Origin of the sequence: Dactylosporangium sp. NPDC000521 (genome assembly GCF_042898305.1) — a bacterium.
Classification (GTDB): Bacteria; Actinomycetota; Actinomycetes; order Mycobacteriales; family Micromonosporaceae; genus Dactylosporangium.
Window position 1 is genome coordinate 57,302 of the sequence record NZ_JBIAYW010000015.1, and the last position, 115,343, is coordinate 172,644.

Below are 115,343 nucleotides of genomic sequence, written 5' to 3' on the forward strand. Positions count from 1 at the left end.
GGAGTTCACGCGCGCCGAGGCGACCCGGCTCACCGAGCAGCGCCTCCTCGTGCACGAGCGGCTCGCCGCGGCACGGCTGGCCCGCGGCGAGCACGACCTGGTCGCCGCGGAGCTGGCCGAGCTCGTCGAGCTCCACCCGCTGCGGGAAGGGCTGCGCGTCCTGCACATGCGCGCCCTGTACGCCGCGGGGCGGCAGGCCGACGCCCTCGACAGCTACGCCGGGCTGCGGGAGCGGCTCGCCGACGAGCTGGGCCTGGACCCGGGACCGGAACTGGCCGCCCTGTACCGGCAGATCCTCGAGCAGGATCCGGCCCTCACCGCACCGCCGAGGTCCGCGATCGTCCGCAACAGCCTGCCCGCCCAGCTGGACGAGTTGATCGGCCGGGCCGAGGCCCTCACGGAGCTGCGCACCCTGATCCCGGCTGTCCGGCTGCTCACCCTGGTCGGGCCGGGCGGGGTGGGCAAGACCCGGCTCGCGGCGGCGGCCGCCGCCGGACAGGTCCACCCGGACGGCGTGCACCTGGTGGAGCTGGCGCCGCTGCCGCCGGCGGACCCGCGGGTGGCGGAGCAGGTCCTCGGGGTGCTCGGCCTGCACGAGGCGCCGGGCACCACCGGGTCCGCGACCGACCGGCTGGTGACGGCGCTGCGGCACCGCGAGATGCTGCTGGTGCTGGACAACTGCGAGCACGTGGTCGCGGCGGCCGCCGCGCTGGCCGGGCGGCTGCTGCGCGACGCGCCCGGGGTGCGCGTGCTGGCCACCAGCCGGGAGCCGCTGCTGCTGACCGGTGAACAGGTCTGGGAGGTGGGGCCGCTCGCGCTGCCGGGCGACCCGGCCGACGTCGACGCGGTGCGGCGCTCGGCCGCGGCCCGGCTGTTCTCGGCGCGCGCGGCCGCGCAGCACCGCGGGTTCCGGCTCGACGAGCAGACCGCACCCGTGGTGGCGCAGCTGTGCCGCCGGCTGGACGGCCTGCCCCTGGCCCTGGAACTGGCCGCGACCCGGGTGCGTGCGCTCGGCGTCCAGGGCGTCGTGGACCGCCTGGACGACCGCTTCGCGCTGCTCACCACCCGGCAGCGGGACGTGCCGGAACGGCAGCGGACCCTCACCGCGGTGATCGCGTGGAGCTGGGACCTGCTGGACCCGCAGGACCGTGCGGTGCTGGCGCGGCTGTCGGTCTTCCGCGACGGCTGCACCCCCGAGGCCGCCGAGCAGGTGTGCGACGCCGGCCTGGACGCCCTGGACCGGCTCGTGGAACGGTCGCTGGTGGTGGCCGAGCCGGGGCCACGGTACCGGCTGCTGGAGTCGATCGCGGAGTTCGGCGCCGCGCGGCTCACCGACGCCGCCGCGATCCGCAGCCGGCACGCCGCGTACTTCCGCTCCCTCGCCGAGCACGCCGATCCGCTGTTGCGCGGCCCCGAGCAGCAGCGGTGGCTCGCGGTCCTGGACGCCGAGCGGGCCAACCTGCAGGCCACGCTCACACACGGCGGCGGCTTGCGGATGGCGCTGGCGCTCACCTGGTACCGGGTGCTGCGGGGGCGGCTCAGTGAGGCCCGCGCCGCTCTGGCGCTGACGGGCACGGCCGACGAGGAGCGCCGCGCCGCGCCCTGGCGGCTCGGGCTGGCGCTGCTGCAGGGCGAGCGGGTACCCGGGAACGTACGGGACGTGCTCGCCCTGGCCCCGGCCGGACGGTCGGCCTGGTTCGTGGCGGACGCCGTGCTGGACCGGGGTGACCTGGCGCTCGCCGCAGAGCTGCTGCCGGAGCGGCACGACGACGCGTGGACCGAGGCAGCGGTGCTGGCGTCGCGGGCGATGCTCGCGCACGCCGCCGGTGACCTGTCCGCACTGGAGGCGGCCGCGACCCGCAGCGACGCGCTGTTCACCGAGCTCGGCGACCGGTGGGGGCGGCTGCGGGCCAGTGACTGGCTCGGCGGGCTGGCGGAGTTCCGCGGCCAGCACGAACGGGCCGCCGCCCTGCACCGGGAAGGGCTGCGCTGGGCGACCGAGCTCTCGCTGTCGCCGCAGGTCGGCGCGAAACTGTCGTGGCTGGCCTGGCTGGCGGTGCAGCGCCGGGACCACGACACGGCGCGGGAGCTGGCCGAACGCGCCTACCGGCTGGCCGTGGAGCAGGGCGCGCCCACCGCGGTGGTGTTCGCCGAACTGAGCCTCGGCATCGCGGCCCGCCGCTCGGGCCGTCTCGACCAGGCCGTCACCCACCTGACCCGCATCGCCGACCAGGGCCGGGTCGAGCCGAACCCGCCGCCGTACCTGCCGATGGTCCTGGTCGAGCTGGCCTACGCGCGGGAGCTGCAGGGCGACCCGGCGGCCGCCTGGGCACTGCACATGGAGGCGTACGAGAGCGCCATCGGCTCCACTCGCGACGGCATCGGCGCGGTCGAGGGCATGGCCACGGTGGCCGAGCCGGCCGTGGCGGCCCGGCTGCTGGGTGCCGCGGCCACCGCCCGCGAGCAGAACTTCGCCCCGGCCGCCCCGGCCGAGCAGGACGAGCTCGACCGGGCGGCGCGACGGGCGGTTGCCGCGCTCGGCCAGGAACGCTTCGACGAGCTGGTGGCCGAGGGCGCCGAACTCAGCCTCGCTCAGGCGGTGGCCTTCGGCCGGTAGGTCGCGACGATGACACCGTTGGTGAAGACCCGGGTGTCGATGAGTTCGAACGTGGCCTTGACGTCGCTCAGCACGCTGGAGAAGCTGGCGGCGCCCACGATGACCGGGTGGATCCAGAACTTCACCTCGTCGACCAGGCCGGCCGTGACCAGCTGCGCGGTGACCGCGCCGTAGCCGTACTGCACGATGTTCCGGCCGTCCTGCTCCTTGAGCTTCGCGACCGCCTCGACCAGGTCCCCTTCCAGCACCTCGGTGTTCCTCCAGGAGGGGTCCTTCAGCGTGGTCGACGCCACGTACTTCTTGACGTTGTTGAAGAAGGCGGCGCCGGTGGTGGGATCGTTCTCGTCCATCGCCGGCCAGGCCTGCGAGAAGCCGTCGTAGGTGGCGCGGCCCATGAGCAGCGCGTCCGCGCCGTTGGTGATCTCGGCGGCCACCTCGGCCGCTTCCTCGGCGAAGTAGGGCGACGTCCACATCGGGTTCTCGATGACGCCGTCGAGGGTGAGGTAGGTGGAGTTGATGAGCTTGCGCATCGGTGGCTCTCCCGGGTGGGTCGTGGTGATCGCTGCTGACAGGGAGCACTCTGCCGAGGGCCGCTTACGATTCGCTTCAGGTCGCCTTCTGACCAGGGGATTCCTGCTGATCGACCGGGGTCGACACTCGACCACCGCAACGGCAAGTCCACGCTGGCCGGCCAGGAGCAGAATCTCTATACTGCCCGCCTAACAGTGCCGCCGGCACCGTGACCAACCGTTACCGGGACGGGCAGGAACAGCGACGATATGGCCTTCGTACACGAGCGGGAGCAAGACCTACCGGCGACGGTCGATGACCACGTCGTCGCCGAGCGTCGCACGGGGATCGGATCGATCTGGCGCTCCGGCTGGTGGCCGGCGGCGCTGGTCCTCGTCGCCGGTGCCGCGCTGCTCCGCTACTACGACGTGTCGCTGGTCGCCTACACGTCCTACGTCGGCTACGTCGGCCTCGGCATCATGCTGCCGGGCCTGCTCCTGTGGCGTCTGGTGCACCGCGGGTCCCGTTCGATCGCCGAAGACGTGGCCGCCGGCACGGCGATCGGCTTCGCGATCGAGGTCCTGGCCTACATCCCGGCCCGCGCGATCGGCCTCCCGCTGGCGTCGCAGGCGATTCCGCTCCTGATCGTCGCCGCGTTCGTCGCGGTTCCGGGACTCCGGCGATACTGGCGAGGCGCCGGACCTGCCGGCCGCGCGCCGCTGGCCTGGTCGTGGACCTTGGCCGGGATCGCCCTGATCATGCTGGCCTGGGCCACGAAGTACTACCGCCACCACGGCACGGGCTGGCCCAGCTACGGCCGTATCGACATCGACCTGCCGTTCCACCTGGCGCTCATCGGCGAGTTCAAGCACCACATGGATCTCGTCACGCCGTGGGTCACCAGTGAGCCGATCTACTACCACTGGTTCGCCTACGCGGAGATGGCCTCGACGAGCTGGGCGACCGGCATCGAACCGTTCATCCTCGTCACCCGGCTCACGCCGCTGCTGATGACCATGGCCTATGCGGTGCTGATCGCCTCGTTCGGCCGCCGGCTGATCGGCACGTGGTGGGGCGGCGCACTCACCGTGCTCGCGACGTTCTTCGTGTTGTCGCCCGACCCCTACGGCTGGGTGCTGTCGTCCTTCTACCGCGCCTACGGGTTCGACCCGACCGAAGACGGCTCGAACCTCGCGCTGTACCTGTGGACGAGCCCCACCCAGACGTTCGGCGCCCTGCTGTTCGTGCCGCTGATGCTCGTGCTGCTCGATCTGTTGCGGGAGCACGGGAACGACCGGCGGCGGTGGGTGCTGTTCGCCCTGCTGCCGGCCGCGATCATGGGTGCCAAGGCAACGTTCCTGCCGACGCTGCTGTGCGGACTGCTGCTCGTCGTCGGCGCGCAGCTGGTCTTCAAGCGGCGTCTCAACCGCGTCGCGCTCAAGGCGCTCGGCATCGTGGTCTTCTGGATGCTGTTCGCGCAGTTCGTCCTCTTCGGTGGACAGAGCCAGGGCCTTGCCCTGCGCCCGCTGGAGGCGATGAAGCGAACCGCGATCGCCGTCAACACGAACTACGCCTCCGATCCGAAGTTGTGGCGGCTGATCGTCCTGTGCGGGCTGACGGTCCTGTGCTGGATCTTCATGTGGGGTGGCGCCATCGGCCTGCGCCGCCGGGTGTTCGACGCCGAGGTCCTGCTCGTGGCCGGGCTCGGCATCACCGGGATGGGCGTGCTGCTGCTCACCGCCCATTCCGGCGGGTCGGAGAGTTACTTCCTGACGGGCGCCCGGCCGTACGTCGCGGCCGCCGCCACCTGGGGCCTGATGCTGCTCTTGCCGGGGCTCACCTGGCGCAGAGCCCGTCCCCTGCTGGCCGTCGCGGTCGCCGGCATCGTCGTGGTCTACCTGATCCGCGCCCGCGACGGCGACTGGGCGCCGTGGCACAACGACCGCTACAGCGCGGACCGGCTCACGATCAAGCTGGTCTACCCGTACGCGGCCCTGGCGCTCGTGGCGCTCGCGGCCGTGGCGGCGATCTGGTGGTACCGCAAGCGGATCCCCACGGGCATGTCCATCGCACTCGTCGCCGCCCTGATGCTCGGCTTCTCGCTGCCGACGGCGTTCACCCAGCTCACCTACGTGGCCACCGACGGGCACGAACGTGGCTGGAAGAACCGCGCCGAACTGTGGCCGATCGTCACGGAGGGCACCGTGGAGGCCGGTCGTTGGCTGCGCGCACACTCCTCGCCCGACGATCTGATCGCCACCAACGCGCACTGCGTGTACCTGCACTTCGGCGGTAACCTCGGGTGCGACCGCCGGCATTTCGGCATCGCGGCCTACACCGAGCGGCGGGTCCTGATCGAGTCCTGGTCCTACACCGCCGAGGCGCACAACCAGGAGCTCGTTCAAGGGGTACCGCAGGAGCAGACGCTGTACTGGAATCCGTCACTGCTGATCGACAACGACGCCGCGTTCACGGACCCGTCGGAGAAGACGATCGGCCGCCTGCGCGACGAATACCATGTCCAGTGGCTATGGGTCGAAGACGTGTCCAACTGGTACTGGACCGACGACCCGCCCAACGGGGACGAGGTCCACGTCTCAGACGACCTGGGCAAGTTCGCGACCCTCCGGTTCCGCTCGGGTCACGTAGCGGTCTACGAGATCCGCTGACGTGAGCACTCTCAGCGTGGATGAGCGTGATCGACTGGCTCGGCCTGTGGCGTCGGCGACGGCTGGTTGTCGACGACCTGGGCGCTGAGCGGCTGCCGGCCCGTCTGCGCCTCGGCCTTGGCGTCGACGTCGTCGTCCGCGAGGCCCTTGGTCTCGGCCTTGATGATCCGCATCGAGCGGCCGAGCGACCGGGCCGCGTCGGGCAGGCGCTTGGCGCCGAACAGCAGGATCAGCACGACCACCAGCACGATGATGTGCCACGGCTTGAGTGCACCCATGTGAAGCCACCTCCACTGTACGTTGAACCGCCTGACCCGACGTACGTCGATGGCGGAGACAGGTCGCGGGCGCCAGCGGCTGTGGCACGATCCGCTCAGTCCTGACAGGTCGCCGGCAATCGGCCGGCACGCCGCGCCCGTCGGCGACGATGTCCTCTCCGAAGAAGAACAGCTCTGAGCAAGCTTCTCCATCTTCGTGCCGGGGTCCCACCGGCGTCGCAGTGGGACCCCAGGCCTGACGGTACCGTTGCTCTACTTGCGCCCGGAGGTGTTGACGCTGTCCAGGGTGCTGCAACCGCGCCAGACCGTGGTCATGGACCCGAGCGGGTTGAGGGTCTGGTTACCGGCGTCATCGTGCTCCAGGAAGAACCGGTAGTCCCGGAGGTCCTTGATCGCGGACAGGGTGCGGGTCCAGTCGATGTCGCCCTTGCCGACGTCGACGAACCGGAACTTCCTGCCTGCCGCTCGGGTGCCCGCGGTCGCCGTGCGGTTGCCGTTCGGGTCCCACTTGATGTCCTTGATGTGGAACGCGATGAAACGGTCCCCGTGCTCCTTGATCCACCAGTACGGGTCCTCGCCGGCGACGGACACCCAGCCCAGGTCGACCTCGAACTTGACGTACCGGGGGTCGGTGCGCTCGAGCAGGATGTTGTAGAGCGGGGCGCCGTTCTCGAGCGCGAACTCGCCGTCGTGGTTGTGGAAGAAGAAGCCGCCGAAGCCCTGCGACACGGCGTGCGCGCCGCATTCGTTGAACACCTCGGCCATCGCCTTGATGCCGTCGCTGGTGTTCCCGCTGAACCCGCCACCGGGGAAGCCGAAGGAGCTACCGGTCCCGACGTACGGGAACCGGCCCAGCGTCTGGGCGTCCTCGAAGATCTGCATCCGGCCGTCGTAGCTCATCCACGGGTTCGGCAGGCTGGCGCTGCGCGGGCCGAAGTGGTTGCTCACGATGCGCAGGCCGTGCGACTGGACGATGGACTTGAGCTGAGCTGTCGTCTTCGCGTAGTAGTCGCCGGCGAGTTCGAGCTCCCGGACACCGGCGTCGTACACCGCTTCCAGGGACAGCTCGAGGTTCGCGTAGTCGCTGCCGATCAACTGGCGGACGGTGTAGATCTGCAGGCCGATCCGGTCGGCCGGGATCACGTTGGGCCCTCCGGCGGGCTTGCCCGCCGACGGGGCTGCGAAGGCGGTGGTCGGGCTCGCGGCGGCGATCGCTCCGGCGGCCAGAACTCCAGCGCCGGCGCCCAGCATGGAACGGCGACTCAGCTTGCTTTCCACAGGTTCCTCCTTGTGATTCGCGCGGCCCGGCGTCCGTCGCTCTGCAGACGGCGGGGCGTGAGAGGGCGGGGGTCTCCTCAACGGCCGCGCGGAATGACCCTACGGCGGCGGCAGAACTTTTGACAAGGATCAGGCAGAAGTCGGTTGATTGGAGGACAGAAGTTGTCCGACTGTCGGCATGCCGGCGGCAGCACCGGCCAGACGGTCATGTCGCCGGACGTCAGCGACCCGGTGAGGAGCATCGGCGATGCATCGAGTCGCGCCGCGCCCGCCGCGGACGGTGCCGTCAACGCATCGATGCCTTTGCACGGCGGTCGGGCGGAAATTGCTGTAAGACAACGAGATCGCCTCGTGTGCCGGCATATGATTCACTTCGACCATGCCGCCATCCGCATCCGTGCCACGTACGCCCGTTCACCGCGGAGCGGCGGCGCTTGGCGGGTTCTCCGGGCCTGGTTCCGGGCCTTCAGGTGCCGGGGAACTGCTCCAACTCCTGCGGGACGGGCAGCCACGGACTCGCGCCGAGCTGTCCAGACTCACCGGGCTGGCCCGGTCCACGGTCAGCCTCCGTGTCGACGCGCTGCTCGCCAGCGGCCTGCTTGCACCGTTCGGCGAGGCGGCCTCGACGGGCGGCCGCCCTCCCGTCAGGTTCGCCTTCAACCCGCGGGCCCGGATGGTCGTCGGCGTCGACCTCGGGGCCACCCACGGTCATGTCGCGCTCACCGATCTCACCGGCCAACCCGTGTCCGAGGTCGCCGAGCGCGTCGAAATCTCGGCGGGGCCGGTCGCGGTCCTCGACTGGGTCGTCGCGACGACACGACGCCTGCTCGACGAAGAGAACCGGGGCGTCGAGGACCTCGTCGGCATCGGGATCGGATTGCCGGGCCCTGTCGAGCATTCGAGCGGCCGGCCGATGCGCCCGCCGATCATGCCGGGGTGGGACGGCTATGACGTGCCCGGACACGTGCGGCGCCATTGGGATGTTCCGGTCCTCGTCGACAACGACGTCAACATCATGGCCCTCGGCGAGCACGTGATGGCCCACCCGGAGCTCGATCACCTGCTGTTCGTCAAGGTCGCCACCGGCATCGGCGCCGGGATCGTCAGTGGTCGCCGCCTGCTTCGCGGCGCCGCCGGGGCCGCCGGTGACATCGGCCACGTCAGGGCCCCTCATGCCCCCGATGTCCTGTGCACGTGCGGCAACACCGGATGCCTCGAGGCCGTCGCGAGCGGCCCCGCGATCATCAAGCACCTCACCGCGGCGGGGGTTCCCGCGACGACGAACAGCGATGTCGTTGCGCTCGTCCGCGGCGGCAACATCGCTGCCGCACGAGCGGTTCGCCAGGCCGGCCGCACCATCGGCGAGGTGCTCGCCACCTGCGTGAGCCTGCTCAACCCCGAGCTCGTCGTCATCGGAGGTTCACTCGCCCCGGCCGGCGAAAGCCTCATCGCCGGGGTACGGGAGATCGTCTACGGCCGCTCGCTCCCTCTCGCCACCGCCCACCTGCAGATCGTGCCAGCGACCACCGGCACCCGAGCCGGCGTCATCGGCGCGGCGACGCTGGTCATCCAGCACGCCCTTGCCGCCGATCGCGTCGACGAGACACTCGCCAACGCGTCACCACCCCCGATCGCCTCCGGCGAGTGAAGACCCTTCGAGAACGACAGCTGCGCCCATGCGCCGGGCCAGGAGCAGTGGACCGCGGTGACGACCCCGTCGTGACCTTCGGATACTGACCGGGTCGCCGGCCCGCCGGCCGGGGCGGCGTGCAACCCTGTCGCGGTGTCCGCCCGTCTGACAGGTGTGCGTTTTGCGATCTTCGGCCTGCCGGCCGCCGTGGTGGTGCTGCTGCTGGTGACGCTGGCCGGCGACAGCATCACCGTGACACGGCCCGCGCAGCCGGCGCCGGCCGTGTCCGCCGTCCCGGTCGCCGCCGCGCCCCTGCCCAGCCCCACCGCGTCGGCGTCCCCGTCACCCAGCCCGACCTTCCATGACGGCGACGGGCGCTTCGGCGCCTTCATCACGACGGGGAGCCAGGCGGTCGCCCTCACCTTCGACGACGGGCCGGACCCGATCAACACCCCCAAACTGCTGGCCATGCTGCGGGAGCGGCACATCCACGCCACGTTCTGCATGGTCGGATTCCGGGTCCGCGACCGGCCCGACCTCGTCCGGGCCATCCACGCCGACGGGCACACCCTGTGCAACCACTCGTGGCAGCACCTGCTGAACCTCGCCCAGCGCGACGACGCCTACATCGACTGGGACCTCAGGCACACCAACGACATGATCCGCGCGGCGGTCGGCACGGACGTGCCGGTCCGGTACTTCCGCGCGCCCGGCGGCAACTTCACGCCCGCCCTCGTGGCGAAGGCGCGCTCACTCGGCATGGACTCGATCTCCTGGGACGTGGACCCGCGCGACTGGGAGCACACCCACGACAGCGGTGCGTCGGCGCACATCTCCCGCGTGGTGAGCCACGTGAAAGGCCACACGCGCCCGGGCTCGATCGTGCTGTCCCACGACAACGGCCAGCCGAACACCATCACCGCCTACCAGTACCTGCTGCCCTGGCTCCAGGAACGCTTCACCCTGGCGGGACTGCCCGCCGCCGGGCTGTGACGTTCGCAAAAGGGCTGTGACCGGGGCCGCTCCCTGCCCCGGCCGGCGCTGACCGGCGCGCTTTGAAGGATGGGCGACCATCACAGGCGCGGAGAAAACGGGTGACGAGGATGGGTGAGCAGGTGCGGACGATGCTCACGGATCTGCTGCACATCCGCCCGATGCGAGGCAGCCACCGGGTCGCGCTGCGGGCCGGTGTCGGCGTCCTGGTCCCCCTGCTCACCGTGCTGGCGCTGGGCCACCCGAGCTGGACGGCCTACGCCGCCTTCGGGGCGTTCACCTCGCTGTACGGGCGCAACCACCGCCTGAACCCACGCCGGTCCGCGCCGCGAGGGGTGAACGGGCGGGTGTCGCGGCCGCCCCGTGATCGGTCGCGGCACCCGTCCAAGTGGCGCGGATCGATCATCGTGGGTGGGCCTTTCCGCGATCTTGCAAGTGAAACCCGTACCCTGTCCGGATGGGTGGCGAGGAGTTCGGGGCGCTGCTGCGGCGGCGCCGCGCGGCGGCCGGCCTCAGTCAGCGGGAGCTGGCCGAGCGGGTAGGGCTCAGCGTGGCGGCGATCCGCGACCTCGAGCAGGGGCGCACCCGACGGCCGCACCGCCAGTCGGCCGAGGCACTCGCGGAGGTGCTGGGGCTGGACGTCGAGGGGCCGGGCGTCGACCGCGACGAGCCGGTGCGGATCGGGGTGCTCGGGCCGCTGGTCGTGCAGCGCGGCGGCGAGGCGGTGCCGGTCGGACGCGGGGCCCGGCGGGCGGTGCTCGGGCGGCTCGCGCTGTCGGCCAATGCGGCGGTACCGCTGGCGGACCTGCTCGAGCTGCTGCACGACGGCGGCCGGCCGGCGGACGCCGCGGGCGCGCTCTACACGCACCTGTCACGGCTGCGCTCGGCGCTGCGCCCGGGCGGGCGCGACGGGGACCCGGTCATCCACCGGACGCCGGGCGGGTACCGGCTCGAGCTCGCCGACGACCAGCTCGACCTCGGCGCGTTCCGGCGGGACGTCCAGGCGGCCGCCGCGGCCCCGCCCGAGCAGGCGCTCGATCTACTGGAGCGGGCCGCGCGGCAGTGGCGGGGCGCGCCGCTGGAGAACGTGCCGCAGCTCCGCGACCACCCGCTCGTCACCACCGTCGTGGAGGAGCGGGTGCGGATGGCGCTGCGCCACGCCGAGTTCGCCCTCGCCGCCGGGCAGGCGTACCGCTGCCTGCCCGCCCTGCGGGACCTCGCCGCCGCGCACCCGCTCCACGAGCTGCTGCACGCGCGGCTCATCGCGGTGCTGGCGGCCGAGGGGCGCCAGGCCGACGCGCTCGCGGTCTACGGGCGCATCCGGCAGCGGCTCGTCGGCGAGCTCGGCGTCGAGCCGGGCCCCGACCTGATGGCCGCGCACCGGCGGGTGCTGCGGCAGGAGCCCGCGGTGGCACCGCAGGCACCCGCGCCGGTCGCCGCGCCCGCCCGGCCGGCACCGGCCCAGCTGCCGGCCGACCTGCAGGCGTTCGCCGGGCGCGGGGCCGCCGTCGCGGCGCTCGACCGGCTCGGGTCGGCGGCCGTCATCGTCGTGTCGGGCACCGCCGGCGTGGGCAAGACGACGCTCGCCGTGCACTGGGGGCACCGGGTCCGGGCCCGGTTCCCGGACGGGCAGCTCTACGTCAACCTCCGCGGCTTCCACCCCACCGGCGACGCGGTCACCGCCGCCGAGGCGCTGCACGGTTTCCTGACCGCGCTGGGGCTGCCGCCGGGGCGGGTGCCGGGCGATCTCGAGGCGCGCGCCGCGCAGTACCGGACGCTGCTCTCCGGCCGGCGGATGCTCGTGCTGCTCGACAATGCCCGTGACGCGGACCAGGTCCGCCCGCTGCTGCCGGCCGCGCCCGGCTGCCTGGCCCTCGTCACCAGCCGCCACCGCCTCACCGGGCTGGTCGCGGCCGAGGGCGCGAAACCCGTACTGCTGGATCTGCTCCCCGCCGACGAGGCCCGCGCGCTGCTGACCCGCCGGTTGGGCGCGGAGCGGATCCGGGCGGAGGCCGAGGCGGTCGACGCGATCGTCGAGCGGTGCGCCCGGCTGCCGCTCGCCCTCGCCATCGCCGCGGCCCGGGCGGCGACCAGGCCGGGCCTGCCGCTCGCGAGTCTCGCGGCCGAGCTGGCCGACCGCCTGAACGCGCTGCACGGCGACGAGCCCGGCACCGACGTGCGCGCTGTCCTCGACTGCTCCTACCGGCAGCTGACGCCGGCCGCCGCCCGGCTGCTGCGCCTCCTCGGCCAGCATCCCGGCCCCGACCTCGGGGCGGCCGGCGCGGCCCGGCTCGCGGGGCACAGCCAGGCCGGGGTCGCGCCGCTGCTGGCCGAGCTCACGGGCGCGCACCTGCTCGCCGAGCCGGAACCCGGCCGCTTCACGATGCACGACGTGCTGCACGCGTACGCCGCCGAGCGCGGCCGCGAGGAGGACCCCGGCCCCGTGCGGATCGCGGCCCTCGGCCGCCTCGTCGAGTACTACGTGGACACGGCCACGGCCGCCATCGCGACCGTCCTGCCCGGCGAGTCGGAGGCCGCCCCCACCGGCCTCTTCGACCACGTGGCCGCCGCCCGGGCCTGGCTGGACCGCGAGCGCGCCAACGCCGTCGCGCTCGCCGGGCACGGCCGGCCCGCCGAGACGATCGCCATCGCCCGGACCCTGCAGCGGTACCTCGACCTGGGCTACTACACCGAGGCGCAGGACCTGCACTCCCGGGCCTACGAGGCCGCCCGGGAGCACGGCGACCCCACCGCCGAGGCCACGGCGCTGAACCATCTCGGCGTCACCTACCTGCGGCTCGGCCGCTTCGCCGACGCCGTCGAGCTGCACCACCAGGCGCTGGAACGGTTCCGGGCGGCCGGTGACGCCGCCGGCGAGGGGCGCAGCCAGGAGCTGATCGGCATCGCCGCATGGCGCCTCGGCGACTACGAGAGCGCCCGCAAGTACCACTACGCCGCCCTCGACACGTTCCGGGCGGCCGGCCACCGGCTCGGCGAGGCGATCCAGCTCGTCCACATCAGCACCGGCAACCGGCAGTTCGGCGACCTCGAGGCCGCGGCCGGGGGCCTCGACCGGGCCCTCATGCTGCTGCGCGAGCTCGGCGCCCGGCACGGCGAGGCGTACGCGCTGGACACGCTGGGCCTGCTCCGCCAGGAGACCGGCGCCGCCGACCGGGCCGTCGAGTGCCACGAGCAGGCCTACGCGATCTGTGCCGACATCGGCTACCCCGCCGGACAGGCGGACGCGCTGCACAACCTGGCCCGCGCGCTGCTCGCCCTCGGCCGGTCCGAGGAGGCGATCGTGCACCAGCATCGCGCCCTGAGCCTGTTCCGCGAGATCGGGGCGCGCGCCCGCGAGATCGACACGCTCAACGGGCTGGGCGCCGCGCTGGCCGCCGCGGGCGAGCCGGACGCGGCGCGGGACCGCTACACCGAGGCCCTCGCCCTGGCCGTGGAGACCGGCGAGCGGCTCCAGGAGGCCGTCGCCCACGAGGGCCTGGCGGGGCTCTGCGCCGCGGCCGGCGACCGGGCCGGCGCCGGGCGCGCGTGGCGGCACGCCCTGACCGTCTACACCGACCTGGGCCTGCCCGACGCCGAGCGGGTCAGCGCGGCGCTGCGGGGAGGCCACCGGTAGCATCAGCCGCCGCCCGGCTCGGCATCCCCGTCACCCTCGCCCACGACATCCGGGCCGGCGCGCTGGCCGAAGCGACACACGGCGCCGGGCGGGACGCCGGCGACGTGCCGGCACCCACGGCGCCGGCCTGCTCGCCTGGGCAACTGCCGGCCCGCGAGCATCCGTGGGTTCCGCCTGCCATGAGCGGTCGAAGACGCATCACGATGGTGACGGCTGACATCAGCGCCGATGAGACGACGCCCGACAGCGGTCGAGCCCGGCGCGCACGTCGCGGCGGAGCTTGGCGTCCAGGCCGGGCACGGCCAGCGCGGCAGTCAGGTCGTCAGCAGCCTCGCCCCAGCGCTCCAACCGCATCAGCGCGGTGGCGCGGTTGTAGCGAGGCTCGGCCGCGGTCGACAGCACCACCGCGCGGTCGAGGTCGGCCACAGCAGCGGCGGCGTCGCCACGTTCGAAGCGTACGGCGGCTCGGTTGGTCCACGCCTCGGCCAGTCCGGGGTCGGCGTCGAGGGCCCGGGTCAGCAGGTCGTCGGCCTCGTCGAGGGCACCGCGTTCGGAGCGGATCAGACCCAGCGTGCACAGCAGCGCGGGTGCGTCGCGCCGCTCGGGCGGAGCTGAGCGTACGCATGCTTCGGCGGCAGCGAGGTCGCCCCGGGCGAGATGGAGGTTGGCCAGCGCCACGCGGGCGTCGAGATGGTCCGGATCGACGGCCAGGACGCGCCGCAGGTCCTCACGTGCCGCCCCGCTCCGTCCGGTCTCCTCATACAGCGTCGCGCGGTTGTAGTACGCCTCTGGCAGGTGTGGTCCCAGCCGGATCGCCGCCGCGTAGTCGTCCAGGGCTGCGCTCGTCCGCCCAGCGGCACGGTGCAAGGCCGCCCGATCGACGTAGTACTCGCAGTTTTCGGGGTCGAAGGCGATGACGTCGTCGAGGTCGGCCAGCGCCTCGGCGGCTTTGCCGAGCGCCAGGTGGAGCTGGGCCCGGTTGTGCCGGAGGCGGGCCTGGTCCTGCCGGCGCTCGTCGGCGCGCAGGACGGTGGACAGCTTCACCAGACCGGCGTTCACCAGCTCCAGCGCTTGGTCCGCCCGGCCCTCGCGGCTGTCCACCAGCGCGATGCCTTGCTCGTAGAAGACGGTCGACACGACGCGCCGGCGTTCGTCGGTGATGCCGCCGGCCAGGTCAAGTGCCCTCTCCAGCCATTGTCTGGCCATGGCCGGGTTCTGCCGCGCCGGGGGAAGGTGGCGGGCGTACAGCATGGCCGTGGAGTATGCGGCCGACATCGTGATCTTCGGATCGTCGGTGACGGCTCGGGCTTCGGCGTACAACTGGAGTGCCTCACCGGCGTCGCCGACCGCGGCGAGGGCGGTGGCCAGTCCCGTGGTGAACGACCACCAGTGGGCAAGGTCGGTCTCGGGCGTGACGGCGGCCCGGCCGCGCCGCGCGGTACGCACGGCGTGGTGGTAGAAGCCGCGCGCCAGGCTGTCGCCCAGCATGGCCCGTAGGTGGGCCGGCCGGGATTCGACCTCCGGCTCGGGCGCTCCCCCGTCGTGGAGGTGCAGGGCCATCGGCGTCGACGCGAGCCGCCGCGTCAGCGTCGCGAGGAGTTCCGCGGTCGTCTCGTCGGCCGCGTCGGTGTGGACGAAGTGGACGGTCAGGGGACGGCCTGCGGCGCACGCGGCCACGAATTCCGCCGCCCCGAACGAGAGGGCGGCCGTGCGCCGAGCGGGGTGGAACCGGATCGGGTGCTCGTCTGCCGCGGCCGTCAGGGCGGGATTCAGGGCCGGGACGATGGCGTGCAGCTCGACGGAGTGGCGGGCGGCCTGCCGGGGATGATCACGGGCGAGGTCGGCAAGGAATGCGTCGACCCCTGCGTACGGGCCGAGGTCGCGGTGGCAGTCGTAGGGCGGGCGCCCGGAGGCGCCCGCCCGGCCGCGTCTTACCAGCACCATTCCAGCCAGAGCCGCCGCGCTCCGGACAACAGGCGAACGGCACTCTTGTGGCGGATCGTCATTTTCCGCACTGGCCACCTCCGGCAGGGATCACAATGAATTGATCAGCATCATAGAGGGATTCATCGATGAACGGGAAGAGCGGTCCTGGCCTCATGCGCTGGGCAGGGGCGCGTCACGCAGCGCCACCTCCTCCCGCCGCAGCCGGGTCACCACCGGTGGCGGGGCCCGGGTCCGGCGGCCGCTCAGCCGCCCTGGTCGGGCAGGTGCACGGCGACGAGCAGCAGCTGCCACAGCCCGGCGTGGAACCACACCGGGGGCGGCTGCAGGAAGTGTTGCCGCGCGCGCTTGACGCCCTCCCCGTGGCGGATCATGTCCTCGGCGGCACGGCGCAGCGTCTGGAAGCGGGCGCGGTCCACCTGGCGCTCGCCGTCCGCGATCTCGATCAGGCCCTGCCGCAGGTCAGGGGCGTCGTGGAACAGGTCCTCGGTGTACCCGTCCCGCAGCCACCAGCGCGCGACGCGGCCCTGGTGGTCGGGCTCCGGTCGGAGCACGTCGCAGGCCAGCGCCACCGCGGTGGCGCGCAGCAGCCCCGGGTCGCGGCACAGCGGCAGGTCGGCCGGGTGGATCTCGGCGATGCCGCCGCGCAGGAGGCCCTGCCCGACCAGGTCGGCGGCGGTGGACTCGATGCGCGCGGCGTTCTTCTCCTCGGGCAGGACGTGCGGGGACAGCGGGCCACCGCGGCGCCGGTCATAGGCCGGCCGGGTCTTGCTGACGCCGGTGAAGGCCGGCAGGACGAGCCCGTGCCGGGCGCAGAACTGCACGATCTTGTCGCTGGTCGGGCGCGGCTCGCCGGGTGAGTGCGCGTCCTCGACCTGGATGCGCTGCCGCGCGAGGGCCTGGCGCAGTTCGGTGGCCAGGGCGCCGCCCGGATGTTCGGCGGCGGGCCAGGCCGCCACGACGTACCGCAGCTCCTGCAGTTCGTCGTCCTGGTCGCGGCGCCGCAGATGCTGGTGGTGCTGGGCGACGTCGTACCCGGCGAGGGGCGCGCCGCCGTCGACGAGCAGGTGGGCGACCGCGCCGGCGCCGGCACCGAGGCGCTCCAGCATGTCGAAGACGGACATGGTGCGCAGCTGGTCGAACACGGGCGTGGTCTGGCGCAGCAGCGCCGCGACGAGCTGCCGCGCCGGCGTACCGGAGCCGGCGAGCGGACCTTCCAGGGTCAGGGCGACGGGGTTGCCGGGGACGGCATGGAAGCGCAGGCCCGCGCCGACACCGGCCAGGCGGGACGGCAGCCGGTCGTCGCCGGGCTCGCCGACGATCTCGTCGTACAGGCGCCGCTCGACCGCCGCGTCGGTCACCGACGGCACGATGCGGCGCAGCGGCAGGCGCTCGGCGCGTTCGCGCTCCTCGGCGATCTCCTGGCTGTCGGCGCGCAGGTGGGCCGCGGTGTCCTCCAGGACCGTCTGCCAGCGAAGGGTCTCCTGCCGCATGGCCTCGACGACGGCCAGGAGGCGTTCGACGAGGCGGCCCGCCCACTTGTCGATCTCCTCCTGCACCTCGGCCTGCAACCAGCTCTGGATGGCGTCCAGGTACTGCTGCCGGTGATGGCGGCGCCGGAACGGACGGTCCAGCAGGGTCCGGGCCGCCTCCATGGCCCCGAACATCGTGTCGACCGGCGGGCGCACGACGTCCCGGCCGAGGCGCTGGCGGTAGTGCTCGAGGTGCATGGCGAGCGCGCGCACCGCCCCGAGGCCCGCGTCCGGGCCGGAGCCGGTGCCGGACATGGCGTGGCTCAGCAGCAGCTGGACGTCACGGACCCAGCGGCGCTCGACGGCGGCGGCGGCCTCGGTCATGGCCGCGTGGAACGTCGGCGCGGCCGGGTTGAACGCGGCGAAGCGGGGGCCCCAGAACGCGACCAGGCGTTCCTCGATCGCGGCGGTCAGCTCCGCGCCGCGGAAGCCGTCGTTGTCGGCGAACTCCTCGAGCAGGCGCGGCAGCGGCGGCGGTGTCGCCGGCCCGTCGTTGGCGAGCCAGGACAGGTTCGGCACCAGCTCACGTTCCGCCTCGTCGATGCGCAGCAGCAGCGCGGGCGGCGTCACCGCCTGCCCGGAGAGGACCAGGACGCCGGCGCCGAACCGCCGCACGAGCGCCGTGACCGCGGTCTCGTCGTAGCGGCGCTGCCGGTCGAGGACCTGCCCGGCGGCGGTCAGGGCGAACTGGCGGATCAGCGGCTCCCAGGCCAGCTCGACGGTGAAGACGCCGAAGGTGGAGTACACGTCGTCGCGGCCGGCCACGTAGCTCTGGACGTTGGTGAGGTACGCGCTGAGGTCGCCCTCCGCCGCGGGCAGCACATGCGTGTAGATGGCGTCGGCGACCGCGATCGGGCAGGGCGCCTCGACCGCCGCCGCGCCCGTGCTCCGCGCGCCGAGGCGTTCCCCGTCGATGAGGTACACGTGCTGCGCCGGCGACCGGGTCAGCCGATGACGCTCCTGCTCACGCCACACGAAGTCCACGGGCTGCTCGGCCATGACAAGGCGGTGCAGCTCCCGCAGCACCGCGTACCCGTTGGCGTCCGCGGCCGCCAGCTGGTGCTCCTCCAGGCGGTCCTTGAACGCCTCGGGCAGCACACAGAACACCGACGTGCGGAACGCGGCCGTCGCGTCGCGGCGCTGGCGCTCCCGCTGCAACCAGGCAAGCACGTCGATGAGCAGCCCGGCGCCGGTGCCGCCCGCGATCGAGGACACGACGTGCACGTTGAACGCCGCCCCGTCCGACCCGCTGGACAGTTCGTCGAACGCGGCCTGCAGCGGCCGGCTGAACGCCCGCGCCGACTGGAAGTCCGTGTACAGCGCCAGCCGCCCGAACGCCCGCACCTGCCCGGCGCCGGTGGTCATGAACGACATCGCGTCGTCGGACCGCACCTGTTGCGCGTCGTGCCGGCCGAACCAGGGCACGATCGTCGTGTACATGTCGGCCGCCCCGGCGGCGTCGTCGCGCAGCTGGTCGATGACCGGTGCGACCTGCGCCGAGAGGAACAGGTCCTCGACGTCGGTCTCCAGCTGCGTGCGTCCGACCAGCGGCCGGTCCGTCCGGTCGACGTCGACCGCCCGCAGCAGCACCGGCCCTTCGAACCGCTCCCGCACCGGCGCGCCGGGGGTCGCCAGCTCCCGCCACCGCTGCTCGGTGAGCAGGCGCCGCTTGAGATGCGCGACCGCCCAGCTTCCGGTCCCGCCGAGGCCCACCACCAGTGTTGGTCGCATTCTTCGCAGCTCTCCCCAGTCGTTCGTGGATCCCGGTCAGCGACCGGTCTGGTACGTGACGGTGGCGGGTCCGATCGTGCGCGTCTGCCGCAGTTGCAGGGTCCCGGTCCGGCCGCGGTACCGCACGCGGACCGCCGGCTCCGGGCTGCGCCCGCCCACGGTGCGCTGCCGGTGCCCGGACACCGACCCGCCACGCAGCCGCTGGTGCCTGCCCTGCAGCCGGATCCGAAGCGTCTCGGCGACGGCCGGGTCGGTGACGATGAGCTCCCCGGACATCCGGGGGCGCCGCAGCCGTACCGCCGCGAAGACACCGAACCCGAGCAGCACCAGCGCGCCCGGAACGCCCACCACGAGCGGGACCGGCAGCCCCGTGCCGGTGACGACACCGACGCGCCCGGGCCGGCCGGCGAGCTCGAACCTCGGCCGCAGCCCGATGTCCCTGGTGAGCGCCTGCGCCCACGACGAACCGACGGTGCCCTTGACGCGCACCGCACCGCTGCGCCGCGGCGCGTCGCCGACGGTCGTGGTGTCGCCGTGCCCGGCGACGCGGAGCCCGACCGTCCTGTGCTCCCCGGGGGCGAGGGTGAAGGGCTCCGCGGCGGTGGTCGTGACCGGCAGCCCGCCGACGTCGAGATCGAGCCCCGACACCGTGAGCGGGACGTACTTCGCCTTCGAGGTCAGCGTGACCCGCACGGTGCCGCCGCGCAGCGGGAGCGTCCCCGGATCGGTGAGCACCGCCTCGACGGTCGTGTGCTCCTCGCGCAGGTACTCGCGTGCCTTGTCGGCCCTGGCCCGGACCCGCATGCTCTCGAGGGTCTGCTGGAACTGCGTGGCGGGCTGGCCCAGCTGCTCGACCACGGCCGCGTCGAACACCCGCAGGACCGCGTCCGCGTCGTGCGCCGTGACCATCGGCACCGGGTAGACCCGCAGCGGCCGGCTCGCGGCGACCGCCGCGGCCTGCTGCCTGAGCGCGTCCCACGCCGCCTGGCCGCCGGTGCCGGCGTAGCGGGAGCCGCCCGGCGGCTGCTCCTGGGCGTCCGTGAGCACCACGATCACGGCGGGAGAGGTGTCCGACGGGTCGAGCTTGTCCAGCCCGTACCGGATCGCGACGCCGAGGTCGGTGGAGCCCTCGACCGGCTGGGCGGTCATCGTGTCGACGGCGGCGCCGACCCCGCCGGTGACCGGCCCGTCCCAGAAGGAGCTCACGCCGGCGTTGAACGACGCCAGGGTGAGACGGTCCCGCGCACCCAGCGCCGTCACGAAGGCTCTCGTGGAGGTCATGGCGCGGGTGTACCGGTCGCCCTGGCGCATCGATCCCGACCGGTCGATGAGGATGACGTAGTGCATCGGGAGGTCGTCGACGTGCAGCGCCCGGAGGACGTCGGCGAGCGGGACCTGGTCCTCCGCGCGGGCGGGCGCGGCAGGTCCCGCCAGCACGCCGGCGGTCGCGGCACACACCAGGAAGAGCAGCGGCACCCGGAGCAGGCGCGCACTACTCATAATATTGCACCCTGCCTTTCCACTGCTGGCCGTCGATGCGCAGGTGGAGCCGCAGGCAGGCGGCGATCTCACCGTCGCGGCGCCCCGGGCCCGGCTTGGCCATCGCGTCCTTGGACGAGTTGCCGCTCTCGACCACCTCCCCGTAGGCGCCGGAGAGCAGGTCGACGTCCACGCGGTGCTCGGCCTTCCGGGCCAGATCGGCGTAGTGGTTGACGAGCCGGAAGCTGGCCGACCGCAGGGCGCCCCACCAGCTGTCGTCCGCGCTGACCGGGGCGTGCACCAGCGACCGTAGCGCCTCGTCCAGTCGCACCGCACCGTACAGCCGCTCGCCGGCGGTCCCCGCCTGGGCCAGGTCACGCAACCGGGCCAACACGTAATTGCGGTACCGGTCGACCGCGGGCCCGTTGGTCATGCCTCTGAACTTCGCGATGGTCTGGTCGGTGACGGCATCCAGGAGACGGGTGTCCACGCCGGCCAGGCACCTCACCTGTGACACCAGCACCCCGAATCCGTGCAGCAGCTGGGCCAGCGCCAGATCCCTCTCCCCACCGATCGCGAAGGTCACCTCCGGATCCAGCGGGTGCGTGGTGATGGCCACGATGCTGGGACCGGCCGGCGTCGCCGGCACGAGCGGTCCCGATGTCTCGTCCTTGAGGCCCGGCAGCACGATGAACCTCGGCTCGTCGGGCACCGTGGTGATCGGCCGCAGCCGCTCGGTCCAGGCCTCACGCTGGGCGGACGGCAGCCGGAGCAGCGCGACGTACATGCGGTGCAGCGCATCGTCCCGGTCTTCGGGCACGGTCCATCCGTGCAGGTACATCAGGCCGATATTCGACACCAGCAGCTCGTCGATGGGCCCACGCCAGGCAGGCAGCGGTGGCCTTGCCGGCGGTGTCGCGGCGGCCCGCACCGGCTCGGTGACCTGCGCCTCGGCGGTCTGAGCCCCGGCGACCTGCGCATCGGGGAGCTTGCCGGCGTCGGCGAACTGCGCCGGGGGGATCTCGTCAGCCTCGGCGGCCCGCGCCGAGGGGATCCTGCCGGCCTCGGCGGCCGGGTCCTCCGCCGGTTTCTCCTTGTGGCACTTGCAGTTGCACAGGTGGTTCTCGTAGAACTCGGTCTTGAACTCCTGCAGGCGGCGCCGCAGTTCTCTGATGTACCCCATCTCCGGGTCCTGTCCGTCCGGCACGACGCCTTCATGGGCGACGAAGGACAACATGATGTGCCTGTCGATGAACTGTTTGAGGGCCTGCTGCAGCTGCTCGTCGGCGGCGTACGCCTCCAGCAGCAGCTCGCCGGTGCCCATGGCGGCGGTCTCCGGCTCCGGACCAACCATGTCAGTGCACCCCACAGAACGGGTCGTCGATGAACGCGTCGTCCGAGGCGCCGGCCGTGAGCATCCGGCGCAGCACCAGCCCGGGTTCGCGCTGCACCTCGGCAGGGTCGTCGTGCTCCTCCAGCGGCAGCTGCCCCCGGTAGAAGCGCAGCCGGCCGCCGTCGTCCAGCAGCGGCGTGAAGAGCGGCGCGGTGTCGTCCTCCTCATCGACGCGGACCGGCACCCGGACGGGTTCGGCCCCGGGCACGTCGAGCTCGACCAGCCACCCCTCGGGGCCGGGCGCGCCGACGGGGGTGCCGGCGACGAGCACGGACGGCTCCCGGCCGGGCACCCGGTACCGGAACCGGCGGCCCCCGGCGAGCACCGGCCGGCCGCCGACACGGACGGCGGCAGCGAGCTGCACCGGATCCGGCTCCAGCGGGCCGATGTCCAGATTGACGCGGGCCACCACGTCGTCGTCGACCACACGGCACAGTGGCTCGTCCCCGTGCCAGATCAGCAGCCACGCGTCGAGGTCCGGGTCGACCTCCACCATCGCGTTGGCCTGGTCGAGCCACACCCGCTCCGACAGCTCGGGACGGCCGGGGTGGTCCCGGCTGTCGCGGTTGTAGCGGCCGATCAGGTGGCTGACCCGCAAGGACCCCCAACGCTGGTAGTCGCCGCCCTCGACGTTCCGGCGCAGGTTGAAGGCCTCCGGCAGCGGACCGACCCAGGCCCGTGCCCGCAGCGTCGTGGTGCCGCACTTCGTGAACCGGCTGCCGGCCTCCAGCAGGACCTCCGGCTGGTCGGCGTCGGTGAGCACGGCGAACGAGCAGGGCAGGCTGATGAAGAGGTTGTCGACCGTGACCTTGACGGCGGTCTCCCCGGTCGGCAGGGGCCGCCGGTCCCGGTCGCTGCGGCCCATCATCCGCCGCGACGCCGCCCAGGCCGCGCCGATGGACGTCGCCTGCTTCGGGTACCTGGACTCGACCAGGACCTCATCGGTCTGCCAGCCCTGCTCGCCGTCGGCGACGGCGAGGTGGCCGAACTGCTCCTGGACGACCTCCCGGACGAGCGGCAGCTGGCTCGCCTTGCCGGTCAGGATGATGCGGTCGAGCCGCTCGGGCATGCCCTCCTTGTTGAGGATCCGCAGCCGGTTCGCGGCCATGCTCCGGGCGAGCATCGTGATCTCGAGCAGCATCGGCTCGACGATCGAGCGGAACGCCCGCACCGGCAGCTCGACACCGCGGATGCCGGTGCTCGGCACCGTCACGCCCTCGGCCAGGCTGAGCTCGACGACCCGGTGCACCTGGTCCCAGCGCAGGACGACGGCGCCGTCCGCGGCCTGGGCACCGAAGCCCTTCTTGACCTCCTCGGCGAGCTCCCAGAGCAGCCAGAAGCAGTCCTGGCCGCGGGCCTGCTCGCCGGCCCACCGGGTGTGCAGGATCCGGTCCACGGCGCGGCGCACCAGGGTGTCGGTCTCGGTCGTGGCGTTCAGCCCGGCGGTGTCCGCGCCGAGCTCCACGAGCATCTGCTCGACCAGGCTGCCGGGCACGTACGCGCCGTCCGGTCCACGGAAGTCGCTCGGCAGCCGCTTGAGGGCGTGCGCCCGCCAATCGGCCCAGTCCGACGGGAACACCGTGTCGGCGGGCGCGCCGGGGTCCAGGATGCGGTCGGCGATCAGCGCCTTGAGCCAGTGGAAGACCTGCAGCGTCAGGAAGTCGCCGCCGCGGCGGGCCTTGCCGCTGGAGCCGAGGACCCGGGGCAGGACCTCATACCGGCGGCCGCTGAACGCGTCGGCGAGCGACTCGGCCGGCGAGCGGTCGCGCAGCTCGTACATCAGCAGCGCGATGTCGGTCGTCCCGCCGCCGATGTCGATGACGAGGACGTTCTCGTGCCAGTGCCGCTCCCGGTCCGGCACCGGGCGCATGCGGGAGCGCAGCGACTCCACGCCGATGGCGTAGTCACCGCTGAGCTCCCGCATGAGGAAGAACAGCGACGCCGCGACCGCCTCGTCGTAGTGCAGGTCGACCACGCTGATGCCGAGCGTGCGCTGGCCGATCTCGCGCATCCGCTGCCGGACCGGAGGGGGCGACATCGTCGGGTAGGTCAGCACGACCGCGTCGAGGGGTCGTGTGTCGAAGCGGCGGCCGCTCGCCTCGATGAAGGCCTCGGCCTTGTCGACGAGGAAACTGAGGGCGGCGCCGAGCAGGTTGTCGGTGCTGGCCCGCCACTGCTCGTCCCGGTACTCGTCGGGCTGGGGACGCATCAGGTGGTTCTTGAGGCTCTGCACGAACGGCGGCTCGCTGCCGTCCTCGCCCGGGGCACCGACGGAGTACTCGCGACCGAGGCGCACGGCGAGCGGGTCGAAGCCCACGATCTCCAGGCGGCTCGGGATCTCCGGTGACTGGTTGCTCAGCTTCACCGTGTGCAGGTCGTGCAGCTCGAGCGCGACCATGGTGAACGCCGCGTCGTAGAGCTCGTGCAGCTGGGTGCCGAGCCAGTCCGCGGCGGGCCCGTAGTTGCGCCGCCGCCGGTCCAGCTCCAGCAGGATCCGGTGGACGAGCGAGGCGTTCGTGTCGGAGCCGGAGCGCAGCGCCCGGATCAACGCGTCCGGGGTGAGCGAGCCGGTCTTCAGGACGGTCTCCGCGACGTTCACCGCGTCCCGCACCCAGGCCGGCGGCGCACCCTGGTCCGGGCCGCGCGGTGCGGTGCGGTCGGCGAGCAGGTCGGCCAGGCGCAGCCGCAGCACCTGCAGCTGCGACACCGGGACCGGTGCCGAGGCGCCGTACGACGCGTCCCACAGCGTCACCGTCGAGCTGCTCGTACCGAAGTCGATGGCCACCAGGCCGCTGCTGGGGTCCTCGGCGTCGCGCCGTGCGGGCACCGCGTCGCGTGGTACCGGCGCGGCGGTGGCCAACGGCGTCTCCGGCTGCGTCATTCGTGCACCACACTCACCCTCGCGTCGGACAGGAGCTTCTCGATCGCGTCGGCGTGCCGGCGCGCCGGCCGGAGTCCGTACCCCGCCTCGAGGAAGTCCGCGACCTGCTCGTCGGGCAGCGCGCCACGCAGCTGCCGCAGTTCGTCGTCGATCGACTTGGCCCATTCCGTCAGCGCGGCCCGGAGCATCTCCACGCCGGCCCGGCCGAGCGCGTTGGTCAGCTCCCGGCGGATCCGCATCACGGTGATCTGGTGCCGCTGTGCCGCGTCGCGCACCGGGTCGCTGCCCATCGGCAGGTCCGGATGCCACGGCAGCGCGCGGTTCCCGGCCAGCGGAAACAGCTCGACGGCCGGCCCGGCGGCGGACGGCCGGGCCGACCGGTCGGTGCCCAGCTCGCCGATCCAGTCGAAGTGGCAGGCCCGGCGCACGGCCTGGACCTCGGCGGCCTGTCCCCGGTCGATCAGGGTCGTGCCGACGGTGTCGAGCTCGGCGTCCAGCACGGCGGCGACCGAGCGGATCCCGGAGTTCGCCTCGTCGATCCACGCGGCCACCACCCGCTCGGCCAGTTGGCCGACGCGCTCGCTCATGTCGGCCGCCGAACGGTCGAACGGGGCGACGAAGTCGGCGGTGAGGTTCGGCAGCGGCGGGCCCGCCGGACGGTCCCGGGGGATCACGCCGGTGACCGGCTCGACCGCATCGAGCAGCTGCCGCCACTGCGGCCACTCCAGGACGATGCGGACGGCCTCCGCGCGGACCTCCGTGACGATGCGGACCTGTTCCCCGGCGGCCGTGTCGACCGTGCGCTCCAGGTCCGGAAGCCGGGTCAGCGAGCGGCGCAGCTCGTCGATGTGGACGATCAGGTCCCGCAGTGCCTTGCTGATCGGGCCCTTCTGCCCGTCGATGACGTCGTCGGGCTGCCGGTTCTCCTCGACGAGCTCCTGCAGGACCTCCTGCAGCGTGTCCACGTAGCGCCGGTACCGGTCGCGCTGGCCGGTGCCGCGCTCCGCGGCGGTGAACGCCTCGACCTCGTCGGCGATCGCGCGGCGCAGCGCCGGAAATCCGGCCTGGTCGGTCAGGGCAGCCAGGGAGCGGCGGGCGAACGCGGTCCCGGCCGTGGGGGCGGGCTCGTCCGGGTCGCGCTGCTTGGGCAGCTCGGTGCGGCCGCGGCGGGTGGTGACGACGAAGACGCGCTCGTCCGGCAGGCCCGGCCGGGCCTCGCGGACGACCTCCCGGAGGCGGTCCAGCTCGACCTCCCGGGCCGCGGGCGGCCCGGACACCGACGCGAACGCGTCGCTCGCGGTCAGGTCGAAGACGGTGAGCACCGGGCGCTGCCGGCCACCGGCCGGACGGGGCGCGCGCCAGGACGACGGCGTCCCCCCGCCGGCCCCGTGCACGAGCAGGAACGCGTCGGCGTCGGTGTCGGCGGTCTCGAGCAGGAACCGGCCGCGGCCGGTGGCGCCGGTGGCGTCGGTGAGCACCGTCAGCACGATGCCGGTGCCGAGCTGGGTGGTTTCCGGCGTCTCGATCTCGACGTCGAAGCGCAGCACGACGGGCAGCAGCACCGAGAGCGCCGGCACGACGTGAGGGTCAGGCTCCGCCGTGGGCATGACCGGGAACGGCCGGGTGGAGATGCCCGACATCTCCGCGGCCCCGCCGATCGCCCGGAACATGTCCGCCACGGGAAAGGTCAGCTCCGTGCGGCCGATGATGTGCTGCCCGGCACGCATGGCGACGTGCAGGTCGTGCAGCTCCTGCAGGCGCCCGCGCACCTCCGCGTCGCTGTGCCGCTCCCACAGCCGCGCCGCCCATTGCAGGTCGCCCTCCCGGGTGGCCTGCGGGCTCGGCTGGAGCTCCGGCGGAGGCGGGCTCGAAGGGCCGACGGTCGCCGCGATCCTCCGGAGCACCGCGACCCTGAGCCGGTTGACCTCCTGCCGGTCGGCGAGCGTCGCGGTCACGTGGGTCGTGGTGGGGCGCCCGGACGCGACCTGCGCGCCGGCGCGGATCCGCAGGTCCACCCGGGCCGGGAGCCGGGGCGGGCTGGGCGGGTGCAGCGCGTCGGCGGCCGCCAGCGCCGCGGCGGTGACGGCCAGCACCTGCTCCGCGCGGTCGCCGAGGGCGAGCAGGCGCAACGACCGCGGCGGTGGGGGCGCGGCCAGCGCGCTCTCCAGCCGGTGCCACTGCGCGTCGGCGATGGCGAGCGCCTGACGCAGCTCTGTCGCCCGGGAGTGCAGCGCGTCGACAGCGTCGCCATACCGGTCCACCGGGTGGACGGTCTGGTCGTGCTCAGGCAACGTCATGAGCCGGCGGCCTCCTGTGCGTGTCGCGTCGGGGCGCCCGATTCGCCGAGCGCCCGGTGACCACTGACGGACAGGTGCCGTTCGGTGTACCGCGCGCATACGGGCAGCAACAACTAAGCCCGGTGTCGCCATGAATTGGAAGCAACGAAAGCACGTTCTGTGCACCCACCCGAACACGCCGTTATATCCATTTGGACGATTGAGCGGCAGCGGGACGTCCACGTACCTCTTAGAGGCCGATGCAATGTTCCGCCGCCGACCACACCTGGGGCGGCCACCATCGCGCAGAGGAGCGAACCCATTCCCACGCCAAGCGACGACGTCCCGGCGCACCCCGCGCGGCTCACGGTCGACGACGTCCAGACGGTCGCCGAGGCGTGGGAGCGTGAGAGCACCGCGACGCTCGAGACGACCGTCACGTGGCTGCGCGAGCGGCACATCCGGATCGAGGAGCCGCCGGCAGACGCCGCACAGCGCCGGCAGATCACCGCGGTCATCGAGGCCTGCAACGACCCCGACGGCTTCGGCACGCTGGTGGACCTGGACACGGAACTGGAGCGGCTCGGGCTCGGCGCCACCCGGAAGCTGCTGCGGGATCGCCTGCTGGGCAGGCCGTACAGCCCGCTCGAACTGTTCGAACCGGTCAAGGCGCACCTGCCGACACTGCGATCGCGCCTCCACGCGATCGCCGCGGTGAAGACGGGCGCCGAGCAGCTGTCGAACGCGGTCGATCGCGTGTGGCCTCGCGACGGCGAATACCACGTCCCCAGGGCCGTCCCGAGCGTCTGGATCGCCCTCGAGTGGCTGGCCTCGGAGTTCTGGGACCGCACCACGCAGGTGCTGTCCCTGCTGGCGAAGGCGACCGGGCTGCCGGGCAACGGCGAGCTGGCCAAGCTGGCCGCGGAGCACTTCCCCTGCGAGGTCCCGCCGCCACCGCCGCGATTACAGACGGTCCGCACCCATCTGGTGGTCCGGATCACCCGGGTGAACTCCGGGCAGCCCGGGACGAAGTACGACGTGCACATCCGGCTGATCGAGCAGCGCCACGACCCCGACGCGAAACGACGGCTGCTGGAGACGGTGACGACCAGGGGCCCCCGCACCACTGCCGCCGCGACGCTCGAGACGACGACGATCAGCATGATCGAAGAAGTGCGGCCGGCGCTGACGCCACGGCTGGCATGGGGCGCGAAGGATGCCAGCCTCCGGCGGGTCGACTTCCTGCTCGACACGGACCTGCTCTCGCTGGACGTGGACGAGTGGAAGGTCGACCTCGGCTCGGACGAGCCGCAGGCGATCGGCGTCAACGCTCCCGTCGTGGTGCGACCGCTGCAGCGGCTGCAGACACCGGGGGGTATGGACATCCAGGCCTGGGCCCGGCGCAGCAAGGAGATGACGGCGACGGGCGAGGCTCGCTGGGCGGTCGCGCCCGGGGCCGCGACACGGGACGACGAGATCCCGTACGCGGGCGATCACGACGAGGTCCGCCCCGCGATCGAGACGTTCACCGACAGTGTGGTGTGCCTCGGGCTGGATGCCGGGAAGGCCGGCGGAACCCATCCTGCGGCATTCCTGGACTGCGGGATCGCAGCGGGAATCCCGATCCTGGTGTGGCCCCGCGACGGGCAGCTCGCGCTGTTCCGCGAGCAGGTGAAGCGGCCTCCCGACCCGAACGACTGGCGCTACCTGCCGACGCAGTTGTACAAGCTCCGGCGGTCCAGTCCGGTCAAGATCAGCATGCTGTGGGACGACTGGACGGAGAACTGGGAAGAGCTCCGTCCCGGCCGCTTCGGCACCCATCCGAGCGAACAGGGCGTGACATGACGGACGACACCCGATCGGAACCCTGGTGGATCTATCCCCCCAAGGCTGAACAGTCCGCGAAGAAGCTCCCGGATCCGCCGCCCTGGCGGGACTTCGCCGGCCAGGCGCCCGAAGCGATGCCCGAGCCCGAACCCGAGCCCGACGACATCGCCAAGCGGCGCACCGGTGCGCACCAGTGGACCGGGGCGTCCGGCTTCCGGCCCGACGACCTCGACCTCATCAACGCGGCGCTGCTGCTGCGCCGGCCGCTGCTGGTCAGCGGCCCCGCCGGCATCGGCAAGTCGACGCTGGCCTATTCGATCGCGGCCGAGCTGAACCTCGGGCGGGTGCTGAACTGGACCATCACCAGCCGCTCGACGCTGCAGCACGGCCTGTACCACTACGACGCGATCGGCCGGCTGCAGGAGGTGAACCTCGGCAAGGGCGGCGCCGGCGCTGCCGCCGACATCGGCCGCTACATCCGGCTCGGCCCGCTCGGCACCGCGCTGCTGCCGTGGGAGCAGCCCCGGGTGCTGCTCGTCGACGAGATCGACAAGTGCGACGTCGACCTGCCCAACGACCTGCTCAGCGCGTTCGAGGACGGCGAGTACTACATCCCCGAACTGGCCAGGCTCGCCGCCGACCCGGGCGGGCCGGGCGCGGCGCACGCCAGCGTCATCAAGGTGCTGCCCATGCACGGCAATGAGCGGGTGGCGATCGAGAACGGCCACGTGCGCGCCCGCGCCTTCCCGTTCGTCATCATGACCAGCAACGGCGAGCGCGAGTTCCCCATCCCCTTCCTGCGCCGCTGCATCCGCCTCGACCTCCAGCACGCGGACGAGGTGTGGGTGCGGCGCGTCGTCGCCCGCCAGCTGGGCTCCGAGACCGTCGGCGAGGGCAACGAGCTGATCCGGGCCTTCCTCGACAAGGTCAACGACCGGGACCAGATCGCCGTCAACCAGTTGATGAACGCCCTGCACCTGGTGCACTCGACCCGCGACAACCCGGGCAGCGCGGAGAAGGTCGCCCACAAGCTGATGAGCGCGCTCGACAAGCCGACGCAGCGGCCGTGAACATCGGCGACCCGGAGCCGGACACGTCGCCGACCGACCTGATCGACGCGATCTGGCTCGCCTCCGCGGGCTACTCCCACCGTCCGCAGCCACCTGGAGACACCCCGGCGGACGCCGGCTCCCGGCCGGCCCTGGCGTCCGTGACGCGGACGCCTTCCGCCGCGCGGCCGCCCGTGGAGTCCCACCCCGGCCTGCGGGTGCCGCACGGCAGGCCGGCCCCCGACACGGCCGAGCCCCGGGTGTACCCCGTCCCGCCCGCACCCCTCGCCCGGGACGCGACCCGCGCCGCGGACGTGAGCCTGCTCCCCCCGCACCTGGTGCCACCGGAGTCGAGGGACCCCCGCACCGAGATCGAGCTGCCGCGCCCCCGGGCCCTGAAGGACGCGTACCGCATCGCCCGTGCCCTGCGGCCGCTGCGCGGGTTCGGCGGGCCGGACGCGGATCTGGTGCTGGACGAGGAGGCGACCGCCGCCCGCTCGGCCGAGGCGAAGACCGTGCTGCCGCAGTTCCGCCAGCAGGGCCGGCGCACCGCGCGGCTGACGATCCTCGTCTGCGACGGCCCGACGATGCGCTGGTGGCGCTCCGGGGTCGACGAGCTGATCGAGGCACTGCCGCTGTCCGGCGCGTTCCGCTCGGTGCGGGTGTGGCGCCTGGGCGAGGACTCGCCGGTCCGCCTGCGCCCGTGGAACGGCGACCGGGCCCAGGACCGCGACCTCGCCACCATCGTCGACCACACCGGCCGCCAGGTCACCCTGCTCATCACCGACGGGCAGGGCCCGGCCCGGCGGGCCGCGGAGATCCGCGAGATGCTCACGGGCCTGGCCGCGCTCGGACCGACCGCCGTGCTGCAGGTGCTGCCGACCCACCTGTGGCACCTGACCTGGATGCGCCAGACGTCGGCGACGGTGTCGGTGGTCCGCGGGCTCGCGACCGTCGCCGCCGAGCCGGGCCGCCGCACACCGGTCGTGCCGATCCTGCGGCTGGAGCCGGGCTGGCTGGCCTCGTGGGCCCGGCTCACCGGCGGCACCGAGGCCCACGGTGTCGCCCTGACCGTGCTCGGTCCGCCGGGTCCCCGGGAGCCGGACAGCGACCTCGCCGCGCCGGGCGGCGAGCCCGGATGGGTCCAGGACGTCGACGACGCCGCACAGCAGGTCCAGCGGTTCCGTGCCGTCGCGTCGCTCACCGCGTACCGGCTGGCCTGCCACCTCGCCGTCGCGCCGTTGACGCTGCCGGTGATGCAGCTGGTGCAGGCGTACGCCGTGCCGGAGTCCGGACCGGACCACCTGGCCGAGGTCGGCGTGTCCGGGTTGCTGGTGCGGCAGGACGAACCGCGCGACGACGAGGACCCCGCCGGTGTCGTGTACGAATTCGCCGCGGGCGTGCGCCGCGAGCTGCTCGGGAGCATGCCCCGCAGCCAGATCGACGCGGTGGTGCGGATCCTCGGCAAGCTGCCCCGCTCGGCGACCGACCCGCTCGGCGGGCGCCTGAACCTGCCCGCGATCGCCGACGAGCTCGCGTCCGGCGACGGGGAGGCCATCGACCCACGCAGGCTCCCGTGGGCCAGGGTCGCCACGACGGTGCTGCGCGCGCTGGGCGGGTCGAACCGCGCGGTCGCCGAGCAGATCGAACGGAACATCGCCGAGGCCGGCGGCCACCGCCCGTCCGGTCCCACCGGGACGGGCGGTGGCCGGCAGGACCTGCCGGTGCACCTCGGAGCCTTCCTGCGGGTCCTGCGGGCGGTCGCCGACCCGTGGTCGCAGCCGGGCGGCGCCGGCAGCCACGGGCGGCTCCGCGGGCCGCTCGACGAGATCGCCCCGCTGGCGGCGTGGCTCGCCGCGCCCACGGTCGAGGACCGGCTGCGGGTGCTGGCCGGTCCGGCCGGCAGCGGGAAGTCGACCGTCGTCGCGGCGGCCCTGGCCGCGGTCCACCCGCTCCTGCGCGACGAGCCGCTGCCCGGTCCGCTGCGCGCGCAGCTGCCGGTGCACGAGCCGGCGCAGACCAGGATCCTGGCGGTGGACGCCGCGTTCCTCAGCTGCGACGAGGTGCGGGCCGCGCTGGCCGGCCAGGCCGGCGCCGCGGGCGAGGACCTGCCGGTGGTGCTCGACCGGTTCGGGTCGGCGTGCACCGTCGTGCTCGACGGGGCGGCCCTGGCCACCGACCCGCGTGGCCTGCTCGAGCTCGTCGTCGCGCCGATCCTGCGCAACATGGCGTGCCGGGTGCTGCTCGTCACGACGCCCACCGCGGCGCTCGACGACTTCCTCGACACGGTGCGGGAGGCCCGCGGCACCGTCCCGGTCCGGCTGCCCGCCGCGGACCGGGAGCTGCTGCGTGAGCGGCTGCTCGACGTCCTCGCCACGCACCCGGAGTTCGGCCGGGCCGGGCTGCAGGACGCGCGGCGGGCACTGGCGGCGGCGGGCGCCGAACACCTCGACGGCCTGGCCGCGGCCACCGGCATCGGCGGGCTGCTCGCGGCGGGCGTGATCGCGGCGGACGCGGCGGCACAGGGCGGCACGGAGCCCGTGTCGCAGGCACGGGTCGCGCAGCTCGCCGCCGGGCATCTGCCGCTGCTGTTCGAGACGCAACCGGTCCTGCAGGGGCGGCCGGATCTGCGGCTGGTGTTCGTCGTGGCGGCGTTCGCGCGCGGTGGCGGCATGCCGCTGGCTGTGCTGCGGATGTGCGCGCGACGGATCCGTCCCGGTGGCGCGGCCGGACCGGACGACGAGCCACCCCTGGACGACGTCCAGCACGCGCTCAAGGCACTGCGGTACTTCCTCGGCGTCGAACAGCGGGCGGACGCCGAGTACTACTCCCCCGCGCACCCGACCCTGACGCGGCATCTGCGGTCCCGGCCGTACGGGCAGGCGGAGCTCGCCCACCAGCGCGCGGTGCTCGACATCGAACGCGCGATCGCCGACACGCTGCTGGCCGCCGCCCGCGCCGCCGAGGTCCAGGCGGAGGTCGCCGCGTACCTGGCCGAGAACCTCGCCGGCCACGCGTTCGCGGCCGGGCTCTTCGACGAGTTCCTCATGGACCTGCCGCTGGTGGCCGCGGCCGACCCGGACCACCTGCGGCCGCTGCTGGGACTGGCCCGGGACCCCGGCGCGCGGAGGGTGGCCAACGTCTATTCCGCCGCCGGCGTCGCCGCGCACACCGGCGACGAACGGCTCGACCAGCTGGTGTACGCGATCGTACGGGCGGGACTGGACGCACCGCCGTTGCCGGCACCGGCCCCGGACAGCTGGCGGGCCGTGTGGGCCGCACCGGCGATGCTGCCGCTGCGGCCGGTCGGGCCGCGGATCGAGACCGAGCGGATCCGCTCCCTGGCGGGGGTGCTGCACGACGACACGCTCCGCGTCGTCTGCGCCGGGCCGAGCGGCTCCGTGCGGATCTACGACGCCGACACCGGCCAGGCACTGCGCACCCTCGCGACCAGCGGGCCGGGCCGCAGCGTCACGTGGACGGCCTCGGCCGAAGGGCCGCTGCTGGTGCAGATCGAGCGCGCGACCGTCCACGTCGCCGACCGTGAGCTGCGCGCCGGACCGGACAACCTGCGCTGCGTCGCCGGCGGTGCCAACGGGCTCGTCGTGACGGGCGACAAGTCCGGCCGGGTCGCGCTCTGGAACGCGCCGGCGGGGCAGCTGCTGTGGCGGGTCGAGCACTCGCCCGGCAGCTGGGTGACCGCCGTCGCCCTGGTCGACGAGCCGGGTGGTGACCCGTGGGTGGTCGCGGCGAGCGACGACGGCCGGATCCGGCTCTTCGACGCCACCGGCACGGCCGCCGCCGGACCCGCCCAGCTGGACGGGGGCGTCGTGGCGCTCGCCGCCGCGATCGGTGACGACACCGTGGTCGTCGCCGCGGCCTCCGCCCGGGGCGGACCCGCCTGGCTGTGGCGGCACGGCCTCGACGAGCCGTCGAACCGGCTGGCGGGCGGCGACGTGACGTCGGTGGCGTTCATCGCGGACGGGTCCCACGTGGTGACCGGCGCCGCCGACGGTCTCGTGTGCCTGTGGTTCGCCCGGACGGCCGCCCTCGTCAGGGAGGAGGCCCAGCACACCGCGGCGGTGCGGGCACTCTCGACCGGCTCCGGCCCGGGGCGCCACTGGCTGCTGACGGGTGACGACAGGGGCATCGTGCAACAGTGGCGTCTGCGGCCGTGGGACGCCGACGCGTCCGTCGCGCTCGCCGCGGTGCCCGGCCCGAACCCGTGGATCCTGGTGGCCGGGGTCGACGAGGACCCCGAGCACATCGAGCTGGCCGACGGGCGCGTGACGACCGTGCTCCGCGGCGACGCGCCGGTCGTCGCGGCCGCCGCCGGCTCGGCCGTCCTGGTGACGGCGACCGCCGCGGGAACGGTGACGGTGTGGGATCCCGCGACCGTGACCCCCCGGCGGACGGTGCCGGTCCCGGGTCCTCCGACGTGCCTCGCGTGCGCCGGCACGACGACCCGGGCGATGATCGTGACGGGCCACGACGACGGGACGGTGCGGGTGGTCGCTCCCGACGGCCGGCAGCGGACCCTCACCGTGGGCCGGGGGCCGATCGAAGCCGTCGTCATCACCGCCTCCGGCGCGATCGTCGCGTGCTCGGGGCAGACCTGCGCCGTCGTCGACCCGGACCCCGGCCAGCCGGTGCGCACGGCCGAGCTGTCGCTGCTGCGCTCGGTGACCGCCGCCGCCGTCTCGCCGGCCGACCCGGACGGCGAGGTCTTCCTCTGCGCGGACGACGGGACCGTGTACCGGCTCGGGCTCGACGCGCTCACGCTCACCGGCGAGCTGACCGGGTCGGCCGGCATCCGGCAGCTGGCCGCGCTGGACACGGTCGTCGCCGGCATCGAGACCGGTACCGACGAGACCGGCGAGGGTGCGCTGCTGCACGCCTGGCACCCGCCGTCCGGCCGGCCGCTGGCGCGGTTCCGGCTGCCCGGCGACATCCGCGCGATCGCCGCGGCCGGCGACGACCTGGTGGTCTGGCACGGCCGGGAGCTGACCCGGCTGCGCTGGGTGGCCGCGAATCCATGAACGCTGAGGAGGAGCCGACGCTCATGCAACGGCGCGGGATCGTCACCGGAGTCGCCTGCGCGGGGACCGCGCTGGTCGCCGTGGTGCTGTACGCGGTCAACCAGCGACACCCCTTGGGCGTGCTCGGCACCGCGCTGCTGGTCGCGCTCGCGGCCACGGCCGCCGGTGGGCTGCTCGGGTTCCTGTTCGGCATCCCACGGGTACGCGCGGGCGACCCCGACGAGCAGGCCCCGGACGCACGCCCGCGGTACGACGCCAACACCAACCTGGAGCAGGTCTCCGACTGGCTCACGAAGATCCTCATCGGGGTCGGCCTGGTCGAGTTCACCGCGTTGCTGCGGTCCGGCGGGCGCCTGGTGGCCACGATCGGCCCCGCGGTCGGCGACGGCGCGCCGGGCCGCGTCATCGCCGGCGCGATGCTCGTCTTCTTCACCGCGACCGGGTTCGTGCTCGGCTGGCTGCTCACCCGGGTGCTGCTCGCACCGGCGCTGTCCCGGGCCGACGGCCGTGCCCTCGCCGCGTTCGTCGCCGCCGAGCGGGCCGAGGAGGCCGGTGACCGGGCGTCCGCCGAGACGCTGCGAGCCGAGGGGGTACGCCTGGTGCGGCAGGCCACCGCGGCCGCCGGGCGGTACGAGCAGGTGCGCCGCCGACCGGCCGACCCCGACCGGACCGCCGCGATGGAGGTCCTCGTCGCCGAGGCCAAGGCCGGCGCGGCCGCCGGCGCCTGGCTGCCGCAGCAGGTCCGCGACCTGTACCACGAGGGCCGCGACGGCGGCCGCGTGTTCGCGCTCGCCCTCATGGAGGGCGACCCCGCCCTGATCGACGTCGCCTGCGCCCTCGACGCCGTCGGCGACTCGCGATCGGCGTTCGAGCAGTACCACGCCCTGCTGGTGACCGAGAGCGCGGTGCCGGCGATGACCCCCGACGAGCGAGAGGCCACCCTACGCGTGATCGACGCACAGACCGGGCCCCAGGGCCGAATCCGTGAAGGCACCGGAAGGCGGCGGGTCGCCGAACGGATCCGCGCGGCCGTCACGGAGCCGGCCCGATGAGCCTCGACCTGCGCCTCCTGGTCGGCAGCGACGCCAACCGCGATCACCTCGAGACCGCCCTCAGGATCGAGCAACGCCGTCTGGTGCTGCGGACGATGCTCACCGAGGGCCGCACCGCGGCGAAGGTGGGGTACGCGATGCTGCACTCGGTCCCGGGCACCGCGCCGTACTCCAAGTCCTGCGTGGTGAAGTACCTACCGCCGGGACGAGACTCCGAGACGGAGGTCGCGCGGCACCGCGCCGCGGTCGAGGTCGAGGAGCGCTTCAGGCCGCGGCTGAGCCGGTTGCTCGACGGGCGCGCGCCGATCGTCCTCGCCGATCGCGGGATCCTCATGTTCTACGCCGATGCGGGGAACCGGACCGCCCTGAGCCTGCTCGGCAGCGACGGCCTCATCGAGCTGTGCCGGGCCGTGGCGGGCGGCGTCCTGGACACGTGGAATCCCGGGATCGGCTTCGACCCGGAATCCGTCTCCAGTCTGCTCCTGCGCATGCTCAACGGTCGCCTGAACCCCGGCCGCCCCCTGCACACCTGGTTGGCGGGGCGTCCCGAGCTCAGCGCCGGCAACCAGTGGACGACGGTCGCCGGCGGTGCGCGGATGATCAACCCGCACGCGCTGGCGACCGGAGGGTTCGACCCGCTCGACGTCTCCACCCTGACCGGCCGGACCCACGGCGACCTCCACCTGAGCAACATCGTCCTGCACCGGCAGTGGAGCGAGCACGCCACGGACAACTATCAGCTCATCGACCTCGGCGGGTTCGAGCCCGAGGCGCCGATCGCCCGCGACCCGGCCCATCTGGTGCTGTCCGTCGTCGCCCACCACCTCCCGGACCTCGGCGACGGCGCCCGCATCGCGCTGGCCGAGGCGCTCGTCGACCCCGCCGGACGCACCCGCCTGCCGGCCGAGATCCGTGCGGTGGCGCGGGTGATGTCCGAGGCCGGGCACGACCGGGCGGACCGCGACGGGCGTGCGGACGACTGGCAGCAGCAGTGGCTGCTGGGCTACGTCGCCGGCGGGCTCACGTTCGCGGGCCGCGACATGCCGGGGGACGGTGCGCGGCAGTGGTACTTCGAGCTCGCCGCGCACGCCGCGACCGCGTTCCTCAAGCTGGTCGGCAAGCTGCCCCTGGAGCCGCCGAAGCGGATCCCGCAACCGCGGGACGGCACCGCGGACCCGACCACGGTGGTGTCGCGGTCGCTGTCCGAGACCCTCGGGACCTCCGAGCGCGGCACGTGGAACCGGCTGTTCAACGCGCTCGGGCCGGCGTCGCTGCCGGGCGACGGCGTGGACAAGCACGTGCCGGTGGCACCCGCGGAGGTCGAGGCGTTCGTCGCCTGGTGCGCCGAGCAGGACCGGTGGCAGCGGCTCATCGAGGAGCTCGCGAAGATGCGGTACGGCGCGGAGCCGCTCAACCGGCTGCAGGCCGCGATCGTCGCCGCATTCGGCCGGTGACCGCCGGACGGACGCCATACGCATTCCATCTGATCGCGGTCAATCACCGTATTCACCCGATCGGTGGAATGAGTGCCAATTTCGGCACGCCACAAGTCCATGCCGGAAGGTCAATCGGATGATTTCTGCGCTTGTCGCCGGCCGCTACCCTGTGTCCGAGCACCAATGCAATTCCGCCTCCCACGTCTGGGATCAAGGAGTCCGGCAGTGAGCATGCGTGATCGGAATGTCGGGACGACCGGACGGATTCCCCAGCAACGCGCGGTGCCGCGGCGTGGGCTGCTCCTCTGGCTGTCGGGAGCCGACGTCGACACCCTCAGCCACACCCCGCGGGAGACCCGGAAGTTCATCGGTCTCGGCGGCATCGTCCTGACCACGGCGACCCTGGCCGCGATCTCGGCCACCTTCGCGCTGACGCTCGGCGCGCGGGCGCCGATCTGGGCCGCCGTCCCGGCCGGCCTCCTGTGGGGTCTCGCCATCATGAACCTGGACCGCTGGCTGGTCACCGCGACGCAGCGGCGGCCGCAGTGGTACCAGAACCTGCTCACCGCCCTCCCGCGCGTCGTCATGGCCCTCATCATCGGCGCGGTCATCTCGACCCCGCTGGTGCTGTGGCTGTTCCAGCGTGAGATCGACGCCCAGCTCAACGTCATCCACCAGCGCCGCCTCGACCAGCACCAGCAGGCCCTGCTCAACGATGCGCGGTTCAAGAGCATCCCGCAGCTGCAGGCCTCGATCGCGCAGAACCAGGCCATCGCCAACGGCACCGCGACCGGCGCGAGCGAGGACCCGCGGGTCAAGGAGCTGCAGGCGCAGTACGACGATCTCAACACCAAGTTCCAGGCCGCGCAGGCGTCGGCGACCTGCGAGTTCGACGGCACCTGCGGGACGAAGACGCGCGGCGGCGGCGAGGCGTACCGGCAGAAGCAGGCGGTGGCCGACGAGCTGCGCCGCCAGCGCGACGCGGTGGGCAGGGACCTCGACCAGGCCCGCAACGAGGCGAAGACCAAGCAGGCGCAGAGCGCCAGTGCCGAGCAGGCGACCGCGGCCGAGCAGGTGAAACGCGACCAGGCCGAGCTCGACCGCCTGGAGGCGCTGAAGAAGGCGGAGGAGGACCAGTTCAAAGCCGACACGGCGAACGACAAAGGACTCCTCGCCCAGTTGGGCGCACTGAGCGAGCTGACCGACAAGAACTCCACCTTGCGGCTCGCCTATCTCATGCTGCTGCTATTCATCACCACCATCGAAGTGCTTCCGGTCCTGGTGAAGTTCCTGATGAATCTGGCCCCCGCCACCGCATATGACAAGATCCTCGAAAAGGCGGAGGCCACCGATTTCGCCACCGCCGAGTCGCGTCTTTCCCACCGGCAGGAGCGGCTGGAATTCGAGGAGCAGGCGAGGGCCGACCGCGAGAAGGAGCTCATCCGCGAGCGGATCAGCCGGGTCCGCAGCATCGACGACGACTACGGCATGACCGGTCACGTCTCCACCAAGCCCGCCGAGACGCCCACCACCCGGCTCATGACCTGGCTGCTGCGCCGCAACGCGCCGACCCAGCCGGTCGGCTACACCCCGTGGCCGGACGAGGAGCCGTTCGCCGGCACGACCCGGATCAACCCGCCCCCGGCGACGACGGCGAGGATCGACGACGATGACGAGGACCGGATGACCGAGCGCTGGAGCTTCGAGCGGTGACTCACGCGTAGTAGATGACGACCCGGACCTCGCCCGTTCCCGGGATCCGAGGTCCGGTCCTGATCGGTACGCTGTTCAGCCGCACGACCTCCTTCCTCAAGGCCCGGCTCACCTCGCTCGCGACGTTTTCGGCGACGGAGTCCTTCTGCGCGACGCCGTGGACCGTCACCCTCACGATCTGGCGGTCGCCCAGCTGGTCGAGCTCGGCCCGGACCGCCGCGACGACGTCCTCGTTCTGTGCACGGTTCTGCCACGGCACCTGCACCTCGACCGAGTTCGACGGCTCCGGCTGCGTCGCCGACGGCTGCGTCGCCGACGGCAGCGGCTCCGTGGTCGCGGCGGGCGGCGGACTGCCGGTCGTGCTGTCGGTCGTGCTGGCGATCACCGCGCTGGGGCGAGCCGACGGGACGGCCTGCCCCGGCTCGGCGGAGGAGCCGAGCGCGTCGTGCTCGATGGCGTACCAGAGCGCCATCACGCACATGACGGCACCGAAGGTCACCGCCGCCCAGCCCCAGCCCCGCAGGGTCGACCGCCTGCGCCGCTCGTAGACGGTCCCGGCCGCCTCGCCGTCGACCGCGGGGGCGGCGACCGCGGGGGCGGCGTTCTGGTCGCCCGGCGGCACGGCATTGAAGCGTTGGCGGACCGCGGCGGCGCCGCGGACCGGGTGCCGGACCCATCCGCCGACGACCGAGGCGCGGCCGCGAACGGGCGGCGCCGCGCAGAACAACGGCCGGTCCGTCTTCCCGATCCGCTCGTCGATGGAGTGCGCCTGGCTCAACGCGTAGAGCTGGTCATCGGCGATCGGCTGCCCCTTCGCGGCGTCGGAGAGAAGGCGGCCGCCCGTCACGAGGACGGCTCGGACGAACCCCGGGCCGGGCTCCTCGACGGGCATCTGCTCCTGATCGCCCATCACCACCTCGACGAGCCAGCGGCGGCGCTCCGGCTCCTTGCCGATGCGCCGGAGCAACTGCCGGACGAAGGTGTGGAACTGCTCCAGGTCCATGTCGAGCGCGTAGGCGGCACGGAGCAGGACCGCGGCGTGGGGCCCGCTCAGCTTTCCGGCGGCGGCGCGGCCCGCCCGGCGGCCGACGTACTCCTCGTGGATCACCCGCCGCAGCACGTCGACCGGCGCCACGAGACGGCGCAGCGCCGCCAGCGCCTGCTTGGAGACCGGAAACTGGCCGAGGGCACCGGCCACCGCGTCCGGGAAGAGGTGCATGGCGTCGGCCGGTTTGAGTCCGAGCTTGCGCAGCCAGGGCTCCGCCGTCGCCAGGCTCGTCTGGTCGTGCAGCACCGCACCCGGACGGGTCAGCGCCTCGATCAGCGCCACCCAGACCCCGACGGCCGGCCCGTGGTCGCGCAGGATGGCGCACAGCCGCGCGCTGCCCTCGGGTTTGGGCATCGCGGCGGTCGGCACACCGAGCACGTTGCGGGCGGGCCGGGCCCGCTGCGCCTCGATCAGACCGGCGACCACCTCGGGCGCGGCATCCGGGCTGAACCCCCACCGCAGGAGGTAGTCCAGGGCCTGGTCCGGCCAGGTCCCGGCCCACTGCCGCACGAGGCCCGCGTTGTCGCGCACCAGCGCCCGCACGCCGGTGCCGCGCAGCAGGGCCGGCACATCCTCGACCCGGATCGGGCGCAGCCCGGGGACGTTGGCCACGAGCTCGTTCAGGAAGTCCATCAACTTCGATGCCCGGGTGGCCGACAACACGGTGCGGACCGCCGCCGGAGCGGGGACCTCCGGCGCACCGGCGGCGTTCTCCGCGGCGACCGCGAGCACGTCGAAGGCGGCGAGCTGCATCTCGTCGAGTCCGGCGCGGACGTCGTCCGCCCGGGCACCGACGGGGACCCGGGCCACCTTCGCCTCGACCCGCGCGAACTTCGGCACCCGCAGTTTCGGCGGCACCGGGCCGGCCACGAACCGGTCACCGGCCCGGAACAGGCACGTCGACCACGTCCACTGCTCGGCGACCCGGGACGGCAGCACGGCGAGCGCCTGATCGATCAGCACGGCGTTGGCCGAAGGGCTGCCGGGCAGCAGGATCTGCCGCTGCTCCTTGGCGATCTTGGCCAGCACCTCCGCCAGCTCCGCGGCGCCTCCGGCGACGGCTTCCGTTTCGGCCGGCCGGCTCCAGGCCTGTTCCGCTCCGGCGCGCCAGACGTCGAACGGATGCCGCCTGATGTCGGCGAACCCGAACCGGCAGCCGCCCGCCTGACCGAACTGGGCGTTGCGGTCCTCCCCGGGGCCGACGGCGCGGATGCCGCGGCCCACCTCGATGAAGCACCACTGCTCGAGGTTGCCGTCGAGCCGGACCCGGCGCAGGCTCCAGAGCGGGTGCGACAACGTCTGAGCGTAGCCTTCCGGGACCTCCACCTCCTCGCGGAGGAACTCGGTCGCCTGCCGGTACATCCGCGGCACGGACTCCTCGACCAGGTTGAATCCGTCGCCGCTGTCGCGCCACGTCACCCAGGTCAGCGGGGCGCGGCCGGACTCCACCGGACGCGGCCGCGCCACGACCGGGACCGCACCGGCGCCTGCCCCCACCGGCGCCGGCGCGGTGCGGTGGCCGCCCAGCAGTTCGGTCTCGCGTTCCTCGAGGCGCGGGCCGTCGCCGGCCGGCGCGACAGGGCCGGGCACGGCGACGCCGGCGGGCAGGGCGGCGGCGAGTCGCCGATCGGCGAGAAAGTCGGGCAGCAGCTCGGCGGTCGAGGCGCGCACCGCGTCGGCCACGCCGGCGGGCACCTCGCCGGCGTCCACGGCAGCGGCAAGCAGTCGCAACGCCCGCCACGCGGTGTCGCCGAGCGCCGGCGCCTGCCGCGGCGCCGGGACCGCGGCCGCCCACACCGCGTCGTCCCCGGCCGGGTCCGGCTGCCAGCCCCGCGGCGGCGGTCCCGCGACGAACGGGCGCCTGGGCGCGAAGAGGCAGGTGGACCAGACCCAGTCGACGGCGACCTTCCGCGGCACGACCGCGAGCAGCCTGCCGATGAGGTGCGCGTTCTGCGCCGGGGATCCCGGCAGCCGCAGGTACTCCTCATGGCCCGCGATCCCGGCCAGGATCTGGACGGTGGCCTCAGGATTCCACGCCTCCGCCGCATCGAGGTGCGCCGGTCCGACGACCTCCGTCCAGACGTCGGCCGGGTGCCGGTTGATGCTCGCGAGATGGAACCGGCATCCACCCGCCCCGAAGTGGCCGCCCCGGCCCTGCTCGATGAAGCACCAGTAGTTCTTCCGCTGGTACTTGACGTGCGCGAGGCTCCACAACGGCGTGCCGGCGGTGTCCTCCACCTGCGGCGGGAGCACCTCGACCAGGCCCATGCCGATGACCCGTTCCTGCACGACGGTCCAGTGCTCGCGCACGGTCTCGTCGTCGCCCGTGGTGGCCAGCACGAAGCCGCCGTCGTACTCGTGGTAGTCGAGGACCGCCACGAACCCCGCGGCGGTCATGCCCGGGCCTTCCGCAGCGACGCGAGGAGCAGCTGGGTGAGCGCGGCGGACGGCTCCTCCATCTGCGGGAACCGCTCGGCGGGTTCGAGCGGCTCGAGACGGTGGATCTCCGCCGGACCGGAGACGACCTTCCGGGCGACGGGCACGGTGCCCAGCGGCGAGCACAGGAACAGCCGGATGCGCTGCCAGTCGTTGAGCAGCACCGCCGCGATCGCGGCGTCGTGCCCGAGCCCGTAGGCGACGCCGCAGCCGAGCGCCGACATCACGACGTCCCGGATCAGCATCACCTCGCTGGATCCCCTGACGGTGGACTGGTCGAGGTGATCACCGATCGACACGACCTCGATCCGGCGGCTGGACACCGACATCGAGCCGCCGTTGGCCTGGATGTCGACGACGTCCTCGCCGCCCTCGTGCACCAGCCCCCAGAACGCCTGATGATCCGAGTAGTGCTTGAGCAGGCCGCGGGACACCTGCAGGATCCGCTCCTCCGCCACCCGCTGCTGTGCGGACCTCGCGCCGTAGAGGTAGTCCATCAGCCGCTCCGAGGGCGGGTCGAGCCGCTGACCGCCCGACACCCACCGGCGGCTGAGCCAGGCCAGGTAGGCCGCGACGCCGCGCAGCACGCTGCCCTGGTGGCCGATGTCCTCCAGCTGCTTGCCCTTGCGCAGCGCCGCGTGGATGACGTCGCACTTCGTGACGGCGATCAGCAGCTCCAACGCCCGGCCCTCGTCGACGGCGTAGTCGTTGTCGACGAGGGTCAGCGTGTTGCCGATCTCCCGCTGGGTGCGCTCCCGCAGGGCCCGGACCGCGGACGCCCCCTTCTCGACGGTGGTGCCGGGGCGCAGGCTGCCGTCCAGGACGCTGTCGTACTCGTTGCCCGGGCCCAGGCTGTCCCGCGTCAAGGGGTCCAGCGCGGACGCGGCGACCACCGGGTCGATCACCCAGATGAGCGCGTCGTAGGCCCGCAGCTTGTTGCGCTCGCTCGCGTTGCGCTGCCCGGCCTGGAACAGCTCACCCGGCAGGTCGGCGATGCCGGTCCAGGTCAGGATCCGGTCGCTGCTGGTGCGCACGATCAACGGCTGGCGCAGTCCGAGGCCCCACTGCGACGCCCGGCTCTGCCCGTCGGTCACCGTCATCCGCACCATCTCCCGGATCGCGTCCAGCGCGTCGTCGATCAGGCGCTCCAGGATGCGGGCCGGGCGGGTGTCCTGGCCGATGGTGGGGCTCATGAAGGTGTTGTCCGCGACGGTCCTTCCGTACTCGTCGGCGCGCTCGGACAGCGGGACCTGCTCCAGGGGATTGAGCCGGTGCCGCTGGACCCGTCCGCCCTCCAGGCGGGGGAAGAGGTTGCCGGGGTTGATCAGCTGCTGGCTCACCATCCGGATCAGCAGGTACGTCTTCCCGCTCGCCGGTGCCCCGACGGCCGCGACCATGTTCCACCGGTCGACACGCTGGCGGTCGTCGGTCAGCCGCCGCATCCGGGCGTGCCCGGGTTCGGCCTGCGGGAAGATGTGGCCGTCGCCGCACAGCAGGTAGACGAACTCCACCTCGCTCTCGACGAAGGCCGGCACCCGGGAGACCGCCGCCGGGAAGTTCACGGCGGCGTCGGCGACCACGACGACCCTCCAGGCGTGGTTGCCCGAGGCGTCCTCCCGGCCGATCTCCAGCCGGAAGCACGGCGGCCGGTCGAAGCGCCGGGTCGCGGGGTTCCACTCGACGGCCGACCCCAGGTTCGCGCCGCAGATCGGGCAGGTGCCGCCGAACTGCTCCTGCAGGTCCGCCGGCGGGCGTCCCGGCCGCTTCACCGCGCCACCAGCACGATCAGGAACAGCACGAGACCGAGCCCGAAGCCGGCGACGACGCCGACCACCGACCCCCAGCGCCGGCCGGCGGCGGCCGCTGCCTGCAGGTAGCCGGCGAGATACGGCTCGACCATCTCGCGGGTGGCCCGGGGCGCGTCACCGCCGGCGCTCATCCACTCCGCGAGCTGCCACTCGATCCGGCTGAACTGCGTCGCGGGGCCGCACGCCGAGGTCACCCGCCGGTCCAGCCGCCAGCGTTGCGCGTCGATCAGCCGCTGTTGTGTCGCCATGGCCACCCCTACCCGAACACCGAGTACAACAAGATGAAGATCACGAGCGCGACGGCCGCCGCCGAACCGATCACCCGCACGAAGGCCGCCCGCATCGCCACCTCGTTGGCGGTGCGCTCGATGGCCCCGTAGCCCCGTCCGCGCATCAGCTCCGGGCGGGTGGACGGCACGGCGAGCGTCGCCTTCCGGATGCTCTCCAGGTCCGCGGTGAACGCGGCCGGGTCCGCCGTCGGGAAGAGCTTGGGCCGCTCCTCCTCGACCACGCAGGCGCCCTCGGCCTGCAGCACCCGCCTGATCCAGGCCGCCGACGACCAGCTGTCGAGCTCGATCTCGGGGCCGAAGGGCTCGGCGAGGGTCTGGATCAGCGGCTTCCACCGGCGGCCCGGGCGGTCGGGCCAGTGCACCTCGAGCGCGGCGACGACCAGTCTGCGGTCGTCGGCCGTACGCCGGTCGCCGCCGGACGGGTGGCCGGTGAGCTGCTCCGGCGCGCGCAGCAGCACCCGGTCCACCCAGCCCTTGCCGGCCAGCGCCGTCAGGACCACCACCGCGAAACCGAACCGGTCGTGCGCGCGCAGGATCGCGGCGTCCACACCCAGGTGCCGCAGCTGCGGGTTCTCGAACCAGTCGGTGATGGCCTTGTAGTGGTACGGCTTGGTCGGCCGCAGCGAACGCGGCGGCGGGTGGACCGGGGTCACCGAGTCGGTGTCGATCAGGACGTAGCCGGAGACGTGATGGGTGTTGTACCGGCAGACGTTCGCGGGCTTGATGTCGCAGTGCACGGTGTCCTGCCGGTGCAGCGCGTCGAGACCGGCCGCCATGCCGACGAAGTCCTGCAGGTGCTCGGTGGCCGGCCAGCCCTGATGCTCCTCCCAGACCAGGTCGTCCATGAACGGCGACACCGCCAGCAGGTAGCGTTCCGGGGCCGGCGGCGAGTCGGTGAGCCACGACGGCAGCGCCGTCATGATCCGTGAGGCCATCGCCGCGGGCGACGCGGCCAGCTCCGTCTGCACCGGGCCGACGATCTCCTGGCCGCCGTCGCACCGCACGATGTGCACGGGCACCACCGACCACGGCGGATCCACGGGATGGGCGCGGTCGGTGCTGAGCGCGGAGTTCGCGCTGCGGATGTAGCCGGCCTGCTGTCCGAGGTACCGGCGCAGCGCCTCGGCCTCACCGAAGGAACGGCAGCGGTAGACCTTGACGAACCACTTCTCCCAGCCGTCGCCGAGCCGGTTCTCCGCGGTGGTGTAGCGGACCTCGGCGGTCAGCGGCTCACGGTGCGGGTTGCGCCCGCCGGTGAGCGGGACGTCGAAGTCGACCCTGCGCCAGGTCCCGGCCGGTGGCGGGGCCACCTCCAGCTCGGCACGCCAGCCGGGGGCGTTGAGGTGCACGACGAGCTGCCGCTCTCCGGTTGTCACCACGATCACCACTCCCGCTCTTTGAGGAGGTAGTTCAGGACGCTCTCGCGCTGGCCCGAGGCGAAGACGATGCTGCCGCTCGGCCCGACCCGCAGCTGCTGCCCGGGGGTCAGCCACTGCCCGTCGACCCGCACGGAGTAGTCCGGCCGGGCCGGTGTCCGGCGCACCTCGACCAGGCCCTGCCAGTAGCGCAGGTCGAGCAGCGCGCCGCGGGGCACGGCGTTCAGGTAGTCGGGCAGCGGAATCTCGTACCGGTAGTCCTCGGCCGCCGGGCCGCGCCGGATCGGCAGCCAGTCGGCGGTCGACGCGAGATGGAACACGTATTGATGGTCACGCTGGTACGCAAGTGTCAGCACGAGCACCGGCTGCGCCGGCTCCGCCGGATGCGACGGCGAGGGGGGCGGCGCCGGCTCACCGCGCAGCCGGCCCTGCACCGACACCTTGTGCCACGGCGCCGGCAGCTGCTCGTCGACGGCGAACAGCACCTGACTGAGCCGGGCGCCGGGCAGCTCCGCGTCGAGCACGCGCATCGCGTACGGCCGCAGCGTGTTGCGCAGGTTCGCCACGGAGCGGGCCGACACCACGGTGATCGTCACCTCGAGCCGGCCCATGTCGGCGCGCCCGCCCGTGTGCTGGATCGAGCAGTACTCCAGCAGCCGCTCCCGGAACTCGTCGACCACGCTGGTCTCGAAGTCGGGCTCCGGCGGGAGATGCGAGCGCACTGCGGCTACCTTCCGATCGTGCGGCTGATGGCGTCGAGCACGAGCTGTGCCCTCCGGGCGCCGCCGTCGTCGCGGCACTCCACGACCGTGGCGAACGCGACCGGGCGGCCCTGCGCGGTGCGCAGGAAGCCGGCGAGCCAGGTGTACCGGTCGGCGAACGGGCGGGGTTGCGGGCCGCTCCCGGCCGGCACCTCGTACGTCCCGGTCGCCAGCCAGACCTCCCGCTCACCGTCGTCCGCGCGCATGACCCCGTGCAGCGCGGCGGCCAGGTCGGTGGCGGCGCCGGCCGGGAGGGCGCGGTCGGGGCGCCCGGCCGGGACGGTCTCGGCGAGGCCGGACGCGGGCCGGGCCAGCGCGCCGACGAGGCTCGGCTGCACGGTGACGCCCCCATTGGCGATCGACGCCATCATGGTCGCCACGCCCAGCGGGGTCCCGACCACGCCGGTGCTGCCCACGGTGAGCCCGGGGGCGGCGCTGTACGGGGCGTCCGGCGGGACGCACGTGCCCGCGCCGCCGGTGAGCGGATGGACGAGCCAGGCCGGCGTCGCCGAGCAGTCGCCGAGCGCGATGCCGAAGCGCTGTGCCTGCGCCGCGATCCGGGACCAGCCCACGTCCTGCGCGACGGCCCCGAGCGCGGCGGCGCACGCCGTGGCGAGGGCGTGCGCGAGGCTGAGCCGGCCGTCGACGGCGCCCGGGCAGCCGGCGGCCGGCACCTCGTCCCCGGCCGTCTTCCCGGGCTGGCCGAGGTATGCGGCGGCGACGAGCACCATCGTGATCTCCCCCAGGTTGTGCCGGCCGCCGAGGGCCCGGTTGACCTGTGGATCGGGCAGCGTCACATTCGGGTCGCCGCCCACGTAGCGACGCAGCTCCGCCTCGCCGGTGTGGTCCAGGCCGGGCGCGGGCCGCTGGATCGACCAGGTCCAGCAGCTGCCGGGCGGAGCCGCGGGCGGGCCCGGGACGCAGCCGCGGTGGGCCTGCTCGTAGTCGACGACCGCGGCGCGTTCGGCCACCGGGTCCCGGATGACGACGGGCCGGGCCGGCTCGGCGGGGGTGGTGACGGCCGCCAGCACCCGTCCGTCCTGCGCGTCGATGACGACCGCCCCACCGACCAGCGGCGGCTCGCCGCCGGGACCGCCCGACCGCATCGCCACGGCGGTGGCGTGCTGCAGCCGCGGGTCGAGGTTGAGGCTGAGCCATCCGTCCGCCGAGTTCCGGGCGCCCGGCGGAACGAGCCGTCCGGCAAGGCCGGTGCCGGCGGTGCCGTCGAGCACGGCGCCGAACGGGTCGCCGGTCAGCTCCAGCACGCCCGCACCCGACCCGAGCCGCAGCAGGCCGGCCAGGTCGGCGAGGACGAGGCCGCCGAGGCCGGGGTCGTCCAGCACGGACCAGGTCCCGGCTGGTCGCTGCTGCAGCAGGCCGGGACGGTCGCCGAAACGGATCTCGATCTGGGTGCGCTGATGCGCGAGACGGTCGGTCGAGCAGTCCCTGGGTTCGGGACGGGGCGAGAGCATCGACTCCGGCTGAGGCTGCCGGGCCGGGCACAGCGGGCGGCCGGTGGCGTACACCGCCGGGTGCCAGCCGCCGCCGAGCGGCGCCGCGTACGGAACGGTCGTGACGACGCAGACGACGGCGAGGCACATCGCCGAGGGCACCAGCAGACCGAGCCGCCCCGCGGACGGTGACCGCACCGGCTCCGGTGTCCACGTGCCGCCGGAGGTGCCGGGCAGCGCCCGGCCCGCCGCCAGGACCGCGAGCAGTCCGATCAGGATCGCCAGGTTCGCCTGGCCGCCCCGGGACAGCAGCGGTGCGGGCACACCGGAGTGCGGCAGGACGTTGACGCCGGCCGCGAACACGAACAGGAACTGCCCGGCGATCATGGCACCGAGCCCGGCCGCGAACAGCTCCACGGGCGTCGGTCCGGCACCGAGGGGGATGACGGGGCGGCGGGCCGCCCTGGTCAGCCCGAGACCGAGCAGCATGGTGAGCGCGGCGGCGAGCAGCACCGAGACCGCGCCGAGCTTGTGCCAGATCACGACCAGGACGAAGTCGGTCGACGCGGCCGGCACGAACGACGAGGTGGTGTCGGCCAGGCCGCGGCCCAGCAGCCCGCCGTCGGCGACCGCCGACAGCGCGCGGGCCACCTGCGACCGGCCGCTCTCGGCGTCGGCGGCGGCGGCCCGCTGGCACCCCTGCCAGCCGTCCGGGACCGCCGGCGCGGCGTCGACGCGCACGCAGCCGGAGTCCCAGCGGTACTGCCACGGGTCGGCCCAGATGGTGGTCCGCTCCCCCGCGTAGTTGGTGAAGAACACCGCCACCAGCAGCGTGACGATCAGCAGGATCGCGCCGAAGCCGAGGAACGGCCGGTAGGCGCGCAGCGACTTGCGCAGCCGCCGGAGGGTCCTGCCGAACAGCCCGCCGACGCCGGCGTTCGGCTTGCCGAGCATGGTGAACCGGGTCGCCGCCCAGGTCACGCCGACGGTCGCGGCGAGCACCGACACGACCGTGCCGAAGTCGTGTCGCAGGCCGCTGAGGATCGCGACCAGGCAGAAGGCGCCGAGGGGGTACAGCGCGTACCGGCGGGACTTCAGCGGCCTGCCGAACCGGCCCCGGTTGATGTCGAACCAGTGGCCGGCGGGCGCGACGAGCAGCGCCACCAGGGCGAGGAACACGAGCTTGCCGAACTCGGGCGTGGCCACCCACCCGAAGGTCAGCGCCGCGCCGCCGGTGCCGCCCCCGGCGAAGGGCAGCAGCGGAGCGCCGAACAGCACGACCACGGCGACGAGCAGCACGATCTGGGCGCGGCGCAGGTGACCGGGGTCGGGCCCGTCGGACCGGATGCCGTCCCGGATCGCGATCGACCAGGCGGCCCGGCCGGCCCCGCGCAGCCGGCTGCCGGCGGCCCGGCGCACCACGAACGCCAGCGCGGCCACCACGGCCACGCCGAACAGCGGTAGGCCGAGCGCCCGCAGTCCGTTGAGCAAGGGGCCCGCGCGCAACGCGGCCGTGAACGAGTCCGCCGGGTCCGGTTTGACGACGAGCCGGATCGCCATCAGGGCACCGAGCTCGGTGAGCACGGCGGCCGCGGTCACGGTGGCCAGCACCGCCGCGACGACCGCCCGGTCCTGTCCGGTGAGGCGGCCCGCGCGGGCCGGTCCGGCGAAGCGGGAGCGGGCCGCCATCCCGAGGCCGAGCACCGCCGCGGTCGCGGCGAGGACCCACCAGCCGTAGCGGGTGTCGGCGATCCAGAACCCGGTCGCGAGGAGCCCGATCGGGACACCGAAGGTCGCCGCCGGGCCCGGCATCGGCCACCTGCCGCCGCGGAACCCGAAGCTGAGCGCGGTCGTGATCAGCACCGCCCAGCCCAGCCCGGCCATGACCAACAATGTGCTGGCCACCTCGGGGAGCCGGTCGATCATTTGCGCTGTACCTCCGCCGGTCACACTTCGGGCAAAACGACAGTCCATTGACCGGGACAAACCAAATGCGAATGACGATCGTCCGCTGAACCTACCGGCCCCGTTCCTGGACGTAATCACCCGGACGGATGATCGGACGGCCCTGCCGGACAGCAAATTCGACGTTCTCCGGTTGTATCAGCCGAACGGTAGGGCACCACCCGCCGGTCGTCCGTCAGGCATCACTGTCATCCGTTCACCGACCGGGCGTCCGGAAACTGACCGAATAGGCGAACGTCCGCGTGCCGTGGCATTCACTACGGTGGAACCGTCGGCGACCCGGCGCGTGACCGCGCATTCGCCGCCGAGGCACACCTCCGAAGGAGATAGATGTCTGTGACCGGACTTGCGGTGCTCTCCGATTCGCCGGCCAGCCGCCTCGGCGACGAGCTCAAGTTCCGGCGGTATGTCGATCCGATCGTTTCGGCGATGACCGCGCCGGCGACGCAGACCCCGTTCACCATCGGGGTGTTCGGCGCGTGGGGAAGCGGCAAGTCGAGCCTCCTGGGCATGGTCGAGGAGCGGCTCGCGGACAGCCACCCGGGCGGCTTCGTCTGCGTCCGGTTCAACCCGTGGGTGCACCGGCGCGAACCCAACCTGCTCATCCCCCTGCTGCACGCCCTGCGCGACCAGCTCAACCAGGACCCGAAGCACCGGTTCGTCGAGAGCGTCAAGCGGCTCGGTGTCATTCTTGCGAACCTCGCAATAGACGAGACGTTGAAACATCTGACCGGCAACGTGGTCAATCTGGAAAAAATCGACCAATTGGCCCGCCGGTACGCGGATGCCCGCGGGGTGGTCGAGAGTCAGACCAGGAACCTCCGCGCGATGCTGCAGGCAGAGGCCGACAGAATCAATGAGCAGAATGCCCGGCTGGTGTTCTTCGTCGACGATCTGGACCGCTGCGAACCCGACCACATCATCGACCTGCTTGAGTCCGTCAAGCTGTTCCTCGATCTCCGGAACGTGTTTGTCGTGCTGGCGATCGCCAAGGAGGTCGTCGACCGCGGCGTCGCGGTGAAGTACCGCCCGTTCGGCTTCGCCGACGACTTCCAGTCGGTCATCGGCGACGAATATCTCGACAAGATGGTGCAACTGCCCCTGTATCTGCTGCCGCTCGGCGCGGACGAGGTCGGGCAGTTCATGCGGGTGCTGCGGCCGGCGCCGTACGCGATCGCCCAGGTCCCGCTGCTGCAGCAGATCGTCGTGCCGAACCCCCGCAAGATCAAACGCGTGCTGAACCTGCTCGCGGTGACCGGCGCCATCGTCGAGGCGACCTCCGGGCTGCGCGACCTGCGCGCCGACCACATCGCCCGGCTCGTCGTGCTGCGCATCCAGAGCCCCGACCTGTACGCCGACGTCGTCAGGCAGCCCGCGCTGCTGCGGGCGCTGGAGCTGGCGTACCAGCGGTCGTTGAAGCCGGACCTCGGCGAGAGCGAGTTCGTGAGCCGGTTCGGCGACACCGGGCGGGCCGTCGCGGCGCTGTTCGCCCGGCACTACCAGCGCCAGGACTACCTCGCCGCGCTGTTCGCGGCGTCCACCTTCGACTCGGTCGCCGACGACCTGCCGGCATACCTGACCCTGATCGGAGGCTGATCGGTGCCATCGGACGACGAGGGGCTGTACAAGCCGTACGGGCTGGCCGAGTGCCCGTACTCCAACCGGGTGCTCAACCCGTTCGACGATCCCGAGCACGCCAAGCTGTACAGCGAACTGGACGGGTTCGTCGACATGCGGCAGATCGAGGCCAAGCTGGACGAGGCCGTCCGCACCAGGAGGGCGGCCTTCTTCCTCGTCAGCGGGGAGGGCTACAGCGGCCGGACCTCGCTCGCCAACATCATCATGTTCAGGTACTGGCAGCTGCTGAAGCTCAAGGACGCCCTGCCCGTGTACCGCGCCGGGAACCTCGACAACGATCATGAGAAGACGCTGCGGGACACGGTGCTGGGGTTGCGGTGGGAGATGCTGCTCAACTCATCCGCCACCACCGACGCGAAGCTGGATGGGCTGTTCGACAGGATCGAGCGGACGGAGCATCCGGATCCGGGCCTGCAGCAGGCGGCCGCGACGCTCGCCGGCAGGTTCAGTCCCTACGGCGTCTGCTACGAGAAGGTGCCGTCCAAGCAACTCCTCACCGGCGCCATCGAGCTGTTCCGCAAGGCGAGGGCCGTCGTCGTGTTCACCCGCGAGGCCTACGACCACTCCATGACCTTCGAGCTCACGGCCGCGGACCGGCAGCTGTTCAACCGCAGCGGGATGGTGATCGACCTGTCCGGGCTCACCCCACGGCAGGTCAAGCTGCTGGCGGAGGAGCGCTGGACCGGCGAGGCGCCCTACCCGTTCAGCCCGGAGGGGATCGAGGCCAGCTTCGCGCCCGTCTACCAGACCGTCGGCCGGCAGCTCAGGTACCTGGAGCTGCTGCTGTGCAGGCGGCTCATCGACTACGACTCCGACGAGCGGTGGCCCGGGCCGCCCGGGCTGTTCCTCGACCACGACTTCCTCGTCCGCGAGGTCCCGTTCCTGCGCCGCGTCATGGACGGCTGGTGACGGCATGGTGAGCTACCCGTCGCGCAATCCCTTCCCGGCGCAGAGCACCGCCAGCACCGAGCCGATGCGGGACCCCGCGCTGCTGGAGTGGGCCCGGCGGACACCGACCGCCCCGCTCCCCGCCGTCCGGCGGCTGACGGCGCTCTGCGACGACTACATGCGCAGCTTCGACGAGCGGCCCAGGGGCGCGCTCGCCTGGGTGTACGGCATGAACGGCAGCGGCAAGACCCACGCGGCGATGTACGCGAGAGCCCGCAACGCCGCCATGGGGTCCGGCGCGCCGGTGCAGCTGTACGTCAAGCTGCAGGACATCGACTTCGTCGAGGCGTACCGGAAGCTGATGTCGCAGGTCGACCGCGGGCAGCTGCACGAGCTCAGCCTGCGGTACCTCGGCGCCGTCGCCGGCGACGAGGTGTGGCACGACTACGACGAGCAGGCGGCGGCGGCGATCCGCTCCGCGGTGCGGCAGCGCCCGGAGACGCTGCGGACGATGTTCGAGACCCACGTCGTCGAGTCCGGCGCGGTGCTGCAGGCGCAGGCCAGCGAGATGGCACAGGTCACCAGCGCCCGCGCCGTGGTGCAGTTCCAGCGCGCGCTGGCGTTCCTCGACCGTCCCGCGCTGTCCGACGCGGCGTACGCGTGGCTGTGCGGCCAGACCGTCGACGACGCGAAGATGCGCGCGCTCGGCGTCACGGAGCCGATCGCGGACGACCTCATGTGCCAGTACGGGCTGCAGCTGCTGTGCACCATGGTGACCCGTGCCGGGCAACCGTTCGTGCTCGTGCTCGACCAGGGCGAGAAGTACCTGCTCGAGGAGAACCATCTGGTCACCCGCAACGCCGGGTTCATCCAGGAGCTCGCCGAGGCCATCCCCCGGCGCAACGGCATGCTGGTGCTGCTCACCACGCCGACCGCCTGGGCCGAGGTGCAGCCGGACCTGCGCCAGCGGTTCGCTCCCGACACGGTCAGGGTCGACCCGCTGACGCCGCCGGAGGCCGAGCTGGTCGTGCGGGTCTACCTCCGCAAGGCCCGCGACGATCAGAGCGACTCGATGGAGCCGTTCACCGCGGCGGCGGTCAAGGATCTCGTCCACCGCAGCGGCGGCAACATCAGAGCGTTGCTGCAGATGGGCTGGGCGTGCTTCCAGCACGCGAACCACACCCGGGCCGAGATCGGCACGGAACTGGTCGAGCAGGTCCCGCGGCTTCCTCCGCCGCTCGGTCACCTCGAGGCCGCCAAGCTGATGGACGAGGCGTTGTACGCGGCCGGCCTCGACGTCGGCATGCTCCGCGACGGCGAGCCGAGGCCGGCGTTCGCCGTGCCGTCGGCCACGCACCCGTCCTGGATCATCCGGGTCACCGACGCGGTGTTCATCGACGACGAGGCGGAGCAGGCGATCGAGCTGCTGCGCGCCCGCCGCAAGGACGCGGCCGGGGTGCGGCAGGTGCTCGTCATCGCCGGGTACGCCAGTCCGGACGTCCTCGACGTGCTGCGGGCGGCGGCGTCGGAGGTGCTCGTCGCCGACGACCCCGACGCGTTCAAGGCCAGGGCCAGGACCCTGGCCAACACGATCGCGGACGGGTTCCGGCCGGCGCACAGCCTGGCCGACCTCGAGTCGCGGGAGCTGGGGCAGAGCATCCAGGAACTGGCGCTGAAGCTGGACCGGCTGCAGTCGAGCCGGCGCAGCGAGCTGGCCGAGCTGCGGCACGAGATCGGCGCCGCGTTGCAGGGCGGCACCGGCGCGCCGAACTGGTCGGCGCTGCGGCACGAGATCGAGGTCCGGATCGCCCGGGAGCGCACCGAGCGGGCCGCGAGCGAGGTCCGGCAGTTCCTCGCCCACCGGGCGGAGTCGTGGCGGGCCACCCGCACGCGGATGCTCCTGACCGCCGGCGCGCTGGGCCTGGCCGCGCTGCCGCTGCTGCTGTCGCTGATGACGGGGTTCAGGCCGCCGATCTCCGCGGTGATCGCCGGCTCGGTCCTCGCGCTCGCCGCCGCGGCGATCGTCGTGCTGTCCCGGACCGTCGTGGGGGAACGCGCCCGCCGCTACTCGCAGCCGCTCTCGTCCCGGGCCGACATCGAGGACGCCGCTCGGCGGCTGCCGCCGCACCGCAAGGCGCTGCGCGACCCGGACGCCCTGGTGCGCCTCGCCGCCGCCATGACACGGCTGCCCGAGACCGAGGTCGTCGCGGCGCTGGCGGCCGAGCCGGTCGACATCGTGCGGCAGGTGCTGGCGCGGCAGCTGGCCGCGTCCGACACCGTCGAGGTCGACGTGCCAGCCATCGACGGCAGGATCCGCGACGGCGTCAAGGAGTTCGCCTGCCTGCTGGACCGCTCGCCGTCCCGGATGCCGAGCCTCAACCCGTGGATCCAGGCGGTGACGACGGCGACGTCCGAGCAGCTGCGGATCCTGGCCGCGCTCCGGCTGCGGCAGGACCCCGCGTTCGGCAGCCGGTGGCTGGAGGACGCGCCGGCCGACGCCGGGCCCGACGACACGGTCATCCTGCGGGTGCTCGGGCTGGGGCCGGACGGCGCACGGGATCCCCTCGCGAAGGCGTTCGACGACGGGCTGACCGCCTCGGCCGTGCGCACGGAACCCGAGTCCGCGCTGCGGCAGGCGGCCCACCTGGTGTCACCGTTCGACCCCGCCGGCCTCGGCACCTGGGACTTCCTCGGCGTCATCCCCGAGGTCGACAGCCTCTATCTCTTCCTCGAGCAGGCGGCGTTCATCCGCGGATCGGCCGCCTGACCGTCGACGCCCCGGGCGGGCGAGGTGACCGCCCGCCCGGGGATCTCACGGTTTCACGCGAGTGCGGCGACGACCGTCTCCGCGGCGACCAACCCGGTCGCGAACGCGTGGGCCAGGCCGTTGCCCGACAGGTAGGTGTCGGGGCCGTCGCCCGAGATGCCGGCCGCGGCCCCGCCGGCCGCCAGCAGGCCGGGGATCGGCTCGCCGCCGGTGCGCACGACCCGGGCGGCGGTGTCGATCGTCAGGCCGCCCTGGGTGTGCACCAGCCCGCTGGTGACGGCCGACGCGTAGTACGGCGGACGCAGCCGGGGCCGGACGTCGGCGCGCCCGAGCCAGCAGGGGCCGTCCACGGCGGCGTTGTAGCGCTCGACCTCCTCCGCCAGCGCGGCGGCGGGCAGGCCGAAGGCGTCCGCGAGCTCCTCGAGGGTGGCGAAGATCGTGACCGCACCGACCGAGAACGCCTCGGCGTAGGCACCGTTGGCCAGCGCCTGGAGGTGGATCGGCTCGTCGAAGATCTCGATGCCCCGCCCGCCGGGCCGGCGGGCCAGCGCCGCGGCGAACCCCGAGTTGGGGACGTCCTCGCGGGCGAAGCGACGCCCGTCCGCACCGACGATGATGCTGCCCAGGGCCGGAAGTGCGCCGCCGAGCCGGGTGCCGTACTTCGGGTTGAGGTGGCTGTGCCCCTCGTAGGCGGTCAGGTAGGCCGTGCCCGCGCCCAGCCGCAGCCCGATCTCCAGGCCCGCGCCGGTGCTGTTCTCGGAGCCGATGAAGTGGCTGTCGGCGGCGGCGTCACCGATGTGGCGGCGCAGCAGGGCCCGGTTGGCGCCGAACCCGGCGGTGGCGAGCAGGACGTGCCGGGCGCGCAACTGGTCGTGGCCGGTCCCGCCCCGCCGCACGACCACGTCGAGGGCACCGTCGTCGGCGACCTGCACGTCGACCACTTCGGCGGCGTCGACGAAGGAGACGCGGTCGAGGGCGCGCACGTACGATCGCAGGCCGGTGATCAGCTCCTTCCCGGTCTCGGCCGGGGTGCAGTGCAGGCGCCGCACCGAGTGCCCGGAGTACTCGACGGCGTCGATGTGCAGGTCGAGGCCGACGGTGTCGGCCAGTGTGTGCACGACATCGCGGGACCGGTCCGCCACCAGCCCGGCGATGGCGGGGTCGCACCGGCCGCGGTTCTGCCGCAGGATGTCGGCCAGCAGCGTCGCCGGCGAGTCGTCGATGCCGGCCGCCTCCTGGAACCGGGTGCCGGCGCCCTGGACCAGCCCACCGGAGAACTCGGCGTTGCAGCCGCGTCGCAGGTCCTTCTCCAGTACCAGGACGTCGACGCCGGCCGCTGCCGCGGTGAGCGCCGCCAGCAGCCCGGCGGCACCGCCACCGGCCACCACGAACGGCGACGCCGGCGCGGTCATGCCTTGCCCGCGATCTCGTCCGTGATCGCGGTGAAGAACCAGCTGTGGTGCTTGCCGTCGAACAGGTCGGAGCGGGCGGAGATCCAGGGCTTGCGACCGGCCGCCAGCGCCTCCGCCCGTTCGGCCCGCTGGGCCCGGATGGCGGCCTGGGCGTCGGCCAGCTTGCCCTCGGGGATCGTGTAGATCACCAGGTACTTCCAGGTCGCGCCCTCCTCGACCTGCTCGTCGGCGAGCTTGAACCGCTGCGCGGTGGCGAAGCCGTCGAGCTCGTCGACGACCTCGTGCACATGGACGTCGGAGTACCAGGCGTTGAACTCGTCCTCGACCTCCGGACGGGTGTTGCTGAGCACGATCATGACGTTCGATGGCATCGGTGGTTTCTCCGTTCCCGTGGGTCGGTCAGGGCAGGTCGGCGGGGCGCGGCTGGTCGCCGTGCCAGCGCACCCGCAGGTGGTCGGCGAAGCCGGAGGCGAGCTGGTCGACGGGCATCGCATAGATGAAGTTGAGCGACCGGCGCTGGATGAGCCACCGCCCGTCCGACTTCACGTAGCGGTCGTGGTAGCGGTAGGCCGCGACGTGCAGGACCCCGGACAGCACCAGCTCGGCGTGCCCGGAGACCCGGCCGGCGACCAGCTCCCGGGGTGAGGCGCCCTCGACCGGGTCGAGGACCTGTCCGTGGTTGACGTGGTTGGTCAGGTCGTAGCGGCGCATGGAGCCGAGGAAGAACTCCCGGATGCCGTCCGCCCCGTCGACGACCCGGCCGGCCCGCTCGAACTGGGCGTCCGGCGCGAACAGCGAGATCAGCAGGTCGATGTCGCGGTCGTCCCGGGCGAGGGAGTACCTCGCGATCAGCTCCTGCAGCAGCAGGCGGTCCTCGACGGACACGTCGATCTGGGTCACGACCTCACCTCACCAGGAAGAACTTGTCACGCAGGCGCATGACGAGCAGCACGACGGCACTGGCGACCACGGTCATCAGCACGCCGAGGGCGGCCAGCTTGGGGAAGCTGCCACCGGTCCACATGTCGAGGATCACGAATCCCACGACCGGCGTGTGGGTGCCGGCGAGCATGGACGACGCCGTGATGTCGCCCGTCATGAGGACGAACAGCAGCGACCAGCCGGCGATCAGGCTGGGCGCCATCAGCGGCAGGAGAATCCGGCGGGTCGTGGTCGCGTCGCTCGCGCCGGCGACGGCCGACGCCTCGGTCAGCTGCGGGCCGATCTGCTGGTGTGCCGCCGCGGCGTAGAAGGTCGCCTGCGGGATGTAGAGGATCACGTACGCCAGCCCCAGCAGCAGGCTGGTCCCGGCCAGGCCGAACGGCGGGCCCGCGAAGGCGACGATGAACGCCACCGCCAGCACGACGTGGGTCAGCGTCGACGGGATCTTCACGATGCCGTCGACCACGCCGGCGACGAGGCCGGCCCGGCGGGTGACCGTCTGGGTGATCAGCACCGCGAGGAGGACGGCGATGGTGGCGCAGACGACGGCCAGCACGAGGCTGTTGCGCAGACCGCTCCAGACCAGCTCGTTGTCGACCAGGTACCGGTAGTTGACGAACGTGAGCTTGTCCCATTGGATCTTGGCGCCCCAGAACCGCTGCAGCGACACCAGGACCAGCCCGCCCAGCGGCAGCACCGAGGTCAGCAGCAGGAACCCGACCATCGTCAGCCGGGCCACCCACTTCCAGCGGCCGAGGGTCACGGCGGCGCTGGCGCTGGACCGGCCGGTGATGGTCGCGTGGGACCGCAGCGCGACCATGCGGCGCTGCACGAGCCAGCAGGCGCCGACGACGAGGATGACCAGGACGGACAGGCCGAGCGCGCCGCCGGTGTCCCGGGGGTAGTTGTGCGTCATGAGATTGACGATCTCGACCGGCAGGATGTCGATGCCGGCGGGCGTGCCGATGACCAGCGGGATCGAGAAGATGGCCATGCCCATCGTCGCGATCACCAGGATGCTCGCCCCGATCGCCGGCCGCAGCGACGGCAACGTGATCCGGCGGAAGGTGGTCAGCGCGCCCGCCCCCGAGGACCGTGACGCCTCCTCCAGCGCCGGGTCGAGCGACTGCAGCCCGCTGGAGATCGTCAGGTAGGCGTACGGCGTCAGGAACAGCACGTACGCGAAGATCAACCCCGGCCACGAGTAGATGTCGATCGGCCCCTCGGCCACCTTGATCCCGAACATGTCCAGGAACTCGCGGATCCAGCCGTTGAGGAGCCCGGCCTTCGGCGAGGCCAGGAAGACCCAGCCGATCGCGCCGGCGATGGACGGCACGAACATCGGCATGAGCGGCAACATCCGCGCCACGAAGCCCATGCGCGCGTCGGTGCGCTCGTTGATCCAGGCGAAGACCGCCCCGATCGCCAGCGCCAGCACCCCGCCGACGGCGACGGCGAGCACCGTGTTGCCCGCCATCCGCCAGGTCTTCCCGGCGGTGAGGACCTCCACGATCCGGCCCGCGGTGGAGTCACCGCCGACGCCGGCCACGCCGAGCACGGTCCGGCCGAGGGGGTAGACGATGACGAAGACGATGACGATCGTCGCGGCCACGCCGCTGTACCACAGAGCCCCGCGACGACGCGGGCGCGTCGCCGGCGGGGGCTTCGCAGCCGCGGGCGGCACCGGCCGCATGCCGAGGTCAGCTGCCATCGGGCACCACCCACGCGGCGTCGGCGGCGAAGCCGGTGAGGACCCCGGCGCCGGGCACGCCCCACTCGTGGTAGCGGTCCCAGACCCGCACCGTCAGCTCGCCCACCTCGACGATGTACTCGGTGTAGGCGCCCAGCAGGCGGCGGGCCGTCACCACGCCCTTCCAGCCGTCGCGGGCCGACGTGCCCTGCGGCTCCAGCCACCAGTCGTTGGCCCGGGTCACCAGCAGCGCCTCAGGGCCGATGCCGGGCGGGCCGGGCACGTCCACCCGGCCGAGCGCGGTCTGCAGGCCCACCCGGCCGGCCGACTGCGACAGCACCGTGCCCGCGATGAGGTTGCTCGTGCCGACGAAGTCGGCGACGTGGCGGGACGTGGGCCGGAAGTAGACGTCCTGCGGGGTGCCGGTCTGCACGATCCGCCCGCGGTCCAGCACGACGATCTTGTCAGCCAGGTCGAGGGCCTCCACCTGGTCGTGCGTCACGTAGATCGCGGTGAAGCCCCACTCCTCCTGCATGGCCTTGAGCTCGGCCCGGAGGTTCTCCCGGATCTTCGCGTCGATGTTGGACAGCGGCTCGTCGAACAGCACGACCTTGTTGCCCGCGACCAGCGCCCGGGCCAGCGCGACCCGCTGCTGCTGACCGCCCGACAGCTGCCCGATCCGCCGCTCGGCCAGGTGCGCGATCCGGGTCTTCTCCAGCACCTCGACGACCCGCCGCTGCACCTCGGCCTTGGCCGGCCGGGAGCGCCGGGGTCCCGTCGTCAGCGGGTAGGCGACGTTCTGGGCGACACTCATGTGCGGCCACAGCGCGTAGCTCTGGAACACCATCCCGACGGGCCGGTTCTGCGGCTCCAGCAGGACGCGGCCGTCGAGGACGGCGGTCTCGCCGTCCACCAGGATGGTGCCCGCCGTCGGCGTCTCGAGGCCGGCGATGCACCGGAGCAGGGTCGTCTTGCCGCAGCCGCTCGGGCCGAGCAGCACGCAGAACTCGCCGGCCGAGACCTCCAGGTCCACCTCCTGGAGAGCCGGCACCTCGGCGTGCTTGGCGTCCCGGAAGACCATGTGCAGGCCGGAGACCCGGACCCCGGCCTGCGTGGTGCCGGAAGGGCGGTGCAGCATCTCAGGCGCCTGAATCACTTGCCGAGTCCCACGGCAGCGAGCAGCCGCGCCTTGTCGGCCTGCACGGCGGCGGTGTCGGTGGCCCGGTAGTCCTTGGGCATCGGGATGCTCCCCGGGATGCCGGACAGCGGAGAGGCGGCGTAGCCCCGGTTGAGCTGCTCCTGCCCGGTGCGGGTGAGGAGGTAGCCGAGGAGCAGCTTGGCGGCGTTCGGGTGGGGGCCGTCGACGCTGGCCGCGGCGTACTGCTCGACGCCCACCGTCGGCGAGGGGGTCACCGTGGCCACCGGAGCACCGGCGTCGACGACCTCCTTCACTCCGGACAGCACGTTCGGCACCATGAGCAGGCGCTCCCCTGCCGCCAGCTGCTGGGCACCCGGGACGGCGCTGTCGGTCACGGTCGCCTTCAGGGCGGCGAACTGGGTGAGCACGTCCGGGCCGTACTCGGTCTCCATCAGCTTCAGCCACGACAGGTAGAACGGGGTGTTGGCCGGGTTGACCAGGACCACCTTGTTCTTGAACCTGGGGTCGACGATCTTCTGCCAGGTGTCGACGTCGCTCTCCTTGACCTGGTCGGAGTTGTAGGCGATGCCGATCGGCTGGGTGTTGATGAGCGTGTACTGCTCCTTGTGGACGAGCTCCTTCGGCCAGTTCGCGAGCATCGGCGCCTCCGGCTGGGTCAGCTTCGACCACCAGCCCTTGGTGACGCCGTCCTCGAAGAAGGCGGTCTGGGCGACGTTGATGACGTCGCCCTTCACCGCGCCGGCGTCGCGCTCCGAGGCGTAACGCTGCATGAGGGTCGTCGATGTCAGCCGGACGACCTCGACGTCGATGCTGTAGGCGGCCTTGAACCCGGCGGCCACCTCCTTCACGGCGGCCTCGGGGATGGAGGTGTACCACACGACCTTGCCCTCGGCCTGGGCGGCGGCCTTGATGGTCGACTCGGCCAGTCCCTCTGCCTGCTCGGGCTTCTGGCCGACGGTCGAGTCGCCGCCGTCACCGCCGCCGCAACCGGCGAGCAGGAGGCCGGCGGCGGCGACGATGGCGATGGCGAGACGGAGTGATGGCCGGCGCCGCGACGCTCTATAGGACGTCATTGATTCCACCTTCTCGAGTGGGTGAGCGGTGCCGGTCCGCGGGGTGTCGACCGTGCAGTGAGATTCCATGCTCACCATTTCAATGATTAGTCGTAATCTACAGATGCGTGGGCGCCGTCACAACAGTCGACGTGCCTGGATTTCCGACCACTCCCCGTCAGGCGAGCTCGAGCAGCGTGGCGTTGGCCATGCCGCCCCCCTCGCACATCGCCTGCAGCCCGAACCGTTGCCCCTCCCGGCGCATCCGATGCACCAGGGTCGTCATCAGCCGGGCGCCGGTCGCGCCGAGCGGGTGGCCGAGCGCGATCGCGCCGCCCTGCGGGTTGAGCCGGTCCGGGTCGGCCCCGGTCTCGGCGAGCCAGGCCATCGGCACGCTGGAGAAGGCCTCGTTGACCTCGTAGGAGCCGATCTCGGCCAGGGCGACCCCGGACCGCTCCAGCAGGGTGGCGGTCGCGGGGATCGGCCCGGTCAGCATCGCGACCGGGTCGGAGCCGACCACGGTCATGGTGTGCACCCGCGCGAGCGGGGTCAGGCCCCACCGCCGCACCGCCCGCTCCGAGGCGACCAGGACGGCGGCGGCGCCGTCGGAGATCTGGCTCGCCAGCGCCGCCGTGATGCGGCCGCCCTCCCGCAGCGGGGCGAGCCCGGCCAGCTTCTCCGCCGTCGAGTCGGGCCGGGGACCCTCGTCCCGGCGGAGACCGCCGACCTCGACGATCTCGGCGTCGAACTGGCCCGCCGCGGCCGACGCCAGGGCGCGGCGGTGGCTCTCCAGCGCGTACGCCTCCATCGCCGTACGGGACAGGTCCCACCGCTGCGCGATCAGCTCGGCGCCACGGAACTGGGAGATCTCCTGGTCGCCGAAGCGCTCCGCCCAGCGCCGACCGGCCCTGGGGTGGGCCATCCCGCTCTCGACCCCCATCGTGGTCGGCGAGGCGATCGGGACCTGGCTCATCACCTCGACCCCGCCGGCGACCACGAGGTCCTGGGTGCCGGACATGACGGCCTGGGCGGCGAAGTGCACCGCCTGCTGCGACGATCCGCACTGGCGGTCGATGGTCGTGGCGGGCACCGACTCCGGCAGACCGGCGGACAGCGCGGTGGCCCGCCCGATGTTGGACGCCTGCGGGCCAACCTGGCCCACGCAGCCCCAGATCACGTCGTCGATCGCCGGCGGCGGTGCGCCCGCACGGGTCACCAGATCCGACAGCACGGCCGCGCCGAGGTCGGCCGGATGGAGGCCGGCCAGCGCTCCGTTGCGGCGGCCGACGGCCGAGCGCACAGCGCCCACGATGAATGCCTGGAAGACCACGTTCTCCACCTTCCCTTCGCTTGCTCTCATCATTATGATGAGCATAGATTATGCCGATCGATCGGGGAGTCGCGTGCGAGTCGGAGTGATCCTTGGCGATGTCCGGAAGAGCCTGCCGCCGACGGAGCACCTCGACGCCCTGCTGCGCCAGGTCGAGGCTGCGCAGCGCAACGGCTTCTCGCACATCACGATGGGCCAGCACTTCCTCTACGGCGATCTGCGCTGGCTCCAGCCGATCCCGACGCTCGCCCGCCTCGCCGCCGAGCTGGACGAGCACGTCACCCTGGCCACGACGATCGTCCAGGCGCCGCTCTACCACCCGGTGATGCTGGCCGAGGACCTGGCCACGCTCGACATCCTCACCCGCGGCCGGCTCGTCGTCGGCATCGGTGCCGGCTACCGGCGGGACGAGTTCGAAGCCCTCGGCATCGACTACACCCAGCGGTTCCGGATGCTCGAGGAGAGCATCCACATCATGAAACAGGTGTGGACGCGGGACGAGGTCTCCTACGCCGGCCGGTACTGGTCCGTGCGGGACGGGCACACCCACATCCAGCCGTTCCAGAGCCCGCATCCGCCGCTGTGGCTGGGCGCCATGGGCGAGCAGGGGGTCCGGCGGTCGGCCCGGCTCGGCGACGGCTGGCCGGTCACGCCCGAGATCCGGGGCCCGGAGCTGGTGCGGCTGATGTCGCTCTACGAGGACGAGCGGATCCGGCTCGGCCGCCCGCTCGTGCGCCAGCCGCTCCGGCGCGAGATCATCCCCGCCGCCAGCACCGAGGCGGCCTACGAGCGGTTCGAGGCGATGGCCAAGGAGCGGCTGCTCGCCTACGCCAACCGGCAGCTGTCCACCCGCGACGCCGGCGAGCTCGACCGCGAGTTCCGGGAGGTCGCCCGCAAGGAGACCTTCATCGGCACGCCCGACGAGTGCGTGCGCCAGATCGCCGGGTTCGCGCGGGTCTTCCCGGTCGACCCGATCCTGGTCCGGGCGCAATGGCCGACCATGAGCGGCGATGACGTCGTCGCCTACCTCGACGACCTCGGGCGCGACATCGTGCCCGCGATCGCCGGGATCACCTCGGTCGACCGCGTCGTGCGGGCCTGAATTCTCTCACCGTACGAAGGAGGTTCGCAGTGGTCGATCGGCAACCCGCGGCGGTCCTGAGCATCGGCTCGGGGTCGGCGTACGCGGACGACCGGCTCGACGCGGTCGCGGCCATGGCCGACAGCGGGCGGGTCACCTACCTGGGCTTCGACTGCCTGGCGGAGCGCACGCTCGCGCTGGCCCAGATCCGGCGGATGGCCGACCCGGCCGCGGGGCACGACCGGCGGATCGGCGCGCTGCTGCCGCTGCTGCACCGCTACCTCGCCGCCGGCGGCCGGGTCGTCGGCAACTTCGGGGCGGCCAACCCCGAAGCCGCCCGGGACGAGTTCGCCCGCGGTCTGGCCCGGCTCGGCCTGCGCGGCGTGCGCATCGGCACGATCCACGGCGACGACGTGCGCCACGTGCTGGCCGGTCACGACGTGGAGCTGCCCGAGCTCGGGGTGACCGTCAAGGAGCTCGGCGACCGGGTCGTGTCGGCGAACGCCTACATCGGCGCCGACGGCATCGTCGACTGCCTGCGCCAGGACGCCCAGATCATCCTGGGCGGACGGCTGGCCGACCCGTCGCTGTTCGTCGGGCCGATCTGCCACGAGCTGGGCTGGGCGCTGGACGACTGGGACCGCGTCGGCCTGGCCACCCTGGCCGGGCACCTGCTCGAATGCGGCGTCCACTCGACCGGCGGCAACTACGAGGACCCGCCCTACCGCGTGGTGCCCGACCCGCACAACCTCGGCTTCCCGATCGGCGAGATCACCGACGGCGCGGTGACCATCACCAAGCTGCCCGGCACCGGCGGCCTGGTCGACGCCATGACGATGAAGACCCAGCTCTACTACGAGATCCACGACCCGGCCACCTACCTCACCCCGGACGTCACCGCCGACTTCAGTGCCGTCGACGTGGACGACCTCGGCGGGAACCGGGTCCGGGTCACCGGCGCCCGGGGCCGGGCCCGGCCCGGCACCCTCAAGGTGCTCGTCGGCGTGGACCAGGGCTGGCGCGCGGTCGGCGAGATGTCCTACGGCGGGCCGGGCTGTGTGGAGCGGGCCCGCCGGGCCGAGGAGATCGTGCGCCGGCGGCTGGAGCCGTACGCCTCCGACATCGACGAGCTTCGCATCGATCTCCAGGGCGTCGACTCGCTGTACGGCGACCAGCTGCGCGGGGGCAGGCCGAGCGAGGTGCGGTTGCGGCTGGCGGTCCGGTCGCTGTCGCGCGAGGTGGCGGCGACGGCCGCCCACGAGACCGAGCTGCTGTACTTCGGCCCCGCCGGCGGCGGTGGCAACACGACCTCGATCGTGCCCGCGATCGGGGTCACGCCGGCCTACGTGCCGCGGGAGCTGGTTCCGATCGAGGTGGAGGTGAGCGAGTCGTGAGCACCGTCAAGCTCCGTGAGATCGCGGCGAGCCGGTCGGGGGACAAGGGCGACGTCAGCAACATCTGCGTCTTCGTCTACGACCCCGCGCACTACCCGGCGCTGGTCCGGGAGCTGACCGCCGAGCGGGTCGCGGCGGCGTTCGGGCCGATCGCCCGAGGCCCGGTCACCCGCTACGAGCTGCCCCGGGTACACGGGCTGAACTTCGTGCTGCAGCAGGCCCTCGGCGGCGGGGTCTCGATGACCCTGCGGGTCGACCCGCACGGCAAGGCGCTCCAGTCACTCATCCTCGACCTCGACATCGCCCTGGAGCCGGCAGCGTGAGCGGCCCGGAGCGCAGCGGAGGGCTGCGAACCATGAGCGCAGTGCTTGGGTCGCGGCGGCGCCGGAGCGAAGCGGAGGTGACGGCGCGCGGTCCGGAGCGGAGCGGAGGGCCGCGAACCATGGGCGCAGTGCTTGGGTCGCGGCGGCGCCGGAGCGAAGCGGAGGTGACGGCGCGCGGCCCGGAGCGGAGCGGAGGGCTGCGAACCATGGGCGCAGTGCTTGGGTCGCGGCGGCGCCGGAGCGAAGCGGAGGTGACGGCGTGAGCGGTCTTGTGTCGCCGCGCTACCTCGGCCGCGGCGTGCGGTGGCTGGTCGAGACGTGGGCGGAGCGGACGCCCGACCGGGCCTTCCTCACCTGGGCGCCGTTCGACGGCGAGGCACAGCGGTGGACGCGCCGGCAGTTCGCCCACGACGTCGACCGGGTCGCCGGCGCCCTGGCCGCCGCTGGGCTGCGCCCGGGCGGGCGGCTCGCGCTCGTGGTGCCCAACTCCCCCGCCTTCCTGATCACCTGGTGCGCCGTCACCTCCCTCGGCGCGGTCGCGGTCTGCCTCAACCCGAAGTCGACCCGCGACGAGCTGGCGTACGCACTGGGCCACAGCCGCTCCACGTTCGCCCTCACCACGGCCGACCGGGCCGATGACGTCGCCGCCGCCGGTCCCCGCGTGATCGTCGACGGCGACCCGGGCCCGGACGGCTTCGCGGCGCTGCTGGCGGCCGACCGGGCCGCGCCGGCGGTGCGGACGGGCTGGTCCGACCCGGCCAGCGTGCAGTACACGTCGGGCACCACCGCCCGGCCCAAGGGCGTGGTCTGGTCCCAGGCCAACTGCCTGTGGGGCGGCCAGGTCGGCACGGCCCACCAGCTGCTGTCACCGGGCGACGTCAACCTGGTGCACCTGCCGCTGTTCCACACCAACGCGCTGTCGTACTCGTTCCTGTCGTCGCTGTGGTCGGGCGGTTCGGTGGTGCTGCAGCCCCGGTTCTCCGCGAGCCGGTTCTGGCCGGTCGCGGTCGAGCATGAGGTGACCTGGACGTCGGTGGTGAGCTTCTGCCTGCGGGCGCTGCGGACGCACGAGGTGCCCGAGCGCCACCGCTTCCGGGGCTGGGCCAACAGCTCCGTCGTCGACGCCGGCCCCGCCACCGGCGGTGTCCCCGTCATGGGCTGGTTCGGCATGACGGAGACGGTCACGCACCCCGTGGTCAGCGACCCGCACCACCCCGTCGCCGCCGGGTCGATGGGCCGGGTGGCGCCCGAGTACGACGTCGCCGTGGTGGCCGAGGACGGCTCGCGGGTACCCGCCGCCACCGCCGCCTCCGGCGAGCTGCTGGTGCGCGGTGTGCCGGGCGTCTCCCTCTTCGCCGGCTACCTCGACGCGCCAGAGCTGACCGCGGCGGCCTTCGACGCCGACGGCTGGTTCCACACCGGCGACCGGGTCCGGGTGGCCGAGGACGGCGCCATGTGGTTCCTCGAGCGGGACTCCGACGTGCTCAAGGTCGGCGGCGAGAACATCGGCGCCCCCGAGGTCGAGCGGGTGCTGCTCGGCGTCCCCGGCGTGAGCGAGGCGGCGGTGGTGAGCCGGCCCGACCAGATGCTCGGCGAGGTTCCGGTCGCCTTCGTCACCGCCCGCCCCGGCGAGGAGGTGTCGGTCGCCGCCGCCGCCCATCGCTGCGAGGAGCTGCTCACCCCGTACAAACGCCCCCGCGAGATCCGCGTCGTGGCGGAGCTGCCCCGGTCCACATTGGACAAGGTGGCCAAGGCGGCGCTCCGCCGCCAGTTGCTGGCCGAGGCGGGCACCGATGAGTAGCGGACCCCTGGCCGGCGTCCGGGTGGTCGAGCTGGCCGGCATCGGGCCCGGGCCGTTCGCCGTCATGCTGCTCGCCGACATGGGCGCCACCGTCGTCCGCGTCGACCGGCCCGGTGGGCCCAGCGCCGACTACACCCCCAACCCGGTGATCGAGCGGGGACGCCAGTCGATCGCGGTCGACCTCAAGACCGACGCCGGCCTCGCGGTCCTGCTCGACCTGGTCGCGGCGGCCGACGTCCTGGTCGAGAGCTACCGCCCGGGGGTGGCCGAGCGCCTCCGCTTCGGCCCCGACGTCTGCCACGCGCGCAACCCGGCCCTCGTCTACGGCCGGCTCTCGGCCTGGGGCCAGAGCGGGCCGCTGGCCCAGGTCGCCGGCCACGACATCAACTACATCGGCATGTCCGGCGCGCTGCACAGCATCGGACGGGCCGGCGAGCCACCCGTCCCGCCGCTCAACCTGATCGGCGACTTCGGCGGCGGGGCCGCGTCGCTCGCGTTCGGGATCGTCTGCGCGCTGTGGGAGGCGCGGAGCTCGGGGCGCGGTCAGGTCGTGGACGCCAACGTCCTGGAGTCCACCGCCGGCCTGATGGGCCTCGTCCACGGGCTGCGGGCCCAGGGACGCTGGTCCGTCGAGCGGGGCTCGAACCTGCTCGACGGGGGCTGCCCCTACTACGACGTCTACACCTGCGCCGACGGCCGGTGGATCGCCTTCGGCGCCATCGAGGAGCGGTTCTTCCGGAACGCGCTCGCGGTCCTCGGCGGCGGCGAGGACGACGAGCTGACCGGTGCGCACAAGGATCGTGCCCGGTGGCCGGGGCTCCGGGCCTTTCTCACGGGTGCGTTCAGGTCCCGGACGAGAGACGAATGGGTCCGGGCGTTCGAGGGCGTCGACGCGTGTGTCTCGCCGGTGCTGGATCTCGACGAGGCCCGGCTCCATCCGCAGAGCGCCGCCCGGACGTCGTACGTCCCGATCCCTGACAGCGAGTTCTACCAGCCGAGTGTGGCACCGCGCTTCTCCAGGAGCAGCACGCCGGTCCCGCCGCGCGGGTCGAGTCCGGGCGCCGACACCAGGGACGTGCTGACGGGCCTCGGCTATCCGCCGTCGAAGATCGACCAGCTGCTGGCTGACGGCGCCATAGCCGAACGGTGAGCGCAGAAAACCCGATGCCCCGTGCAGCATGCGCCGCACGGGGCATCGACGTTCAACCCGTCCGCCGCCCGGTCATCGGTGCCGGCGGCGCAAGGACCACATCTGCGCGGGGCGTTCGAGCTCGACGGCGACGTCCCACGGCACGCCGCCCTGGGCCGTCTCGCGGCGGAAGTTCGCGACCATGCGCCTGGCCAGCTCGGGGTCCCGGGCCGCGCGCCGGGCCATGGCCAGGGCCTGCTCCTCGACCTCGCCGTCGTCGTACGCCGCCCAGGCGAGCCCGAGCGCGACCGCGCGCTCGCCGTCGACCTCGTCGCCGAAGAGGCCGAGCGCGGACGCCGCCTCGCGGCCGGCCACGCGGGCGAGGAGCGTGTAGTGGCCGCCGCCGGGATGGATGCCGATCTGGGCGAAGCCCGGCAGGAACCGGGCGGTGCGGGAGACGATGCGCAGGTCGGTCGCCAGCGCCAGGTTGAGGCCGGCGCCGACGGCCGCACCCCGCACGGCGGCGACGGTCGGCACGCCGACGGAGCCGACGGTCGTGAACGCCCGGTAGACCGTCTCCAGGTTGCGGTAGGCGCCGTCCTCCGCCGGGTCCCGGCCCGCGTCGGCGAGCACGTCGCGGACCGCGCCGGCGCAGAAGTGGGCGCCGCCGGTGACCACGATCGCGCCCACGGACGGGTCGGCCTCGGCGGTGAGCGCCGCGTCGGTCAGCTCCCGCGACATCTCGACCGACAGGGCGTTACGCCGGTCGGGAGCGTCCAGGGTGATGCGTGCGACGCCGTCGCCGACCTCATAGCGAACCTCGCTCATACCGCCACCTCCGCTGCGCTCCGGCGTCGGCCTGAGCCAACCTGCACCCACGATGAGCGGCCCGAGCCGCTCCGCTGGCCGCTCATACCGCCACCTCCGCTGCGCTCCGGCGTCGGCCTGAGCCAGACCTGCGACCCCGATTCGCAGCTCCTCCGCTGCGCTCCGGACTGCTCATGCGCGAACCTCCTCGGGTACCTGGCCGGAACGGCCCGTGGTGATCAGTGTCCACAGCCCGTCGTGGCCGGCGGATGCCGCCAGCCGGGTGATGGTCTCGTCCCATTGGTGCACGGATCCGAACTCGCCGCGCCGGACGAGGATCGGCCGGGTCAGGGTGTGCAGCTCGTGCTCCAGGGTGGTGCCGATGGCGCCGACGACCTGGTGCGCCCCGCGGACGACGACGGAGGAGGCGTGGCCCGCACAGGACTTGGCCACGCCGACCGCGAAGAGTGTCCCGGGGTCCTGCCAGTCCGACGCCGCCGCACGGGCGACCGCGGCGTCCGTCGCGGCCCGGGCCAGCGCGGTCTCCGCGGCGATGTCCGCCACGAGATGCTGCACGGCCTGGAACCTGCCGATCGGGCGGCCGAACTGCAGCCGCTCGTTGGCGTGGGTCAGCACCACCTCCAGGACCCGTTCCATCGCGCCGGCGACCTGAGCGGTGCGGGCCAGCGCGCCGCGCAGGTGGAACTGCTCGACGACCGACGGCGGCACCTCGACGCCGGCCGCGAGGTCGGCGCGGTCGAACCGCACCGTGTCGGACGGCTCGCCCGCGAGGTTGCGGTGCCCGTCGACGGCGAGCCGTGCGGCGGGCACGTCGGCGACCAGCCACCGGTCACGGTCGTCCCGCCAGAGGGCCACCACGGCGTCCGCGCAGCGCGCCCACGGCACGTCGGTGGCGGCACCCCCGGGATCGGGCCGGCACACCGTGCGCAACGCGCCGTCGTGGGGCAGCCCGGCGGTGTCGAGCAGCCACGCGCCGAGCACGTCATGCTCGGCGAGCGGCACCGGCGCGGCAGCGGCCGCGGCGACCGACAGCAGGGCGGCGGCCTCGGCCCAGCTCGCACCGCTGCCGCCGCTCGCCTCGGGGGCCGACAGCCGCGTCAGTCCGAGGTCGTCGAGCTGCCGCCACAGGTCGCGGTCCATCTCGACGTCCGCCTGCCGGGGTGACCGTTCCTTGCGGTACCTGTCGAAGATGTCGTTGAACAGGGCCACGACGTCCGGGTCCGCGAACACCGGCGTCACGAGCCCGGTCGGTTGATCGGTCATCAGCGCAGCCCCAATCCTCGCGCGATCACACCGCGCAGCACCTCGTTCGTGCCGCCCCGCAGGGTGAAGCCGGGCCGTTGCAGCACCGCCGAGCGCAGCAGCCGGGCCAGTTCCTCGTCGCCGGGCGTCCGGCCGGCCCCGATGAGCATGTCGACGTAGTCGGCGATGTCGCCCTCCCCTGCCGTGCCGAGCACCTTGACCAGCGCGGCGGCGGTGTCGGCGTCGGCGTGCTCCTCCAGCGCGGTCGACACGGCGAACGACATCTGGTGCAGCACGGCCGTCCGGGCGACGTGCCGGCCCAGACCGGCGTCGCGCGGCAGCCGGCCGCCGGCCATCGCCGCGGCGGTCGCCGCGAGCAGCTGGTACGTCGACAGGAAGCGCTCGGGCCCGCTGCGCTCGAAGCCGAGCTCGGAGGTCACCTGCCGCCATCCGTCGCCGATCGTCCCGAGCACCCGGTCGTCGGGCACGAAGACGCCGTCGAGGTGGACCTCGTTGAAGTGGTGCTCGCCGCCCATCGAGACGATCGGCCGGATGTGCACCTCGGGCGCGTGCAGGTCGACGATGAACTGGGACAGGCCGTCGTGGCGGTGCGCCGGGTCCAGCGGCGCCGAGCGGGCCAGGGCGAAGAACGCGTCGGCGTGGTGGGCCCCGCTGGTCCACACCTTCGTGCCGGTGACCCGCCACCCGCCGGCGACCCGCTCCGCGCGGGTCCGCACGCTGGCGAGGTCGGAGCCGGAGTCCGGCTCGCTCATCCCGATGCCGAAGAAGATCTCGCCCCGGCTGATGCCGGGGAGGAAGGCGTGTTTCTGCTCTTCGCTGCCGTACTTCAGCAGCGACGGGCCGATCTGCCGGTCGGCGATCCAGTGCGCGGCGACCGGGGCGCCCGCGGCGAGCAGCTCCTCGGTGACGACGAACCGTTCGAGGAAGGTGCGGCCCTGTCCGCCGTACTCCTTGGGGACGACCATGCCCAGCCAGCCGCGGTCGGCGAGCCGGCGGGTGAACTCGACGTCCCAGCTGCCGACCCACGTGTCGACGTGCGGCACGAACGCCCCGGCGGCGATCTGCTCGGCGAGGAACCGCCGGACCTCGGCGCGCAGCTCGGTGAGAGCCGGCCCTTCGATGCCGGCGGCGGGGACGAGCCTCATCCTTCGGCCGGTGGGCGGCGCATGATCATGCCTGTGCGCTTGCAGAGGCAGACCACCTCGTCGCGCTGGTTGTAGCCGCGGTGCTCGAACCACACGATGCCGCGGGTCGGGTCGCTCTTCGACTCGCGCTTGTCGAGGATCGTCGTCTCGGCGCGCAGGGTGTCGCCGTGGAAGACCGGGTTCGGGAACTCGATGAGGGTGTACCCGAGGTTGCCCAGCGACGTGCCGAAGACCAGGCCCGGCACGGTCATGCCGCCGATGAGCCCGACCGTGTACAGGCTGTTGACCAGGCGCTGGCCGTACGGCAGCGTCTTGGTGTATTCGGCGTCGAGGTGCAGCGGTGCGACGTTCATCGTCAACGACGTGAAGAGCACGTTGTCCATCTCGGTGACCGTGCGGGTGAGCTCGTGCTTGAACTCGGCACCGATCTCCATCTCCTCGAAGTACAGACCCTTGAGCGTCATGCGTGCTGCCCCTCTCCCTCGGCGGCCGATGCCGCGTCGAACTCCGTGATCTGCTCGGCGCGCGCCAGCCACTCGGTCGCCTTGTCGACGTGCGCCTTGTCGATGTGGCGGCCGCGGTAGACGACCGCACCGCTGCCGGCGTCGGCCGCCGCCTGGTACGCCTCGACGAGCCCCCGATAGAAGGCGATGTCCTCGGCCGACGGGCCGAACGCCTCGTTGATGATGCTCACGTGCGACGGGTGGATGGCGATCTGCCCGCGGAAGCCGAGCTGGCGGCCCTGGTCGCAGAAGGCGCGCAGCCCGTCGAGGTCGTGGATGCGTTCCCACAGCCCGGTCATCGCGTGCACCCCGGCGACGCGGCAGGCGAGCAGCACGCGGGAGCGATGGGCGAGCGTCTCCAGCCCTTGCGGGGTCCACTCGAAGCCGATCTCCCGCGCCACGTCGGCGTGCTCGGCGGTCGAGCCGAGGATGATCCCGATCCTCGGGGTCGACGCGGCGATCGCCTCGACGTTCGAGAACGCCTTCGCGGTCTCCATGGGGATCACGAGGCCGACGTCGCGCACGCCGTTGCGCCGCTCGAACCATTCGACGAGCGTGTCGAAGCGCAGCGCGTCGGCGGCGTCCTCGATCTTCGGCGCGAAGATCCCGTCGACGCCGGGCACCATCACCGCTTCGAGGTCGAATCCGGTCATCCCGGTCGGCAGGCCGTTGACCCGCACGAGGACGCCGACGTTCGGCTTGAGCCGCTTGGCGCGGCCGACCGACTCGGCGACGACGGCTCGCGCCGCCTCCTTCTCCCCCGCCGGGACGGCGTCCTCCAGGTCCAGGCAGATCGCGTCGGCACCGGCGCGGATCGCCTTCTCCACCCACGTCGGGCGGTGTCCCGGCAGGAACAGCATTGATCGGTACGGTCGCAGCATCGTTGCCTGGGCTCCCTACATCCTCCAGCGCCCCGGGCGTTCCCAAGGCGTCGACCGGACGGTATGCTACGTATCATAATCATGAATTGCCAAGTTGGGGAGGTCGCCACGTGGTCGACATGTTGAGCGCCGAGGCCGAGCGGGACATCCGCGAGGGCGTCCGGGCTGTCCTGAAGGACTTCCCGGACGAGTACTGGATGCGCAAGGACAGCGACCACGAGTTCGCCTGGGACTTCTACCACGCGATGGCGAAGGCCGGCTGGCTCGGCATCTGCACCCCGGCCGAGTACGGCGGCGGCGGCGCCGGCGTGCAGGAGGCGGCGCTGCTCATCGAGGAGGTCGCCGGCAACGGCGGCGGTCTCAACGCGGCGACGATGGTCCAGGTGGTGCTCTTCGGGCTGGAGCCGGTCGTCAAGTACGGCACCGACGCGCAGCGGCAGCGCTTCCTTCCCGCGGCGGCAGCCGGTGAGCTGCAGGTCTGCTTCGGGGTCACCGAGCCCGACGCCGGCACCGACACGACGAGCATCACGACGTTCGCCAAGAAGGTGGACGGCGGCTACCTGGTGAACGGCCGCAAGATCTTCATCTCCCGCGCGGAACAGGCCGACCGCGTCCTGCTCATCACCCGCACCACACCCAAGAAGGACGTCGAGAAGTCGACCCAGGGCATGACGCTGTTCCTGGCGCCGATGGACCGCGCGCACATCGACGTCCAGCCCATCCCCAAGCTGGGCCGCAACGTCGTGTCCACGAACACGCTCTTCATCGACGACCTGTTCGTGCCCGACGAGGACCGCATCGGCGAGGAGGGCCAGGGCTTCAAGTACCTGCTGGCCGGCCTCAACGCCGAACGCATCATCGTCGCCTCGGTCTGCCTCGGCATCGGCCGCGCCGCGCTGCGCCGCGCGGTGGAGTACACCAAGCAGCGGCAGGTGTTCGGCCGCCCCATCGGGATGAACCAGGGCGTGCAGTTCCCCCTCGCCGACTCGCTCGCCAAGCTCGACGCGGCCGAACTGCTGATCCGCAAGGCCGCCTGGCTCTACGACAACGGGCTGCCGTGCGCCAAGGAGGCGAACGAGGCCAAGTACCTCACGTCGGAGTGGGCCTTCGAGGCCGCCGACCGGGCCATCCAGGTGCACGGCGGATACGGCTACACGAAGGAGTACCACGTCGAGCGCTACTGGCGTGACGTCCGCATCGAGCGGATCGCGCCGATCGCCAACGAGCTCGTGCTCGCCTACCTGGGCGAGAAGGTGCTCGGCCTGCCCAGGTCGTACTGAGGAGGCCAGCATGCTCGGTGACATCTACCTCTGCGCCTCGATGGTGAACGAGGCGTCCTTCGACGAGCGCCTGGCGGCGGCCTCCGCCGCCGGGTATCAGGGCATCGGGCTGCGTCCGGCCCACGTCAAGGAGGACCGCGCCGCGGGCCGCACCGACGCCGACCTGCGGGCCCGGCTGGACGAGCACGGCCTCGAGGTGATCGAGGTCGGCTTCGCGGCCGACTGGTGGGCCGACGGCGAGCAGGGCGCCCGGGCGGTGACGCACGAGCGGGGGCTCTACGAGCTGGCCGAGGCCGTCGGCGCCCGGCACGTCCTGTTCATCACCGGCCCCGCTGACCACCCCGCTGACCAGCCGCTCGAGCTGCTCGCCGAGAAGTTCGCGGCGGTCTGCGACCGGGCCGCCGAGCACGGCCTGAGGGTCGCCCTGGAGTGCCTGCCGTGGACCGGCGTCCCGGACCTCGGCCTCGGGTGGGACCTGGTGCGGCAGGCCGGCCGCGGCAACGGTGGCCTCGTGCTCGACACCTGGCACCTGCGGCGGGGCGGCACCACCGAGGAGATGCTGCGGGCGATCCCGCCCGAGCGGATCCTCACGATCCAGCTCAGCGACGGCCGGCACGAGGTCGTCGGCGGCCACCTCGAGGACACCTTCCAGCGCCGCGAGCTGCCCGGTGAGGGTGAGTTCGACCTCGCCGGCCTGATGCGCCTGGTCGAGTCCCTGGGCGTCACGGCGCCGGTTGGTGCCGAGGTCCTCAGCGACCGGATGCGGGCGATCCCGGTGCCCGAACGCGCCCGGCTCGGCCTCGAAGCCACCCGCGCCGTGCTCGCCGCCGCCCGCGGCGGGGGCGACGTTCCGCGCTGACGCCGCACGGCGATCCGTCGCCGCCGGGACGTCCGTCCTACGGGCGCCAGGCGGCGACGGCGGTGCCGAGGTCGGTGGTCTCCGCGGCCCGGGCGGTGCCCCGCGGCGCGGCGGGGGTGCGGGCGAAGCGGGGCGACGGCGCCGGCTGGACGACACCGTCGACGGTCACGAACGCGTCGCGGGCACGGGCCTGCGGGTGGGCGGCCGCCTCGGCGAAGGACAGGACGGGCGAGACGCAGGCGTCGCGGCCCGCGAAGATCTCGACCCACTCGTCGCGGGTACGGGAGGCGACCCGGCCGGCGATCCGGGCGCGCAGGGACGGCCACGTGGTCCGGTCGTGCTGGTCGCCCTCGGCGCGCAGGCCCAGCCCGTCGAGCAGGGCCGCGAAGAACTGCCCCTCGATCGCGGCCACCGCCAGGTAGCGGTCGTCGGCGCAGCGGTACACGTCGTAGAACGGCGCACCGCCGTCGAGGAGGTTGGACCGGCGCTCGTCGGCCCAGGTGCCGGCGCCGCGCATGGCCCACACCTTCTCGGCGACGACGCCGATGCCGTCGACCATCGCGACGTCGACGACCTGCCCCTGGCCCGACACCGCGCGCTCGACGAGAGCGGCGAGGACGCCGGTGAGCAGGAACATCGACCCGCCGGCGTAGTCGCCGAGCACGGCCAGCGGCACCGGCGGCGCCGCGCCGGGGTCGCCGAGCGCGCCGAGCACGCCGGTCAGGGCCAGGTAGTTGAGGTCGTGACCGGCGGCGTCCGCGAGCGGGCCGGTGCGGCCCCAGCCGGTGATCCGGCCGTAGACGATCCGCGGGTTCGCCGCCGTCACCGGCTGCGGGCCGAGTCCGAGGCGTTCCATGACGCCCGGGCGGAAGCCTTCGAGCACGACGTCGGCGGCGGCCAGCAGCTCCAGGACCGCGTCGCGGTCGCCGGCCGACTTGAGGTCGGCCACGACGTGCGTACGGCCCCGCAGGACCGGGTCGAACACGCCCGCGAGCGGCGACATGGCGCCGCCGGGGCGGTCGACGCGGACGACGTCGGCGCCGAGGTCGGCGAGCATCATCGCGGCGTGCGGGACCGGGCCGAGCGCGGCCATCTCGACGACGCGGACGCCACGCAGCGGCCCGCTCACGACGCGCCCCGCTCGGCGACGACGGTCAGGTGCACCGACCCGTCCGGCCGCGTGACCGTCGCGCCGAGGGTCGGGCCGTCCTCGCTGACCGCGTAGGACAGGACGTCGCCCGGCCAGGCCGTCGACTGGAACCGGATCCGCAGGCGGCGGACGGCGGCCGTCCCGGCCAGCTCGGCGATCCGGTTCGCCGCGACGCCGGCGGCGAGCATCCCGACCGCGAAGGGCCCCGGGTAGCCGGCGGCCCGGGCGAAGCCCGGGTCGTGGTGGATCGGGTTGAAGTCGCCCGACGCGCCCTGGTAGCGGACGAAGTCGGTCAGGGTGAGCGGCGGCTCGTCGCCCGCGGCGGGAGCGGCGACCGGCGCCGCGGCCGCCGGGCCGGCGGTCGACTCCACGGTGATCGTGACCGTCCGCATGTCGGCGACCGGCTCCGCTTCGCCGGTGCGCCAGAACCGGGTCACGAGGTCGGTGAACCGCATCGTCCCGCCGCGCCGCCCCTGCTTCTCGTAAGTCCGCTCGATGAACTGCCGGGCGGTCAGCACGTCGCCGGCGCGCAGCGGCCCGGCGTGGAAGACGTACTCCTGCTCCCCGTGCAGCACGGAGCGGAAGTCGCGCTCCACGCCGTGCCACGCGCTGTGCTCCGGGGCCATCCACAGCTGCGCCGCCGTGAGGAAGGTGAGCGGTGCGAGCGGGTCCTCCGGCCGCAGGTGCTCCGCGCACCGCGACCGGGTCGCCCGGGCGAACTCGTGGACCTTGCCCTCCTCCACCACGAACCGGAACGGGGCACCGGCCGCCACCGTTACCTGACCCGGAAGACCTTCCGCCGGCCGGCTGGGAGAGCCTGACTGACTCGGCATGTCCACCTCCGTTGTGGGCACGGCCCCGGGCGGCTCGACCGCCGCCACCGAGGCCGATCGGTGAGAAGACAAGGGGCCGCCCGGCGGGCGGCCCCTTCGCCCGGTCACTCAGGCGAGATGATCGTAGGTGTCCGGGGTGACCCCGGCCTGGCGCAGCACGTTCTTCTGGACCTTCTCCGACGGGGTGCGTGGCAGCGCGTCCACGACCCGGATGAAGCGCGGCACCGCGAACGCCGGCATCCGGCGTGAGGCGAACTCGTGGATCTCGGCGGGGTCGGCCGCCCCGGTGACGACGACGCAGGCGAGCACCTCGTCCTCGCCGGCCTCGACCGGTGCCGGGACCGCGACCACCGCGCACTCGATCACGTTCGGGTGGGCGAGGATCGCCTGCTCCACCTCGTAGCTGGAGATGTTCTCGCCCCGGCGGCGCAGGGCGTCCTTGTACCGGTCGACGAAGTAGTACCACCCGTCCTCGTCGCGGCGCAGCGCGTCACCCGAGTGGAACCACAGGTTGCGCCACGCCTCGACGGTCTTCTCCGGCATGCCGTAGTAGCCGGAGCTGAGGGTCCACGGATACTTCGACCGCACGACCATCTCGCCGACCTCGCCGACCGGCACCTCCTCGTCGGTCTCCGGGTCGACGAGCTGGACCTCGAACCAGTCCGAGACGAGCAGCCCCGCGGCGCCCGGGGGGCGCTCCACACCGTACGGCGAGAGGATCGGCATCGACGTCTCGGTGAGGCCGAACACCTCCACGAACGCCTCGACGCCGAACCGCTTGCGGAAGCCGTCGAGGATGCTGCTCGCGGTCGGGGCCGCGAAGATGCACCGCAGCGAGTTGTCGGCGTCGTCCGGCCGCTCCGGCTGCTTCCAGACGAAGTCCATCATGACGCCGAGGAAGTTGGTCACCGTCACGCCGCTCTCGCGCACCCAGTCGATCCACCGGCTGGCGCTGAACTTGCGGCGCAGCACGAACCGGGCGCCGGCGACGAGCGCCGGGTAGGCGGCGAGCCACTGCGCGTTGCCGTGGAACAACGGGGTCGTCACCATGTACGCGTCGGCGGCGGTCAGCCTCGTCAGCGCGACGTTCTCGCACGCGTCGAAGTAGAACTGCGAGTGCGGCATCGCGACACCCTTCGACGGGCCCGTGGTGCCCGACGTGAAGAAGATGGCGCCGAGGTCGCGGCCGCGCGGAACGGGGAGCGTGACGTCGCGGCGCACCAGGAGGTCGTCGAAGGGGTCCGCCTGCCAGCCGGCGCCGCGCAGGGTGGCCAGCGCCTCGTCCAGGTGGCCGTTGTCGATGACCCAGTAGCGCCTGATGCCCGCACAGGCGTCGGCGACGTCGACGAAGCGCTGCGCGTACACGTCGTCGATGACCGCGCAGCGCGGGTCGCTCGTGCGCACCTGGTGGGCGAGGAAGTCGTACTCGTACGCCGTGTTGACCGGCACCTCGACGAGCCCGCCGACCATCGACCCGAACCAGGTGAAGACCAGCTGGGAGGAGTTGCCCGCCTGGATGAGCACCCGGTCACCGACGACGAGCCCCGCGTCGAGCATCGTCGAGGCGACACTCTCGCTGATGTCGAGCACTTCGGCGTACGTCCAGGTGCGTCCTTCCTCGGGTGCGTCGAGGTAGACGGCGTCCGGGCGTTCGGCGGCCTGGCCGCGCAACACGTTGGCGAGCGTCCAGTCGCCCGGGTCCTTGATCGGGATCGTCAGGTCGTTGTAGGTGAGCACGCGTCCTCCCTCGTGCGGTTGGGGTGTGGAGGGCCAGGGGGCTACGGCTGGCCGCCGTCGACGGCCAGCAGTGCGCCGGTGGTGTAGCTGGCAGCGTCGGAGGCGAGGTACAGGGCCGCGCCGACGATCTCGTGCGGCTCCCCGCCCCGCTTCGCGGCGAACGTCTCCGCCCGCCGCGCGAAGGCCTCCATGTCCCACGACCGGCTGATGTCGGTGAGGAACGTGCCGGCGACGATCGCGTTGACCCGCACCGTCGGGCCGAAGGTGTGCGCGAACCCGGCGGTCAGCGCGTTCAGTGCAGCCTTCGCGGCGGCGTACGGCAGCACCCCGGGCCGGGGACGGGTGGCGGCCGCGCTGGAGATGTTGATGACGCTGCCGCCGCGACCGGCGGCCATCCGGGTGCCGACCAGCGCGGTGAGCCGGAACGGGCCCTTGAGGTTGACGTCGAGGACCTTGTCCATCAGCGCCTCGGTGACGTTCTCGACGCCGTCGTAGAGCGGCGACATGCCGGCGTTGTTCACCAGCACGTCGACCTGGCCGAACTCCTCGTAGACCCGGTCGACGAACGGCGCCAGGTCGTCCCACCGGCCGACGTGCACCCCGAGCCCGAGAGCCCGGCGGCCGGTCCGCGCGGAGACGTCCGCCGCGTAGTCGGCACACGCCTGGGCGTCGCGGCTGGCGATGACGACGTCTGCGCCGGCGGCGGCGAACGCCTCGACCATCGCCCGCCCAAGGCCGCGGCTGCCGCCCGTGACGACCACGACCCGCCCGGTGAAATCGAACTGCTGGTGCATGAACCATCCTCCGTCAGCGCGACACGTATCCGCCGTCGACGGACAGGACGTGACCGGTGGCGAACGCGGCCGCGTCCCGCATGCCCGGCGTCGCCGTCGCGCGTGCTCCTTCGACCTCGCCGGGGCTCGCCCCCGATCCGATCTATGTATATCATGCGCCTAGTAATTCAGTGAAGGAGCGTGGTCAGGTTGACAGGACCCCTGGCAGGAGTGACGGTTGTCGAGCTCGGGTCGATGTACGCGGCACCCACCGCGGGCCGCATGCTCCGCGACTTCGGCGCCGACGTCATCAAGGTCGAGGACCCGACGGCCGGGGACTTCGCGCGGCAGTGGCAGCCGGCGCACCTCGGCCAGTCGATCGGCTTCGCCCGGCTCAACTCCGGCAAGCGCTCGGTCGGCGTCGACCTGCGCGCGTCCGAGGGGCGCGAGGTCGTCAAGCAGCTGGTCGCGCACGCCGACGTCCTCATCGAGAACTTCCGCCCGGGCCGCATGGAGGCGTGGGGCCTGGGCTTCGCCGCCCTCCGCGAGATCAACCCGCGGCTCGTGATGTGCCGGGTCAGCGGCTACGGGCAGGACGGCCCGAACCGGGAGCGACCCGGCTTCGGCACGGTGGCGGAGGTCATCGCCGGATACGCGTTCCTCAACGGCTGGCCGGAGACCCCGCCCACCGCCCCGCCGTTCGGCTTCGCCGACTCCATCGCCGGCATCTCCGCCGCCTACGGCACGGCGATGGCGCTGTACCGGCGCGGCATCACCGGCGAGGGCTCCGAGGTCGACGTCGCGCTCTACGAACCGCTCATGTTCATCCTCGGCGACGCGGTCCTCAACTACACCGCGTCCGGCGAGATCATGCGGCGGCAGGGCAACTCCTCCGGCGCGGCCTCGCCGCGCGGCATCTACCAGGCGGGCGACGGCGGCTGGTTGGCCATCGCGGCGTCGAACCAGACGATCGCGATGCGCCTGTTCGACGCGATGGGCCGCGCCGACCTCAAGACCGACCCGCGCTACGCGACGAACACCGCGCGGATGGCCAACAACGAGAGCCTGCAGAAGATCGTCACGGCGTGGATCCAGGAGCACGGCCGGGACGAGGTGCTGGAGATCCTCGAACGGCACGAGGTCGTCGCGGCGGCGGTCAACGACGCCAGCGACATCACCGGCGACCCGCACTTCCGCGAGCGCACCCTGCGGCCGCTCACCGGAACGGTCCTCGGCGACGTCGTCGTGCCGGGACCGATCCTGCACATCGACGGCTACGACGGCCCGGCATACACCGGCGTCCCCGGGGTGGGCGAGCACACCCGCGAGGTGCTCCTCGACCGCCTCGGCATGAGCGAGGAGGAGCTGGGGCTGCTGCAGGCCGCGGGCATCGTGTCGGCGCCCGCCGCCGCATGAGCGGCCAGCGCAGCGGCTCGGGCCGCGAACCAGCGTGGCAGGTTGGCTCAGGCCGGCGCCGGAGCGCAGCGGAGGTGGCGGCATGAGCGCCGACGACCACGGCGTGCGCGCCGTCCGGGTGACCCGCCTCGACGGGCCCACGGCCCTCGAGGTCGCCACCGTGCCGGCGCCGGTCCGCCCGGAGGGGCACTACCTCGTCGACGTGCACGCGGTCGGCCTCTCCTTCCCCGACCTGCTGCTCAGCCACGGGCGCTACCAGCTCAAGCCCGACCTGCCGTTCACGCTGGGGATCGACTTCGCCGGCGTGGTGCGCGAGGCCCCGCCCGGCGCCGGGGTCGCCCCCGGCGGCCGGGTCGCCGGCTGGCTGCCCGTCGGCGCCGCCGCCGAGGTTGTCGCGGCGCCGGCGACGCACGTCTTCCCCCTGCCGGACGCCACGTCGTTCGCCGAGGGCGCCTGCCTGCCCCTCAACTACCTCACCGCTCACTACGCGCTCGTCGTGCGCGGCGAGGTCCGGGCCGGGACCCGGGTGCTCGTGCACGGCGCGGCGGGCGGCGTCGGGACGGCGACGGTCCAGGTGGCCAAGTGGCTGGGCGCCGAGGTCATCGCGGCGGTGTCCAGCCCCGGCCGGGCCGGGACGGCCCGCCGCGCCGGCGCCGACCACGTGGTCGAGGCGTCCGACTTCCTGCGCCGGACCCGCGACATCACCGGCGGCGCCGGTGTCGACGTGGTCGTCGACATCGTCGGCGGTGACGAGCTCGCGCTCGACTCGGTGCGCTGCCTGGCCCCGCTCGGGCGGCTGCTCGTGCTCGGCTTCGCGTCCGGCGCCATCGGCGCGCTGCGGCTCAACCGCCTGCTGCTCGCCAACGTGGACGTGCGCGGGGTGTCGTGGGGGGCGTACACCCGCCTGCACCCCGGGTTCCCGGCCGCCCAGTGGGCCGAGCTGACCCCCGCCCTCGCCGACGGCTCCCTGCGCCCGCAGGTGCACGCCACATACCCGCTCGACCAGGCGGCGCAAGCCCTCCTCGACATCGAGGAGCGCCGGGCCGCCGGCAAGGTCGTGCTGCTCACCCGCTGACCACCCTCACCCCCTCGGAGGACGCCGTGACCGGCGATACCGTCGCTACCGCGAGCCGGCCCGCACTCGACCTCGCCGGGCTGCTCGCCCCGCGCTCCATCGCCGTCGTCGGCGCCTCGCCGGGGGTCGACCGGCACCCTGGCCGGGCGATCGCCAACCTGCTCCGCACGGGCTACCCCGGGCGGATCGTCCCGGTGAACCCGAAGTACGAGGAGGTGCTGGGGCTGCCGTGCGTCCCGTCGATCGCCGACGCCGGGCCGGTCGACACCGCGTACGTGCTCGTCGGCGCCGACCGCGTGCTCGACGTCACCCGGCAGTGCGCGGCGGCCGGTGTCGCGCACGTCGTCGTCTGCACCTCCGGCTTCGCCGAGGAGGGTGCGGCCGGCCGGGAGGCGCAGGCCGAGCTGAGCCGGATCGCCCGGTCGACCGGCACCCGGGTCGTCGGCCCGAACTGCATCGGCGTGCTCAGCCCCGTCGACGGCGTCATCGCGACGCCGACCCTCAACATCGCCCCGCACCTGCTCCCGGGCTCGGTGACCGTGGTCAGCCAGAGCGGCGGGATGGGCGTCAACGTCGTCAACCTCGCCACGGCCCGGGGTCTCGGGACCCGCGCCCTGATCAGTGTCGGCAACGAGTGCGACGTCGACGTCGCCGACCTCGTCGCGGCGCTGGCCGGAGACCCGCACACCTCGGTGATCGCGCTCTTCCTCGAACAGGTGCGGCGGGCGGACGCGTTCGTCGCCGCCGTCCGCGCCGCCCGCGACGCCGGCAAGCACCTCGTGGCCCTCAAGGTCGGCGCGAGCGAGGCGGCGGCGCGGTCGTCGCTCGGGCACACCGGCGCGATGACCGGCTCGCACGACGTCTTCCGGACCGTCATGGCCGAGGAGGACGTCCACGTCGCCGACTCGCTTGAAGCGCTCGTCGACGTCGCCGACCTGCTGTCACGCGGCGTGCTCCCGCACGGCGACCGCCTGCTCGTCGTGTCCCCCTCCGGCGGTGAGTGCAGCTACGCCGCCGACCGGGCGGAGGCGGCCGGGCTGTCGGTGCCACCGCTGGACGCCGACTGCTTCGAACGGCTGCGCCGGCTCATGCGCTTCGGCACACCCGGCAACCCCCTCGACCTCACCGGCGCGGTCATCGGCGATCCGGCGCTGCTGCGGCGGATGCTCGACGAGGCGACCGCCGGCGACGCGTTCGACGCGGTCCTCGTCGCGCTGCCCACCTGGAGCGCGCACGACGCCGAGCGGCTGCTGCCGGTGATCCTCGACGCGGCGGCGGAGACCCGCGTGCCGACCGTCGTGTCGAGCTGGTCGGCGGGTGCGATGACGTCCACCGTCGAACAGCTGCTGCGGGAGTCGCCGGTGCCGTCGTTCACCGACACGGACGCCGCCCTGCGCGCCCTCGGCGTCGTCGCGCGCCCGCGCCGGCCCCGCCGTCCCGCGCCGCCGCCGGCCGTCACCGCACCGCCGCAGGCCTGGGCGGGGCGCGCGCCGACGGAGGACGCCGCCAAACGCTTCCTCGCCGAGCGCGGCGTCGCCGTCGCGCGCGAGGTGCTCGTCGCACCGGGCGGCGACGTGCTCGGCGCGGCCGCCGGCCTGCGCCGGCCGCTCGTCGCGAAGCAGCTCTGCGTCGGGATCGAGCACAAGAGCGACCTCGGACTCGTGGCCGTCGGCCTGCGCACCGACGACGAGGTGCGCGCGGCGGTCGAGGGCTTCGCCCGGGCCGTCGCGACGCACGACCTCCAGCCGCACGGCATCCTGCTCGCCGAGCAGGCGACCGGGGCGGAGGTCATCGTCGGCGGGGTACGCGACCCCGGCTTCGGCCCGATGGTGCTCGTCGGGGCTGGCGGGGTGCTCACCGAGGTGTTCAGCGACCGGGTGCTGGCCCGCTGCCCGGTGACCGCCGACGAGGCGCGCGCCATGCTGCGCGGGCTGCGGATCTGGCCGGTGCTCGACGGCTACCGCGGCGCCCGGCACGACGTCGCCGGCCTCGCCGAGCTGATCTCCCGCGTGTCCCACCTGCTCGCCGGCAGCGACTGGATCGCCGCCCTCGACCTCAACCCCGTCATCGTCGGCGCCACCGGCGCCGTCGCCGTCGACGCCGCCGTGCACGTACGGGAGGACCGATGAACCTGTTCACACCGATCCGCATCGGCGCGCTCACCGCGCGGAGCCGGGTCGTCATGCCGCCGCACTCCTCGGCGATCGGGAACCTCTGGGGCACCGAGGCGGAGGCCGAGCAGGCGATCGCATACCTCGCCGAGCGGGCGCGGGCAGGCATCGCCTGGTCGACGATCCCGGGACGGATCAGCAACGTCCTCGCACCCGGGTTCGAGCCGTCCGGCATCAGCGCCGTCGTGCACGGGGCGTTCCGCGGCGCGAACTACGTCGAGCGGGTGCGCCGGTACAGTGCGGCGATGCACGAGGCGGGCGCGCTGGCCGCCACGCAACTGACGATGAACGGCGGCTACCCGCACGCCCCTTCGGACCGGTTCGCGACGCCGGTGAACTTCCTCGCCCCGCACGCGATCACGGCGGACGAGCTCGCGATGCTGCTGGACGAGTACGAGTTCTCGGCCGGGACCGCCCGGCAGGCCGGCATCGACGTGCTCGAACTGCACATGAACCACGAGGACCTGACCCAGCAGTTCCTGTCGCCCAGCACCAACGACCGCACGGACCGGTACGGCGGATCCCTGGAGAACCGCATGCGCCTGCCGATCGAGGTGCTGCGGCGCGCCCGCGCCGCGTTCGGCCGCGACGGCGCGCTCGGCGTGCGGATGAACCTGGCGGTGCCCGGGTCGTACGAGCTGGACGAGGGTGTCGAGATCGCGCGCCGCATCGAGGCGACCGGCCTCGTCGACTACTTCCACATGGTGTACGGCTCGACCTGGGGCAACCCGAGCTACATCCAGCCCCACTTCCACGACCCCGGCACCTGGTCGGGGCTCGCCCGGCGGTACAGGGAGACGCTGTCGGTGCCGGTCGTCTACACGGGGCTGGTCAACAGCCCCCGACTGGCCGACGAGATCGTCGCGCGGGGCGACGCCGACCTCGTCGGGATGGCACGGGCCCACGTCGCCGACCCGCACCTGCTGGTCAAGGCGCGGGCCGGCGAGCACCGGTCGATCCGCCCGTGCGTCGGCGGCAACGACTGCATCAACCGGCGCTACGTCGACGGCCTGCCGTTCGGCTGCGCCGTCAACCCGCACGCCGCCCGCGAGGTCGACGGTCCGTGGCCGGGCACCGCGCGCGTCGACCGGCCGGTGCTCGTCGTCGGCGGCGGACCGGCCGGGATGGAGCTGGCCGCCCTCGCCGCCGAGGCCGGCGCCGCGGTGACGCTGGTCGAGCGGGCCGACGCGCTCGGCGGGCAGCTGCGCACGGCGGCGCTCGCGCCGTCGTTCGGGCGGCTCGGTGAGTACCTCGACTGGCAGGTGCGCCGGCTCGACTCGCTCGGCGTCGAGGTGCGGCTCGGCACGGACTTCGGCGAGGCGGACCTCGCCGCGGCGGACACCAGGGCGGGCTCCGGGGCGGCCCTGGTCGTGGCCACCGGCGCGCGGGAACGCGTGCCCGACCTGCCGGGCGTGCACCTCCCCCACGTCGTCGGGGGGCGGGCGGCCCTGCACGGCGCACCGGTGGGCCGGCGGGTCGCCGTCGTCGTGCAGGACGACCATCTGGCGCCCCTCGCCGTCGCGGAGGCCCTCGCGCACCGCGGCTGCGAGGTGACCCTGCTCTACTCGACGCACGTGCCCGCCCAGCTCCTCGGCCGCTACATCGTCGGCTCGGTGCTCGGGCGGCTCGACTCGCTCGGCGTCCAGGTGCGGATCATGGAGGAGGTCGTGGCGATCGGGGAGGACGCGGTGCACGTGCGCCACACGTACTCGGGACGCGCCCACGAGCTCACCGGCTTCGACACCGTCGTGCTCGCGTGCGGCGGCACCTCCGACGCGGGCCTGCACGCGCTGGCACGCGAACAGGGCCGGGCCGACGTGCACGTGCTCGGCGACGCCTACGCGCCGCGCCGGCTCGTCTTCGCCACCCGGCAGGCCCTCGTCATCGCCCGGCTGCTCGCCGGCCTGGACCGCTGACGGTCGCGTCCCGGCCGGTACGGCGAGGGCCCCCGAGACGCTCGCGTCTCGGGGGCCCTCGCCGGTTGTCCGCCTCGTGTCACATGGCGCTGTTGTTGTTCTTCCACTCCAGCGGCTTCTTCGTCACCCAGCTCATCAGCCGGTCGATGAGGAAGCCGGCGATGAGCAGCGTGGCCAGCGCGGCGAAGGTGCCTGCGCTGTTGAACATGCCCGCGTTGCGGGCGACGAGGTAGCCCAGCCCGCTGTCACCGGCGAGCATCTCGGCCACCACGACACCCACGACGGCCTGCGGCACGGCGAGCTTGAGCGCCGCGACGACCCAGATGAGGGCCGAGGGGAGCCGGACCCGCAGCATGACGTCGATCTCCGAGCCGCCCATGATGCGCACGGAGTTGACCAGCGACGGCCGCACCTCGCGGATGCCGAAGAAGGTGTTGAAGAAGACGAGGAAGAAGACGATCACGGCCGCCGTGAGCACGCCGAGCCCGCTGCCGATGCCCACCCACATGATGAACAGCGGGATGAGCGCGTGCTTCGGCATCGTGTACAGAGCGGTGATCATCGGCTCGAAGATCTCGGCGAGCGTCTTGGCCTGGCCGAGCACGACACCCACCAGGATGCCGAGCAGGCCACCGCACAGCAGGCCGAGGCCGGCGCTGCGGAAGGTCGCGGCCGCGTTGGTCACCAGGGTGCCGTCGGTCACCCAGCCCCACAGCGTCGGCAGGAATTCGGACGGCCGGCTGATGAGCAGCTCCTGCACGACACGGCCGGACGCCAGCTCCCACGCGACGAGCACGACGGCGATGACGAGCGCCTGGATGCCGAGCACCATCAAGCGGTGCCGCCGCGCCGAGCGTCGCTGCGTCGCCTTGCGCTTCTGGGCCGGTCGGCTCCCGACGAGGGTGTCGGTCATGACCCGTTGCCTCCTCCATCAGCGGTGACCTTCGACCTCGCGTCGAGCAGACCACGGTTGAGCTCCTGCTCGACCCGCGCGAACTCGTCGGTGAACCGCAGCGTGTCGAGGTCGCGCTCGGCCCCGAACGGCAGCCGGTACTCCGCCACGATCCCGCCTGGCGGGCCGCCGCCGACGATCAGCACCCGGTCGGAGATCTTCGCCGCCTCGGTGATGTCGTGCGTGACGAACATGACCGTCTGACCGGCGCGCTTGACGGTCTCGCGCAGTTCGATGTGCATCTGGTGACGCATCTGCGCGTCGAGCGCCGCGAACGGCTCGTCCATCAGCAGCAACTTGGGCTCGTAGATCATGCTGCGGGCCAGCAGCGCGCGGCGGCGCATGCCACCGCTGAGCTGCCCGGGCAGGAGGTTCGCGGCGTGCTTGAGGTCGAGGATCTCCAGGTACCGGCCGACCCGGCTGGCGATCTCGGCCTTGGGCACCTTGCGCATCCGCAGCGGCAGGCCGATGTTCGCCTGCACCGTCTGCCACGGCAGCAGCGTGTCGTCCTGGGTCATGTAGCCGACGTTGCGGTTCACCCCGCTGATCGGCTCCCCCGCGAACCGGACGTGGCCGGCCCGCGGGCGGAGCAGCCCGGCCGCGAGGTTGAGGATCGTCGTCTTGCCGCAGCCGCTCGGCCCGAGCAGCGTGAGGAACTCACCGCGCTCGATGGTGAGGTCGACACCGTGGAGGATGTCGTCGCGCTCACCGAATCCGATGGCGAGGTCCTGCACCTCGAAGATCGTGCCTGGCGCCGACATCAGTTCCCCCGGGCGACGGGCGCCACGAGCTTGTCGTACTTGAGGGCGGCGTAGTCGTTCTCCGACGTCGCGTCGAAGAGCGTGACGAGCGTCTTCCAGTTGACCTCGGTGAAGTTGCTGCCCGCCGGGTAGGCGCTCTTGCACTGCGCCCACATGTTGTCGAAGACCGCCTTGTCCATCTCCTTGAAGATGTTGTTCTTCAGCAGCTCCGCGGCCTTGTCCGGCTGGTCGACGGTCATCTTCTGGCCGTCGTTGAGCGCGTCGTGCACGGCCTTGACGGTGTCGGGGTTCTTCTCGATGTACGACCGCGACGCGTAGGTCACGATGCCCTGGTAGTCCTTCAGCGACGTGACGTCGCCCTTGGGCAGCGACACCCAGGTGACGGCCTTGCCCTGGGCCACGGCCACCTCGCCGCTGCCGACCGCGGCGAAGCTGGCGTCGAACGTGCCCTGGATGAGACCGGCGGGGATGGCGCCGAGGTCGTTGAGCGGCACGAAGCGGACGTCGGTGTCGGGCTTGAGGCCGACCCCCTCGAGGATCGTGCGCAGCACGATGTTGCCGGTCGAGCCGCTGGGGCTCACCGCGATCCGCAGGCCCTTGAGCGCCCGGAGCCGGTTCTCGATCGGCGCGTCGGGGGCGACGCCGGTCTTCTGGGCCGCCTCGTTGCGCATCGTCAGGCTGAACAGCAGCGGCGCCATGCCGGCGATGATCTGCACGTCCGCGCCCTTGGCGATCGCGTCGATCACGGTGTTGGTGCCGCCCACCGCGACGTCGACGTCGCCGGCGAGCAGGGCCGCGACCTGGTTCGTGCTGCCGGCGCCGGCGATGTTCTGGCGGCGCAGGGAGATGCCGTGCGCGTCGCCGAGCTTCCCGTCGATGGCGAGGTTCATCGTCGCGTTGTTGATGCTGGAGGTGATCCCCACGCGGACCGTGGTCGGACCGCCGCCGGTTCCACTTGCCTTCGGGGCCTGGCTGTCGGATCCGCAGGCACCGAGCGTCAACGCGACGGCGAGGGCCGTGGCGACGGCAGCGCCGGTTCGGCCGGCGAGCCGGGGGAGGCGAACGCCGAACATTCGACGCTCCTTTCATCAAGACCAAAAGATTATGGTTACCATAATCATGAATTGGGGTGTGGTCAACATTACAAGGCCACTCGAACAGCTCAACTCGGTAACCGTTCGGACATCTCGGTGAGACGAGCCCGTCGCCCGCGACGTCGCTGGGGTGTGCGTCGCGCCGGGGTCGCCGGCGTACGGGCGGATGCGGCCGTTCCGGGGTACGCGGGGCCGGGTGTCGCCCGGCCCCGCGTGCTCGACCGCCACCGTGCGGCGGTCAGTCGCCGCGGAAGTTCGGCCTGCGCTTCTCCAGGAAGGCGCGAGCGCCTTCCACCATGTCCGGGCTGCCGATGGCCTGGATGAGCATCCCGACGCCGGCGGCCATGTTGTCCTTCGAGGCGTTCCACCAGAGGTTGGAACTGATCTTCGTGATCTCCAGGTAGCGTGGGCTGAGCCGGTGGATCTCGGCGAGCATCGACTCCACCGCCGGCTCCAGCTCGCCGTCGGGCACGACCTCGTTGACGAGGCCGAGCGCGAGGGCCTGCTCGGCCGAGTAGCGGCGGCACAGCATCGCCATCTCCTTGGCCCGCTTCTCGCCGATCTGGACCCCGAGGACGTTCGTCGCCCCGAGCACCGGGGCCGAGCCCACCTTCGGGCCGGTCTGCCCGAACGTCGAGCGCCGCGTGGCGATCGCGAGATCGCAGGCGATGACCAGCTCGTTCCCGCCCCCGGCCGCCGCGCCGTCGACGGCCGCGATGACCGGTCGGGGGCAGTTGCGGATCGCGTCGACGAGCCGGAAGGACGCCGTGAACAGCTCGCGCAGGGCGTCCGGGTCGGGATCGCCCAGGTTGGCCAGCGCGCCCCCGGCGCAGAACGCGCCGCCGGCTCCGGTCAGCACGACGGCGTCGAACCGGGCGGCGCCCTCGACGGCCGCGGTCATCGCCCGGGCCATGTCGAGGTCGTACGCGTTGCGGCGGTCGGGACGGTTGATGGTCACCCACAGGGCGTGACCGCGCTGTTCGACCTCGATGTCAGCCATGTCGTCTCCTTCGGTGCCGCTCACCGGCCGTGCCAGCGTGGGGGCCGCTTCTCCTTGAAGGCGCGGGCGCCTTCCTTCGCGTCCTCCGACGACCGCACCGGCTCGTAGATCTCCGCCTGCCGGGCGAACGCTTCCGAGGAGTGCCAGTCGCGCGACTCGACGATGATCCGCTTCGTCGCCCGGACCGCGAGCGGCCCGTTGGCGGCGACCCGGCGCGCCAGCTCGAGCGCCGCGTCGAGCGCTCCTCCCGGCGGGGTGAGCCGGTTGACGAGCCCGACCTCGGCCGCTCTCTCCGCGGTGAACGTGTCGCCGGTGAGCGTCCACTCCATCGCCAGCTGCAGCGGCACCCGCGACGGCAGCCGGAGCAGGCCGCCGCCGCCCGCGAGCAGCCCTCGCTTCACCTCCGGCAGGCCGAACCGCGCGCCCTCGGCGGCGGTCACCAGGTCGCAGGCGAGCACGATCTCGAACCCGCCCGCGACGGCGAAGCCCTCCACCGCGGCGATGAGCGGCTTGCTGGGCGGGCGCTCGACGAGACCGGCGAAGCCCCGGCCCGGGACCGACGGCCGCTCCCCCGCCAGGAACGCCTGCAGGTCCATGCCGGCGCAGAACGTCCCGCCGGCGCCGGTGATGATCCCGGCGGTGATGCCCGGGTCGGCGTCCAGACGCTCCATGGCGGCGGCGATCTCGCACGCGGTCGCGAGGTTGATGGCGTTACGCACGTGGGGCCGGTTGATGGTGACGACGAGGACGCCGTCGGACACCTCGACGAGCACCGGCGATGGTGGCGGGCACCGTTCGTCCCCGGCGACGGCGGGCTCGGAGACCCGTTCCAGGATGTGGTCGACCATCTCAGCGGGCCTGCATCCGGACGGCACCGTCGAGGCGGATCGTCTCGCCGTTGAGGTACGCGTTGTCGATGATGTGCGCGGCGAGGGCCGCGTACTCGTCGGCCTGCCCGAGCCGGGCCGGGTTGGGGATCGACTTGGCCAGCCCCTGCTTGATCTCGTCGGAGAAGCGGTCGAGGATCGGGGTGTCGAAGATGCCCGGCGCGATCGTGCAGACGCGGATGAGCTTCGTCGCGAGGTCGCGGGCCGCGACGAGGGTCATGCCGACCACGCCCGCCTTGGCGGAGGCGTACGGGATCTGGCCCACCTGGCCCTCCCACGCGGCGACGGACGCGGTGAGCACGCACACCCCGCGCTCGCCGTCGACCGGCTCGTTCGCCGCCATCCGGGCCGACGCGAGTCGCAGCACGTTGAACGTGCCGACGAGGTTGAGGCGGATCAGCGTCTCGTAGAGCTCCAGCGACCCCGGCGAGCCGTCGCGCTCGACGAGGCGCACGGTGCCGCCACGGCCCGCGCAGTGCACCAGCGCCCGCAGTGGGGCGACCCGCTCGGCCGCGTCGAGAGCGGCCGCGACCTGGTCGGGCTCGGTGACGTCGGCGGGCACGAACTGGGCCCGGTCACCCAGCTCCGCGGCCCGCTCGGCGCCGGCCGACGCCGGCAGGTCGAGGATGACGGTGTGCGCCCCCGCGTCGACCAGCCGGCGGACCGTCGCCAGGCCGAGGCCCGAGGCGCCCCCGGTGACCACGGCGCTGTTTCCCTGTATCTGCATCGGGGTTACTCCTGAAGGATTTCGATGATGGTGGCGTTGGCCATGCCGCCGGCCTCGCACATCGTCTGCAGCCCGTACCGGCCGCCGGTCTGCTCGAGGTGGTTGATGAGCGTCGTCATGAGCCGGGCTCCGGACGCGCCGAGCGGGTGCCCGAGCGCGATGGCGCCGCCGCGCGGGTTCAGGCGCTCGGCGGCGACCGGGAACTCGGCCCGCCATGCAAGCGGGACGCTCGCGAACGCCTCGTTGACCTCGATCGCGTCGATGTCGTCGATCTTCAACCCGGCCCGGTCGAGCACCTTGCGGGTCGCCGGGAGCGGTCCGGTGAGCATGAGCGTGGGGTCGTCGCCGACCACCGCCGACGCGACGATCCGCGCCCTCGGCCGCAGTCCCAGCGCCGACGCCCGCTCCTCGCTCATGACGAGCAGCGCGCTCGCGCCGTCGGTGATCTGCGACGAGTTGCCCGCGGTGACCTTCCAGTCGACCTCGGGGAACCGCCGGGTGTAGGAGTCGGTGGCGAAGGCCGGCGACAGGGTCGCCAGGGTCTGCACGGAGCTGCCCGGGCGGATCGTCTCGTCCGCGTCGACGACCCGCTCCCCCGCACCGTCCGGCACCCGGATCGGGACGATCTCGCGGTCGAACGCGCCACCGGCGCGGGCCGTCGCGGCCCGCGCGTGCGACTCGGCGGCGTACGCGTCGAGCTGCTCGCGGGTGAGGCCCCACTTGGCCGCCACCAGCTCGGCGGCCACGCCCTGCGGCACGAGGCCGGGAAAGCGTGCGCGGGTCCGCGGGCCGAACGGGTCGGCATCCATGCGGCCGGAGCCCATCGGCACCCGGCTCATCGACTCGACGCCGCCGGCGATCACGACGTCGTACGCACCGGCCCGGACACCCCACACCGCGAAGTCGACGGCCTGCTGGCCCGAGCCGCACTTGCGCTCCACCGTCACCGACGGAACATGGTCCGGGAAACCGGCGGACAGCCACGCCTGCCGGCCCGGCGTCGACGACTGCTCGCCGACCTGACTGACGCAACCGACGATGACATCCTCCACCAGTGCCGGGTCGACACCGTTGCGCTCAAGGAGCGCGGCGAGCACCTGCCCGAGCAGGTCGACGGGGTGGAGCCCGGCCAGAGATCCGGACGCCTTGCCCTTCCCCATGGGAGAGCGCACCGCGTCGACGATGACGGCACCAGTCACGGGAACCTCCTGCGAGCCGCTTGACCGACGTTAACCATATAAACCAATATCACAGATACGGGTGCAGGACTACAGGACGGAGGCCCCGTGAGCGAGGCACTTTTCGAGCTGCCGGAGGCGTACAGAGCGCTGCAGGAGCAGGCCCGGGCGCTGGCCAGGGCGGTACAGCCGTTCTCCGCCCGGGCCGACGAGGCGGACCACATCGACCCCGACATGCGCGCCCAACTGGCGGCGAGCGGGCTCACCGATCTGGTCGTGCCGGCGGCGTACGGCGGGCGGCACGAGAAGGTGGACGCCCTCGCCGTGACCGTCGTGCGCGAGGCGCTGGCCGCGGAGAGCGCCCACCTCGACTCGCTCTTCGCGATGCAGGGCATCGGCAGCTACGGCCTGGGCGTCGGCGGGTCGGAGCGGGTCAAGGCGGACTGGCTGCCGAAGGTCGCCACGCTGCAGGCCATCGCCGGGCTGGCGCTCACCGAGCCGCAGGTCGGCTCCGACCTGCGCAACCTGGCGACGACCGTCGAGACCGACGGCGACCACGTCGTCGTCACGGGGCACAAGTCGTTCATCACCAACGGCGGCGACGCCGACTTCTACCTCGTCCTCGGCCGCCAGGGCGACGGGTACACGCTGGTCCTCGTCCCCGCCGGGGCGCCGGGCTTCTCGGCCAGCAACCCGCACCAGATCATCGCGCCACACGTCCTCGGCGACCTGCACCTCGACGGTGTGCGCCTGCCGGCCGACCACGTCGTCGGCCCGCCGGGCAAGGGCTTCTCGCTGGTGCTCGCCACGCTGGCGACCTTCCGGGTCTCGGTCGCGGGCGCGGCCGTCGGGCTCGCGCAGGCGGCCCTCGACGAGGCGCTGCGCCACACCGCCGGCCGGGAGCAGTTCGGCGTGCAGGTGGCCCGCCTCGGCCCGGTGCCCTCGATGCTCGCGACCTCGTGGGTCGAGATCGAGATGGCGCGCAGCCTCGCGTACCGCGCCGCCGCGGCCGCGAGCCGCGACCCGCTGGCCGCGCTCAACCTGTCGTCGATGGCGAAGGTCGGGGCCACCGAGGCCGCGGGCCGGGTCGTCGACCGCGCCGTCCAGGTCATGGGGCGGTTCGGGCTGGTGCGCGGCAGCCTCATCGAGCGGCTCTACCGGGGCGCGCGGCCGATGCGCATCTACGAGGGGTCCACCGAGGTGATCCTCGATTCGCTGTCGAAACAACTGCTGAAGGGGCTCAAGTCATGATCATCGACGCGCACTGCCACGTATGGCCCGACCACATCGCCCCGCAGGTGCTCGCGCAACGGCCGGCGGGGCTGGACCCGCGCCACGACGGCACGCTGGACGGACTGCGGCGCACCATGGACGAGGCCGGCATCGACCTCGCGATGACGCTCGGGGTCGCCACCGTGGCCAAGAACGTCGCGCGGACGAACGAGTTCATCGGCACCGTCGACCGGTCGCGGTTCATCCCGTTCGGCACGGTGCACCCGGAGCTGCCGGTCGCCGCGAACCTCGCGTCGCTGCGGGACAACGGGATCGGCGGCGTGAAGCTGCACCCGCTCTTCCAGGGACTCTCGCTCGCCGATCCCGCCGTGCACGAGATCCTGCACGCGCTCGCCGCGGAGGGGATCGTCGTGATCACACACGCGGGCGCCGGCGGCGACGCGCAGGCCAACGACCGGGGCGCTCCGCACCACCTGCGCACGATCATCGACACGGTGCCGGGCCTCAAGCTGATCGCGTGCCACTTCGGCGGATATCACCGGCTCGACGAGGCCGAGCAGGCCGTGCTCGGCACCGACGTGCACCTGGAGACCTCGTGGCCGCCCACCCTGCGCGGGCTCGACGCCGACCGGGTGCGCGAGATCATCGCGCGGCACGGCGCGTCCCGGATCATCTACGGCAGTGACTGGCCGATGGCCGATCCGGCGACGGAGATCGCGGCGGTGCGCGCGCTCGGGCTCCCGCCCGGGGACGAGGAGGCGATCCTCGGTGGCAACCTGGCCCGCCTCCTCGGAATCGCCCCGCTATCGAACGATTGACCAGGTGATCGAGGCGTCCATGGTGGACGAGAACTTCTTCTCCAGGTAGCGCGTCATCTCGGCGATGTGCTCGCGCATGGACTCCTCGGCCACGTCACCGTCGTTGGCGGCGATGGCGTCGTAGATGGACCGGTGCCGCTTGAGCACCGTCCCCCGGCGGTGCTCGGGGTAGTCGACCCCGAGCACCGTGCCGTCGAGGATGTCGAGAAGGGCGTCGACCAGGTAGCCGAACACGGTGTTTCCGGAACCCCAGGCAATGAGGTCGTGGAAGCTCTTGTTCGTCTCCAGGAAAACGCTCTGGTCGGCGATGTGCTCGCCCATTTTCTGCACCGATTCTTCGAGCAGGCGCAGACGCTCGGCGTCGATGCGCTGCGAGGCGAGCCGGGCCATGAGCGGCTCGAGGGCGGCGCGGGTCTCCAGAATGGAGCGGAATGGCGCCTGCTCGAACTGCAGCAACAGAATCAGGGACGTCGCGAGGTGCGACGCGTCGGGCTTCTCGACGATCGGACCACCGCCCGGGCCCGGCTTGAGGGAGATGACGCCCTGCAGCTCGAGGAACCGCAGCGACTCCCGGAGGGTGCCGCGGCCGACCTGGTACTCCTCGAGCATGACCCGCTCCGGTGAGAGCCTGTCGCCGACCTGCCGGCCCTCCCTGCTGATCTCGTTGACGATACGCTGCGCCACGAGCATGGCGGTCTTCTGCGGACGGTCACGGTTCACTGCCGCACCCCCCTTCTGGGTCGGCCTCCCCTGAGGCTCATTGCTTCCTATGATATTCAGCAAAAGGGTCCGTTCGCTACCCGCTCCACCGGCCCCGGCGTTCCCGTTTCCCCGCCGTGTCGAGAACGTGTAAGGAATGTGACTCCGGTTATCGCTGCGTGACCGCCGTCAATACGATCAGCGCTGGCCCAGCGCGGGCAGCACCTCGTCGGCGAACAGTTTGAGGGTGGCGAGCACGTCCTCGTGGGGCAGGTCGTACCACTGCGCCCGGAGGATGACCGTCGTCACGCCCGCCTCCTCCAGGTCGCGCAGCTTGGCGACGCACGTCTCGGGGTCGGTGAAGAGGTACGCCTCGTCGGCCACCTCCGCGGCGGCCGCCTCACTCTGGAGGTGACGATACTGGGCGGTCGAGTCCGGGGCGTTGTACTTGGCGTACTGCTGGGTCACGCCGAGCCGGGCGCGGAGGCCCCGATCGCGGGCCCGCTCCCGGTCCTGGTCGAGCACGAGCTCGCGGCGGACGACCACCTCACCGCTGGCCGGCCGGCCGAGCCGCGCGCGCTCCGCCCGCTCCACCTGGAGGAGCTCGGCGAGCTTCACCATCGACGCGTGTGGCGGCACGATCCAGGCGTCGCCGAGCGCGGCGGCCCGCCTGGCGCCGATCTTGTGCATGCCGGCACCGACCCAGATCGGCGGCCCGCCCTGCTGCACCGGGGGCAGACTGATCCGCGCGTTGTCGAGCGAGTAGTGCTTCCCCTCGTAGCTCACCGGCTCACCGGACCACAGCGCGCGAATGATCTCGACACTCTCGGTGTAGCGGGAGACGCGCTCGTCGAGCGGAATGCCGAACGCGGCGAACTCGTTCTCCCGGTAGCCCATGCCGAAGCCGGCGACCGCCTTCCCGCCGCTCAGGTGGTCGAGCGTCGCGAACGTCTCGGCGACCTGGACGGGGTGGTGCAGCGGCAGGATGAACATGTTGGTCCCGATCCGCATCCCCTCCGCCTGCTGCGCGAGCGCCGCCAGGGTGGGGACGGGCTGGAGGGTGGGCATGCTGCCGAGATAGTGGTGCAGCAGCCAGATGCTCTCGATCCCGCACTCCCGCGCCACGGTGACCTGCTCCCGGAGCTGGCCGACACGGTCGGCAGCGATGGTCCCCAGCGGAAAGTCATTCATGATCGCTAAACCGAACTTCACGGTCCATAGCTCCTTCGACGGCCGAACGATGCTGCACGATATAACGATTATAAGGATATTGCCGTCAGCGTAGCGAGGATGCGCCAGGCACAACGAGGCGACGCGGGAAGGACCTTGCCGACCGGACGGCGGGTGAAGCCTCATTCCCTGCGGGTGGACGATGGCCCTTCGCCTCGACACCCGCCGGGCGAGGGCCGGTCCGGCCGGTCGGTGGTGTAGAAAGACGGAGTGACGACAGATGTGGCCGATGACGGTCCTCTCACGGGTGAGCCCGTCGGAGTGATCGTGGGCAGGCCCCTGGTCGAGCTCGGCGAACGGTCGCTCGCCGAGCTGCTGTCGTGCGGCGGTGACACCGCGCTCGGGCACGTGCTGCGGACGCTCGTCGGCGACCTGGACGCGGATCGGCTCACCATCTCGGCGTTCGAGTCGAGTGTCTAACAATGGGCGGGGACGCCGTCGTCCGGCAGATCGTCCTGAAGCTCCACAGCCGCTGCAACCTCGCCTGTGACTACTGCTACGTGTACGAGAGCGTCGACCAGCGCTGGGCCACGCGACCACGGGTGATGGCGCCCCGCACGGTCGCCAGGGTCGCCGAGCGGCTTGCCGCGCACGTGCTCCGGCACCGGCTGCCCGCCGTCCGGGTGGTGCTGCACGGCGGGGAGCCGCTGCTCGCCGGGCCGGCCGCGATCGACGGTGCCGCCGCGACGATCCGGGCCGCCGTGCCCGCCTTCGCGAACGTCGACCTCGCCGTGCAGACCAACGGCGTGCTCCTGAGTCCGGCGTTCCTCGAGGTGTTCCGCCGGCACCGGATCAGCGTGGGGGTCAGCGTGGACGGCGGCCGGGCCGCACACGACCGGCACCGGCGCACGCACGACGGGCGCGGCAGCTTCGACCGGGTCGCGCGGGGCATCGCGGCGCTGCGCGAGCCGGCGTACCGGTCGCTGTACTCGGGGCTGCTGTGCACCGTCGACCTGCGGCACGACCCGGTCGGCGTGTACGAGGACCTGCTGGCGTTCGCGCCGCCCCGCCTGGATCTGCTGCTGCCGCTCGGCAACTGGAGCAACCGGCCGCCCGGCCGGGAGCCCGGCCGGACCGACGCGCCCTACGCGAAGTGGCTGATCGCGGTCTTCGACCGCTGGTACCACGCGCCGCGGCGGGAAACCGGCATCCGGTTCTTCGAGTCGATCATCGCGTTGGTCCTCGGCCGGCCCAGCGGCACCCAGGCTGTCGGGTTCGGCGACCCGGACGTCATGACGATCGAGACCGACGGCGGCATCGAGGGCAGCGACGGCCTCAAGACGACCGCGGCCGCAATCATGGAAACCGGCCAGAACGTCTTCACCCACACGTTCGACGAAGCGCTGCGGCATCCGTCGCTCGCCGGCCGGCCCACCGGGGTGGCGGCGCTGAGCGCGCAGTGCCGGGCCTGTCCGGTCGTCAGCGCCTGCGGCGGCGGGCTGCACGCGCACCGGTTCCGGGACGGCAACGGCTTCGACAACCCCTCGGTGTACTGCGCCGACCTGACGGAGCTCATCACCCACGTGCGCGACACCGTCGCCCACGACGTCAGGACGCTGGCCGCGTCCCGCAGGCCGTGACCACGACGCGGGCACCGGCCGCCGGACCGCTGACCGCGGGGCAGCTCGCCGAGCTCGCCTCGGGGTACGGCGGCGCACAGGTCCTCGACGTGCTGCGCGCCGGGCAGCTCGGGCGCCGCAAGGTGCTGCTCGTCGCCCTGGCCGGGGCGGCGGCCGGCGACCCGGCCGTCGCCGCCGCCGTCGAGCTGCTGAGCCGCGCGGAGGCGGCGGCACCCGGCCCGGTCGGCGCGGTGCTGCACCATCCGCACCTGCCGGTGTTCGTGGCCCGGTGGCTGGACGGCGCCCACGACACCGGCTACCTCTGCGGGCTGGCCGCCGCCGCCGGGCTCCGGGCGGGGCTGCGGTTCGAGCTGCGGTTCGACAGCGCCGGCGGCCCGGTCCACCTGCCGACGTACGGGGTCGCCGACGGTATCGGCGCCGGACCGGCGGTCGTGCGCGGCGACGGCTCGACCGTCGAGGTCCGCGGCAGCCGGCGGGCCGTGGCGCCCGGCCGGCCCGGCTGGCGCCCGAGCCACCGCCTCGACGGGCACGGCGAGGTGTTCGTCGACGTCGACCCGTACGCGCGGTTCGGGCACCTCGACGTCCAGCGGTGCTCGCCGCCCGAGGCGGAGCGGCTGTCCCTGCGGTTCGACGCCGCCGTCGGCTGGCTGCGCGTGCACCTGCCCGGGCACGCGGCGGGGCTCGGCACGCTGCTGCGGTCCCTGGTCCTCCTCGACCGGCCCGCCGACGGCCGGGCGGTCAGCGCCACCGGGCGCGACGCGTCGGGGGCGATCGCCGTGTCCGTGCCCGACGACCCCCGCGACCTCGCGCTGCTGCTCGTGCACGAGCTGCAGCACACGAAGCTCAGCGCCCTGCTCGACCTCGTCGACCTGTTCGGCGACGACCCCGGTCGGTACCGGGCGCCGTGGCGGCTCGACCCGCGCCCCGTCGAGCAGCTGCTGCAGGGTGCGTACGCCCACCTCGGGGTCGCCGACGTGTGGCGGGCCCGGCGGCACGAGGACGCCGCGGCGGCGTTCGAGTTCGAGTACTGGTCGCAGCAGACCGGCCGGGCCGTCCGGGAGCTGCGGCGGGCGGCGCTGACCCCGGCCGGGGAGCTGTTCGCCGACGGCATGGCGGCGACCCTGCGGGCGTGGGGCGCCGAGCACGGGCAGGGCCACGGTCAGGGCCACGGGCAAGGCCACGGGCAAGGCCACGGGCAAGGCCACGGGCAAGGCCACGGGCAAGGCCACGGGCAAGGCACGGTGGCGCGGGCCGCGACCGCGGTCGCGGACGCCGTCGCGGTCCGCTGGTCCCTGGCGAACCTGGTGCCCGACGCCGCAGACGTCGACCGGCTCGTCGCGGCGTGGCACGCGGGCGACCCGGCTCCGGTCGCCGCCGCGCCGCGCCCGGCGGCCAACCGGCCCCGGCGCCCGGTGGCGCTCGACGCGGGTCTGGAGGCCGCGATCCGGGCGACGGCCACCGGCACCGCCGCCGGGCCACCGGCGCCGGGCGATGCGGCATACCTGGCGGGAGACCGGGCAGGTGCCGTCCGGTCGTACGAGCGGCGCCTCCGCGACGACGTCGACGACGAGGACGCGTGGGTCGGGCTGGCCCTGGCCACCGCCGAGCCGGGCGCCGCACCCGAGGTGCTGCGCCGCCCGCACCTCGCCCGGGCGCTGTGCCGGGCGCTGCCGGACGTGCCACCGACCGCGGTGGCCCGGTGGCTCGACAGCAGCGCCGGCCCGATGGAGCCGTGACGAGTGGCCGCCGGCCGCGGTGGCGCTACAGCAGCGCCGGCTCGATGTAGACGTTGAACCGCTCGCGCCTGCCGGCCTGCAGCACCCGCGGGTTGTCGCCGCCGTACAGCTCGACCATCTGCCGCAGCGCGTCCTCGAACAGGGCCTCGCCGGCGTCCACGTCCCGGCCCGCCGCGACCCGGGAGATGGCGAGGTTGACCGCGGCGGCGAGCGTGTCCGGATGGTCCGCGCCGAGTTTGCGGGTCAGCGCGATGTACGCGCTGGTGTCGTGCCGCAGCGCCGCGTCGGCCTCGCCGAGGGCGAACAGGTCGTTGGCGAGGTTCACGGTCGCCAGCAGCACGTGCGGGTGGCCCTGGCCGAGGTCCGCGGCGAGCCGCTCCCGCACCGTGGTCGCGATCCCCCGGGACGTCAGGTGGTCGCCTTCCTTGCGCAGGAAGATCGCCAGGTTGTTGTCGCAGACGAGGGTGATCGCGTGGTCGGGGCCGAGGACCTCGGTGTACCGCTGGCGGACCCGCCCGGCGAGCGTCAGGGCCAGGTCGTTGTCGCCGATCCCGGACCAGGTGGTGGCGACCGCCATCGCACAGGACAGGCTGTCGGGGTGCTCGTCGCCGAGCCGGCGGCGGTAGCGGACCAGCGTCTGCTCGGCGACGCGGTGCGCGTCGGCGAACCGGCCCAGCTGCCGCAGGGTCAGCGCCAGTTCCTTACCGGTCCGCAGCGTCTCCGGGTGATCGGGGCCGGGGAACTTCTGCTGTGCCGTATGGGTGCGTTGCAGGATGCCGTACGACTCCCACAGCTCCCCGACGTCACGCAGGCCGCGGCCGTAGTTGCTGGCGGACGCCAGCGTCGACGGGTCGTTGGCACCGAATTTGTCCTGCCGCTGCTCATGGATGTGCCGGTCACGCTGGACCGCGCCGCGGAAGTCACCGACGAGGCGCAGCGACACCGCCAGGTTGTTCTCGGCGGTCAGGGTCCGGGCGCTGCCGTCGCCGAAGACCTCGAGGCTGAGGTCCAGCGTGCGGGTGTCGCGTTCGGTGGCCTCGGCGTACCGTCCGTGGGCACGCAGGTCGGCGCCGAGGCTCCGGGCGGTCAGCAGCGTGTACGGGTGGCGCTCGCCGAAGATCCGCACCTGCCGGTCGTAGACGTCCTGGTCGATCTCGAACGCCGCCTGGAACTGGTTCTGCGTCCGCAGCGCGTTGGCGAGGTGGAACCGCATCCGCAGCTTCATCGGGTCGTCGTCCGGCGTGTCCGCCCAGTGCGCGAGGGCGTCCTCGGCGAGGGCGCGGCTGGCCGGATATTCGCCGATCCGGTACAGGTAGCGCACGGTGTCGGCGACGAGCTGCCGGGCGTCGTCGGTGTCGCCGGCCCCGAGCCCGACGGCCGTGACGTGCGGGCGCAGCTCGGCGTACTCGGGCCACAGCGACGGCTTGTCGGGGTCGTTGGGGTTGGCGGCCGCCAGGAGCCGCATCGCCTGCGCCCGGGCCTCCTCCGGGTCGGCCAGCTGCGCGCGGATCACCAGCTGCACGAGGCGGTGGATGCGGATCGTGTTGTTCTCCGGGTCGACCTGCGCGAGGGCGTACCTGCCGAGCTCGCCGGTGACGAGGCCCTGCAGGATCGGGTCGGTCAGCGTCGGGTCGAGCGGCGCCATGATCTCCGCGAACCGGGCACCGGTGAGCATCGCGACCGGAATCGGCTCGGGCGCGTAGAACGAGCACAGCTCCAGCAGCCGGGCCGCGGCGGGCCGCTCCTGTCGCAGGCGCTCCAGCGCGACGAGCCACGTCGCCGCGACCGGCTTCGCGTAGTCGACCTGGGCCTGGTCCTCCAGGAACCGCAGCAGGACCGGCATGTCCAGCGAGGCCAGGTACTGCTGCACCGGCATCGCGGTCGTGCGCAGGTACGCCGCGGCCTGCTCGACGGCCAGCGGCAGGTCGCCGAGCCGCTCGGCGACCTGGTCGGCCTCGCCGATCTCCAGCCCGCGCACCCGTGACCGCAGCAGCGAGACGCTTTCGGCCCGGTCGAACACCTGCAGCTCGTGCGCGTCGACGAACTCGCCCCACGCCTTGTTGCGGGTGGTCAGCAGCAGGTGGCCGGGGCCGTGCGGGAGCAGCGACACGATCCCGGGGGTCGGCTCGTCGATGTTGTCGAGGATGACGAGCCACCGCTGCTCGGGGTCGCGGGTCCGCAGCTCCTCCAGGACCCGCTGGACGCTCTCGACCCCGCCGCCGATCTGCAGCCGCTCGCCGAGCTGGGCGAGGCCGGTGCGGATGCGTTCCTCGGTGTCGGAGCCGATCCACCACACCAGGTCGTAGTCCGAGCCGAACCGGTACGCGTACTGGGCGGCCAGCTGGGTCTTGCCGACCCCGCCGAGCCCGTACACGGCCTGGGCCCGGCCGGACCCGGCGGTGAACCGGTCGCGAAGCGCCTCCAGCGCCGACGCCCGGCCGACGAACGCCCCGGTCCGCTTCGGCACCTGCCAGACGCTCGCCGCCCCGCCCGGGAACCGGCGGCCGGTGCCCGCGGACGCCGGTACGGGCGCGGCCAACGCATCCAGGAGCCGCCGGCGGGTCTCGGCCGGGTCGCCCTCGACGACCTCGACCGCGACCCGGTCGGTGAACGGGACCGGCATGCGACCCTGGTCGAGCCGGACGGTGACCAGCGACCGGGCGGTGACGAACTGGTCCCGGCTGCCGGCGAGCTTCCAGATGTCCACCGCTCCCGGTGTGGCGACGAACTGCCGGGTGAGCAGCAGCACGACCCGGGCCGCTGTCGTCAGCTGCTGGTCGAGCGCGGCGCGCTGCTCGGCGCTGCGGGGCACGTCGACGGCGCACAGGTCACCGCTGATCCCGGCGTCGCCGAGCTCGGCGACGACCCACTCCGCCCACAGCCGGTCGGGGGACGCGTAGGCGACGACGACCGCGTGGTCGGGTCGCAGCGCGAGCCGCTCGAACTGCCGCAGCCAGCCCCGCCGGGTCTCCTCCGGCATCTGCGGCATCGCGGCGACCCGCCCGTCGGTGATGACGCCGGTCAGGTTCTCGAACGACGCGAGGAGGCTCCGGGCCTGCCGGGGCCGGTCGGCGAAGGTCGCCAGGATCTCCTCGTAGGCGTAGAACGGCTGGTACGGGATCTCGATGCCGCTCCAGTACGCCTCCTGCGCGTCGGCGTCGAGGTGCTCCAGCGACGGGGCGAACTCGACCCGGACCAGGTCGCGGCCCCTCTCCAGCTTGCTGGTCTCGGCCGCCTCCACCCGCATCGGCACCGGCAGCACCCGCGGCGGGTCCGCCTGCCGCTGCTCCCGGATCGAGCGGGCGACCGCGGCCGCGCCCCGGATGCCCTGGGTGGACATGGTGAAGCAGTTGACGACGACGTCGGGCAGGCGGACGGTGCAGATGCCGGCGGCGTCGCCGAGACCGGTGCGGCTGTCGATGAGGATGTAGTCGTACTCGGCCTTCATCTGCTCCCGCATGGAGGCGAAGAACGCCGCACCGCCGAGCCGGCTGTAGAAGTTGGCCCAGTCGAACGTGTTGACCCGGCTGGAGTACTCCGGCGTCTGCTGGCCCGCGGCGACGAAGTCGATGACGCCGCCGCCGGGGAAGTCCCAGTCCAGCGAGACCGCGTACTGCTGGATCCTCGCGAGCTGCGGCAGCAGTTCGGCGGAGTCGGCGCCGCCGGCCCGGTCCATCCGCGCCAGGGCGTACTCCCGGATCATGTCGATGACCCCGGTCGTGACCCGCAGGTCCTTGTCGCCGATGAACGGGTGGTAGTACCGGTGCAGGCCCGGCGACTCCAGGTCCCAGTCGACGGCCAGGACGTGGTTGCCCTGGCTGGCCAGGATCCAGGCGACGTTGGCCAGCGACATCGTGCGCCCGGTGCCGCCCTTGTACGAGTAGAAGGTGATGACCTGACCGCGACCGGACTGGTTGGTGGGCATGACGTTCCCTCGTCTACGGGGTCTCGAGGACCGGCGGCGGCCCGGACGGCTCGTCCGTGGGCGGGTCCACCTGGCCGGTCCGGAAGATGCGGCTCTGCGCCTCGACCAGCGCACTGCGCAGGTCCGCCTTGAAGTGGGACCACGTCGGGAGACCGGCCCGGAAGACGGCGGTGTCGTTGGCGGCGATCTGGTGCGGGAGGATCCTGGCGAGCACGTCCCAGAGCTTCTGGTTGCCGTCCGGGGCGATCCGCTCGTCGGTGACGGTCCACGGCACCAGCAGCGGCGCCGACGGGTGCGGCTCGCTGTCGTAGTCCATCAGCGTGATCACGTACCGCGGGATCTCGGCGGACCAGACGTCGACGACGAGCACCACGATCTGGTTGTGCTGCTTCGCCCATCGCAGGACCGCCGGCAGTTTGGTCGCGTCCCGCACGCTCCACTGGTAGCCGATGCTGCCGACGACGGCACCCGTGTAGCTGCCGATCGGCGCCTGGAGCTCCGGGTGGTAGGGCCGCCAGCGGTCCGCGCCCGGACCGTACGGCTCCAGCGCCTCCGGCCGGACCGCCGCCATGTCGTCCCGGTTGCCCGCCGCGATCACCACGTGCACGTGCCGCGCGCTGGTCGCCGACGGGTCCTGCGACGACTCCGGCAGCGCCCCGCCCGGCTCGGCGAACTCGTTGTGCATGTGCTGCGGCCCCAGCCCCGGGGCGAGCCGGTGCAGCTGGTGGTCCCGGCCGGTCTGCACGATGTGCCGCGCCAGCGTCTGCACGAACTCGCCGGCCACATCGGCGTACACCTTCCGGCGGCGCAGCGCCCGCAGCCCGTCCTTGGCGTAGACGGCGTCGGTCGCGGCGTTGCGGTACTGGAACCGGGTGATCGCCGCGGGCAGGTCGATGCTCGGGATCCACCGCACCGGGATCAGCGCCGGCGGGTGCACGTTGTGCTTCTGGGCGTGCAGGTCGACCCGGCGGGCGAACATCGCGAACTCCCGCCCGCAGTCCTCGTTGGCGACGAACCGCGGCGACGTCATCGCCACGAAGCAGGCGGCGGAGTTGAGCGCCCGGGCCAGCTCGTGCGCCCGGTCACTGCCGAGCGGCAGCTGACCGTCGATGTACCCGGCCTCCTCCGGCCGGCACCCGGCGAGGTCGGCGACCTCCCGGCTGAGGTCCCGGAAGAAGTCCTGCACGCTGCCGTCCAGGTCGTCGTCTTGGGCGTAGCTGAGGAAGAAGTGCACGCATGCCTCCGCTCCCCGGGACCGGGTGGTGTATCGGCAAGTATAGGGCTCGGTGACGATCCGTCTTCGCCGCCGGAAGCGCCGCCTGCCGTCAGCTCCAGGTGTTGTGCTGGATGATGTTGTCGCCGATCTGTACCCCCTGCGAGCCCTGGATGTGGATGGTGCAGCGCCCTCCCTGACCGGCCGCCGAACCCTCGCCGCCCGGCGGTGCCGCCGGCTTGTCGCCGCCCGGCGGTGCCGCCGGCTTGTCGCCGCCCGGCGGTGCCGCCGGCTTGTCGCCGCCCGGCGGTGTCGCCGGCTTGTCCTGCGCGGGTGCCGGTGCGGGTGCCGGTGCGGCGAACGCGTCGGGCGTCTCGCTCAGGCGCAGCGGGGGCGTGATCCGGTGCAGCGGGTGCTGGCGGGCCGTCTGCACGATGTGCCGGGCCAGGGTGAGCACGAACTCCGCGGCAAGGTCGGCGTGCTTCTGCCGCCGGCGCAGGGTCTTCAGGCCGTCCTGCGCGTAGACGGGGCCGGTGGACGCGTTGCGGTACTGGTACTGCTTGACCACCGCCGGCAGGTCGGGGCTCGGGATCCACCGCAGCGGGATCAGCGCCGGCGGGTGCACGCCGTGGACCGCGACGTGCCGCTCGACCCGCCGGACGAAGACGCCGAACTCCCGCCCGCAGAACTCGCTGCGGACGTACCGCGGCGAGGTCAGCGCCACGAGACAGTCGGCGGTGTTGACCGCGTGGTCGAGCTCCCGGGACCAGTCGCTGCCGAGCGGGATCTGCCCGTCGATGTGCCCGGCCTCCTCGGGCCGGCAGCCCGCCAGGTCGGCGACCTCACGGCTGAGGTCACGGTAGAACGCCAGGACGTCGCCGTCCTGGTCGTCACCCTGGGCGTAGCTCAGGAAGAAGTACACGCATGCCTCACTGTCAGACCGGTGGCTGGGACGGTCCCGGTGCCGGCACGAGCACCGCCTCGCCGCGGCGGAGTCGCGCGTACACCAGGTCGAACGTGTAGCCGGCGGCGATGCCCATGGGGATGACGAACCACAGCAGCCTGCGCGCGGCGGCCTCGGTCAGCAGGTCCGGGGAGGTCAGCAGCTGGGACGCCACGTACAGCATCGCGGCGAGCAGGCCCGCGCCCAGGCCGCGGGCCGCCGACCACAGGGCGTGCGGCTGCTCGTCGGTGCTGTCGCGCAGCATGGCGCCGCCGACGGCGCCGAGCATCGGGCCGGCGAGCAGCAGGCCGATCAGCACCGCGTGGGACACGGCCGCGTCCGCCAGGAGGACCGTCGCCGCCGCGGCCAGCAGTGCCAGCACAGCGGTCAGTGCCGTGTACGTCCGGGTCCGCCGGGAGCGGGCGGCCGCCACCGTGGCCGCGGCCACCGCCTCGCCGCGCCGTCGCCGCTGGTCCAGCACGGACCGCACCAGGCGGGCGGCGTGCTGCGCCGACCAGGGCCGGCCCATCAGCACGATGTCGTCGGCGGTGGCGTCGTTGCGGTTCTTGTCCAGGTACTCCCGCACCACCGAGGCGCCGCCGCCGAACGCGCCGACGGCCGCGAGGGGGGTCCGGTGCGTGATGGCGAGCAGTCCCGCGATCCGGGTCGAGCGGCCGCCGCCGATCACGATCAGTCCGTCGGCGAGATAGACCGACCGGTAGAACGACACCTCCCACTCGTCGGCGGTGTCCGACTCGATGTCGAGGCGCTCCGTCGCGGCGCCGTCCAGGCCGAGGCCGACCGGCTGGAGCGACCGGGTCCGCACGACGATCCGGCCGGGCGCCCCGTCGGCGATCCCGGCGGCGAAGCCGGCGACGACGTCCCGATCCAGGAAGTCCTGGTCGCTGGAGAACACGACGAGGTCGCAGCCGGCGCGGGCGATCTCGCGGCCGATGTCGTGACCCGCCGCGGCCATCCGCGGCTGGTCCCGCAGCGGCGGCTCGTAGACCCGGTCCGCGGACCCGCTGCCCACCACGACGATGGATGGTCGCATCGATGACTCCTCACCGTCCGGCGGGGCGATGCCCGTATCGTACGGCGCCACCGCCATGCGGGCCGCTCCGATCAGCGGCGGATCCGGCGCCGCCGCGGTGCTGCGCCACTGGGCCGAACGGTTCAGCGGTACGGACCGAAGGGTCCAGCGCGGTGGATCACCGCCTGATGACCGTGATGATCAACCATGGCACGCTGGCGTGTCCATGGCCGACGGCCAGGTGCACCACGGGGGAACGGAACGTGAGACCTGAGGCTTCGAGCGGCCGGCAGGGCGGGTGGGTGTACCTGCCGGCGCTGGACGGTGTGCGGGCGCTGGCGGTGATCGCCGTGATCGTCTTCCACGCCAACCCTGCCTGGCTGCCGGGCGGGTTCCTGGGCGTCGACGCGTTCTTCGTGCTGTCCGGGTTCCTGATCACCGGTCTGCTGCTGGCGGAACTGCGCAAGAGCGGACGGATCGGGCTGGCGGCGTTCTGGGGTCGGCGGGCCCGCAGGCTCCTGCCGGCGCTGCTGGTGGTGCTGCTCACCGTCGTCGTCGTCAGCCGGGCGCTGCTGCCCGCACCGGAAGTGCTCGCGCTGCGGTGGGACGCGGTGTCGGCGCTGCTGTACGTCGCGAACTGGCGCATGATCTTCCGCGGCGGCGACTACTTCGCGGCCACCGCACCACCCTCGCCGCTGCAGCACACCTGGTCCCTCGGCATCGAGGAACAGTTCTACGTCGTGTGGCCGCTGCTGGTACTCCTCGCGCTGCTGGCCGCGAAGCCCCGCTCGGCGCTGCTGACGATGTGCCTCAGCGGCGCCGTCACCTCCGGCGTGCTGTGCGCGATGCTGTACTCCCCCGACGCCGACCCCGGCCGCGCCTACTACGGCACCGACGCCCGCGCCGGCGCCCTCCTCGCCGGCTGCGGCCTCGCGGTGCTGTTCAACGGCCGCAACCAACCCGGTGTGCGAACCGGGCTGATCCGGCCGAGCCGCTGGCTCAGCGCGGCCGCCGCCGTGTCCGCGCTGGTACTGGTGTGGGCGTGGGCGACCGTCCACGGCACCGACAGCTGGCTCTACTACGGCGGCCTCACCGTCCTCGCCGTCGCCGCCACCACCGTCCTCGCATACCTCGTGTGCACCCCGCACGGGTGGGGCACCCGCCTGCTGACCCTGCAACCCCTGCCCTGGCTCGGCCGCATCTCCTACGGCCTCTACCTGTGGCACTGGCCCCTGTTCCAGTGGCTCACCGGCGAACGCCTCGGCATCACCGGACCCGCCCTGTTCGCCGTGCGCCTCGCCGCCACCATGGCCGCCACCCTCGCCTGCTTCTACGCCATCGAACAACCCGCGACACGCCTCCTACGCCCGCGCCCGGGCGTCCGGCGCAGCGTCTCCTGGCGCCGGCTCGCACCGGTCACGGCGCTGCTGCTCGCCGGTGTCGCCGCCATCTCGGTCGGTGTCACCTCCGTGCCGGTCGCCGCCTCCGAATCCACCGAAACCGTCGCCGACGCGCCACTCGTCCAGACCACCGACAACAGCGCCGTGGAGGAGGCGGGTCCGGCACCCGGCGTCGTCGCCGGCGCGCCGATGGCCCGCCCGGGGCGTAAACCCGGCAAACTCCCCCGCGTCGCGTTCTTCGGCGACTCCGTCGCCTGGACCGTCGGCTCCTACCTGCCACCGCACCCCGACATCGCCACCGCCAACCGGTCCATCCAAGGCTGCGGCATCGCCCGCCTGCCGGACGTCCGGTACATCGGCGCACCGCACACCAACTACCCGGGCTGCGACATCTGGGACAAGAAGTGGCGGGAGAACATGGGCCGCGACGACCCCGACGTCTCCGTCATCCTGCTCAACCGGTGGGAGCTCATGGACCGCCGCCACGAAGGCAGGTACCGGGCCGTCGGCGACCCCGTCTTCGACACCTACCTCGCCAAGGAACTCAACCTCGCCATCGACATCGCCGCCGGCAACGGCGCCACCGTCGTGCTGCTCAACGCCACCTACACCCGCCGCGCCGAACGGCCCGACGGCGGACTCTGGCCCGAAGACACCCCCCAACGCGTCGACGCCTGGAACGCCCTGCTCGCCAAGACCGCCGCAGCCCACCCGAAGCACCCGAAAGTCCTGAACCTGAACAAGGTCGTCTGCCCCGGCGGCACCTTCACCTGGACCGTCAACGGCCTCAAGATCCGCAGCGACGGCCTGCACTTCACCCCGGAAGGCGTCAAGAAGATCATCGCCCCCTGGCTCCTGCCCCAGCTCAAGAAGATCGCCACCGGATGAGCACGCACGACGCCGACCATCTGCGGGCGGCCCCCACGGAACCGTCGCGCGGTGCGAGAATCCCGCGCATGTCCACAGACCACCGGCTGAACCGGCGCACGATGCTCGGCGCCGGACTCGCCACGACCGTCGCGACCCTCGCCGGGTGCGGCGGCAGCAACACCGCCGCCGGCACCGCGCCCACCGGCAGCGCCCCGGCCGACACAGCCGGCACGGCCGCCTCCGCTGACCTCGGACCGTCGGCGTCGGCGTCGGCCTCCGCCAGCGCGAGCCCGTCCGCGTCGGCGCAGGGCCAGCAGATCCTCTCCGCACCGTACAGCGGCAAGCTCGTCGAGACCATGAAGCGGTACCTCGTGCCGACCAGCGACAACCCGAAGCACCCCGGCTACGCGGGAGCGGTCGTCCTGGTCAACGTCGGCGGCAAGGTCACCACCCACGCGGCCGTCGGCGACGCCCTGCGCTACGGCGCCGGTGCCGTCGAGCTGCCGGCCAAGTCACGGGTCGCGATGCGCCCCGACGCCATCTTCGACGTCGCGTCGGTCACCAAGGTCTTCACCACCATCCTCGCGGTACAGCAGGCCGACCGCGGCAAGCTGGACCTGTCCGCACCCGTCGCGCAGTACCTCCCCGCGTTCGACGGCCCCGGCAAGTCCGCGGTGACCGTGCAGATGCTGCTGACCCACACCAGCGGCCTGCCCGTCGGCCCGTCCATCCCGGAAACCTCGAAGAAGCCCGACGTCGCGGCCCGCTGGGACTACATCATCTCGACCCCGCTCGCCGCCGGCGTCGCGCCCGGCACGCTGTTCCGGTACACCAGCCTCGGCCTCCTGCTCACCCAGAAGATCCTCGAGAAGCTCACCGGCAAACCCCTCGACCAGCAGGTCAAGAACGAGATCACCGGCCCGCTGGGGCTGCGCGACACCGGCTTCAAACCACTCGGCTGGCTCAGCGCGGCCGACAAGGCCAACCGCCTCGTCGCCACCGACGCCCGCACCTCCCGCGGCCTGCTCCGCGGCACCGTCCACGACGACATCTGCAACGTGCTCGGCGGCGTCGCCGGATCCGCGGGCATCTTCACCACCGCCGCCGACCTCTCCGTCATCGGCCAGATGCTGCTCGGCGGCGGCCAGCACAACGGCAAACGCCTCATCTCCGACGCCGCCGTGCGCGACATGCTCAGCAACAAGAACGCCGGCCTGCCCGCCACCGACGTCGACCGGCCCAACCGCACCGCCACCCATGGCATCGGCCTGGAGCTCAACCAACCATGGTTCATGGGCCGCCTCGCCACCCCCGCCGCGTTCGGTCACACCGGCTTCACCGGCTGCGAACTCGTCGTCGAACCCCGCCGCAGACTCGTCCTGGTCCTCCTGACCAACCGTGCCCACCCCAACTGGAGCTGGGCCAACCCCGACCCCACCCGGGTCGCCATCGCCAACATCATCGCCGACGCCACCAGCTGACAGCCCGTCGCAGCGACAGCGCCGCACCACGTCGATCCGCCGGCCACCTGCCCGGAACGTGACGACGCGTCGAGCACCGCGGTCATGAAGGCTTCCGGATGACCATGAACCTGTGCTCGGTGCGCCGGGCGAACTTCAGGGACCCGCGCAGTCCGGGGATGCTCTCCATCATCCCGAAGACCGGGATCAGCAGGATGACGACCGGGGGCTCCCACCACTTGCGCCGGCCGTCACCGGACACGAGGGCGTTGAGCCGCAGGCCTTCCCAGTACATCCAGATCGTGTAGGCCATGTTCAGCGCCCAGAGCGGAATGATGAAGAGCGCTACCGGAGACGTGTTGCGTTCGGCGACAAGGATGCTGAGGAACATCACGACCGCGACATTCGTGATCGGGCCGACGACCCACGACGCCGCCGAGTATCCGAGGAGCAGCCGGTTCCGCAGTTGCAGCGACCGGTTGAACACCAGGGCCGTCAGGCCCCACGACCAGCGTTCGCGCTGGCGGACGAAGTCGCGGAGGCCGGCGGGCGACGCGCCGTAGCACCGTCCGCTGAACCAGGCGCTGCGACCCTTGTAGCGGGCGCTGAAGATCAGCGCGAACTGGGCGTCCTCGACGATGCTGCGGGGGCCGAAGTCCCAGCCGATCGTCGCCTCGATCGAGGCCCGCACCAGCAGGAGCTCGCCGTGCACGCCGGCGCGCGGTGTGCCGCTGCCGGTCCAGGCGGAGAAGCGCCCCACGTCCTCGGCGGGCCGGACCGAGTCCGCGAGCCAGGTGAGCGTGTTCACGGCGTACTCGCGCGGGTATGTCAGGACGCCCTGCGCCAGGTGCTTGGCATCGCGGCCGGCCTGGACCTGCTCCTCGATGAACCGGGCCATGGTCAGGGCGGTGTCGGGGCCGACGCCGGTGTCGTCGTCCATGTGCAGCACCCACACGTCGTCGCGGTTCTCGCGTTCGTGGATCCGCAGCTCGTGCGAGTAGTTGGTGACACGCGCCTTGAACCGTGTCCCGTTGGCGGTGCGGTACCGCGCCGGCACGACGACGAGCCGTATCAGCTCGCTTCGCGCGGCCAGCCCGGCGATCCTGCCGGCCGCCTCGCAGCCCTCGTCGATGACGATGTCGATCCTGAGCCGCGGGAAGCACGGGGGGAGGTGGGTGAGGTAGGACTGGACCGAGCGCTTGAGCGCGGGGTAGGTGTCGTTCCGCCCGATGGTGGGGACGACGACGATCAGGAAGCCGTTGCTGCTCGTCGGCCCGCGGCCGGACCAGCGGGCCTCCGACTCGCGCAGTGCCCTGCGGGTGCGCCGGATGCCGGCGATGCCGGTGATCGTGGTGAAGATGGGCCACGTCCACAGCACTGTCAGCGGCCAGCTGAGCACACCGGTGGCGAACGGGTTGACGAACCAGAAGTCACTCCCCACGACGACCAGATAGGACAGGATCAGCGGCCAGTACCCCGGCCGCCAGCGGGCGGATCCGCGGTGCGGTTCCCGTGCCTGCCTCGGGCCCGGCAAGGTCTCCGCCACCCGGACCTGCCCTGTGTCCGGCGCCTCCCGGCCCGCGAGCCAGGCTTCCCGGTCCGGGGACGCGGCTTTCGAGGCTCTCACGTTCGCCTCCCCCTGCGTGCTCGTTGTCGCTGGGCGATGGGCTACTACCCGTGGACAGCTCAGGGCGGCTTGGGTGGTGGTGCGGAAGTCGGCCCTACTTTTGGAGTAGTACCGGCGTAGTGGGGCCGGCGGCCTCGGCCGGGCGGGGGCGGGTGGTGCCCCCAGGCCGAGATGCGGCCCTACCCGGCCATTGCCCGATCGTCGTAGACGGTGGCTTCCTTCGCGGTCGCCCGGATGCCGTTGGCGCTGTTGAAGATGTGCTGCCCCCACTCGGTCAACCGGCTGGGGTCGAAGCCGGTGGCCATGTCGAGGTACTCGACGCCGCCGCTGTTGCCGCTCCACGACCAGCCGAGGTATCCGATCCCGCGGGACTGCGCCTCGTTCATGATGGTGTCCTCGTCCACGTCGCCGTCGGTGTGCTTCCACCCGAACTCACCGACCACCAGCGGCAGCCCGGTGTTCTGGAAGGCGTCGTAGTAGTCGGTGACCTTCGAGGCGGTGCCGTACACGCCGTACATGTGGACCGAGAACACGATGTTGCGCCGCGGGTCGCTGTTGAACACCGACGAGGCGTTGCCACGCATGACGCCCGACCAGTCCTGTCCCCAGTTCGGCCCGTCGACCATGATCAGGTGCCGCAGGCCGGCGTCGCGCAGCTTCTTGACCGCTCCGCTCGTCGCGCCGGCCCAGCCCGCGGTGTCGTTGTTGCCGAACGGCTCGTTGCCGACGTTGATGACGACGAAGTCCTCCTGGCCGGCGAGGACGCTCTTCACCCCGGTCCAGTACCCGGCGGCGGCGTCCAGGGCCTTGGCGTCGTCCTTCTCGCCGTACCCGGTGGTGTCGTGGTACTCCAGGACGCAGATGAGCCGGTTCTGTTTGCACCGCGCGATGACGTCGGACACCTCACCGGCGCCGACGCCGTCCGTCAGCACGACACGCAGGGAGTTGGCACCCAGTCTCTTGATGTCGGCGAACGACTGGTTCTGGTCCTTGTGCCAGGCGTACGGGTGACTGACGCCGCGCATGACGAAGCTGTTGCCGTTGGCCTCGACGATGTTCCTGCCGCTGACGTGGAGGCCGACCCCCGTCTGCGGCGGGTGCGAGGAACGGGACGGGTGCTTGGCGGCGAACATGAACGCGATGAGTGCGGCGCACACCGTTCCTACAGTAATGGCTGCTGTTCTCATGATCTCCCTAGGCTTCGGTCGCTGACCGGGAAAGGCACGGACGACCCCACGCCACGAGGCAGGCGCGCACGTGGCGGAGTTGGTCGGGCGAGGAAGCGGCTTGTGCCGTCGGCCACCTCGCCGCCGGGTAGCCACACAGGGCCCGAAGGACGCCCTGAACCCGGCAACGTGCCGCCGAGTGTACGGTCCGGCGGATCACCCGCAAAGTCATCCCGCCGCGTTTCCGCACGTCAGCGGCCCTGGCATCCGGCCACCCGGACAGCTGCGCCGGCGACGGCGGCCCGGCCCGCGGATCCGTCCGAGACTCGTCGCGGTGATGTCCAGGTCTATCTGTAAAGAAACTGTACGATGCTGCCGGTATCGATGAGGGTCGCGATGACACGGAGGGATCGCTGGCATGGCAGAGCAGATCATTGTCGCCTTCGAGGGCGAGGGTTCCGGTGTCGACGACCTGTCCTGGGGCCAGCTGGACCTGTGGATGGCGATGCGGCGCCAGAATTCCTGGCTGCCCATGGGCGGCGCGACGCCGTTGCCCGCCGGCACCAGCCTGGACGACGTCGTGGCGAACCTCCGCTACCTGATGAGCCGCTATCAGCCGATGCGGACCCGGCTGCGCTTCGACGCCGACGACCGGCCGTCCCAGGTGGTCTCCAGCTCGGGCGAGATCGCGCTGGACGTCGTCGTCGCAGGCGATGACGACGACCCGGCGGAGCTCGCCGACGCGATGCGGCGGCGGTACGAGGAGACCGACTACGACTTCGTGACGCAGTGGCCGCTGCGGATGGGTGTGGTGGTCCGGTCCGGCCTGCCGACGCACCTGGTCGCCATCATGTGCCACCTGGTCACCGACGGTTCGGGCGCCGCGGTGATGATCGCCGAGTCCGGCGCGCGGGTGGCCACGCCGGTCAACGGGATGCAGCCGCTGGAGCAGGCTCGTTGGCAGCGTTCGCCGGCCGGTGTCCGGCAGAACGAGGCGGCGCTGCGCTACTGGGAACGGCTGCTGCGGACCATCCCGGCCCGCCGGTTCGCCGGGTCGGACGACCCGCGACAGCCACGCCATTGGCGGGGCGAGTTCAGGTCCCGGGCGCTGCACCTGGCGACGCGGGCGATCGCCGCCCGGGCCGGCATGGACGCCTCACCGGTGTTGATGGCCGTATACGGGGTGGCGCTGCACCGGATGACCGGGATCAATCCGGTGGTGTTCCGGCCCACCGTGAACAACCGGTTCCGCCCCGCCCTCGCCGACGTGGTGTGCACT

At 72.9% G+C, this 115,343-nt stretch carries 79 protein-coding genes (2 of these 79 running past the window's edge); 33 read left to right on the top strand and 46 right to left on the bottom strand.

The genetic code is table 11. The features are described 5' to 3' along the window. Positions 1–2,617: the 3' portion of a BTAD domain-containing putative transcriptional regulator gene (locus ACFY3L_RS37830; RefSeq protein WP_389335634.1), read on the top strand. 401 nt of this gene lie to the left of the window's left edge; 2,617 of the gene's 3,018 nt are visible here — the last part of the coding sequence; its start codon lies beyond the left edge, outside the window; it ends in the stop codon at positions 2,615–2,617. Here the strand turns inward: ACFY3L_RS37830 and ACFY3L_RS37835 are convergent. Further along, positions 2,593–3,147, bottom strand: coding sequence for a dihydrofolate reductase family protein (locus ACFY3L_RS37835; RefSeq protein WP_389335637.1), 555 nt, complete (start codon positions 3,145–3,147; stop codon positions 2,593–2,595). The two genes, ACFY3L_RS37830 and ACFY3L_RS37835, sit on opposite strands and share 25 nt — an antisense overlap. 249 nt (positions 3,148–3,396) lie before the next feature. Between ACFY3L_RS37835 and ACFY3L_RS37840 the strand changes: the two genes are divergently transcribed. Further along, positions 3,397–5,796: a hypothetical protein gene (locus ACFY3L_RS37840; RefSeq protein ID WP_389335640.1), complete on the top strand. Its 2,400-nt coding sequence runs from the start codon at positions 3,397–3,399 to the stop codon at positions 5,794–5,796. Positions 5,797–5,807: 11 nt separating this feature from the next. On the opposite strand, the gene tatA is transcribed toward ACFY3L_RS37840, so the two are convergent. Beyond that, positions 5,808–6,074, bottom strand: a complete 267-nt coding sequence (gene tatA, locus ACFY3L_RS37845; protein ID WP_389335643.1) for a Sec-independent protein translocase subunit TatA — start codon at positions 6,072–6,074, stop codon at positions 5,808–5,810. Between the two features lie 252 nt (positions 6,075–6,326). Next, positions 6,327–7,352, bottom strand: a complete 1,026-nt coding sequence (locus tag ACFY3L_RS37850) for a sugar phosphate isomerase/epimerase family protein (RefSeq protein ID WP_389335646.1) — start codon at positions 7,350–7,352, stop codon at positions 6,327–6,329. Between the two features lie 379 nt (positions 7,353–7,731). Between ACFY3L_RS37850 and ACFY3L_RS37855 the strand changes: the two genes are divergently transcribed. From ACFY3L_RS37855 to ACFY3L_RS37865, 3 genes are all read left to right on the top strand, one after another. Continuing rightward, complete coding sequence (locus ACFY3L_RS37855; RefSeq protein ID WP_389335649.1) at positions 7,732–9,000, top strand: ROK family protein; 1,269 nt, start codon at positions 7,732–7,734, stop codon at positions 8,998–9,000. A 135-nt stretch (positions 9,001–9,135) separates the two neighbouring features. Further along, the gene (locus ACFY3L_RS37860; protein WP_389335653.1) at positions 9,136–9,975 is read left to right on the top strand and encodes a polysaccharide deacetylase family protein; all 840 of its coding nucleotides are present in this window, start codon (positions 9,136–9,138) and stop codon (positions 9,973–9,975) included. A 457-nt stretch (positions 9,976–10,432) separates the two neighbouring features. Further along, on the top strand, positions 10,433–13,609 hold the full coding sequence (locus ACFY3L_RS37865; protein ID WP_389335656.1) for a tetratricopeptide repeat protein: 3,177 nt from the start codon (positions 10,433–10,435) through the stop codon (positions 13,607–13,609). A gap of 219 nt (positions 13,610–13,828) precedes the next feature. On the opposite strand, the gene ACFY3L_RS37870 is transcribed toward ACFY3L_RS37865, so the two are convergent. From ACFY3L_RS37870 to ACFY3L_RS37895, 6 genes are all read right to left on the bottom strand, one after another. Continuing rightward, complete coding sequence (locus ACFY3L_RS37870) at positions 13,829–15,553, bottom strand: tetratricopeptide repeat protein (RefSeq protein ID WP_389335659.1); 1,725 nt, start codon at positions 15,551–15,553, stop codon at positions 13,829–13,831. A gap of 245 nt (positions 15,554–15,798) precedes the next feature. Continuing rightward, positions 15,799–18,816, bottom strand: coding sequence for a tubulin-like doman-containing protein (locus ACFY3L_RS37875; protein WP_389335662.1), 3,018 nt, complete (start codon positions 18,814–18,816; stop codon positions 15,799–15,801). 36 nt (positions 18,817–18,852) lie between these two features. After that, positions 18,853–20,316: a VWA domain-containing protein gene (locus tag ACFY3L_RS37880; protein ID WP_389335665.1), complete on the bottom strand. Its 1,464-nt coding sequence runs from the start codon at positions 20,314–20,316 to the stop codon at positions 18,853–18,855. Beyond that, positions 20,309–21,649, bottom strand: coding sequence for a hypothetical protein (locus tag ACFY3L_RS37885; RefSeq protein ID WP_389335668.1), 1,341 nt, complete (start codon positions 21,647–21,649; stop codon positions 20,309–20,311). The genes ACFY3L_RS37880 and ACFY3L_RS37885 overlap by 8 nt, the downstream gene beginning before the upstream one ends. A 1-nt stretch (position 21,650) precedes the next feature. Further along, positions 21,651–24,569 carry a virulence factor SrfB gene (locus ACFY3L_RS37890; RefSeq protein WP_389335670.1) on the bottom strand — a complete coding sequence of 973 codons (2,919 nt, stop codon included), beginning with the start codon at positions 24,567–24,569 and terminating at the stop codon, positions 21,651–21,653. Then, entirely contained in the window at positions 24,566–26,866 is a 2,301-nt protein-coding gene (locus ACFY3L_RS37895) for a hypothetical protein (protein ID WP_389335673.1), read from the bottom strand. Before ACFY3L_RS37895 ends, ACFY3L_RS37890 begins: the two co-directional genes overlap by 4 nt. Positions 26,867–27,025: 159 nt before the next feature. On the opposite strand from ACFY3L_RS37895, the gene ACFY3L_RS37900 reads away from it, so the two are divergent. The 6 genes from ACFY3L_RS37900 (at position 27,026) to ACFY3L_RS37925 (ending at position 38,961) form a co-directional block, all read left to right on the top strand. After that, positions 27,026–28,690 carry a hypothetical protein gene (locus ACFY3L_RS37900; RefSeq protein ID WP_389335676.1) on the top strand — a complete coding sequence of 555 codons (1,665 nt, stop codon included), beginning with the start codon at positions 27,026–27,028 and terminating at the stop codon, positions 28,688–28,690. Further along, positions 28,687–29,742, top strand: a complete 1,056-nt coding sequence (locus tag ACFY3L_RS37905) for an AAA family ATPase (protein ID WP_389335679.1) — start codon at positions 28,687–28,689, stop codon at positions 29,740–29,742. Before ACFY3L_RS37900 ends, ACFY3L_RS37905 begins: the two co-directional genes overlap by 4 nt. Next, the gene (locus ACFY3L_RS37910) at positions 29,739–34,760 is read left to right on the top strand and encodes an SAV_2336 N-terminal domain-related protein (protein ID WP_389335682.1); all 5,022 of its coding nucleotides are present in this window, start codon (positions 29,739–29,741) and stop codon (positions 34,758–34,760) included. The genes ACFY3L_RS37905 and ACFY3L_RS37910 overlap by 4 nt, the downstream gene beginning before the upstream one ends. Beyond that, positions 34,757–35,812, top strand: coding sequence for a hypothetical protein (locus ACFY3L_RS37915; RefSeq protein ID WP_389335685.1), 1,056 nt, complete (start codon positions 34,757–34,759; stop codon positions 35,810–35,812). The genes ACFY3L_RS37910 and ACFY3L_RS37915 overlap by 4 nt, the downstream gene beginning before the upstream one ends. Continuing rightward, positions 35,809–37,266: a hypothetical protein gene (locus ACFY3L_RS37920; protein WP_389335688.1), complete on the top strand. Its 1,458-nt coding sequence runs from the start codon at positions 35,809–35,811 to the stop codon at positions 37,264–37,266. Before ACFY3L_RS37915 ends, ACFY3L_RS37920 begins: the two co-directional genes overlap by 4 nt. 213 nt (positions 37,267–37,479) lie before the next feature. Beyond that, positions 37,480–38,961 carry a DUF4407 domain-containing protein gene (locus tag ACFY3L_RS37925; protein ID WP_389336012.1) on the top strand — a complete coding sequence of 494 codons (1,482 nt, stop codon included), beginning with the start codon at positions 37,480–37,482 and terminating at the stop codon, positions 38,959–38,961. A gap of 1 nt (position 38,962) precedes the next feature. Here ACFY3L_RS37925 and ACFY3L_RS37930 read toward each other — a convergent pair whose 3' ends face one another. From ACFY3L_RS37930 to ACFY3L_RS37955, 6 genes are read right to left on the bottom strand one after another with little or no spacing between them, the layout of a single operon-like run. Next, a complete protein-coding gene (locus tag ACFY3L_RS37930; RefSeq protein WP_389335691.1) occupies positions 38,963–42,406 on the bottom strand; it encodes a hypothetical protein in 3,444 nt (1,147 codons plus the stop codon). After that, on the bottom strand, positions 42,403–44,214 hold the full coding sequence (locus ACFY3L_RS37935) for a hypothetical protein (RefSeq protein ID WP_389335694.1): 1,812 nt from the start codon (positions 44,212–44,214) through the stop codon (positions 42,403–42,405). The genes ACFY3L_RS37930 and ACFY3L_RS37935 overlap by 4 nt, the downstream gene beginning before the upstream one ends. After that, complete coding sequence (locus tag ACFY3L_RS37940) at positions 44,211–44,501, bottom strand: hypothetical protein (protein ID WP_389335697.1); 291 nt, start codon at positions 44,499–44,501, stop codon at positions 44,211–44,213. Before ACFY3L_RS37940 ends, ACFY3L_RS37935 begins: the two co-directional genes overlap by 4 nt. Before the next feature lie 8 nt (positions 44,502–44,509). Further along, on the bottom strand, positions 44,510–45,919 hold the full coding sequence (locus ACFY3L_RS37945) for a hypothetical protein (protein WP_389335700.1): 1,410 nt from the start codon (positions 45,917–45,919) through the stop codon (positions 44,510–44,512). A gap of 5 nt (positions 45,920–45,924) precedes the next feature. Next, on the bottom strand, positions 45,925–46,641 hold the full coding sequence (locus tag ACFY3L_RS37950) for a hypothetical protein (RefSeq protein ID WP_389335703.1): 717 nt from the start codon (positions 46,639–46,641) through the stop codon (positions 45,925–45,927). 5 nt (positions 46,642–46,646) lie between these two features. After that, positions 46,647–50,057, bottom strand: a complete 3,411-nt coding sequence (locus ACFY3L_RS37955) for an FtsW/RodA/SpoVE family cell cycle protein (RefSeq protein ID WP_389335706.1) — start codon at positions 50,055–50,057, stop codon at positions 46,647–46,649. A 375-nt stretch (positions 50,058–50,432) separates the two neighbouring features. On the opposite strand from ACFY3L_RS37955, the gene ACFY3L_RS37960 reads away from it, so the two are divergent. The 3 genes from ACFY3L_RS37960 to ACFY3L_RS37970 are packed head-to-tail and all read left to right on the top strand — an operon-like array spanning position 50,433 to position 55,389. Continuing rightward, the gene (locus tag ACFY3L_RS37960) at positions 50,433–51,692 is read left to right on the top strand and encodes a P-loop NTPase fold protein (protein WP_389335709.1); all 1,260 of its coding nucleotides are present in this window, start codon (positions 50,433–50,435) and stop codon (positions 51,690–51,692) included. Between the two features lie 3 nt (positions 51,693–51,695). After that, a complete protein-coding gene (locus ACFY3L_RS37965; RefSeq protein ID WP_389335712.1) occupies positions 51,696–52,643 on the top strand; it encodes a hypothetical protein in 948 nt (315 codons plus the stop codon). Between the two features lie 4 nt (positions 52,644–52,647). Beyond that, on the top strand, positions 52,648–55,389 hold the full coding sequence (locus ACFY3L_RS37970; protein WP_389335715.1) for a hypothetical protein: 2,742 nt from the start codon (positions 52,648–52,650) through the stop codon (positions 55,387–55,389). Positions 55,390–55,442: 53 nt separating this feature from the next. Here ACFY3L_RS37970 and ACFY3L_RS37975 read toward each other — a convergent pair whose 3' ends face one another. The 7 genes from ACFY3L_RS37975 to ACFY3L_RS38005 form a co-directional block, all read right to left on the bottom strand. Beyond that, on the bottom strand, positions 55,443–56,801 hold the full coding sequence (locus ACFY3L_RS37975) for an FAD-binding protein (protein WP_389335718.1): 1,359 nt from the start codon (positions 56,799–56,801) through the stop codon (positions 55,443–55,445). Beyond that, a complete protein-coding gene (locus ACFY3L_RS37980; RefSeq protein ID WP_389335721.1) occupies positions 56,798–57,172 on the bottom strand; it encodes a hypothetical protein in 375 nt (124 codons plus the stop codon). Before ACFY3L_RS37980 ends, ACFY3L_RS37975 begins: the two co-directional genes overlap by 4 nt. Positions 57,173–57,200: 28 nt before the next feature. Continuing rightward, positions 57,201–57,701, bottom strand: coding sequence for a nuclear transport factor 2 family protein (locus ACFY3L_RS37985; protein ID WP_389335724.1), 501 nt, complete (start codon positions 57,699–57,701; stop codon positions 57,201–57,203). Positions 57,702–57,705: 4 nt separating this feature from the next. Further along, positions 57,706–59,355, bottom strand: coding sequence for an ABC transporter permease (locus ACFY3L_RS37990; protein ID WP_389335727.1), 1,650 nt, complete (start codon positions 59,353–59,355; stop codon positions 57,706–57,708). An 88-nt stretch (positions 59,356–59,443) separates the two neighbouring features. After that, positions 59,444–60,571, bottom strand: coding sequence for an ABC transporter ATP-binding protein (locus tag ACFY3L_RS37995; RefSeq protein ID WP_389335730.1), 1,128 nt, complete (start codon positions 60,569–60,571; stop codon positions 59,444–59,446). Between the two features lie 14 nt (positions 60,572–60,585). Next, complete coding sequence (locus ACFY3L_RS38000; RefSeq protein WP_389335733.1) at positions 60,586–61,665, bottom strand: ABC transporter substrate-binding protein; 1,080 nt, start codon at positions 61,663–61,665, stop codon at positions 60,586–60,588. Between the two features lie 157 nt (positions 61,666–61,822). Next, the gene (locus tag ACFY3L_RS38005) at positions 61,823–63,004 is read right to left on the bottom strand and encodes an acetyl-CoA C-acyltransferase (RefSeq protein ID WP_389336014.1); all 1,182 of its coding nucleotides are present in this window, start codon (positions 63,002–63,004) and stop codon (positions 61,823–61,825) included. A 43-nt stretch (positions 63,005–63,047) separates the two neighbouring features. On the opposite strand from ACFY3L_RS38005, the gene ACFY3L_RS38010 reads away from it, so the two are divergent. The 5 genes from ACFY3L_RS38010 (at position 63,048) to ACFY3L_RS38030 (ending at position 68,723) form a co-directional block, all read left to right on the top strand. Then, positions 63,048–64,076 carry an LLM class flavin-dependent oxidoreductase gene (locus ACFY3L_RS38010; RefSeq protein ID WP_389335736.1) on the top strand — a complete coding sequence of 343 codons (1,029 nt, stop codon included), beginning with the start codon at positions 63,048–63,050 and terminating at the stop codon, positions 64,074–64,076. A gap of 29 nt (positions 64,077–64,105) precedes the next feature. Next, complete coding sequence (locus tag ACFY3L_RS38015) at positions 64,106–65,449, top strand: acyclic terpene utilization AtuA family protein (RefSeq protein WP_389335739.1); 1,344 nt, start codon at positions 64,106–64,108, stop codon at positions 65,447–65,449. Beyond that, the gene (locus tag ACFY3L_RS38020) at positions 65,446–65,772 is read left to right on the top strand and encodes a hypothetical protein (RefSeq protein ID WP_389335742.1); all 327 of its coding nucleotides are present in this window, start codon (positions 65,446–65,448) and stop codon (positions 65,770–65,772) included. Before ACFY3L_RS38015 ends, ACFY3L_RS38020 begins: the two co-directional genes overlap by 4 nt. A 259-nt stretch (positions 65,773–66,031) precedes the next feature. Continuing rightward, positions 66,032–67,573, top strand: coding sequence for an AMP-binding protein (locus ACFY3L_RS38025; RefSeq protein ID WP_389335745.1), 1,542 nt, complete (start codon positions 66,032–66,034; stop codon positions 67,571–67,573). Next, the gene (locus ACFY3L_RS38030) at positions 67,566–68,723 is read left to right on the top strand and encodes a CaiB/BaiF CoA transferase family protein (protein WP_389335748.1); all 1,158 of its coding nucleotides are present in this window, start codon (positions 67,566–67,568) and stop codon (positions 68,721–68,723) included. Before ACFY3L_RS38025 ends, ACFY3L_RS38030 begins: the two co-directional genes overlap by 8 nt. Before the next feature lie 72 nt (positions 68,724–68,795). Here the strand turns inward: ACFY3L_RS38030 and ACFY3L_RS38035 are convergent, their stop codons facing one another. From ACFY3L_RS38035 to ACFY3L_RS38055, 5 genes are all read right to left on the bottom strand, one after another. Then, positions 68,796–69,530, bottom strand: a complete 735-nt coding sequence (locus tag ACFY3L_RS38035) for an enoyl-CoA hydratase-related protein (protein ID WP_389335751.1) — start codon at positions 69,528–69,530, stop codon at positions 68,796–68,798. A 171-nt stretch (positions 69,531–69,701) separates the two neighbouring features. Next, the gene (locus ACFY3L_RS38040) at positions 69,702–70,793 is read right to left on the bottom strand and encodes an acyl-CoA dehydrogenase family protein (protein ID WP_389335754.1); all 1,092 of its coding nucleotides are present in this window, start codon (positions 70,791–70,793) and stop codon (positions 69,702–69,704) included. Then, positions 70,793–71,938: an acyl-CoA dehydrogenase family protein gene (locus ACFY3L_RS38045; protein ID WP_389335757.1), complete on the bottom strand. Its 1,146-nt coding sequence runs from the start codon at positions 71,936–71,938 to the stop codon at positions 70,793–70,795. The genes ACFY3L_RS38040 and ACFY3L_RS38045 overlap by 1 nt, the downstream gene beginning before the upstream one ends. Beyond that, positions 71,935–72,402 (bottom strand): MaoC family dehydratase, encoded by a 468-nt coding sequence (locus ACFY3L_RS38050; protein WP_344502076.1) that lies wholly within the window; start codon positions 72,400–72,402, stop codon positions 71,935–71,937. The genes ACFY3L_RS38045 and ACFY3L_RS38050 overlap by 4 nt, the downstream gene beginning before the upstream one ends. After that, positions 72,399–73,322 (bottom strand): HpcH/HpaI aldolase/citrate lyase family protein, encoded by a 924-nt coding sequence (locus ACFY3L_RS38055; protein WP_389335760.1) that lies wholly within the window; start codon positions 73,320–73,322, stop codon positions 72,399–72,401. Before ACFY3L_RS38055 ends, ACFY3L_RS38050 begins: the two co-directional genes overlap by 4 nt. A gap of 119 nt (positions 73,323–73,441) precedes the next feature. On the opposite strand from ACFY3L_RS38055, the gene ACFY3L_RS38060 reads away from it, so the two are divergent. Together ACFY3L_RS38060 and ACFY3L_RS38065 are read left to right on the top strand one after the other, a co-directional pair. After that, positions 73,442–74,602, top strand: coding sequence for an acyl-CoA dehydrogenase family protein (locus ACFY3L_RS38060; protein ID WP_389336017.1), 1,161 nt, complete (start codon positions 73,442–73,444; stop codon positions 74,600–74,602). Between the two features lie 10 nt (positions 74,603–74,612). After that, positions 74,613–75,461, top strand: a complete 849-nt coding sequence (locus ACFY3L_RS38065) for a sugar phosphate isomerase/epimerase family protein (RefSeq protein ID WP_389335763.1) — start codon at positions 74,613–74,615, stop codon at positions 75,459–75,461. Positions 75,462–75,498: 37 nt separating this feature from the next. Here the strand turns inward: ACFY3L_RS38065 and ACFY3L_RS38070 are convergent, their stop codons facing one another. From ACFY3L_RS38070 to ACFY3L_RS38085, 4 genes are all read right to left on the bottom strand, one after another. Continuing rightward, positions 75,499–76,590: a CaiB/BaiF CoA transferase family protein gene (locus ACFY3L_RS38070; protein ID WP_389335766.1), complete on the bottom strand. Its 1,092-nt coding sequence runs from the start codon at positions 76,588–76,590 to the stop codon at positions 75,499–75,501. Continuing rightward, on the bottom strand, positions 76,587–77,384 hold the full coding sequence (locus ACFY3L_RS38075) for a MaoC family dehydratase N-terminal domain-containing protein (protein WP_389335769.1): 798 nt from the start codon (positions 77,382–77,384) through the stop codon (positions 76,587–76,589). The genes ACFY3L_RS38070 and ACFY3L_RS38075 overlap by 4 nt, the downstream gene beginning before the upstream one ends. Before the next feature lie 168 nt (positions 77,385–77,552). Further along, the gene (locus ACFY3L_RS38080) at positions 77,553–79,181 is read right to left on the bottom strand and encodes an AMP-binding protein (RefSeq protein WP_389335772.1); all 1,629 of its coding nucleotides are present in this window, start codon (positions 79,179–79,181) and stop codon (positions 77,553–77,555) included. Positions 79,182–79,222: 41 nt separating this feature from the next. Continuing rightward, on the bottom strand, positions 79,223–79,975 hold the full coding sequence (locus ACFY3L_RS38085; protein ID WP_389335775.1) for an SDR family NAD(P)-dependent oxidoreductase: 753 nt from the start codon (positions 79,973–79,975) through the stop codon (positions 79,223–79,225). A gap of 210 nt (positions 79,976–80,185) precedes the next feature. Between ACFY3L_RS38085 and ACFY3L_RS38090 the strand changes: the two genes are divergently transcribed. The 4 genes from ACFY3L_RS38090 (at position 80,186) to ACFY3L_RS38105 (ending at position 86,532) form a co-directional block, all read left to right on the top strand. Next, positions 80,186–81,370, top strand: a complete 1,185-nt coding sequence (locus ACFY3L_RS38090; RefSeq protein ID WP_389335778.1) for a CaiB/BaiF CoA transferase family protein — start codon at positions 80,186–80,188, stop codon at positions 81,368–81,370. A gap of 82 nt (positions 81,371–81,452) precedes the next feature. After that, positions 81,453–82,445 (top strand): NADPH:quinone oxidoreductase family protein, encoded by a 993-nt coding sequence (locus tag ACFY3L_RS38095; protein ID WP_389335781.1) that lies wholly within the window; start codon positions 81,453–81,455, stop codon positions 82,443–82,445. 26 nt (positions 82,446–82,471) lie between these two features. Continuing rightward, positions 82,472–84,574 carry an acetate--CoA ligase family protein gene (locus ACFY3L_RS38100; protein ID WP_389335784.1) on the top strand — a complete coding sequence of 701 codons (2,103 nt, stop codon included), beginning with the start codon at positions 82,472–82,474 and terminating at the stop codon, positions 84,572–84,574. Then, a complete protein-coding gene (locus ACFY3L_RS38105) occupies positions 84,571–86,532 on the top strand; it encodes an FAD-dependent oxidoreductase (RefSeq protein WP_389335787.1) in 1,962 nt (653 codons plus the stop codon). Before ACFY3L_RS38100 ends, ACFY3L_RS38105 begins: the two co-directional genes overlap by 4 nt. Positions 86,533–86,611: 79 nt before the next feature. Here the strand turns inward: ACFY3L_RS38105 and ACFY3L_RS38110 are convergent, their stop codons facing one another. From ACFY3L_RS38110 to ACFY3L_RS38140, 7 genes are all read right to left on the bottom strand, one after another. Beyond that, entirely contained in the window at positions 86,612–87,445 is an 834-nt protein-coding gene (locus ACFY3L_RS38110; RefSeq protein WP_389335790.1) for an ABC transporter permease, read from the bottom strand. Next, entirely contained in the window at positions 87,442–88,245 is an 804-nt protein-coding gene (locus tag ACFY3L_RS38115) for an ABC transporter ATP-binding protein (RefSeq protein ID WP_389335793.1), read from the bottom strand. The genes ACFY3L_RS38110 and ACFY3L_RS38115 overlap by 4 nt, the downstream gene beginning before the upstream one ends. Further along, a complete protein-coding gene (locus tag ACFY3L_RS38120; protein WP_389335796.1) occupies positions 88,245–89,318 on the bottom strand; it encodes an ABC transporter substrate-binding protein in 1,074 nt (357 codons plus the stop codon). The genes ACFY3L_RS38115 and ACFY3L_RS38120 overlap by 1 nt, the downstream gene beginning before the upstream one ends. A gap of 259 nt (positions 89,319–89,577) precedes the next feature. Further along, positions 89,578–90,339: an enoyl-CoA hydratase/isomerase family protein gene (locus ACFY3L_RS38125; protein WP_389335799.1), complete on the bottom strand. Its 762-nt coding sequence runs from the start codon at positions 90,337–90,339 to the stop codon at positions 89,578–89,580. 20 nt (positions 90,340–90,359) lie between these two features. Then, entirely contained in the window at positions 90,360–91,187 is an 828-nt protein-coding gene (locus ACFY3L_RS38130; protein ID WP_389335802.1) for a crotonase/enoyl-CoA hydratase family protein, read from the bottom strand. A gap of 1 nt (position 91,188) precedes the next feature. Then, on the bottom strand, positions 91,189–91,953 hold the full coding sequence (locus ACFY3L_RS38135; protein ID WP_389335805.1) for an SDR family NAD(P)-dependent oxidoreductase: 765 nt from the start codon (positions 91,951–91,953) through the stop codon (positions 91,189–91,191). A gap of 5 nt (positions 91,954–91,958) precedes the next feature. Further along, a complete protein-coding gene (locus ACFY3L_RS38140; RefSeq protein ID WP_389335808.1) occupies positions 91,959–93,152 on the bottom strand; it encodes a thiolase family protein in 1,194 nt (397 codons plus the stop codon). 87 nt (positions 93,153–93,239) lie between these two features. On the opposite strand from ACFY3L_RS38140, the gene ACFY3L_RS38145 reads away from it, so the two are divergent. Both ACFY3L_RS38145 and ACFY3L_RS38150 read left to right on the top strand, forming a co-directional pair. Next, positions 93,240–94,382: an acyl-CoA dehydrogenase family protein gene (locus ACFY3L_RS38145; RefSeq protein ID WP_389335811.1), complete on the top strand. Its 1,143-nt coding sequence runs from the start codon at positions 93,240–93,242 to the stop codon at positions 94,380–94,382. Beyond that, positions 94,379–95,182 (top strand): amidohydrolase family protein, encoded by an 804-nt coding sequence (locus tag ACFY3L_RS38150; protein WP_389335814.1) that lies wholly within the window; start codon positions 94,379–94,381, stop codon positions 95,180–95,182. The genes ACFY3L_RS38145 and ACFY3L_RS38150 overlap by 4 nt, the downstream gene beginning before the upstream one ends. Here the strand turns inward: ACFY3L_RS38150 and ACFY3L_RS38155 are convergent. Together ACFY3L_RS38155 and ACFY3L_RS38160 are read right to left on the bottom strand one after the other, a co-directional pair. Further along, positions 95,168–95,902, bottom strand: a complete 735-nt coding sequence (locus ACFY3L_RS38155; RefSeq protein WP_389335817.1) for a FadR/GntR family transcriptional regulator — start codon at positions 95,900–95,902, stop codon at positions 95,168–95,170. The genes ACFY3L_RS38150 and ACFY3L_RS38155 overlap by 15 nt on opposite strands. A 177-nt stretch (positions 95,903–96,079) precedes the next feature. Next, positions 96,080–97,237: an LLM class flavin-dependent oxidoreductase gene (locus tag ACFY3L_RS38160; protein ID WP_389335820.1), complete on the bottom strand. Its 1,158-nt coding sequence runs from the start codon at positions 97,235–97,237 to the stop codon at positions 96,080–96,082. Positions 97,238–97,378: 141 nt separating this feature from the next. Between ACFY3L_RS38160 and fxsA the strand changes: the two genes are divergently transcribed. The 3 genes from fxsA to ACFY3L_RS38175 are packed head-to-tail and all read left to right on the top strand — an operon-like array spanning position 97,379 to position 100,427. Further along, positions 97,379–97,531: an FxSxx-COOH cyclophane-containing RiPP peptide gene (gene fxsA, locus ACFY3L_RS38165; protein WP_389335823.1), complete on the top strand. Its 153-nt coding sequence runs from the start codon at positions 97,379–97,381 to the stop codon at positions 97,529–97,531. A gap of 2 nt (positions 97,532–97,533) precedes the next feature. After that, a complete protein-coding gene (locus ACFY3L_RS38170) occupies positions 97,534–98,691 on the top strand; it encodes an FxsB family cyclophane-forming radical SAM/SPASM peptide maturase (protein ID WP_389335826.1) in 1,158 nt (385 codons plus the stop codon). Further along, a complete protein-coding gene (locus tag ACFY3L_RS38175; RefSeq protein WP_389335829.1) occupies positions 98,688–100,427 on the top strand; it encodes an aKG-HExxH-type peptide beta-hydroxylase in 1,740 nt (579 codons plus the stop codon). The genes ACFY3L_RS38170 and ACFY3L_RS38175 overlap by 4 nt, the downstream gene beginning before the upstream one ends. 25 nt (positions 100,428–100,452) lie before the next feature. Here the strand turns inward: ACFY3L_RS38175 and fxsT are convergent, their stop codons facing one another. From fxsT to ACFY3L_RS38195, 4 genes are all read right to left on the bottom strand, one after another. Continuing rightward, on the bottom strand, positions 100,453–104,352 hold the full coding sequence (gene fxsT / locus ACFY3L_RS38180; protein ID WP_389335832.1) for an FxSxx-COOH system tetratricopeptide repeat protein: 3,900 nt from the start codon (positions 104,350–104,352) through the stop codon (positions 100,453–100,455). A gap of 13 nt (positions 104,353–104,365) precedes the next feature. Further along, positions 104,366–105,586, bottom strand: coding sequence for a TIR-like protein FxsC (locus tag ACFY3L_RS38185; protein ID WP_389335835.1), 1,221 nt, complete (start codon positions 105,584–105,586; stop codon positions 104,366–104,368). Between the two features lie 91 nt (positions 105,587–105,677). Then, entirely contained in the window at positions 105,678–106,487 is an 810-nt protein-coding gene (locus ACFY3L_RS38190) for a TIR-like protein FxsC (RefSeq protein WP_389335838.1), read from the bottom strand. 13 nt (positions 106,488–106,500) lie between these two features. After that, complete coding sequence (locus ACFY3L_RS38195) at positions 106,501–107,562, bottom strand: hypothetical protein (protein ID WP_389335841.1); 1,062 nt, start codon at positions 107,560–107,562, stop codon at positions 106,501–106,503. Between the two features lie 242 nt (positions 107,563–107,804). Here ACFY3L_RS38195 and ACFY3L_RS38200 point away from each other — a divergent pair, with 242 nt between their 5' ends. After that, positions 107,805–109,829, top strand: coding sequence for an acyltransferase family protein (locus ACFY3L_RS38200; protein ID WP_389335844.1), 2,025 nt, complete (start codon positions 107,805–107,807; stop codon positions 109,827–109,829). A gap of 68 nt (positions 109,830–109,897) precedes the next feature. After that, complete coding sequence (locus tag ACFY3L_RS38205) at positions 109,898–111,292, top strand: serine hydrolase domain-containing protein (protein WP_389335847.1); 1,395 nt, start codon at positions 109,898–109,900, stop codon at positions 111,290–111,292. 82 nt (positions 111,293–111,374) lie between these two features. Here ACFY3L_RS38205 and ACFY3L_RS38210 read toward each other — a convergent pair whose 3' ends face one another. Together ACFY3L_RS38210 and ACFY3L_RS38215 are read right to left on the bottom strand one after the other, a co-directional pair. Continuing rightward, a complete protein-coding gene (locus ACFY3L_RS38210; protein WP_389335850.1) occupies positions 111,375–112,898 on the bottom strand; it encodes a glycosyltransferase family 2 protein in 1,524 nt (507 codons plus the stop codon). Between the two features lie 179 nt (positions 112,899–113,077). Next, entirely contained in the window at positions 113,078–114,055 is a 978-nt protein-coding gene (locus ACFY3L_RS38215) for a glycoside hydrolase family 5 protein (protein WP_389335852.1), read from the bottom strand. Between the two features lie 427 nt (positions 114,056–114,482). Between ACFY3L_RS38215 and ACFY3L_RS38220 the strand changes: the two genes are divergently transcribed. Next, positions 114,483–115,343, top strand: partial view of a condensation domain-containing protein gene (locus tag ACFY3L_RS38220; RefSeq protein WP_389335855.1) — the 5' portion only. Its footprint extends 465 nt past the window's final position; 861 of the gene's 1,326 nt are visible here — the first part of the coding sequence; it begins with the start codon at positions 114,483–114,485; its stop codon lies beyond the right edge, outside the window.

Coding starts and splice junctions, on each gene's coding strand:
- ACFY3L_RS38095 (WP_389335781.1), top strand. CDS start 81,453: ATGAGCGCCGACGACCACGGCGTGCGCGCCGTCCGGGTGACCCGCCTC.
- ACFY3L_RS37975 (WP_389335718.1), bottom strand. CDS start 56,801: ATGACCGCGCCGGCGTCGCCGTTCGTGGTGGCCGGTGGCGGTGCCGCC.
- ACFY3L_RS38105 (WP_389335787.1), top strand. CDS start 84,571: ATGAACCTGTTCACACCGATCCGCATCGGCGCGCTCACCGCGCGGAGC.
- ACFY3L_RS37920 (WP_389335688.1), top strand. CDS start 35,809: ATGAGCCTCGACCTGCGCCTCCTGGTCGGCAGCGACGCCAACCGCGAT.
- ACFY3L_RS37980 (WP_389335721.1), bottom strand. CDS start 57,172: ATGCCATCGAACGTCATGATCGTGCTCAGCAACACCCGTCCGGAGGTC.
- ACFY3L_RS38120 (WP_389335796.1), bottom strand. CDS start 89,318: ATGTTCGGCGTTCGCCTCCCCCGGCTCGCCGGCCGAACCGGCGCTGCC.
- ACFY3L_RS37870 (WP_389335659.1), bottom strand. CDS start 15,553: ATGGTGCTGGTAAGACGCGGCCGGGCGGGCGCCTCCGGGCGCCCGCCC.
- ACFY3L_RS38160 (WP_389335820.1), bottom strand. CDS start 97,237: ATGAGGCTTCACCCGCCGTCCGGTCGGCAAGGTCCTTCCCGCGTCGCC.
- ACFY3L_RS38195 (WP_389335841.1), bottom strand. CDS start 107,562: ATGCGACCATCCATCGTCGTGGTGGGCAGCGGGTCCGCGGACCGGGTC.
- ACFY3L_RS38115 (WP_389335793.1), bottom strand. CDS start 88,245: ATGTCGGCGCCAGGCACGATCTTCGAGGTGCAGGACCTCGCCATCGGA.
- ACFY3L_RS37915 (WP_389335685.1), top strand. CDS start 34,757: ATGAACGCTGAGGAGGAGCCGACGCTCATGCAACGGCGCGGGATCGTC.
- ACFY3L_RS37905 (WP_389335679.1), top strand. CDS start 28,687: ATGACGGACGACACCCGATCGGAACCCTGGTGGATCTATCCCCCCAAG.
- ACFY3L_RS38050 (WP_344502076.1), bottom strand. CDS start 72,402: ATGACGCTCAAGGGTCTGTACTTCGAGGAGATGGAGATCGGTGCCGAG.
- ACFY3L_RS37955 (WP_389335706.1), bottom strand. CDS start 50,057: ATGATCGACCGGCTCCCCGAGGTGGCCAGCACATTGTTGGTCATGGCC.
- ACFY3L_RS37895 (WP_389335673.1), bottom strand. CDS start 26,866: ATGACGTTGCCTGAGCACGACCAGACCGTCCACCCGGTGGACCGGTAT.
- ACFY3L_RS37925 (WP_389336012.1), top strand. CDS start 37,480: ATGCGTGATCGGAATGTCGGGACGACCGGACGGATTCCCCAGCAACGC.
- ACFY3L_RS37880 (WP_389335665.1), bottom strand. CDS start 20,316: ATGAGTAGTGCGCGCCTGCTCCGGGTGCCGCTGCTCTTCCTGGTGTGT.
- ACFY3L_RS38030 (WP_389335748.1), top strand. CDS start 67,566: ATGAGTAGCGGACCCCTGGCCGGCGTCCGGGTGGTCGAGCTGGCCGGC.
- ACFY3L_RS38035 (WP_389335751.1), bottom strand. CDS start 69,530: ATGAGCGAGGTTCGCTATGAGGTCGGCGACGGCGTCGCACGCATCACC.
- ACFY3L_RS37840 (WP_389335640.1), top strand. CDS start 3,397: ATGGCCTTCGTACACGAGCGGGAGCAAGACCTACCGGCGACGGTCGAT.
- ACFY3L_RS38065 (WP_389335763.1), top strand. CDS start 74,613: ATGCTCGGTGACATCTACCTCTGCGCCTCGATGGTGAACGAGGCGTCC.
- ACFY3L_RS37875 (WP_389335662.1), bottom strand. CDS start 18,816: ATGCGACCAACACTGGTGGTGGGCCTCGGCGGGACCGGAAGCTGGGCG.
- ACFY3L_RS38005 (WP_389336014.1), bottom strand. CDS start 63,004: ATGAGAGCAAGCGAAGGGAAGGTGGAGAACGTGGTCTTCCAGGCATTC.
- ACFY3L_RS38170 (WP_389335826.1), top strand. CDS start 97,534: ATGGGCGGGGACGCCGTCGTCCGGCAGATCGTCCTGAAGCTCCACAGC.
- ACFY3L_RS38085 (WP_389335775.1), bottom strand. CDS start 79,975: ATGCACCAGCAGTTCGATTTCACCGGGCGGGTCGTGGTCGTCACGGGC.
- fxsT (WP_389335832.1), bottom strand. CDS start 104,352: ATGCCCACCAACCAGTCCGGTCGCGGTCAGGTCATCACCTTCTACTCG.
- tatA (WP_389335643.1), bottom strand. CDS start 6,074: ATGGGTGCACTCAAGCCGTGGCACATCATCGTGCTGGTGGTCGTGCTG.
- ACFY3L_RS37940 (WP_389335697.1), bottom strand. CDS start 44,501: ATGGCGACACAACAGCGGCTGATCGACGCGCAACGCTGGCGGCTGGAC.
- ACFY3L_RS37995 (WP_389335730.1), bottom strand. CDS start 60,571: ATGCTGCACCGCCCTTCCGGCACCACGCAGGCCGGGGTCCGGGTCTCC.
- ACFY3L_RS38135 (WP_389335805.1), bottom strand. CDS start 91,953: ATGCAGATACAGGGAAACAGCGCCGTGGTCACCGGGGGCGCCTCGGGC.
- ACFY3L_RS37865 (WP_389335656.1), top strand. CDS start 10,433: ATGGGTGGCGAGGAGTTCGGGGCGCTGCTGCGGCGGCGCCGCGCGGCG.
- ACFY3L_RS37885 (WP_389335668.1), bottom strand. CDS start 21,649: ATGGTTGGTCCGGAGCCGGAGACCGCCGCCATGGGCACCGGCGAGCTG.
- ACFY3L_RS38055 (WP_389335760.1), bottom strand. CDS start 73,322: ATGCTGCGACCGTACCGATCAATGCTGTTCCTGCCGGGACACCGCCCG.
- ACFY3L_RS38150 (WP_389335814.1), top strand. CDS start 94,379: ATGATCATCGACGCGCACTGCCACGTATGGCCCGACCACATCGCCCCG.
- ACFY3L_RS38125 (WP_389335799.1), bottom strand. CDS start 90,339: ATGGCTGACATCGAGGTCGAACAGCGCGGTCACGCCCTGTGGGTGACC.
- ACFY3L_RS37970 (WP_389335715.1), top strand. CDS start 52,648: ATGGTGAGCTACCCGTCGCGCAATCCCTTCCCGGCGCAGAGCACCGCC.
- ACFY3L_RS37930 (WP_389335691.1), bottom strand. CDS start 42,406: ATGACCGCCGCGGGGTTCGTGGCGGTCCTCGACTACCACGAGTACGAC.
- ACFY3L_RS38110 (WP_389335790.1), bottom strand. CDS start 87,445: ATGACCGACACCCTCGTCGGGAGCCGACCGGCCCAGAAGCGCAAGGCG.
- ACFY3L_RS38130 (WP_389335802.1), bottom strand. CDS start 91,187: ATGGTCGACCACATCCTGGAACGGGTCTCCGAGCCCGCCGTCGCCGGG.
- ACFY3L_RS38060 (WP_389336017.1), top strand. CDS start 73,442: ATGTTGAGCGCCGAGGCCGAGCGGGACATCCGCGAGGGCGTCCGGGCT.
- ACFY3L_RS38040 (WP_389335754.1), bottom strand. CDS start 70,793: ATGACCGATCAACCGACCGGGCTCGTGACGCCGGTGTTCGCGGACCCG.
- ACFY3L_RS38045 (WP_389335757.1), bottom strand. CDS start 71,938: ATGAGGCTCGTCCCCGCCGCCGGCATCGAAGGGCCGGCTCTCACCGAG.
- ACFY3L_RS37890 (WP_389335670.1), bottom strand. CDS start 24,569: ATGACGCAGCCGGAGACGCCGTTGGCCACCGCCGCGCCGGTACCACGC.
- ACFY3L_RS38205 (WP_389335847.1), top strand. CDS start 109,898: ATGTCCACAGACCACCGGCTGAACCGGCGCACGATGCTCGGCGCCGGA.
- ACFY3L_RS37855 (WP_389335649.1), top strand. CDS start 7,732: ATGCCGCCATCCGCATCCGTGCCACGTACGCCCGTTCACCGCGGAGCG.
- ACFY3L_RS38000 (WP_389335733.1), bottom strand. CDS start 61,665: ATGACGTCCTATAGAGCGTCGCGGCGCCGGCCATCACTCCGTCTCGCC.
- ACFY3L_RS37835 (WP_389335637.1), bottom strand. CDS start 3,147: ATGCGCAAGCTCATCAACTCCACCTACCTCACCCTCGACGGCGTCATC.